A 113,883-nucleotide genomic window follows, 5' to 3' on the forward strand; every position below is an offset into this window, starting at 1 on the left:
GGACGAGGGCGCGGCGCTGATCACCGTCGACAAGCTGGGCGACGGCCGCACCGCGACGGCCGACGGCGGCCTGCTGCTGGTCCCGACCAGCCTGGGCTGGCCGCATCTGATGGTGCTGCACCGGCACGACTGGCAGCCGGTGCTGCACTATCCGGCCGGCTCCCCCGAGCTGGCCTCACCGCCGTCGGTGGAGCAGCTCACGATGCGGATGACCGCGCTGTCCCACCCCGTCCGGATGCGGATCTGCCGGTATCTGGCCCGCAGCGCGTACACCACGGGCGAGCTGGCCCAGGTGCACGGCATGACGGCGCCGGAGATATCCCGGCACCTGGGCGTGCTGAAGAAGGCCGGACTGGTCACCACCCGCCGCCGCGGCCGGTACGTCCTGCACCAGCTGGACGTCACGGTGGTGGCCCGGCTGGGCAGCGACTTCCTGGAGGGGATCCTGCGCTGACGCCGGTTACCGGGGCCGGCGTCAGTCGACCCTGATGTGCCGGATCCCGACGCCGGCCTGCCGCATCCGGGTGCGCAGCGCGCCCTCGTTGTTGGGCTTCAGGGTGAGTCCCGCGAGTACGGCGATGCGGTCGGCGGTCTTGGGGACGGTCGTGTGGTCCGTCCACAGGTGCTCGGCGAACTCCGGTTCGGCCAGCCGCTCCAGGCAGTGGTCGAGCTGTCGCACGGCCCAGCTCTCCCGGCGCGGCCCGCTCCCCTTCCCCGTCACGTACCGCAGGGCGTGGCCGAGGCCGCGCTCGCGCAGCCGCCGCAGGACGGTCTCGCGCTCGGCGAGCAGGGTGAAGTGGTGGACGTCGTGGCCCAGTTCGCGCAGCCGGCCGACGGTCTCGGCGAAGTACCCCGGGTCGGTGACGGTCATCGGCGCGATCACGACGCCGTCGTGCTTGGTCAGGGCCAGGTCCAGCACCTCCACGACGCCCTGCCGCCAGGAGGCCAGGTCCTGGAAGTTGTCCCGCAGTTCGGGTGGCAGCATGCGGCGCAGCCCGAAGCCCGCGTGCTCGGGGTCGCAGACGACACTGCCGGGGAGCCGGCGCCGTATCTCGTGCGCGGTCTGTGTTTTTCCGCCCCCGAAGGGGCCGTTGATCCACAGGAGCATGCGCAGACCCTACCGACGCCGGGCCCTGCGCACAGGCCGGTCAGGCCGGTCCGCCGCCGGCCCGCACCAGACCGGTCTCGTAGGCCAGGACCACCACCTGCACGCGGTCGCGCAGGCCCAGCTTGGTCAGGATGCGGCCCACGTGGGTCTTGACGGTCGCCTCCGACAGCACCAGCCGCGCCGCGATCTCGCCGTTGGACATGCCCTGCGCCACCAGCACCATCACCTCACGCTCCCGCTCGGTGAGCCGCTGCAGCTCCTTCTGCCGGGGCTCCTGCCCGGTGCCCGGCAGCATCGGCGCGAACCGGTCCAGGAGCCTGCGGGTGGTGGAGGGCGCCACCACCGCGTCGCCGCTGTGCACGGAGCGGATCGCGGCGAGCAGCTCGCCGGGCGGCACGTCCTTGAGCATGAAGCCGGAGGCACCCGCCTTCAGCGCCGAGAACGCGTACTCGTCGAGGTCGAAGGTGGTCAGGATCAGCACCTTCGGCGCGTTCGGGTCCACGCAGATCCGGCTGGTGGTCTCCACGCCGTCGAGCTTGGGCATGCGGACGTCCATCAGGACGACGTCCACGGCGGTCGAGCGCAGCACCTGGAGCGCCTCGACGCCGTCGCCCGCCTCCGCGACGACCTCCATGTCCGGCTGGGCCGCCAGCACCATCCGGAACCCGGTGCGCAGCAGCACCTGGTCGTCGACGAGCATCACGCGGATCGCCATCGGGCCTCTTCTTCCTTTGCCTTACAGGTGTCAATGCCGCACGTGCGTACGGGCGCGGTGGTCACGGTGCGGGTTTCAGCGGCAGCAGCGCACTGATGCGGAATCCTCCGCCCGGACGCGGGCCCGCGTCCAGCGTTCCGCCGACCATGCCGATCCGCTCGCGCATGCCGATCAGCCCGTGGCCCTGGCCGTCGAAGCCGCCCTCCTCGTACAGCTCGTGCGGGGCGCCCTTGCCGTCGTCCTCGATGAGCAGGCCGAGCCCGTCGTCGAAGTAGACCAGGCGCACGCTTGCGCCCGCGTTCTCGCCGCCGTGCTTGCGCGTGTTGGTCAGCGCCTCCTGCACGATGCGGTACGCGGTCAGCTCCACGCCGCTGGGCAGTTGCCGGGGGGTGCCCTCGACCTTGAAGTCGACCGGCAGCCCGGAGCTGCGGCACTGCTCGACCAGGTCCTCGATCTGCTCGACGTCGGGCTGCGGAACGTACTCCCCGGCCTCCTTGTGCTCGCCGGTGCGCAGCACGCCGAGCAGGCGGCGCATCTCCGCGAGCGCCTGCCGGCCGGTGGAGGAGATGGTCTCCAGGGCCTTCTTCGCCTGGTCGGGGGCGGCGTCCAGGACGTAGGCGGCGCCGTCGGCCTGCACCACCATGACGGAGACGTTGTGCGCGACCACGTCGTGCAGCTCGCGCGCGATCCGGGCGCGCTCGGCGGCGACCGCGACCTTGGCCTGTGCCTCGCGCTCCTTCTCCAGCCGGGTCGCGCGCTCCTCCAGCTGCGCGAAATAGGCGCGGCGGGTGCGGACGGAGTCGCCGAGCACCCAGGCGAGGACGAAGGGCACCGCCTGGAAGACCGTCACGGCGATGGTGGTCCCCATGCTCAGCTCGCTGTCGGACCAGCGCATCTGGGCCAGCGGCGCCGCGCACACGCCCGTGGCCAGCGCGGTCCGCGAGGCCCAGCGGGCGCCGGTGGCCGCCACGGTGTAGATGATCACCAGGAAGGCGAAGTCGGCGGGCATCGTCGAGACGTCGAAGACCAGTTGTCCCACGCCGAGTGCGACGGCGAGCAGCAGCATCCGCTCCGGCGCCCGCTGGCGCAGCGCGATGACGAGGCTGAGCAGCACCACGAAGGGGACGATCAGCGCCGCGTTGTCCGTCCCGTCCGTCCGCGTCCCCGGGGTCACCGTCGAGACCAGGGAGATTCCGAGCACGACCAGGGCCCAGAAGGAGTCGACACCGGTCGGGTGTCTGCGGAGGAAGTCGTAGAGGCGCTGCACGTAACCCAGCGTAGGGAAGCGGAATAGGTGCAGGGGTCAACCGGAGGGCCGATCCGCATCGCTCGCGCATACTCCCCAAGGTGGAGGCTCCGCTCTTCTGTGCCCCTAGCCTGGGCCTGTGACACCAGGGACGGCAGGGCCCAGCGGGGCTTGCGAGGCACGTGAGGAGTGGCGGGGCTGGCGTGCGGCCACGCAGGAGGCCCTCTACGGACCGGAGGGCTTCTACCGCGCGCGGCCCGAGGGCCCGGCCGGGCACTTCCGCACCTCCGTGCACGCGTCGCCGCTGTTCGCGGGGGCGGTGGCGCGGCTGCTGTGCCGGGTCGACGAGGCGCTGGGCCGGCCCGAGGTGCTGGACTTCGTGGACATGGCGGCCGGGCGGGGCGAGCTGGTCACCGGGGTGCTGGCGGCCCTGCCCGCCGACGTGGCCGCCCGTACGCGCGCGTACGCCGTCGAGGTCGCCGCCCGCCCCGCAGGGCTCGACCGGCGGGTGCGGTGGCTCGCGGAGCCGCCGGCGGGCGCCACCGGGCTGCTGTTCGCCAACGAGTGGCTGGACAACGTGCCGGTGGACGTGGCGGAGGTGGACGCCGCGGGCGTGGCGCGCCGGGTGCTGGTGCGGGCCGACGGGGCGCAGCGGCTCGGGGAGCCGGTGGCCGGGGCGGAGGCCGGGTGGCTGGCCCGGTGGTGGCCGCCGGCCGCCGAGGAGGGGCGGCGGGCGGAGATCGGGCTCCCGCGCGACGAGGCCTGGGCGTCCGCCGTGGCGGCGCTGGACGCCGGGCTCGCGGTCGCCGTCGACTACGCGCACACCGCGGCCACCCGGCCGCCGTTCGGAACGCTCACGGGCTTCCGGGACGGACGGGAGACGGCGCCGGTGCCCGACGGGTCGTGCGACATCACCGCACACGTCGCGCTGGACGCGTGCGCGGCCGCCCACACCGAGAGGTGCGCTCCGGGGCACGCGCCCCCGGCTGCGCTGCTGCGCCCCCAGCGCGAGGCCCTTCGCGCCCTCGGTGTCACCGGCGCACGCCCCCCGCTCGCGCTGGCGTCCACGGACCCCACCGCGTACGTACGCGCCCTGGCGCGCGCCTCCCAGGCCGCCGAACTGACCGCGCCGGGCGGCCTGGGCGACTTCGTCTGGCTGCTCCAGCCGGTGGGTTCGGTCGACGCCGAGGCGCTACTTGTCGATGTCGCCGACCACGAAGAACAGTGACCCCAGGATCGCCACCATGTCCGCGACCAGCGTCCCGGGCAGCAGGTCCGCCAGCGCCTGGATGTTGTTGTACGACGCCGAGCGCAGCTTCAGCCGGTACGGGGTCTTCTCGCCCTTGCTGACCAGGTAGTAGCCGTTGATGCCGAGCGGGTTCTCGGTCCAGGCGTACGTGTGGCCCTCGGGTGCCTTCAGCACCTTCGGGAGCCGCTGGTTGACCGGTCCCGGCGCCAGCTCGGCGAGCCGGTCCAGGCAGGCGTCGGCGAGGTCGAGGGCGTTGTGCGTCTGCTCCAGGAGGCACTCGAAGCGGGCGAGGCAGTCGCCCTCGGTGCGGGTGACGACCTTCAGGGTGTCCTGGAGTTCGCCGTAGGCCAGGTAGGGCTCGTCGCGGCGCAGGTCGAAGTCGACGCCGGAGGCGCGCGCGATCGGTCCGCTGACGCCGTAGGCGTGCACGGCCCCGGCGCTCAGGGCGCCCACCCCGCGCGTACGGCCCCGGAAGATCTCGTTGCCGAGCACCAGGTCGTCGAAGACGTCCATGCGCGAGCGCACGGCGGCGACGGCGGCACGCGCGCGCGTGGTCCAGCCCGCCGGGAGGTCCTCCTTGAGGCCGCCGACGCGGTTGAACATGTAGTGCATGCGCCCGCCGGAGACCTCCTCCATCACGTTCTGGAGGACCTCCCGCTCCCGGAACGCGTAGAAGACCGGCGTGATGCCGCCCAGCTCCAGCGGGTACGACCCGAGGAACATCAGGTGGTTGAGCACCCGGTTCAGCTCGGCGAGCAGCGTCCGCGTCCACACCGCGCGCGTGGGGACCTCCATGCCGAGCATCCGCTCGACGGCGATGACGACGCCCAGCTCGTTGGAGAAGGCCGACAGCCAGTCGTGGCGGTTGGCGAGCATGATGATCTGACGGTAGTCACGGGCCTCGAACAGCTTCTCCGCGCCGCGGTGCATGTAGCCGATCACCGGCTCCGCGCTCGTGATGCGCTCGCCGTCCAGAACGAGCTTGAGCCGCAGCACGCCGTGGGTGGACGGGTGCTGGGGCCCGATGTTGAGCACCATGTCGGTGCTCTCCGCGGCACCGCCGATTCCGACCGTGGTCTCCGTCGTGGGAGTCATGGACCCAGTCTCCCCTACGTACGCTGGCCCCATGGAGACGGGGAGCCCGGACGACACGGGCACGACGGGGATTCCTCTCGCGCCGCACCCGGCGGGTCCGGCGGGAGAGGAACCGGTGTGGACCGGCCTGCCGCCGGGGCTGCTGCGCATGCGCCGCCTGCTGCTGGTGGTGTGGCTCGGCCTGCTGACGCTCGCCGCCGGTGTGCTGCCCGCGCTGTTCCTGGCCCCCGGCTGGGCCGCCCTGGCGCTCCTGCCGCTGGCCCTGCTGGCCTGGGGCTGGGTGATGCTGGGGCGCAACTGGCGGTCCTGGCGGTACGCCGAGCGCGCCGACGACCTGCTGATCAGCCGGGGCGTGCTGTGGCGGGAGGAGACCGTCGTCCCGTACGGGCGCATGCAGCTGGTCGAGGTGACCTCCGGACCGGTCGAGCGGCACTTCGGCCTGGCCAGCGTGCAGCTGCACACGGCCGCCGCCGCGACCGACGCGACCATCCCCGGCCTCGACCCGGCCGAGGCGGAACGCCTCCGCGACCGCCTCACCGAGCTGGGCGAGGCCCGATCGGCGGGACTGTGACCGGGCCCGGGGCCGGGGAGGGCACGACGGGCCGTGCGGCCGACGCGGGCAGGTCCGTCCCGCGGTCCCCGGCCGCACCCGGGGACGCCGCCCGGGAGAAGCCGAACCACACCCCGCCCGAGCCCCCGGCCCCCACACCGGCCCCGGCCACCCACCCGACAGGCCCGGGCCCCGCCACCCACTCGACAGGCCCGGAACCCACCACGGTCCCGCCCGACGGCGACACCACCGGCCCGCAACCCGCCACCGCCCCACCCGACGGCAACACCACCGGCGCGGGACCCGACCAGGCTCCGGTCCCGGGGGACGGCGCGAAGGGCCCGACGGACGGCGCGAAGGGCCCGACGGGCGGCGGCACGGGGCACCCCTCCCCGGCCCGCCCCGCCGGGACCAGCAGCGGCACCCCGGGGACGCCGCAGCACGAGCCCGACGCGTCACCGGCCTCCGCCGACGGCGTCGTGGAGCGGCGTCTGCACCCCGTCACACCGCTGCGGCGGGCGTGGGCGCCGGTCGCGGTGCTCGTCGGGTGGGCCGTGCACGACCCCGACCAGGCCCAGCGCCAGCTGACCCGGCTGACCACGACCCACCTGCTGATCGGCCTCGCCGTACTGATCCCGGCCGCCGCCCTGTACGGCTTCCTCACCTGGTGGTTCACCCACTACGCGGTGACCGGCACCGAGCTGCGGATCCGTACCGGACTGCTGTTCCGGCGCACCGCGCACATCCGCCTCGAACGCATCCAGGCGATCGACGTCACCCAGCCCCTGCTGGCCCGGGTCGCGGGGGTGGCCAAGCTCAAGCTCGACGTCATAGGCACCGGCAAGAAGGACGAGCTGGCCTTCCTGGGCGCCGACGAGGCGCGTGCGCTGCGGGCCGAGCTGCTCGCCCGTGCGGCGGGCTTCGCGCCCGAGACCGCGCACGAGGTCGGCGAGGCCCCCGCGCGGCAATTGCTGCGGGTGCCGCCCGGCGTCCTCGCCGTCTCCCTCCTGCTGACCGGCGCGACCTGGGGCACCCTGCTCGCCGCCGCCGTCGTACCGACCCTCCTGTGGCTGGCCACCCACAACCTGTGGACGGTGCTGGCGACCGCCCTGCCCCTGGTGGGCGCCGCGGGCGCGAGCAGCGCCGGCCGGTTCGTCGGGGAGTACGACTGGACGGTGGCCGAGTCCCCGGACGGGCTCCGCATCGACCACGGGCTGCTGGACCGCGCCCACGAGACGGTGCCGCCGGGCCGGGTGCAGACCGTGCGCCTGGTGCAACCGCTGCTGTGGCGGCGCCGCCGCTGGGTACGGGTGGAGCTGGACGTGGCCGGGTCGTCCAACTCGGTCCTGCTGCCGGTCGCCCCGCGCGAGATCGCCGAATCGGTCGTCGCGCGCGTGCTGCCCGGGGTGACCGTGCCGACGGCGGCGGAGCTGTCCCGCCCGCCGCGGCGGGCGGCGCGGTGCCGCCCGCTGTGGTGGCGCGGCCACGGGCTGGCCGTCACCGACGCCGTCTTCGCCTCCCGGCACGGCCTGCTGCGCCGCAGCCTGGCACTCGTGCCGCACGCCAAGGTGCAGAGTGTCCGTCTGACACAGGGGCCCTGGCGGCGCGCCCTGCGGCTGGCCGACGTCCATGTGGACACGGGGGCGAACAAGACCGTGGCCGCCCGCCTGCGCGACGCCCACGAGGCCGCGGAGCTGCTGCGGAGCCAGGCCGAACGCTCCCGTACCGGCCGCCGGGACGCCCCGCCGGACCGCTGGATGGCCTGACCGGCCGGGGCCGCGGCGCCGGCCGGTCAGGACACCGCGCTGCGCAGCCCCTGCACGTCGATCTGCTCGGTCTCGTCGTGGGCCGTCAGGTCGATCACCTGGCCCACGCCCCGGGACTCCTCACCGGGCTGCTTGAAGGAGACCTCGGCCTCGGCCTTGTGCACGGCGAGCGCCTCCTGGCCGACCACGTCGGCGAGGTCCTCGTTCTGGACGGTCTCCAGTGCGGCGTCGGACGCGGCCGCCGCGTCCGACGCGCCGCCCTCGGGGGCCTTGGTGCCGAAGAAGTCGAAGCCGCCCTCGACCACCGGACGCCGCGCCGGAGCCGGCGGTACGACGGCCACCGCGGTCGGCACCGTGAAGTGCCCGTCGGCCCGCCGGGTGGGCTGCGTGGACTGGGTGGGCTGCGCGGGCCGCTCGTCGGAGGAGGTGGCCGGGGAGGCGGCGGCGGTGCGCTCGTGGCCGTCGGCCGCCTCGGGCTGCCCCTGGGCCTCGTCCTCCTGCCCCGCCTCGGCCACCGCCGCGCCCTCGCCGCCGCCGTCACCGCCGGAGCCGTCCGAGCCCTCGGCCCGGGCGCCCCGGTCGCCACCGTCCGGGTCGGCGGGCGCGTCACCGTCGAGGCGGGCCAGCGCCGCGTTCGCACGCAGGAACAGCCGGGACCCCTCGGGCGAGAAGACCGCCGGGACGTCGACCGGTTCGTCGCCCGCACTCTCCTCGGCCAAAGCCTCCCGCGCGGACGTCTCCTTCTCCGCCGTATCCGTCTCCGGCGTCTTCGCGTCCTTCGTCTCCTGAGCCGGGGCGGGCGCCTCCTGAGCCGGGGCCGGGCGGGCCGCCGGCAGCGCGGGGGCCTGCGGCGCGGCCTCTATCTCCAGCAGCCGGCGGCCCTCCAGCGCGCTGGCGCGCTCGGTCTCCGCCGTGGCGTAGCGCCGCAGCAGCGAGGCGTGCTCGTTGCGCAGCCCCGCCAACTCGGTGCGCTTGGCCCGCAGCCGGTGCTCCAGCTTCTGCCGCAGCTCGCGCGACTCCTCCAGGTCGGACTCCAGTTCGGCGACCCGTTCCTCGAAGCGCCACTCGTCGCTGGCACGCGCGCGCGTGAGGTCGGCGACCTGCCGGCCCGCCTGCGCGTCCCAGTGCCGCATGACGACCGCGCCGACCACGGCCGTCACCGCGGCGGCCGCGGCCAGGACGCGAATGATCACTAGCTCGCTGAACAACCAGGGCCCGAGGGCGCAGACGACCGAAACACCTGCGATCGCCGACGGGGGAAGCAGCCTGTGCAGAGGCGGGGAATGGCGGTGACGTCCACGTGGCATGGCCAGAAACTTACCGCGCGTAGGCGAATCTTGGCGCCCCGCCCCGTAAAAACACGGCCATCTCCGACGCGTTCACAGGGAACCGGGAATCCACACCCGGGACAACGGACGAATTACCCCCGGATTCCAAGATCATTCAAGAGTCCCGCCCGCCACCCAGCCGCCCATCCAGCCACCGCAGCGTCGCGGGAATCTCCCGCCGCCAGGTATTGAAGTTGTGGCCGCCGCTTTCCAGGATGATCGATGAGATCCGCGTCGGCCTCTTGCCCTTCACCAGTTCGATGAACTTCAGCGTGTCCTTGTAGTTCGTCTCGCCGGTCCTGCTGCTGGTGACGAGCAGTGAAGTGTCGGGCGCGGGCCGGTTCTTGAGGTACCACCACAGACTGGCCCGCTTCTCGAGCGCCTCGTTTCCCTGGAAGAGATCGCCCGTGGTGGGGTCGTTCGGCGCGTCGTAGTACGGCGACAGCCCGGCCCCGGCGGCGTACACCTCCGGATGGTGCGCGGCGAGTTTCAGGGCGCAGTAGCCGCCGGTCGAGTTGCCGACGACGCCCCAGCTCCGCGGCCCCTCGGCCACCCGGTAGTGGGCGCTCACCGCCTCGGGGAGGTCCTTCGCGAAGAACGTCTCCGTCTGCGGTCCGCCCGGGACGTCCACGCACTCCGTGTCGCGCGGCGGCGCCACCGTGGGCCGCAGCATCACCAGGATCATCGGCCGCATCCGGCCGGCCTTCGCCAGCTCGAGCGCCGTACGCGGATAGTGGAGTTTCTCCACCAACGCCTCCGCGGTCCCCGGGTAACCGGTCAGGACGACGGCCGCGGGAAACCTGCGGTCGCGGTTCCCCGGCCGGAAGTACTCCGGCGGCAGATACACATACGCCGGTGACGCGATCCGCGACGTACGCCCGACGACCCGTATCTCCTCGACCCGCCCCGACACCTCCGGCCGCGCCCCGCCCGCGGGTGTCACCCGCCGGTCGCCGACGACCTGCAGCGGCCCGCCGCCCGCGTCGGCCGAGTGGTCGACGACGACCCCCTGCCCGTCCTCCCGCCCGAACAGGTCGGCCCAGCTGCCGTAGAACCCGAAGGACTGGTTGGCGACCAGTCCCACCGCCGCGAAGACCGCCGCCTGGGTGGCGAACAGCAGCCCCACCCGCCCCAGAACGGCCCGCACGCTCCGCCGGGCCAGCCGTGGCCACAGCCACACCGTCCCGGCGAACAGCAGCACACCGGCCGCCACCGCCAGTGCCAGCACCTTGTCGCTCGTGAGCCCCATGCCTTGCTACCTGCCCGCGCTTTCCCTACGCCCGTCCGTCCGGGCTTTCCGATCAGGGGAGTGAACCTCTCCCTCCGAGACACCGTCCTAGAGGGCGCAATGTCGCCGGATGCCCGAAACGGGCCCGGATCCACGGTCTCTCGCAGAACAAACAGGTGCGATGTCTGTCAGGACAGATGAGGAAATGTCGGGCGGGGTTCCGACGAAGCCCACCCGCATACACCGCGCACTGCGCGGCCCCCGCCCGGAGCACGTCCCCCTCCTCGTCGGCCGCGCCTGCGTGCTCGTCGGCCTGCTGGACATCGCCGCCGGCGTCTTCCCGCGCTTCCGGCACAGCCGCATGCACGCCCTCGCCGAGGTGCTGCCCGGCTCCTTCGGCCCCTTCGCCGCGGCCCTCTCGCTCAGCGCCGGCGTCCTGCTCCTCCTGCTCGCCCACGGCCTCAAGCGCCGCAAGCGCAGGGCCTGGCGAGCGGCCGTGGCCCTCCTCCCCCTCGGCGCCCTCGCCCAGTTCAGCTACCGCCACTCCCTCATCGGCGTACTGATCTCCCTGGCCCTGCTCGCCCCCCTGCTGCGCCACCGCGACCAGTTCGCGGCGCTCCCCGACCCCCGAAGCCGCTGGCGGGCACTGGCCAACTTCGTCCTCATGAGCGCGGGTTCCGTCCTGCTGGGCCTGCTCGTGGTCAACGCCCACCCGCACCGCATGCTGGGCGACCCGAGCCTGGCCGACCGCCTTACCCAGGTGCTGTACGGACTGTTCGGCGTCGAGGGCCCGGTCGACTACCGGGGCAACACCTCCTGGACGGTCGCCTTCTCCCTGGGCGCCCTCGGCCTCCTGACCGCCATCACCACCATCTACCTGGCCTTCCGCCCCGAGCATCCCGCGGCCCGGCTCACCGAGGACGACGAGACCCGGCTGCGCGCCCTGCTCGCCCGGCACGGCGGCCGCGACTCCCTCGGCCACTTCGCGCTGCGCCGCGACAAGGCCGTCGTCTTCTCCCCCAGCGGCAAGGCCGCCGTCACCTACCGCGTCGTGTCCGGCGTGATGCTGGCCAGCGGCGACCCGATCGGCGACGTCGAAGCCTGGCCGGGCGCCATCGAACGCTTCATGGACGAGGCACGTGCCCACTCCTGGACCCCTGCCGTCATGGGCTGCTCCGAGACCGGCGGCGAGGTCTGGACCCGCGAGACGGGCCTGGACGCCCTCGAACTGGGCGACGAGGCGGTGGTGGACGTGGCGGATTTCTCCCTCGCCGGCCGCGCGATGCGCAACGTGCGTCAGATGGTCAAACGCATCGAGCGCGCCGGTTACGAAACCCGCGTACGGCGCGTGGCTGACCTGTCCGACGCCGAACTGGACCGCGTACGCCGCGCCGCCGACGCATGGCGCGGCACGGACACCGAGCGCGGCTTCTCCATGGCCCTGGGCCGCATCGGCGACCCCGCCGACGGCGACTGCCTGATCGCGACGGCCCACAAGCAGGACACCGAGCCCGGCGAGTACGGCGACCTCAAGGCGATCCTGCACTTCGTGCCGTGGGGCACGGACGGGGTGTCCCTCGACCTCATGCGCCGCGACCGCGCGGCCGATCCCGGCATGAACGAACTCCTGATCGTGGCCGCGCTCCAGGCCGCCCCGAAGCTGGGCATCGCCCGCGTGTCCCTGAACTTCGCGATGTTCCGCGCGGCGCTCGCGCGCGGCGAGAAGATCGGCGCGGGCCCCGTCCTGCGCGCATGGCGCGGCCTGCTGGTCTTCCTCTCCCGCTGGTTCCAGATCGAGTCCCTGTACAAGTTCAACGCGAAGTTCCGGCCCCGGTGGGAGCCGCGCTTCGTGGTCTACCGCCGCTCGGCCGACCTGCCCCGCATCGGCTTCGCCGCGATGCAGGCGGAGGGCTTCGTGACGGTGTCACTGCCGCGGTTCCTGCGCCGCGGGGTTTCCTCGCGCCGCCCCTGCGCCCACCAGGTGCCGGCGCGGGCGGCGTAACGGCCCAGTGGTCCGGCATTGCGTTGGCGCCCGGCGCGGGTGTCGGCGCGGGGGTGGGTCGCACGGCCCGGCGTTGCGTTGGCACCCGGCGCGGATGTCGGCGCGGGGTGGGGAGCGCAGCCCGGCGTTACGGGGTGCCTCCCCCAGTGCCTGAACGGCCTGGGAGGTACCCCCACCGCCCACCCGTGCCGCCCCAGCGGCACGACTGCCCGCAGCGGCGGCGGCTGGCGACTGCCCGCAGCCGCGTACGGCGGGAAGGGGACGTGTCGGGGGGTGTTCGCCCGCAGCGGTTGGCGCGTCAACGCCGGGAACCTCTAGGCCCACCGATTCCGCGCCGTTCCGAGGACGAACACCCCCCGGCGCGGCCCCGACCCACCCACCGAACCCAAGGCGCAACGCGCACCCCCACCGGAGCCGCACAGGCGCCGCAGGCACCCCGCGCAGGCGCCGCAGGCACCGCGCACCCACCACCCCCCACCACCTACGCTGAACACATGAGCAAGCAGACCGGCCGCCGACACCACCTAGCGGGACTGACCGCATGGGACCGCTGCGCGGTCATGGGGGTCGTCAACGTAACCCCCGACTCCTTCTCCGACGGCGGCCGCTTCTTCGACACCACCGCCGCCATCAAGCACGGCCTGGACCTGGTGGCCGAGGGCGCCGACCTCGTGGACGTCGGCGGCGAGTCCACCCGCCCCGGCGCCACCCGCGTCGACGAGGACGAGGAGCTCCGGCGCGTGGTCCCGGTCGTGCGCGGCCTCGCCTCCGAGGGCGTCACGATCTCCGTGGACACCATGCGCGCCTCCGTCGCCGAGCAGGCCCTCGCCGCCGGCGCCGCCCTGGTCAACGACGTCAGCGGCGGCCTGTCCGACCCCCGGATGATCCCTGTCGTCGCCGACGCGGCCGCCCCCTTCGTCGTCATGCACTGGCGCGGCCTCCTGGAGGGCGGCAATGTCAGGGGCACCTACACCGACGTCGTCACCGAGGTCGTCGACGAGCTGCACGCACGCGTGGAGGCCGTCCTGGACGGCGGCATCGCCCCCGACCGCATCGTCGTCGACCCCGGCCTCGGCTTCTCCAAGGACGCCGAGCACGACCTCGTCCTCCTCGCCCACCTCGACCGCCTCCTCGGCCTCGGCCACCCCCTCCTCGTCGCCGCCTCCCGCAAACGTTTCCTCGGCCGGGTCCTCGCCGGCCCGGAAGCCACCCCGCCCCCCGCGCGCGAGCGCGACGCCGCCACCGCCGCCGTCTCCGCGCTCGCGGCGCACGCCGGCGCGTGGGCGGTCCGCGTCCACGAGGTCCGCGCCACCGCCGACGCCGTCCGGGTCGCCCGCGCCGTCGAAGGCGCCCGGTGAACGCGCCGCACCTCGACGTCGAGCAGGTCGAGGCCGCGAACACCGCCTTCTACGAGGCACTGGAGGAGGGCGACTTCGAGAAGGTCTCCGAGTTCTGGCTCACCCCCTCCGACCTGGGCATCGACGAGTCGTACCACGATCCCGCCGACGCCGGCGTGGTCTCCTGCGTGCACCCGGGCTGGCCGGTACTCACCGGCCGCGGCGAGGTCCTGCGCTCCTACGCCCTGATCATGGCGAACACGGACTACATCCAGTTCTTCCTCACCGACGTGCACGTCTCCGTCACCGGCGACACCGCCCTGGTCACCTGCACCGAGAACATCCTCAGCGGCGGCCCCGCCCCCGACGGCGGCGAGGAGCTGGGCCCGCTCGTCGGCCAGCTCGTCGTCGCCACCAACGCCTTCCGCCGCACACCCGCCGGCTGGAAGCTCTGGTCGCACCACGCCTCCCCCGTACTCGCGGAAACCGAGGACGAGGACGGCGAGGACACCCCACCCTGACCGGGCGAGGCGGGGAAGTGGTTGGAATCACGGCCCGGCGGGTAGGGGCGGCTACCAACCCGTGATCCACCGCGACCGCCAGGGAAAACGCACGGTGAAAACCTGCCGGCACCCCACCCCGCTCCGCACCCCGCGGCCCGGCGCTGTCGGTGGCCGCGGGTAGATTCGACTGGGGCCGCCGTACCACCCGCACGTGGCACGACCGGCCGAGACCGACGACTGCAGGAGTGATTCGCGTGGATCGTGTCGCGCTGCGCGGCCTGAAGGCCCGTGGGCACCACGGTGTGTTCCCCAAGGAGCGCGAGGACGGCCAGACCTTCCTCGTGGACATCGTCCTTGGCCTGGACACCCGCCCGGCCGCGGCCGACGACGACCTGGCGAAGACCGTGCACTACGGCATCGTGGCCGAGGAGGTCGTGGCCGTCGTCGAGGGCGAGCCGGTCAACCTCGTCGAGACCCTCGCCGAACGCATCGCCCAGGTCTGTCTGAAGCACGAAGGGGTCCAGGAGGTCGAGGTCTGCGTCCACAAGCCGGACGCGCCGATCACCGTGCCCTTCGACGACGTGACCGTCACCATCATCCGGAGCCGTGTATGAGCGCCCCCTTCGCCAAGGGTCCGAGCGACCCGACCGTACAGCCCGTGCCCGCCTCCGTCATCGAGCAGGTCGACGCCGCGGACACCACCCTGTCCAACCCCAAACGCGCGGTGATCGCCCTCGGCGCCAACCTCGGCAACCGCCTGGAGACCCTCCAGGGCGCGATCGACGCCCTGGAGGACACCCCGGGCGTACGCGTCAAGGGCGTCTCGCCCGTCTACGAGACGGAGCCGTGGGGCGTCGCACCCGACAGCCAGCCCTCCTACTTCAACGCGGTCGTGATCCTGAAGACGACGCTGCCCCCGTCCTCGCTCCTGGAGCGGGCGCACGCGGTCGAGGAGGCGTTCCACCGGGTCCGCGACGAGCGCTGGGGCCCGCGCACCCTGGACGTCGACATCGTCGCCTACGCCGAGGTCGTCTCCGACGATCCGCAGCTCACCCTGCCCCACCCCCGCGCCCACGAGCGCGCCTTCGTGCTGGCCCCCTGGCTCGACGTGGACCCCGAGGCCGCCCTGCCCGGCCGGGGCAGCGTCGCCGACCTCCTGGCCGCCGTCACCCGCGACGGCGTCACGCCCCGCGCCGACCTGGAACTCCGGCTGCCCGAGTAGTCGTTAAGGTCGACGAAGACGACTCGGACGACGGACACGACTCGGACGACGAGACGACTCGGACGACCAGAACCACCACACGACGAGGACGACGCGGACGACGAGGCGGACGACCGCCCCGCGAAGCCGAAGGGACACCGGAACACCGTGAAAGAGCTGCGCATCAGGGTGCTGGCCGGCGTGTTCGTCGTCGCGGGGGTGCTGTCCTGGGCCGGCGCCCGCCTGTGGAACTCGGTGGGGACCCTTCCGAGCGTCCCCCTGGCCGCCCCCGTCGTGCTCGCCCTGATCGCGGTGATCCTGCTGGCCACGGCGCTGTCCATCCGCGCCCGCCTCAAGGCCCAGCGGGAGCGGGTGCCCGGCGCCAAGGGCGTCGACCCGATGATGGCGGCCCGCGCCGTGGTCTTCGGCCAGGCGAGCGCCCTGGTGGCCGCCCTGGTCGCCGGCATGTACGGCGGCACGGGCGTCTTCCTGCTGGAGTACCTCGACATCCCGGCCCGCCGCGACCAGGCCATCTACGCCGGCGCCTCGGTCGTCGCGGGCATCGGCGTGATAGCGGCCGCGGTCTTCATGGAGCGCGTCTGCAGGCTCCCGGAAGACGAGGACGACGACCACCCGGGCGCCGCATCGGCGGCGTGACGCACGCACGCCGCACGACGCACCGATCGGCGTACCCGCTCAGCGCGCCATGATCAGGCTCATCGCCTCGTTGCGCGTGGCGACGTCCCGCAGCTGCCCGCGCACGGCCGAGGTGAGGGTCTTCGCGCCGGGCTTGCGGATGCCCCGCATCGACATGCACATGTGCTCGCACTCGACCACGACGATCACCCCGCGCGGCTCGAGGATGTCCATCAGGGAGTCCGCGATCTGCGTGGTGAGACGTTCCTGCACCTGCGGACGGCGCGCGTAGACGTCCACGAGCCGGGCCAGCTTCGACAGACCGGTGATCTTCCCGCTGGTGGACGGGATGTACCCGACGTGCGCCACCCCGCGGAACGGCACCAGATGGTGCTCACAGGTGGAGAACACCTCGATGTCCTTCACGAGGACCATCTCGTCGTGCCCGAGGTCGAACGTCGTCGTCAGCACGTCCTCCGGCTCCTGCCAGAGGCCGGCGAATATCTCCTTGTACGCCCGCGCCACGCGCGCCGGCGTCTCCCTCAGGCCCTCGCGGTCCGGGTCCTCGCCGACCGCGATCAGCAGCTCGCGCACGGCGTTCTCGGCCCGCTTCTCGTCGAACTCGCCGATCTGTCCCTCGCCGTCCAGCGTCACGGGGTCGGTCATCTGGTGCCTCGTTCCTGATCCGTCCTGCGACGGCATACGAAAATGCCGCACCCCCCAAGGCTAGAACCTGGGGGGCGCGGCATACATTCCGGGCCGCGGTCAGCTCTCCGGGCGGTCCTCCGGCGCTCGCTCCGGTGCCGGGGCGGGCTCCACCGTGGTGCTCTTGGCGGTGGAGATCGCCGCCGTCGCGCCGTTCGCCCCGTTCGTCAGTGCCAGCTCCTTGGGGGAGAGCACCGGCGGACGCGTCGAGGGCGTACGGCGGGAGGAACCGGTCCAGGCGGGCCGGGAGGGGCGCTTGACGATCTGGGAGAAGATCTCGGCGATCTCCTCCTTGCCCAGCGTCTCCTTCTCCAGCAGCGCGAGGACGAGGTTGTCGAGGACGTCGCGGTTCTCGACCAGGATCTCCCAGGCCTCGTTGTGCGCCGTCTCGATGAGCTTCTTGACCTCCTCGTCGACCAGCGCGGCGACCTCTTCCGAGTAGTCGCGCTGGTGAGCCATCTCACGTCCGAGGAACGGCTCGCTGTTGTCGCCGCCGAACTTGATGGCGCCCAGGCGCTCGGTCATGCCGTACTGCGTGACCATCGCACGGGCCAGACCGGTGGCCTTCTCGATGTCGTTGGCGGCGCCGGTCGTCGGGTCGTGGAAGACCAGCTCCTCGGCCGCGCGGCCGCCCAGCATGTAGGCGAGCTGGTCGAGCATCTCGTTGCGCGTGGTCGAGTACTTGTCCTCGTCCGGGAGCACCATCGTGTAGCCGAGGGCCCGGCCTCTGGACAGGATGGTGATCTTGTGGACCGGGTCGGAGTTCGGCGAGGCCGCCGCGACCAGGGCGTGACCGCCCTCGTGGTACGCGGTGATCTTCTTCTCCTTGTCCGACATGATCCGGGTCCGCTTCTGCGGGCCCGCGACCACGCGGTCGATCGCCTCGTCCAGCATGTGGTTGTCGATCAGCTTCTGGTCGCTGCGGGCCGTCAGCAGGGCGGCCTCGTTCAGCACGTTGGCCAGATCGGCACCGGTCATGCCGGGGGTGCGGCGGGCGACGGCCGACAGGTCGACGTCCGGGGCGACCGGCTTGCCCTTCTGGTGGACCTTGAGGATCTCCAGACGGCCCTGCATGTCCGGGCGGTCGACGGCGATCTGCCGGTCGAAACGGCCGGGGCGCAGCAGCGCCGGGTCGAGGATGTCGGGCCGGTTGGTCGCGGCGATGAGGATCACGCCGCCCTTGACGTCGAAGCCGTCCATCTCGACGAGCAGCTGGTTCAGCGTCTGCTCGCGCTCGTCGTGACCGCCGCCGAGACCGGCGCCGCGGTGGCGGCCGACCGCGTCGATCTCGTCGACGAAGACGATGGCCGGGGCGTTCGCCTTGGCCTGCTCGAACAGGTCGCGCACCCGGGAGGCACCGACACCGACGAACATCTCGACGAAGTCGGAACCGGAGATCGAGTAGAACGGCACGCCCGCCTCGCCCGCGACGGCACGCGCGAGCAGGGTCTTGCCGGTGCCGGGCGGGCCGTACAGCAGCACACCCTTGGGGATCTTGGCGCCGACGGCCTGGAACTTGGCCGGCTCCTGGAGGAACTCCTTGATCTCGTGGAGCTCCTCGACGGCCTCGTCCGACCCGGCGACGTCGGAGAACGTCGTCTTCGGGGTGTCCTTGGTGATGAGCTTCGCCTTCGACTTGCCGAAGTTCATGACCCGGGAGCCGCCGCCCTGCATCTGATTCATCAGGAACAGGAAGACGACCACGATGAGGACGAACGGGAGCAGCGAGAGCAGGATCCCGACGAACGGGTTCTGCTTCGACGGCGACACGGTGTAGCCGTCGGAGATCTGCTTGTCCTGGTACTTGTTCTGAAGGGTGTTGGCGATGTCGACGCCCTGGTCGCCGATGTAGCTCGCCTGGATCTTCGAGCTGCCCTCGACCTTCTGACCGTCCTTGAGCTGGACCTTGATGGTCTGCTCGTCACCGGTGGTCAGCTTGGCCGACTCGACCTTGTTGTCGTTGATCGCCTGGACGACCTGGCCCGTGTCCACCGTCTTGTAGCCACCGGACGAGCCCACGACCTGCATCAACACGACCACGGCAAGGACGGCCAGCACGATCCACATGATTGGCCCACGGAAGTATCGCTTCACGTCCATCCACACGGAGCGGTGTCGCCCCGTCCCTCCTGCCATAGTGAGTTTGATAAGACAGTTCTTCTGACGGTACCCCAGCGTGGCGGCCTCCAGCCGCACGGGCGGGCCGACGTCCCGTCTGCATGCTCCAACGGCGCGGCGGCCCGAGGGGTTCCCGGGTGGCCCGCCCAAACACCGTGAAGCCCGTTACAGGCCCGCGTCACCCGCCGTACACGTGGGGCGCGAGCGTACCGACGAACGGCAGGTTGCGGTACTTCTCCGCGTAGTCGAGGCCGTAGCCGACGACGAACTCGTTGGGGATGTCGAAGCCGACCCACTCCACGTCGATGGCGACCTTCGCGGCGTCGGGCTTGCGCAGCAGCGTGCACACCTTGAGGGAGGCGGGCTCGCGCGAGCCGAGGTTGGAGATCAGCCAGGACAGGGTCAGGCCGGAGTCGATGATGTCCTCGACGATCAGGACGTGGCGGCCCTTGATGTCGGTGTCGAGGTCCTTGAGGATCCGCACCACACCGGAGGACTGGGTGCCCGCGCCGTACGAGGACACCGCCATCCAGTCCATCGTGACGGGGGTGGACAGCGTGCGCGCCAGGTCGGCCATGACCATCACGGCGCCCTTGAGGACGCCGACGATGAGCAGGTCCTTGCCCGCGTACTCCGCGTCGATCTTCGCGGCCAGCTCGGCCAGCTTCGCGTCGATCTCTTCCTTGGTGATGAGTACCTTCTCGAGGTCGGCACCCATGTCGTTCGCGTCCACCCGCATCACTTTCGGTCGTCCCACCGGCCACTCCGGAGCGCCCCGGCGATCCGCGTGCGGATCGGTGGGAGGGTCCGGATTCAGCCTTGCCGAATCACCAGTCTGCCACCCTGCCGCCGGGCGACGACTTTGCCGGGGAGGTTGATGGCCCCCTGACCGCGCCAGCCGGTGATCAGCCGGTCGACTTCCTCGATGTGGCGGGCGAACAGGGCACCGCCGGGGGCACCGGCCTCCAGGGCGGCGCGGCGCAGGATCCGGCGGCGCACGGCGGGCGGCAGGGCGTACAACTTGGCGCACTCCAGTCCGCCGGTGGCGTCGCGGACGCCGGCCTCGGCCTGGCGGGCCCAGGTGTCGAGGGCGTCGGCGTCGTCCCGGGAGAGCTGGGCCGTCCGGGCGAGGGCCTCGACGACGCCCTTGCCGAGGGCCTTCTCCAGGGCGGGCAGGCCCTCGTGGCGCAGCCGGGAGCGGGTGTAGGCGGGGTCGGCGTTGTGGGGGTCGTCCCAGACGGGCAGGGACTGGACCATGCAGGCCTTGCGGGCGGTCTGGCGGTCGACCTGGAGGAAGGGGCGCCGGTAACGGCCGCCGGCCCCCGAGACCGCGGCCATGCCCGACAGGGAGCGGATGCCGGAGCCGCGGGCGAGGCCCAGCAGGACGGTCTCGGCCTGGTCGTCGCGGGTGTGGCCGAGCAGGACGGCGGCGGCCCCGTGCCGGGCGGCGGCGGCGTCCAGCGCGGCGTAGCGCGCGTCGCGGGCGGCGGCTTCCGGGCCGCCCTCGCGGCCGACGGTCACGGCGGTGGCCTCGACGGGGTCGAGGCCCAGCTCGCGCAGGCGCAGGACGACCTCTTCGGCGCGCAGGTCGGAGCCGCTCTGCAGGCCGTGGTCGACGGTGACCCCGCCGGCCCGGACGCCGAGGCGGGGGGCCTCGAAGGCCAGGGCGGAGGCGAGCGCCATGGAGTCGGCGCCGCCGGAGCACGCCACGAGCACGAGCGGTGCCGCCGGGAGTCCGGGCGGGCGCTCGGGCGTACGCTCGACGGCCGTCGCGGCGGGGACGCCGGCCGGAGTGTTCAGTTCGGTGAGGATGTCGTGGAGGACGCGGCGGACCGCCAGGCGTATCGCCGCGACCGCAGGATGGGGACCCATGTCCGGTGCCCTTCATGAAGTTGTCGGGGGGTGAGCCCGAGGTTCAGTCACGCAGAGTGTGTAGATGGTGACAGAAACGGGCCGTTCCCCGAGCATCGCACGCCTGCCGGAGGCTCACGGTCCCTCGGACGGGTGATTGGAGGGTCGTTCGCCTGCCGTCGGCCGGAATCGTTTCACGCCCCGCCCGCGCGGCTCACGCCTCCGGCTTCCGGTGCACCCGCGCGATCCAGTCCGCCGGTTTGGCGATCTCCGACTTGGTGGGGAGCGTGTTGGGCGAGGTCCAGACGCGGTTGAAGCCGTCCATGCCGCACTCCTCGACGACGGCCCGTACGAACCGTTCGCCGTCCCGGTACTGGCGGAGCTTGGCGTCCAGGCCGAGCAGCTTGCGCAGCGCCATGTCGAGGCGGGAGGCGCCCTTGGCGCGACGCTGCTGGAACTTCTCCCGGATCTCCCCGACGCTCGGTACGACCGCGGGTCCGACGCCGTCCATCACGAAGTCGGCGTGCCCCTCCAGGAGGGACATGACGGCGGTGAGGCGGCCGAGCACCTCGCGCTGGGCCGGGGTCTGCACCAGCTCCACGAGCGAGCGCCCGCCGTCGTCCTCCTCCGCCTCGGGACGGCCCCCGGCCAGGGACTGGGCGGCCTCGCGGACGCGTTCGAGCACGGTCATGGGGTCCACGTCGGTCTCGGCCAGGAACGACTGGATTTCGCCCTCCAGGTGGTCACGCAGCCAGGGCACGGCGGTGAACTGCGTGCGGTGCGTCTCCTCGTGCAGGGTCACCCACAGGCGGAAGTCGTGGGGCTCCACGTCGAGTTCGCGCTCGACGTGCACGATGTTCGGCGCGACCAGGAGCAGCCGGCCGCCGCCGTTCGCGCCGGCGGGCAGTTCGCGGGTGGCGGGGGCGAAGGTCTCGTACTGGCCGAGGACTCGGGAGGACAGGAACGACAGCAGCATGCCCAGCTCCACGCCGGTGACCTTGCCGCCGACGGCGCCGAGGACCGCGTTGCCCGCGCCGCCGCCGCGCCGCTCCTGCATCTTCTCCAGCAGGGGCTTGAGGATCTCCCGGAACCCGGCGACGTTGGCCCGCACCCAGCCGGGACGGTCGACCACCAGGACGGGGGTGTCGTGGGTCTCCTCGGTGCCCATCCGGGTGAAGCCGCGGACGTGCTCCTCCGAGGACTTCGCATGGCGGCGGAGCTCCGCGACGACGGCCCTGGCCTCGTCGCGGCTCACCTCGGGGCCCGGCCGTACGAGCCGGGTCGCGGTCGCCACCGCGAGGTTCCAGTCGACCATGCCGGAATTTGCGCCGATGCTCGTCATGGGTCAACGGTACGGGAGCGCTGCCGCTGGGGGGCAGTCGTGCGGGGGGTGGGTGCCGGGTACCAGGTCGGCCGGGGCGAGGTCCGTTGCCTTGGCACCCCGCGTTGCGGTGCCGCCGCGCCCACCCGTGCCGCCTGGGGTACCTCCCAGGCCGTTCAGGCACTGGGGGAGGCACGACTGCCCGCAGCTACGCGGCACGACTCCCACGGCAGCCGGCGGCAGCGAGCCCGCAGCTACGGGGTCGCCAGTGCCGTTGCCGCGCGGTCCAGGGTCGTCTGGGCCGTCCACGGGTCCGTCGTGGCGTTGGCCAGGAAGGCGAAGGCCAGGATGCGGCCGTCGGGGGTGGTGACCGTGCCGGCGAGGGTGTTCACGCCGGTGAGGGTGCCGGTCTTGGCGCGGACCAGGCCCGCTGCTCCGTCCGTGTAACGGCCGGCCAGGGTGCCGGTGAAGTGGGCGACGGGCAGACCGGTGAGCACCGTGCGCAGCTGCGGGCGGGCGGGGTCGGCCGCCTCGGCAAGCAGGGCGGTGAGCAGGTCGGCGCTGATCAGGTCGGTGCGGTCCAGGCCGCTTCCGTCGTGGAACCGGGCACCGCGCACCGGCAGGCCGAGCTGTTCGAGGCGGGCCGTGACCGCGGCGCCCGCCCCGGCGAAGTCGGCGCGTTTGCCGGTCGCCACGGCGGTGTGGCGGGCCAGGGCCTCGGCGAGGTCGTTGTCGCTGTTGGTGAGCATCCGCTCGACCAGGGCCGACAGCGGGGGCGAGGAGACCGTGGCGAGGGTGTCGGCGCGGGCGGTGGCCTTGGAGGGGCCGGGGGGCGAGGCGGTGACGCCGTGCTGCTTCAGGAAGCCCGCGAAGGTGCGGGCGGCGTCGGCGGCCGGGTCGGGCACGCGGGGGGCGGGGCCGCTGGTGGAGTCGTCGGTGCGGCCCTCGTCGGTCATCAGGGCGGTGACGCGGGCGAGGTTCTCGTTGACCCCGATCGGGTGCATTTCCGTACCGGCGTAGAGCGTCGTGTCGTACGACAGCGTCACCTTGCGCACGTCCCGCTTCTTCAGGGCGGCGGCGGTCCGCTCGGCGAGGGTGCGCAGGCTGGCGAGGCCGCGGGCGTCCTTGCGCGCGGTGAGGGTGGGGTCGCCGCCGCCGACCAGGACGAGTTCGCCGGTGTCGGCCTCCAGGGCGGTGCGGGTGGTGAGGCGGTGGTCGGGGCCGAGGGCGGTGAGGGCGGCGACGGCAGTGGCGATCTTGGTGGTGGAGGCGGGCGTGCGGGGGGCACCGCCGTCGAGGCCGTACAGACGCTTGCCGGTGGTGAGGTCGACGACGGAGGCCGCGCGGTGCTCGCCGAGCGCGGGGTCGTCCTTGAGCAGGGGGTCGAGGAGGTCCGCGAGGTCCGCGGTGCCGGGTGCGGCCTTGACGCCGCCCGGGGTGGTGGTGCCGCCCAGGCCGGTCAGTACGGGGCCGGCGCTGGGCGCGGGACGGGGCGAACCGGACGACGTACCGGAGGCCCCGGATCCGCGGCCGTGATCTGCGCCACCCGTGTGCTCCAGGGCGACGGCCCGGTCCCGCTCGGCCGTACGCTGACCCGTGGAGTCCCAGGGGCCGGCGGCGGTCACCACACCGGCGGCCAGTGCCAGCCCGGCGGTGGCGGCACCGGCGGTGTACTGCCAGGTCTTCGAGCGCGTGATCCGGGCGAGCTGCGGCGCCGTGGCCCGTGCGAACCGCGCGATCCGCGGTCCGGCGGTCCGGGCGAAGCGTGCCAGACGGGGACGAACGGCACTCGCGGCCCGCGCCACGTGCGGTCCCGCGGCCCGCCAAGGCCTCAGCTCCGGCACCGTCACCAGCCCCTTTCGCGATCACACACCTGCGTGAGGGACACTTAACCACCAGAACTATGTGCTGATCATGGAGGAGCGTCCGGTGGAGTTCGACGTCACGATCGAGATCCCGAAGGGTTCGCGGAACAAGTACGAGGTGGACCACGAGACCGGTCGTATCCGCCTGGACCGCCGCCTGTTCACCTCGACCGCCTACCCGACCGACTACGGCTTCGTCGAGAACACCCTCGGCGAGGACGGCGACCCGCTGGACGCGCTGGTCATCCTGGACGAGCCGACCTTCCCGGGCTGCCTCATCCGCTGCCGCGCGATCGGCATGTTCCGGATGACGGACGAGGCCGGCGGCGACGACAAGCTGCTGTGCGTGCCGTCGACCGACCCGCGCGTGGAGCACCTGCGTGACATCCACCACGTCTCGGAGTTCGACCGCCTGGAGATCCAGCACTTCTTCGAGGTCTACAAGGACCTGGAGCCCGGCAAGTCCGTCGAGGGCGCCGACTGGGTCGGCCGCGCCGACGCCGAGGCCGAGATCGAGCGGTCCTACAAGCGTTTCAAGGACCAGGGCGGCCACTGAGCAGTCCGGTCTCCCGTAACGGGCCGCACGCACACGCGTGCGGCCCGTTTGCGTTTGAGTGACCATACTGAGGTCAGGAGGAGGGTGAGTTCGTACCAGGGAGCGTTGCGCAGGTGACGGAGGCGGAGGAGCCCAAGCCGCAGTCTGACGAGGCCCGAAGTGCCTTCCGGCAGCCCAGCGGCATCGCGGCGTCGATCGACGGCGAGTCGTCGACGACGTCCGAGTTCGAGATCCCGCAGGGGCTCGCCGTCCCGCGACACGCCGGTACCGAGTCGGAGACGACCTCGGAGTTCGCGCTCCCCGACGGTCTGGAGGCGCCGGCGGCCGCGCCCGCCGACAGCGAGGGCTCGGCGTTCTCCATGCCGAGCACCCACAGCGCCTGGACGGCGCCGACCGCCTTCACCCCGGCGAGCGGCTTCCCGGCGGTGAACCTGACGGACGTGCCCTGGCAGGACCGGATGCGCGCCATGCTGCGGATGCCGGTGGCCGAGCGGCCCGCGCCGGAGCCCTCGCAGAAGCACGACGACGAGACCGGCCCCGCCGTGCCGCGCGTGCTGGACCTGACGCTGCGCATCGGGGAGCTGCTGCTGGCGGGCGGCGAGGGCGCCGAGGACGTGGAGGCGGCCATGTTCGCCGTCTGCCGCTCCTACGGCCTGGACCGCTGCGAGCCGAACGTCACCTTCACGCTGCTGTCGATCTCCCACCAGCCGTCGCTGGTCGACGACCCGGTGACGGCGTCGCGCACGGTACGCCGCCGCGGCACCGACTACACCCGGCTCGCGGCCGTCTTCCACCTGGTGGACGACCTCAGCGACCCCGACACGAACATCTCCCTGGAGGAGGCCTACCGGCGCCTCGCGGAGATCCGCCGCAACCGGCACCCGTACCCCACCTGGGTGCTGACCATGGCGAGCGGGCTGCTCGCGGGCGGGGCCTCGCTGCTCGTCGGCGGCGGGCTGACCGTGTTCTTCGCGGCGATGTTCGGCTCGATGCTCGGCGACCGGCTGGCGTGGCTGTGCGCCGGGCGCGGGCTGCCGGAGTTCTACCAGTTCGCGGTGGCGGCGATGCCGCCCGCCGCGATGGGCGTCGTGCTGACGGTGACGCACGTCGACGTGAAGGCGTCCGCGGTCATCACCGGTGGGCTGTTCGCGCTGCTGCCCGGGCGGGCGCTGGTGGCGGGGGTGCAGGACGGTCTCACCGGGTTCTACATCACCGCCGCCGCACGTCTGCTGGAGGTCATGTACTTCTTCGTCAGCATCGTCGCCGGGGTGCTGGTGGTGCTGTACTTCGGGGTCCAGCTGGGTGCCGAGCTGAATCCGGACGCCAAGCTCGGCACCGGTGACGAACCGTTCGTGCAGATCTTCGCCTCGATGCTGCTGTCGCTGGCCTTCGCGATCCTGCTCCAGCAGGAGAGGGCCACCGTCCTGGCGGTCACCCTGAACGGCGGCATCGCCTGGTGCGTGTACGGCGCCATGCACTACGCCGGCGACATCTCGCCGGTGGCCTCCACGGCCGCCGCGGCGGGGCTGGTGGGGCTGTTCGGGCAGCTGATGTCCCGGTACCGGTTCGCGTCGGCGCTGCCGTACACGACCGCGGCGATCGGGCCGCTGCTGCCCGGTTCGGCGACGTACTTCGGGCTGCTGGGCATCGCGCAGGGCGAGGTCGACTCGGGGCTGCTGTCGCTGTCCAACGCGGTGGCGCTGGCGATGGCCATCGCGATCGGGGTGAACCTGGGCGGGGAGATCTCCCGGCTGTTCCTCAAGGTGCCCGGCGCCGCGAGTGCGGCGGGACGCCGGGCGGCCAAGCGGACGCGGGGCTTCTAGCGGCCCTGGTTGTACGGGTACTGGTCGCCGTACTGCTGGGCCTGGTCGCCGTAGCCCTGCGGGTACTGCTGGGCGTACGGCTGCTGCGGGGACTGCTGGCCGCCGTAGGGCGGCTGGCTGCCGTAGCCCTGGTCGTACTGCTGGTCGTACTGCTGGTCGTACTGCTGCTGCGGCTGGTCGTACGGGTCCACCCGGCGGAGCTGGGTGGTGGCGTCGTCCATCACCGGGTAGGCGGGCTGGTGCTGCTGGGGCGCCGGGGCCGCGGGGGCGGCCGCGGCGGCGCGCTGCTTCTTCTTGCGCTCGCGCAGGTACTCGATGGCGATCGGGACGACCGACACCAGGACGATCAGGACGAGGATGGCCTCGACGTTGGTCCGGATGAACTCGATCTGGCCGAGCCAGTAGCCCGCGAGGGTGACGCCGGTGCCCCAGGCCACACCGCCGATCACGTTGTACGTGAGGAAGGTGCGGTACTTCATGCGGCCGGCGCCCGCCACGATGGGGGCGAAGGTGCGCACGATGGGCACGAAGCGGGCCAGGACGATCGCCTTGGGGCCGTACTTCTCCATGAACTCGTGCGCCTTCTCCAGGTTCTCCTGTTTGAAGAGCTTGGAGTTGGGGCGGCTGAAGAGCTTCGGGCCGAAGAACTTGCCGATCATGTAACCGACTTGGTCGCCGAGGACGGCGGCGGCCACGATCAGGGTGCACACCAGCCACAGCGGCTGGCTGATGTACTCGCCCTGGGCGACGAACAGGCCCGCGGTGAACAGCAGCGAGTCGCCGGGCAGGAACGCGAAGAGTCCTGACTCGGCGAAGACGATGAGCAGGATGCCGGGCAGACTGAACGTCTCGATCAGATAGTCCGGGCTGATCCACTCGGGACCGAGCGCAAGGGTGGTCACGGGATGTGGCTCCTGCTGCTGGGGGGAGGCGGGCGGGACCTGGCTGCCCAAACGTACAACGCAGCCGCGGTGTCCCAGGTTCCACGGGGTGCCCCGGGGCGCGCTGTGACGTACCCCGGGGAAACCTGAGAACCATGGGAAGTGAAGAATACGGCGGCCGCCGGGGCCCGCAGCCCGACGCTCAGGAGGTGTGCCGGACGGCGTTGGCGAGGATCGCGTCGCGCATGTAGGCGGCGAGGCCCGGCTTGGCGGCGTCGATGTTCCGCGTGAAACGTTCGTCCGAGACGTACATCTCGCCCAGGCAGGTGTGCATCTCGTACCCGCAGTCGTAGTGGTTGCGGGCGATGCCCCGCCGGTGGTCCTCGGCGGCGTCCATGGCCCCCTCGGAGTCGGCGGGCTCACCGGCCTCCATCAGGGCGACGAAGCGCCGGGTCAGCTCGTCGGCCTCGTCCTGGAGGCGCTGCCAGTCCTCCTTGGTGTACGAGGCCGTCTTCTCCTTCGACTGGCGGTAGGCGTCGGTGTCGCCCCAGCGTTCCCTGACCTCCTCCTCGTACTGGTCGGGGTCGAAGTCGCCGAAGACCTCGAACTTCTCCTCGGGCGTGAGGTTGATTCCCATGCTGCGTGCCTCCATGGCGTGCTCCACGGCCGCCGCCATCTTCTGCAGCTTCTCGATCCGGGCGGTCAGCAGCTCGTGCTGGCGGCGCAGGTGCGCGCGCGGGTCCGCGGCCGGGTCGTCGAGCAGGGCGGCGACCTCGTCGAGCGGGAAGCCCAGCTCCCGGTAGAACAGGATCTGCTGCAGCCGGTCGAGGTCGGCGTCGCTGTAGCGCCGGTGGCCCGCGTGGCTGCGCTCGCTGGGTACGAGCAGGCCGATGTCGTCGTAGTGGTGCAGGGTGCGCACCGTCACTCCGGCGAAGCCGGCCACCTGTCCCACGGAGTAGCTCACTTCCGCTCCTTTCTCTGACGCCCTTCACGCTGCCTCCTCACGTGACGTGAGGTGCAAGCCGGTAACGGCTCGGGCCGGCCCGGGACCCGTCCGGGTGCGGGGTCCGGGGCCCCGGCCTACCGTCGGTCTTATGCCTCTGCACCACGGGCCCCACCCCCCGCGGGACGACGACCGGGACCGGCGCAGGCACGCCGTGAACCCCTTCTACGCCACGGCGGACCCCCTCGGCGGCATGACCGAGGCCCCGCCCACACACCGCCTCCCGGACTCTCCCCTGCCGCCGGAGACCGCGTACCGCCTGGTCCACGACGAGCTGATGCTGGACGGCAACGCGCGGCTGAACCTGGCCACCTTCGTCACCACCTGGATGGAGCCGCAGGCCGGGGTGCTGATGAGCGAGTGCCGGGACAAGAACATGATCGACAAGGACGAGTACCCTCGCACCGCCGAGCTGGAGCGGCGCTGCGTGGCGATGCTCGCCGACCTGTGGCACGCGCCCGACCCGTCGGCGGCCGTGGGCTGCTCGACGACCGGGTCGAGCGAGGCGTGCATGCTGGCCGGGATGGCGCTCAAGCGGCGCTGGGCGCTGCGCAACGCCGACCGGTACCCGGCGAAGGACGTGCGGCCCAATCTGGTGATGGGCGTGAACGTCCAGGTCTGCTGGGAGAAGTTCTGCAACTTCTGGGAGGTGGAGGCCCGCCAGGTCCCGATGGAGGGCGAGCGCTTCCACCTGGACCCGCAGGCCGCCGCCGAGCTGTGCGACGAGAACACCATCGGGGTCGTCGGCATCCTGGGCTCCACCTTCGACGGCTCCTACGAGCCGGTCGCCGAGCTGTGCGCCGCCCTGGACGCCCTCCAGGAGCGGACCGGACTCGACGTACCGGTGCACGTCGACGGGGCCTCCGGCGGCATGGTCGCGCCCTTCCTCGACGAGGACCTGGTGTGGGACTTCCGGCTGCCGAGGGTCGCCTCGATCAACACCTCCGGACACAAGTACGGCCTGGTCTACCCCGGGGTCGGCTGGGCGCTGTGGCGGGACGCCGAGGCCCTTCCGGAGGAGCTGGTGTTCCGGGTGAACTACCTCGGCGGCGACATGCCGACCTTCGCGCTGAACTTCTCCCGGCCGGGCGCGCAGGTGGCGGCGCAGTACTACACCTTCCTGCGGCTGGGCCGCGAGGGTTACCGGGCCGTGCAGCAGAACGCGCGGGACATCGCGGGCTCGGTCGCCCGGCGGGTGGCGGCGCTCGGCGACTTCCGGCTGCTGACCCGCGGCGACCAGCTGCCGGTGTTCGCCTTCACGACGGCGGACGACGTGACGGCGTACGACGTCTTCGACGTGTCCCGGCGGCTGCGGGAGGGCGGCTGGCTGGTGCCCGCGTACACCTTCCCGCCGCACCGCGAGGATCTGTCGGTGCTGCGGGTGGTGTGCCGCAACGGCTTCTCGGCCGACATGGCGGACCTGCTCCTGGCCGACCTGGAGCGGCTGCTGCCGGAACTGCGCCGGCAGCCGCACCCGCTGACCCGGGACAAGGGCGCGGCCACCGGGTTCCACCACTAGGGCCGCACCGGCCCCGGTACCGGTGCGGCCCCGGTGGTGCGCGTCAGCGGTTCACCGGCTCAGCCGGGCGAATCTCGCCACCGCCAGCGGGAAGAACACCGCGAGCAGGGCCAGCGGCCAGGCGAGGGCGGCCCAGACGTGGCCGGACTCGCCGCCGGGGCTGCCGAAGAGGTCGCGGACGGCCGTGGCGGTCTGGGACAACGGGTTCCACTGGACGGCCGTGCCCAGCCAGCCGGGCATGGAGCCGGGCGCGGCGAAGGCGTTGGAGAGGAAGCCGACCGGCCAGACCAGGATCTGCACCGCCTGCACCAGCTCGGGCTTCCCGGCCACCAGGGCGAGGAAGATGCCGATCCAGAGCATGGCGAACCGGAAGAGCAGGAGCAGGCCGACCGCGCCCAGGAAGGCGCCGGGACCGCCGTGGGCGCGCCAGCCGAGCGTGTACCCGACGCCGATCAGTACGACCAGGCCGAGCGCCGACTGGAGCATGTCGGCGGCGGAACGGCCCACCAGGACCGCGCCGTTGGCCATCGGCAGCGAGCGGAAGCGGTCGACGACGCCCTTGTCGAGGTCCCGGGTGACGGCGATCATCGTGCCCTCCAGGCCGAACGCCATGGTGAGGGCGAGCATGCCGGGGACCAGGTAGTCGACGTAATCGCCGCTCAGGCCCCGGCCGCCGCCGACCAGGTAGCCGAACATGAGCAGCAGCATGACCGGGAAGACCAGGTTGACGACGACCGTCACCGGCTGCCGTCCCCAGCGGGCCAGCTCGCGGCGGGTCATGGTCCAGGAGTCGGACAGGGCGTACGACGTGGCGTTCGGGACGCTGGTGCTCACGCGGCCTCCTTCGTGCGGTCGGTGAGGTGCAGGAACACCTCGTCCAGGGTCGGGCGGCGCAGCGCCACGTCCTCGGCCTCGATCCCGGCCTCCTCCAGCGCCCGTACGACGCCGGAGAGCGCCGCCATCCGGTCGGTGACCGGGGCACTGAGCAGCCGCCGGTCGGTGTCGACGCGGACGCCGGTGAGCGGCAGCAGGGCGACGGCGGCGCCCAGCTGACCGGCGTCGCGCAGCACGACGTCGACGCGGTCGCCGCCGGTGGCGGCCTTGAGTTCGTCCGCCGTGCCGTCGGCGACGACCCGGCCGGTGTCGACGACCGAGATGCGGTCGGCGAGCTGGTCGGCCTCTTCCAGGTACTGCGTGGTGAGCAGGACCGTCGTACCGGCGCCGACCAGGGAGCGGACCGAGTCCCACACCTCGGCGCGGCCGCGCGGGTCGAGCCCGGTGGTCGGCTCGTCCAGGAAGAGCACCTCCGGTTCGGTGATGAGGGACGCGGCCAGGTCCAGGCGGCGCCGCATGCCGCCGCTGTAGGCGCTGACCGGTTTGCGTCCGGTGTCGGTGAGGTCGAAGCGGGCGAGCAGTTCGTCGGCACGCGCGCGTGCCCGCCGGGCGCCCAGGTGGTGGAGGCGGCCGAACATCTCCAGGTTCTGCCGGCCGCCCAGCTCCTCGTCGAGCGCCGCGTGCTGGCCGAGCAGGCCGATGCGCAGCCGTACCGCGTAGGCCTCGGCGACGACGTCGTGGCCCGCCACCTGGATGCGGCCCGCGTCGGGCCGCAGGAGGGTGGACAGGATGCGGACCAGGGTCGTCTTGCCCGCCCCGTTGGGTCCCAGCACGCCGTGCACCGTGCCGCGTGCGACGGTCAGGTCGAGTCCGTCCAGTGCGTCCTTGCTGCCGTATCTCTTGCGTGCGCCTTCGACGGTGATCGCCGTGTCGGCCACAGTCACTCCCCCGCTCTCCTACGAGAGCCTGTTAGACAAATTTGACTACTAGCCCGGAAGATAGTGCCCGCACCCCGATTGGTCAAACTTGATTAGCGAGCATCCCCGTAGTGCGGACGCCCCGCGGCGAACGGGTTCTCCTCCCCGTCCGCCAGCACCGCGACGAACCGCTCGCCCTCGCCGGCGAAGGTGTACGCGCCGCCCCGGACGCGTTCGATGAGGCCGCGGGTCCACTCGGCGCCCGAGTCGGCCGAGTGCACCCAGTAGTTCATGATCTCGCCGATGTGCCCGTACTGGCCCGGCCCCTCCGCGGGCAGGTAGTACTCGGTGACGGCCGCCCGCCACTCCTCGATCTTCCGCACCCGCTCCTCCAGCAGGGCGAGCGCCTCCTGGCGCGGCAGGTCGACCATGAAGCCGAGCGCCGCGGTGAGCACGTCCGGCCGCTGGTCGTAGGCGGTGAGGTAGGCACGGAGCAGGGTGAGGTACTCCTCGGTGCCCTGCTCGGTGACCTCGTACTCCACCCGCGGCGGCCCGCCCGCCGTGGACGGCGCGATCTCGTGCGCGAGCAGCAGCCCCTGTTTCGCCATCTGCTTCAGCGCGTGGTAGATCGAACCGGGCTTGGCGTTGGACCACTCGTGCGCGCCCCAGTACTCCAGGTCGTTGCGCACCTGGTAGCCGTGGGCCCGCCCGTGCTGGCGGACGGCGCCGAGCACGAGGAGACGGATCGCTGACATGGGGTCCAGCCTAGATCCGGCACCGCGGCCCGCCCGCCGGGGCCCTCGGAACCTCGGAGCTGTCAGAACGGGAAGCCGCTGCGCCCGTGCTGCACCGAGATCCACTTCTGGGTGGTGAAGGCGTCCAGCATGCTGTCGCCGTTGAGGCGGCCGATGCCGGAGTGCTTCTCGCCGCCGAAGGGCACGATCGGCTCGTCGTGGACTGTCCCGTCGTTCACGTGGAACATGCCGGTGTCGATCCGCTTGGCGAACGCGACGCCCCGCTCGACGTCCGCCGTGTGCACGGCCCCGCTCAGCCCGTACGGCGTGTCGTTGACCAGGCGTACGGCCTCCTCCTCGCCGTCGAAGGGGACGAGGAAGGCGACCGGTCCGAAGACCTCCTGCTTCAGCAGCGCGGAGTCGGCGGGCAGGCCGGTCAGGACCGACGGCTCGACCAGGTTGTCCGTGACCGAGCCGTGCACCAGGGCGGTGGCGCCCTCGGCGAGCGCCTGCTCGACCACGCCGGAGACCGCGTCGGCCTGCGAGGAGTTGATCACCGGGCCGATGACGGTCTCGGGGTCGCGCGGGTCGCCGGCCTTGAGGGTCCGCACCTTGGCGACGAACTTCTCGGTGAACTCGTCGGCCACCGCGCGGTCGACCAGTACGCGGTTGGCGGCCATGCAGACCTGGCCCTGGTGGACGAAGCGGCTGAAGACGGCGGCGTCCACGGCGTAGTCGACGTCGGCGTCGTCCAGGACCACCAGTGCGCTGTTGCCGCCCAGTTCGAGGACCGAGCGCTTGAAGTTGGCGGCGCAGACCGTGGCCACGTGGCGGCCGACCTTGTCGGAGCCGGTGAAGGAGATCACCTTCGGCACCGGGTGCTCGATGAAAGCGTCGCCGATCTCCGCGATGTCGGTGACCACGACGTTGAGCAGGCCGCCCGGCAGCCCCGCGTCCTCAAGGATCTTCGCGACCAGCGTGCCGCCGACGATCGGCGTGTTCTGGTGCGGCTTGAGGACGACGCCGTTGCCCAGCGCCAGGGCCGGGGCGACCGACTTCAGGGAGAGCAGGAAGGGGAAGTTGAAGGGGCTGATGACGCCCACGACGCCGACCGGCACCCGGTAGACGCGGTTCTCCTTGCCGTCGGCCGGGGACGGGATGATCCGGCCCTCGGGGCGCAGCGCCAGGTGGACCGCCTCGCGCAGGAACTCCTTGGCCAGGTGCAGTTCGAAGGCGGCCTTCAGGCGGGTGCCGCCCAGCTCGGCGACGATCGCGTCGCCGATCTCCGCCTCGCGCTCCTCGACCAGGCGCAGCGCCTTCTCGAACACCGCGCGGCGCGCGTACGGGTTGGTCGCGGCCCACTGCTGCTGCGCGCGCTCGGCGGCCCGGTAGGCGGCGTCGACCTCGTCGGCCGTGGCTATCGTGATCGAGGCGAGCTTCTCGTTGTCGTACGGGTTGAAGTCGATGATGTCCCAGGAGCCGGTGCCCGGCCGCCACTCGCCGTCGATGTACTGCTGGGCGAGGTCGGTGAAGTACGACGACATGTGTTCCCTCAATCCCTTAGCTGCCGCAGCCGCCGCGAGCGAGCCGCCTGATCGAGCGTCATCGTACTTATGTTTCAGGAGAGTTGGAGGAGTCCCCGCAGAAGGTCCCGGCTCTCCTCCGGGCCCGGGCTGTCCTGCTGGAGTTCCTTCAGCGCCGTCTCGTACTGGGTGACGTCCTCCTGCTTGTCCAGGTACAGCGCGCTGGTGAGCTGCTCCAGGTAGACGACGTCCGAGAGGTCGGACTCGGGGAAGCTGAGGAGCGTGAACGCGCCACTCTCGCCGGAGTGCCCGCCGAAGCCGAACGGCATGACCTGGAGGCGCACATTGGGGCGTTCGGACACCTCGATCAGGTGCTGGAGCTGGCCGCGCATCACCGCCCGGTCGCCGTACGGGCGGCGCAGGGCGGCCTCGTCCAGCACGATGTGGAACTCGGGGGCGTTCTCCGCGACCAGGTGCTTCTGCCGCTCCAGGCGCAGCGCCACCCGGCGTTCGACGTCCGCCTCACCGGCGCCCTTCATGCCGCGCCGGACGACCGCGCGGGCGTACTCCGGGGTCTGCAGCAGGCCGTGCACGAACTGCACCTCGTAGGCCCGGATGAGCGAGGCGGCGCCCTCCAGACCCACGTAGGTCGGGAACCAGCTGGGCAGCACGTCGGAATAACTGTGCCACCAGCCCGCGACATTGGCCTCCTTGGCCAGGGAGAGCAGGGAGGCGCGCTCCTGCTCGTCCGTAATGCCGTACAGCGTCAGCAGGTCCTCGACGTCCCTCGTCTTGAAGCTCACCCGGCCCAGCTCCATCCGGCTGATCTTCGACTCGGAGGCGCGGATCGAGTATCCCGCCGCCTCGCGCGTGATCCCCCGCGTCTCACGCAGTCGCCTGAGTTGTGATCCGAGCAGCATGCGCCGCACCACCGATCCGGGCTCTCCCGCGCTCACGTTCGCCAGCCTCCCCAACCGTCTTCAGGGGCCGCAGTCTGCCACTAAAACACTTCGAGCAGTACTCGTCCGGTTACGGAAACGGAATCGAGCCAACGGAAACGTGCAGGATCATGCACGCGGCGGGCCGGAACCAGTCGCGTGGGAGGGTGAAGCAGAGGCGAAGATGACGGAAAAATTGACCAACAAGCGGTACGGGCAGGTCCATTTCGGTCACGTGCACGTGCATCTGCCCTTGCATCTGAGGTACGCATCCGAAACCATGGTCCCCGCACCACCGCGCCGCATCGCTACGACCGCGAACTCCCGGGAGTGCCTCGCATGGGGACGAATGGATCGACCATGCTCGAGCCGTTACGGCAGGGCCTTCCGCCACTCGACCCCGCGGCCGTGTCCCACGCAGCCTCCTGTGCCCTGCCACCCCGTTTCGAAGCGGTGCGCGAGGCCCGGAAGTTCACCCGCAGGACGCTCGACGGCTGGGACACCGGCGACCGCTTCGACGACGTCTGCCTGGTGGTCTCGGAACTGGTCACCAACGCCCTGCGGCACGCGCTGCCCGCCGACACCCCGCGCCACGACGAACGGCACGGTCCGGTACGGCTGCACCTGATGCGCTGGACCGAGCGGCTGGTGTGCGCGGTGCGCGACCCCAGCCACGACAGCCCGGTGGCCCGGGAGACGGACGACTTCTCGGCGGAGTCGGGCCGGGGGCTGTTCCTCGTCGACTCCTTCAGCGACAGCTGGGGCTGGCACCCGCTCGCCGGGACGCTCCACGGCAAGGTGGTCTGGGCGCTGTTCCGCCTCTAGGCACCGTCCGGCCGGCCTGGCCGACCGGGACCGGCCCGCGGACGGCCGGGACCAGCTCGCGCTCAGCTCGCGCTCAGCTCGCGATCAGGTGGTCGAACTCGCCGTCCTTGACGCCCAGCAGCATGGCCTCGATCTCGGCACGCGTGTAGACGAGCGCGGGGCCGTCGGGGAAGCGGGAGTTGCGCACCGCCACCGCGCCGTCGGGCAGGCGCGCGAACTCCACGCATGATCCCTGCGAGTTGCTGCGCCGGCTCTTCTGCCAGGCCGCATCGTGCAACTGCGTGGCGGCCATGCCGTTGTACACGTCGTACACGTCGTGGTCCACAGGTCGCTCCCCGGTGTGCACTGGCTGATGTGGCCATTGATGCAGTGGTCAACTGATCCGGATCATAACCCTGTTCACGTGCAGATGCATGAGCAAATGCACGTGCACGCGCGGTGTTCCCGCGGTTACAGCTTTGACGACCGCTTTACCGAGCCCTGCCCTCTACGACGCCGGGGCCCGGGAAGTCGTTCCCGCATGTGCCCCCGAATTCGAAGAATATGCAACAACATGCGACAACACCGGGGCCGCCCATGACGGATGGGCCCCGGTGTTGTCGCCGGTACGCGAGGTACGGCCGGGCTGCCGAGGAGGTCCGCGGCGGCCGGGTCAGCGCGTGCCGTACGGCAGCAGCGCCATCTCGCGCGCGTTCTTGATCGCCCTGGCCAGCTGCCGCTGCTGCTGGGACGTCACCCGGGTGACACGGCGGCTGCGGATCTTGCCACGGTCGGAGATGAACCTGCGCAGCAGCTCGGTGTCCTTGTAGTCGATGTACGTCACCCCCGCCTGGTCCAGCGGATTGGGACGCCGGGCGGGCGAGCGGTCGTTCTTGCGGGGTCGGGGCATGGGGTCAGACCTCCAGGAGGGTGTCGAAGGCGGGCGGCAGCCGGTCCCAGGCGGCCTGCCCCGCGGCGTACTCGGCGTCGGTCAGCAGACAGGACTCCAGGAGCCGTTCCAGGCCGTCGCGGTCGAGGCCGGGGGAGGTGAACACCAGGTGCTGGCAGCGGTCGCCGTGCTCGGGGTGCCAGTCCAGCGCGGCGGCGGCGCGGCGCACGGGCGGCACCAGCTCCCAGGCGGCGTCGGGGAGCGAGGCGAGCCACGGTCCCGCGCTCTCCACGCACAGGGCACCGCCCGCCGCGTCCCAGTGCAGCAGCGTGTCCTCCTTGCCGGCCAGCCAGAACCGCCCCCGGCTGCGGGCCGCGGCGCAGGTCAGGTCCTCGAGCGCCGCGTACAGCCGCTCCGGGTGGAAGGGGCGGCGGCGGTGCCAGACCAGGGTGGCGACGCCGTGCGCGTCGGCCTCGGCCGGCAGCAGGGCGCAGGCCGGGTGCTGGGCAGCGGCCGCGGCCTCCACGTCGAACCCGGCGAGGGCGGCCCGCGCCAGCTCCGGGGCCGTCTGCGGAGCGCCCGCCGGGTTCCCGTGGCCGATCGGGACCCGGCGGGCCGTCGGATGCAGCTGGGCCAGCAGCTCGCGGTCCTCGTCGTCGGCCTCCGGCGAGCCGGGGAGGGACTCGGCGAGGGCGAGGACGGAGGCGTACTCCAGCTGCCGTGCGAAGGTGTCGGCGACGGTGCGCTGGTCGGTGGCGGCCGCGGCGAGGCCGCCCTCGGCGAGGTCGTCGCCGTTGCCGAGGTACGGCAGCACCAGGGCGGGGTCGACGGCGGTGACCACGCCGGCGACCGTGAAACCGCCGGCCGTCACCACCTCCGCCATCGCCTTGGGCTCGACGGAGTCCCACAGTTCGACGACCGCCAGCGGGGTGCCCCCGGCCTCCGCGAGCCGCACCAGCTCGGGCACGAGGTCCTCGCGCAGCGCGCAGCACGCGCAGTCGTTGACCAGGGGCGCCTCGCCCGCGGAGAGGATGCCGGTGGCGTCCCGCACGGTGCGTACGACCGTGCCCGCGGCGGCCGTAGCCAGGTCGTGGTGGAGGACCACGCTGCCGGGCACGTCGGCCAGCAGCCGGGCCACGGCCGCCCTGCGCGCGTCGGCGTGCAGCCCGCCGACGATCACCACCGGCGGTTCGGGGAAGCGGCCCGGCCCGCTCATGCCCCGTCCTGCTTCCCGTACCGGCGCTCGAAGCGCTCCACGCGTCCGGCGGTGTCCAGGACGCGGGCGGTGCCGGTGTAGAAGGGGTGGCTGACGTGGGAGATCTCGACGTCGACGACCGGGTAGGTGTGGCCGTCCTCCCACTCGACGGTGCGCTCGCTGGTCATGGTCGAGCGGGTGAGGAAGGCGTAGTCCGCGGCCCGGTCGCGGAAGACGACCGGCCGGTACTCGGGGTGGATTCCCTTGCGCATGGCGGCTCAGCGCTCCTCTCGGAAGTCGACGTGGCGGCCGGCCATCGGGTCGTACTTGCGCAGGACCAGGCGGTCCGGGTCGTTGCGGCGGTTCTTGCGGGTGACGTAGGTGTAGCCGGTCCCGGCGGTGGACCGGAGCTTGATGACCGGGCGGAGTTCGTTGCGTGCCATGCCTGCTATCTTACTGAAAATGAATTCCATTAACAGCTAGGGGTCGACCGACCCGAAGGAGAGGTACGTCACCGTGTCCGCCCACTGCATGCTGACCGGGGCCCAGCCCGGATTCGGCAACCGCATCTCCCACTCCCACCGGCGCACCTCGCGCCGCTTCGACCCGAACATCCAGACCAAGCGCTACTGGCTGCCGAGCGAGAACCGGCACGTGCGGCTGCGGCTGAGCACGAAGGGGATCAGGACGGTCGACTCGATCGGCGTCGAGGCGGCCGTGGCGCGCATCCGTGCCCGTGGGGTGAGGATCTGATGGCGAAGAAGAGCAAGATCGCGAAGAACGAGCAGCGGCGGGAGACCGTCGCGCGGTACACGGCACGCCGGGCCGAGCTGAAGGAGATCGTCCGCCGCCCCTCGTCGACGGATGCCGAACGGCTCGCCGCCCAGCGGGAACTGCGCAGGCAGCCGCGCGACGCGAGCCCCACGCGCGTGCGCAACCGCGATCAGGTCGACGGACGCCCGCGCGGATACTTCCGGAACTTCGGCCTCTCCCGGGTGAACCTGCGCGAGCAGGCGCATGCCGGGCATCTTCCCGGGGTGCGCAAGTCCTCCTGGTAGCTTGCGGCTGTTCGGGGCCGAACGGCCGTCCGGCTACAGCTTGGAGCTTCCGGTGACGTGGGTGACTGCGGAGAACACGGCGAGCACGGAGAAGGCGACCCGCCCGACGCGGGCCACGGGTACGGCGCGGGCCGCGGGTACGACGCCGACCACGGGTACGGCGCGGGCCACGGGGACGGCGCCGACCACGGGTACGGCGAACGCGGCGGATACGGCGGATACGGCGGATACGGCGGCCGTGCCGCGTGCGGACGTCGTTCCGCGCGGCGGGGTCCCGCACCGGCGGGTGCGCCCGTCCGTGCGGGCCGCGGCGCTCGGCCTCGGCCTGGCCGGCGCGCTGCTCCTGACCGCGTGCACCGACGACGGGGGCTCCGACGGCGGCTCGGGCGAGGGCTCGGCCGGCGGCGACAAGTCCTCGGCGGCGCCCAGCGCGTCCGCGAGCACGGAGCCGGGCGGCACCGGGGGCGGGTCCCCGTCCGCCGGTGCCGCCGGCGAGCTGGAGGGCAGCTGGCTGGCGACCACCGACGGCCAGGCCGTCGCCCTGATGGTCACCGGCGACAAGGCCGCCCTGTTCGCCACCGGCGGGACCGTGTGCAGCGGCACGACGCAGGAGACCTCCGGCACCCGGACGATCCGCCTCAAGTGCACCGGCGGCAGCGACGAGCGCTCGACCGGCAAGGTCGGATCGGTCGACGCCGAGTCGCTCACGGTGGCCTGGGAGGGTGAGCTGGGCGAGGAGACGTACACCAGGTCCGAGGGCGGCTCGCTCCCGCCCGGCCTGCCGACCGCCGGCATCGGTTCCTGACCGGACCGGACAGCCGGGGCCGGCTCCGCCTCAGCCCCGTTTCAGTGGCCGGTGGCGGCCGACCCGGGCGGCGTCGGCCGCGCGGGTGCCCTCGGTCCAGCCGGCCGCGTCCACGGCGCCGCGCAGACGGGTGGTGGTCGTCTGCGGGAACATGCGCTCCACGCGGTCGGTGACCGCGACGTCGCGGGAGGCGAGCACCGGCAGCAGGACCACGTCCGCCGCCGCGTCCGCCGCCGCGCCCGTGGCCGCTTCCGCCGCGGCCCGCAGCCTGGTGCCCGCGCGGTGGGCGTAGGCGGCGAGGAACGACTGGCGGAAGGTCTTGGTGCGCTTGCGCCCGCCCGCCCGCTGCCCGGCCTCCGCCTTCGTCATCGCGGCCTCGGCCTGCACCAGCAGCGAGGTGTAGAGGAGTTCGACCGCCTCCAGGTCGGCCTCGAAACCGACGACGGTGGAGAAGCCGAAGGGCTCGTTCCACACGGCCCTGCAGTGGTTGGCGTCGGCCACCGCGTCCAGCAGCACCGCCTTGGCCTGCTCGTAGGGCGGCTCCACCCCGATCCGGCAGGCGCCCGGCGCGTCGGGCGAGGCCGCCGACCCCTGTGCCTGCGCGGCCAGCAGCGCCTCGTCGACGCTGTGCCGGGCCATCAGCTCCTGCGCCTTGGCGCTCAGCGCCTCCGCCTCCTCGGGGTACCCGGTCGCCTCCGCCTTGGCGAGCAGCGCGCGGATGCGGGCGAGGGCCCGGGACTCCGGCCGGTGCTCCCGTTCCCGACGCGGCCCCTGCCCCGCCTCCCCCGCCTCCAGGGGCTCGAGGCCGGGCAGCCGCAGCAGCAGGCGGTACAGCTCCAGTACGGCGGTGGCGTGCGAGAAGCGGTCGGTGCGGGGCGGCACCGTCACCTCCGCGTCCGGCAGGGCGTCGAGCTGCGCGGTCCAGCGCGGACCGCGCGCACGGTCGTGCGGCGCCTGGGCGCGGATCAGCGCGGCCACCAGCCGTACGTGCACGTCGTCCAGTTCGCGGCGGACGATCCGTACGAGGTCGGCGGGCTGCCAGCCGCGCCGCCACGCCGTGGCCACGAACTCCGCACCGCGCCGGGCCAGTTCCGCGTCCGCCGCGGGATCGGCCGCGAGCAGCGAGGCGGCGCTGTCGAGGGCGGCGTCGGCGGTGTCGTACAGGGCGGTCTCGAAGGCACGGTCGACGGTGCGGGACGTACTCACCCGGCGATGGTGCCACGACTCGGAAGGGGCGACACGGGCTGTCAACCGTCGGTTGACAGTGGCGAGAGCGCAACCTACGGTTGACACATGACGACGAACCCGAGCATCACGTCATCCGTACGCCTCGACGAACTCATCGACGCGATCAAGAAGGTGCATCCGGAGCCGCTGGAACAGCTCCAGGACGCCGTCATCGCCGGCGAGCACCTCGGCGAGGTGGCCGACCACCTCATCGGCCACTTCGTGGACCAGGCCCGGCGTTCGGGCGCGTCCTGGACGGACATCGGCAAGAGCATGGGCGTCACCCGCCAGGCGGCGCAGAAGCGCTTCGTGCCCAAGGAGTCGGCCGACCTGGACGCGAGCCAGGGCTTCAGCCGCTACACCCCGCGGGCACGCAACGCCGTCATGGCCGCGCACAACGCGTCCAAGGCCGCCGGCAACACCGAGGGCCTGCCCGAACACCTCGTCCTCGGCCTGATCACCGAACGCGAGAGCCTCTCCGCCAAGGCGATCGCCGCGCAGGGCGTGACCCTGGACGCGATCCGCGAGGCGGCGACCGCGGCACTCCCGCCGGCCGCCGCGGAGGTCCCGGAGCTGGTGCCTTACGGTCCCGCGGCCAAGAAGGTCCTCGAACTCACCTTCCGCGAGGCCCTGCGGCTCGGCCACAGCTACATCGGCACGGAGCACCTCCTGCTCGCCCTGCTGGAACACGAGCACGGCGAGGGCGTGCTGAGCGGCCTCGGCCTCGACAAGGAGACGACCGAGCGGTTTGTCGTCGACGCGGTGTCGGAGTTCATCAAGGTGACCGAGAAGAAGGGGGAAGCGGGCCCGGCAGGCGAGGAGGCCTGACGGGGGGCGAGCAGGCCGGCCCGGCAGCCGGGGAGCAGGGCCCGGCAGGCGCGCAGGCCGGACTGGCAGCCGGGGAAATGAGACCCCCGGGCACGCACCCCGGGCCGGCAGCCGGAGAGCCGGGCCGGGCGGGCGCGCACCCCCGAACCGGCAACCGGGGAACTGGCCCGGCAGGCGCGCAGCCCGGACCAGCAGGCGGGGACCACCCGGGCCCGGCAGACACGCAAGCCGGACCGGCAGCCGGGGAGACCGGCCCTGCGGGGCAGCCGGGGACCGGGGAGACTGCGACCGGCGGGCGAGGAGACCTGAACGGCGTCCGTGCCGCGGCCGTGCGATGTCAGACCCCGGTGCGACACTCACGACATGGCCGAGAGGTGGGCGCTCGCGGTGGCCGAGGGCGGTGGCGTGGAGGTCGCCGCCCTCGGCCCCGACGGGCTGCCCGCCGGACCGGTGCGGCGGGAGCGCGACCCCGCCGACGCCGTACGAACCAGACCGGAGGTCACGCGCTGGGTGTGGCGGTCCACCGCCGAGATCGCGCCGCGCCTGCTCGCCGCCGGGGTGCGAGTGGAGCGCTGCTACGACGTGGAGGCCGCCGAGACACTCCTGCTCGGCCACGAGGGGCGGTATGGGGAGCCGCGCTCGGCCGCGGCTGCCCTGGCCCGGCTGCGCGGCGGCCCCGTACCGCCCGACCCGCCGCAGCGCTCCGCCGAGCCGGGGGCGCAGTCCCCGCTGTTCGAGCCCCAGGCCGTCCACCTCCCCCTCTCCGACCTGCTCGCCGTCTACGCCGAGCAGCAGCGCCGCCACGACCGTTCGGCGCACCCCGAGCGGCTGCGGCTGCTGACGGCCGCCGAGTCGGCGGGGATGCTGGTGGCCGCGGAGATGAACCGCGCGGGGCTGCCCTGGCGGGCCGACGTCCACCGCGAGGTGCTGCACGACCTGCTGGGCGAGCGGTATGCGGGCGGGGGCGAGCCGCGCCGCCTGGCCGAGCTGGCGGAGGAGGTGTCGGCGGCGTTCGGCCGCCGGGTGCGGCCCGATCTGCCCGCCGACGTGGTCAAGGCGTTCGGGCAGGCGGGCGTGAAGGTGGGCTCCACCCGCCGCTGGGAGCTGGAGTCCGTGGACCACCCGGCCGTGAAGCCGCTGCTCGAGTACAAGAAGCTGTACCGGATCTGGGTCGCCCACGGCTGGTCCTGGCTCCAGGACTGGGTGCGCGACGGGCGGTTCCGCCCCGAGTTCCTGGCCGGCGGCACCGTCACCGGGCGCTGGGTGACCAACGGCGGGGGCGGGCTGCAGATCCCCAAGGTGATCCGGCGGGCCGTCGTCGCCGACCCGGGCTGGCGGCTGGTCGTCGCCGACGCCGACCAGATGGAGCCGCGCGTGCTGGCGGCGATCTCCCGCGACCCCGGTCTGATGGAGGTGGCCGGCCGCGAGACCGACCTCTACCAGTCCGTCTCCGACCGCGCCTTCTCCGGCGACCGGGCCCAGGCCAAGCTCGCCGTGCTCGGCGCGGTCTACGGCCAGACCTCCGGCGACGGCCTGAAGAACCTCGCCGCGCTCAGACGCCGCTTCCCCAGGGCCGTGGCGTACGTCGACGACGCGGCCCGCGCCGGCGAGGAGGGGCGGCTCGTGCGCACCTGGCTGGGCCGCACCTGCCCGCCCGCGGCCGGCGCGGCCGACGGCACCGAGGAGGCCGGGCTGCCGCAGGACGACCCCTCCGGCACCTCCGACACCGGGGACCGTCCGCAGGAGTGGGTGCCGGGGTACGCCTCCACCAACGCCCGCGCACGGGGCCGCTTCGCCCGCAACTTCGTCGTCCAGGGAAGTGCCGCCGACTGGGCGCTGCTGCTCCTCGCCGCGCTGCGCCAGACCTGCGCGGACATGGCGGCCGAGCTGGTCTTCTTCCAGCACGACGAGGTGATCGTGCACTGTCCCGAGGAGGAGGCCGACACCATCGTCGCGGCGATCCGGGACGCGGCGGAGCTGGCGGGACGGCTGACGTTCGGTCCGACGCCGGTGCGGTTCCCGTTCACGACGGCGGTGGTGGAGTGCTACGCGGACGCGAAATGAGGCGGGCGCGCGCCGTGACACCGCTCGCTCAGTGCTTCCGGTACATGTCCAGCGCTCTCCAGGAATCCGCCGTCTCCTCGGCGACGGGGAGAGGCTGCCGCCAGGCGGTGGACGCGTCGATGTCCGGTGCGGAACACCGCACCCGTTCCGCCGTGGCCTGGGCGTCGCCCCGCACCGAGACGGCCAGGAGTCCGAAGGGAGCCGTGGGCCGCAGTTCGACGCAGACCACGGGCCTGCCGGGCCGCAGCGCCACGAAGTCCTGACCGCCGACGTGGCCCCGAGTGCCGGCGCTCAGCACGCCGGGAATCCAGACGCCGTGCAGAGCCTCTCCGCGCAGCGCACGCCACCAGTCGGATTCCACCGTCACCCGGCGTACCGCGGTCAGCGGCACCCGCACACTTCCGCGGTGTGCGGCGGCCTTCTCCCACCAGGAGAGGCGCACCACGAGGTCGTCATCCTGCACGAGGACCCGCGCCACGTTCCCACCCTCCCTTCCAGTCCCAGGACCGGGGTGGTGACACAAGGACGCCGCCGCACGCTCCGCAGGTCCGAATGACCGCGGGCCCGGGGCGTCACCCGTCGGCAGCCCAGGCCCCCGGCCCGCCGCCACGCCACTCGATCAGCTCGGGGGCGTCGAGCGTCGTATCGGACTCGGGCAGGCCCGCTCGGCGCAGGAACTCGACCACGTCGAGCAGGTGGTACGCGGTGCCGACGTACTCACCGCGGATCGCGACCCGCCTGCCACCATCGGGGCTCGGCGGCTGCACGATCACAGGCGCCTCTTCCATGCCTACGGTGTGCCCCTCACCGAACGGCTCATGCAGACACGGCCCCGTTCGGACCGGTCGCGGGTCGGCCTCCGGGGCGCTGCTGCGAGAGGACGCCCCGCAAGCCGGCAGCCGTCAGCAGTCCAACCAAAAAGACCAGGCCAGAGCGCATCTGACCTGATCTCGAATGGAGCCGCCTTCGGGATTCGAACCCGAAACCTACGCATTACGAGTTGTCCGACCTTGGTCCGTGGTCGTCCGTACGCGTCCTTGGGACCTGCTTGTCCGCAGGTTAGGGCCGTAACTGAACCCCCAAAGGCCCACCCGACCGCTCCGGAAACGGCACAAGTGAGACCGCGACTGAGACCTCCGACGTTGCGCAGGCCGTCCCAAACTCCCGCGTACGGCAACTCTGTTGTCAGAGTCTGCCTCTATGGTTCCAAGCAAGCCTGCCGAGTGAGGAAGGAAGCCATGGCCGAGGAGCCTCACAGGAAGTACGACAACACCACCATTGCCGCGCTCATGACCCTAGCGCGGGGCGGCTGCTACGCCCCCCGTTGTGGAGCGCCGACGGTGCGCATCATCGACGGCAAGCCCGTCCTCAACCTGGACATCGCCCATATTCGCGCTCTAAAGGCGGGCGGGAAGCGGTACGACCCGTCATGGAGCGTGGAGGACAGGAACAGCTTCGCCAACCTGATCTTGCTGTGCAACGTGCACCACAAGCGCGTAGACGGCATTGACGGTGAAAAGTACTCCGTAGCCATCCTTGAGGGGTGGAAGCATGTTCGCGAAGCCGATGGGCAAGACGCCCTCGCAGGCCTGAGCGGTCTCACTGAGGCCCGACTGGTCTCGATGATCCAGGAAGCACAGGAACAGTACGTGGATCGGCTTGCGCCGGTGCTAGGAACTCTTGCGGATCGGGTGCCAGAGCTGTCGTCTCTACTCAGGGTTCTCAAGTCTGATCTTGAGCGAATGCAGGGGCATGCACCTGGCATCCCGGAGGACACGGCTTGGATGGTTTACGAGGCCAGCCGCAATCTGGCGCACCTCCAGGACAACACGCCTTTGCTGATGAACGCGGGAGCCGACCTCGCACACCTGCAAGACAACGTCCACTTGCTGGCTTCCGCCGCTCAGGCCCTGATTCGCGTGGCGGACCTGCCGGCTTCCCTCAGCCACGCAGCCGATGACATCCGGAGTGCTGCGGCTGCCCTCTCGGACGCGAGGAGGTACTGAGAAGGGCAAGCGCGCAACCTCTGCTACGCAGACGCCTGCCTAGGGTCAACGACATGGACCTTTTCCAGACGTTCTCCACACGGCTCAGTGGTCCGCTGGCTACTTGGGCAAACTGACGAACGTAGAGAAGCCGCCTTACGCGCCATCTGGCGCTGAGCTGGGGGAACTTATGATCGTCCGACATCACTTAGGCGAAGATGGCGAGCTGGCCCAGTACCTCACGCGCCAGCTCAACACTCCACTGGACTGGCCCCAGGATGGAGGTCTGAACACCGAGCACGTTGCGGAGATCGCCGCCGCAGCAGCCTGCGATGTCTCCCACAACCAAGCGGCTAACGGGCACTTGGTCGACCTCCTCGCCGCTCTTCCTCTGCCAGGCACTCAGGAAGGGGATGAGTTTTGGGATGAGCTGAGGCGTGCTGGAGGTGATGCCGCTTTGTACATCGATCCCGTCAACTCGGGCGGCCCCTTCATCAAGTACCTCATCGACGGGAACGAAGGGGGCATCGCTGGCCGCGTCCTCAGCTTCCTGGGCAAGCTCGATGACCAGCAGCGCGAGGCGGTGATCGGAGTGATCGGAGCCGCCTTGGACTACAACAGCTTCGTTGCAGGTGGTCGGTACCTCGGAAAGCTATGGCTGCGTGATGCTGAGACCTCTGCATGGCACGTCCTCCTTGCGAGCCGCCGGGCGTACGAGACAGAGGACGACCGCAAGCGATTCCTTGAGGCATGGAGCAACGCCTGAGCGGTGTAGAGCAGCAGAAGCGCCGATCACTCGAAATCCAGATAGGGCTGTCTCTGGCCGACGCTCCTGCGCCCCGTCGGCCAGAGACTCAACCTGCTCCCGATTGACCGGGTGCGGCGCTTGGCCACGCGTTCCAGCAGCCGACCACTATGGCGCGGCGAAAACCTCTAGGAGTGGTCAGCGAGGCGATCTACGATCGTTGGTCATGGGCGTGTACAGGAGCCGACATCGGTCAGATGTGTCGCCGAAACGTGCCGCAGAAGCGGATGCCGAGTTCTTAGACAGGATCGCCGGTCCGTTCTGGGACCAGGTACGGGATGTGATCAACGAGTGGTGGTCGCACTTCCCGGACCATGCTCAGCCTGGCCTGCGTAGTCGACTGCTGGACAGGAACTCCGACGCGAACGTCTACTCAGCGCTGTGGGAGTTGTACTTGCACGAGATGCTGCTCGGTTCCGGCTGCACCGTGGAGGTAGAGCCGCAAATAGGCACGAATGGCAAGAATCCCGACTTTCTGGTCTCCCGTGACGGCGGTCAATTCGTCGTCGAGGCAATCTGGACAGCCCAGCGTCTGGGAGACACCGTTCCTAAGCAACTCCCACCTCAACTTAAAGATGGCATCGATCGGGTGCCGAGCCCAAACTTCTTCGTGTCCTACAGGCTTAACCGCGCCGGGGCAGCGACGCCCCCTCAGAGGCGCCTGAAAAGCCAGCTGACGCAGTGGCTGGCGAGCCTGGACCCCGACCAAGTCATCGCCGAGTATGAGCGCAAGGTGCCGCCGCCGAGGTTCACCTGGCAGGACGCTGACTGGAACATCACGTTTGAGGCGATCCCCCGCAGCCCCGGCAAACGAGGCGATCCAACGAGCAGGACAATCGGAATTCACCCTGCGGTATGGGTCAACGATGAATCGAATCTCGTGCTCGACGCCGTCAAAAGGAAGGGCCGGAAGTACGGCGACCTAGCACTGCCATTCATCGTCGCGGTCGGCCATGCGGCCATCTTTCCCGACGTCGAGGATACCAAGACCGCGCTGTACGGAACTTCGGTCGAGTACGCGCGGGTCGGCACACCGACCTTCGGCCGAATGCTCGACGGGTACTGGACTGCCACCTACGACCACGCCCACAGCCGGGTTAGCGGCGTGCTCGTCGTCGACAACCCAGCACCCTGGACCTGGACGAAGAACGCCCCTGTCCTGTGGCGGAGCCCTGACCCTAAGTCGCTTCCGGCCCCCATCCTTCCCGCATGGGCAGCCGCACAGTTGGGCGAGGTACAAGTCGAACACCAACCAGCAGCTCGCCCCATCCACACCGCCCTCAGTCTGCCCAAGCATTGGCCGGTCGGCGACGCCTTCCCCCGAGGTCACCAGAGCGACATGACCTGAAGGCAGCGGTGCGACCCGTGGGGTTGACAAGAAGAGTCTGGAGCAAAAGTCGGCCGGGCGATGCGTGAGCGGGAGACTGCTGGGGCAATGGGCGCCCGGCGAGGCCAACCAAGACCGACCAGAGCGGTCCCCATCAGGAACGTTCCGCCGTCTCCGGTGCGAGTCGCCTCGTGAATCCGTGGTCGCGAAGACGTTCGTGCGCGGTCCTGATGTCGTCGGGAATCTCCTGCTCGGTCATGAACCCTTGACGGGGGTAGATCATGAGGCGCTGGTGGGCGCCGACCAGCATGTCGACGACAAGGCGCGCGTCCCCGATCGAGTCGATGTAGCCGGAAAGCGCCATGGGAGTCGACGCGCACACCCACTCGACACCGGGCCACATCTTGCAGGCTGTCGCGTATGCACGCCGTTCCTCGTAGGGCTTGCTGATCAGGAGGGCGGACGTGACGGGCACGCGCCGCTCTTCGAGGAGCGCGCGCGAGAATCGGATGTTCTCGCCCGTGTTCCTCGCATTCGGCTCGACGAGGATGGCGTGCTCGGGGACCCCAGCTCCATCGCGCGCTCTCGGTAGTGATCGGCCTCGCCACGGGGCATCCGCTCGCGCGTCGTGCGGCTGGTCGCCCCGGTGAAGACGATGAGCGGGGACATGCCCTGGTTGTAGAGGTCCGCCGTGGTGTCGGCCACCCCCAGGTCATGGCTGCCGAGACCGATGGCGATGGAGCACGGGCGCGACTCGTGCCCCATCTGCTGGAAGTTCCAGCGTCTGTGCGTCCACCCACGCCTGAGCCGAGATCACTTGCTGTCGCCCTCGTCTTCGCCGAGTCCGGCATCTTGAAGTCGTACGACCACGCGAACCGCGTCGCCGCGTGCACCCCGCCCACTGAGACCAGAAGTGAGACCGCCGACACCCGTGCGGAGCGCGCCCGGCGCCGCCGCCGCATCCGCTGAACGAGAAAGCCCAGCTCAGACAGTGCCTGGGCTGGGCTTCGAGTGGAGCCGCCTTCGGGATTCGAACCCGAGACCTACGCATTACGAGTGCGTTGCTCTGGCCATCTGAGCTAAGGCGGCGCGCTGTGCACCCATGGTGCGATCAGCAACGACGGTAAGTCTACACAGTTTCCCGGGGTGCTCCGAACCCGCCCCGGAGGCGTGGACTCCGGGGCGGGAGGGCGGGCGGCTACGAGCAGCGCTTGCCGTCCTCGGGGGCGGTGCCGCTCAGCAGGTACGTGTTGATCGCCGAGTCGATGCAGGTGCTGCCGCGGCCGTAGGCGGTGTGGCCGTCGCCCTCGTAGGTGAGGAGGCGGCCGGAGGAGAGCTGGTCGGAGAGGGCCTCGGCCCAGCGGTACGGGGTGGCCGGGTCGCGGGTGGTGCCGACCACCACGATCGGGGTGGCGCCGACCGCCTCGATGCGGTGCGGCTCCCCCGTGGGCTGCACGGGCCAGTACGCGCAGTTCAGGGAGGACCAGGCGAGGCCCTCGCCGAAGACCGGGGAGGCCTTCTCGAACTCGGGGAGGGCGGCGCGCACCTCGTCCGGGGAGGAGAAGGCGGCGGGGAGGTCGAGGCAGTTCACGGCGGCGTTGGCGAACATCAGGTTGCTGTAGCCGCCGTCGGCCTCGCGCTCGTAGTAGCTGTCGGAGAGGACCAGCAGGCCGGCGCCGTCCTTCTCCTTGATCGCCGAGGTGAGGGACTCGCGCAGCTGCTGCCAGGCGCCCTCGTCATACATCGCCGCGATCACGCCGGTGGTGGCGAGGGACTCGGTGAGCTTGCGGCCGTCGGCGTCGCCGGCGGGGAGGGGCTTCGCGTCCAGGTCGTCGAAGAAGGACTTCAGGTTCTTGCCGACCTGGTCGGGTGAGGTGTTCTTGCCGCCCAGGGGGCAGTCCGGCTGCCGTACGCAGTCCTTCGCGAAGGACTGGAACGCCGTCTCGAAGCCCTCCGTCTGCTCCAGGTTCAGGCGGCGGGCGGGCAGGGAGGGGTCCATCGCGCCGTCCAGGACCAGGCGGCCCGCCCGGTCCGGGAACAGGCCGGCGTAGGTCGCGCCCAGGAAGGTGCCGTACGACGCTCCGACGTAGGTCAGCTTCTCGTCGCCCAGCACGGCGCGCAGGACGTCCATGTCGCGTGCCGCCTCGACCGTCGAGACGTGGCGCAGCAGCTTCGGCGCGTCCGCCCCGCAGCCCTCGGCGAACTCCTTGTAGGCGTCGACCAGCTTGTCCGTCTCGGCCGCGTCGTCCGGTGTGACGTCGGTCTGCGTGTACGCGTCCATCTCACGGCCGTCGAGGCATTCGACGGGCTCGCTGCGGGCCACGCCCCGCGGGTCGACCGCCACCATGTCGTACTGGGCGCGGACCTTCGCCGGGTAGCCGATGCCCGCGTACTGCTGGAGGTAACCGATCGCCGAGCCGCCCGGTCCGCCGGGGTTGACCAGCAGCGAGCCGAGCCGCTTGCCCGGTCCGGTGGCCTTCTTGCGGGCCACCGCGAGCCGGACGTCGCCCTGGCCCGGCTCGGCGTAGTCGAGCGGGGCCTTCATGGTGGCGCACTGGAAGCCGGGGACACCGCAGTCGCGCCAGGCGAGCTTCTGCTCGTAGTACGGCGACAGCTCGGCGGGCGTGGCCCTCGGCAGGGGGGCCAGGGCCGCCGTGGCCGCCTCCGTCGAGCCCGCCCCCTCCGCCGCGGGGGAACCGGCGGACGTCGACGCGCCCCCGGCCGAGCAGGCGGTGGCGAGCAGCGCGGCGGCGAGCAGCGAGGCTCGGAAACGGGTGCTGCCGGTGCGGGTCCTGCGGTGAGTGCGCCTTGTGTGCATTCAGCGAGCGTAACTCTCCGCGACGGTCTCGTTGCGGTGCGTGCTCTACGTGCCTCGTACGTGTTACGGCGTCAACCCGGCGGGACGTCGGCGGGCCCCGGCACGGCCCAAGGCACGGTCCCGCGGCGGGTGCTCAGCCCGATCTGAGCGCCATCGTCATCGCCTCCACCGCCAGCAGCGGCGGCACATTGCGGTCCAGGGCCTCTCCGCAGGCGGCGATCGCCTCGATGCGGCGCAGCGTGGACTCGGGTGTGCTGCCGCGGGCGAGCCGCTCCAGGGCGTCCTCCGCGTCGGCGTTGGCGATCGCCACCCGGGTGCCGAGCTGGAGCGCGAGGACGTCGCGGTAGAAGCCGGTCAGCTCGCTCAGGGCGAGATCGAGGCTGTTGCGCTGGGTGCGGGCCTTGCGGCGTTTCTGGTCGGCCTCCAGGTCCTTGATCACACCGGCCGTGCCGCGCGGGAGCCGGCCGCCCTGGGCCGCGCCCAGCGCCGCCTTCAGCTCCTCGGTCTCCTTGGCGTCCATCTCCTCGGCGAGCTGCTTGGCGTCCTCCGCCGCGGCGTCGACCAGTTCCTGGGCCGCCCTGAGGGCGCCGCCGACGTCCTCCACCCGCAGCGGCAGCTTCAGCACGGCGGCCCGGCGGTCCCGGGCGGCCTTGTCGGTGGCCAGGCGGCGGGCGCGGTCGATGTGGCCCTGGGTGGCGCGGGCCGCCGCGGCGGCGACGTCCGGCTCGATGCCCTCGCGCCGGACGAGCATGTCGGCGACGGCCTCGACCGACGGCGTGCGCAGGTTCAGGTGGCGGCAGCGGGAGCGGATGGTGGGCAGGACGTCCTCGACGGAGGGGGCGCACAGCAGCCAGACCGTCCGCGGGGCCGGTTCCTCCACGGCCTTCAGGACGGCGTTGGCCGACTTCTCGTTCAGCCGCTCGGCCTCCTCGACGAGGATGATCTGCCAGCGGCCGTTCGCGGGCGAGGTGAACGACTTGCGGACGGTGTCCCGCATGTCCTGGGCGCGGATCTCGGCACCCAGCGCGACCACGGTGCTGACGTCCGCGTGCGTGCCCACCAGCGCCGTGTGGCAGCCGTCGCAGAAGCCGCAGCCGGGGACGCCGCCGAGGGCGCGGTCGGGGCTCACGCACTGCAGCGCGGCGGCGAACGCCCGGGCCGTCTGTGCGACGCCGGAGCCCGGCGGGCCCGTGAACAGCCAGGCGTGCGTCATGCTCGTCGCCTGCGGCAGCGGGCCGTCGGCCGCGGCGGCGGTGACGAAGGCGTCGGCGTCCCGGGCAGCGGCGGCGAGCGGCTCGCACACCTTCTCCTGCCCGACGAGGTCGTCCCACACGGTCATGGGTCACGCCGTCCTTCCGTCACACGAGCCGTCGTACGGGCCCGTCGCACCGTGCCTTCGTGCCTTCGTACCGGCCCGTCGCGCTGTGCCTTCGCACCGGGCCGGCGCGCTGGTCCGCGCGCGCTGTCCATTGTGCGGGGCGGCACTGACAACGCGGCGGGGCCGCCGGGCACGCCCGGCCCCGGCGGCCCCGGTACTCAGCGTCGGCCCCGGCCGCCCCGGCCCCGCCCCCGGCCGCCGCGGCCGTCGTCGCGGCCGTCCTCGTCCGCGTCGTGCGGCCCCAGCAGTTCGTCCGCCAGTGTCGGCAGGTCGTCCAGCGGGGTCTCCTCGGCCCAGTCGGAACGGCGCCTGCGGGACGGCGGTGCCTGGTCGGGGTCGATCTGCGGCAGCTCGCGCGTGCGGTCCTGGGCGTCCTCGGCCGGGGCCTCCTCCCGGAAGTAGCCCGGCGGGACCCGGTCGGCGGGGTCGTCCTCGCGTACGGGGGGCAGGACGGCCGTCTCGTCGGCGGCGCCCTGCGGTGTCACGGGCGGCAGGACCGCCGTCTCGTCGGTGTCCCGCGGCTCCACCGCCGGAAGCACCGCCGTCTCGTCCGCCGCGCCGGAGGGCACCGGCGGCTTGGGCAGCTCGGTCGTCACCTCGGACTCGGACTCGGACTCGGCCTCGGGCTCGCCGGGCGCCCGTCCGCCGTCCCGCACCTCGTCGGCCCGGTCCTGGTCGGACGTGTCCCGCACCGGCCGCAGTACGGCCGTGTCCTCCACCGGACCGCCGGACGCGTTCGTCGGGGTCACGATCGGGGTCGGCACGGTCGCCGCGTCGGCGGGGGGCGCGGCGGCCGGCTTCGGGTGCGGGGCCTCCGCCGCCGCGGGGGCGGCCGGCTTGGGGCCGGCGGCGGCCGCGGCGGCCGCCTGCTCCGCCGCCCGGCGTGCCTCCTCGGCGCGCAGCAGGGCCTCCTCGGCCTTGCGCTGCTTCTCCAGGCGCCGGGCCTCGGCCTCGGCGCGCAGCCGCTCCTCCTCCTCGGCCTGCTTGCGGCGCCGCTCCTCCTCGGCCCGCAGCCGTGCCTCCTCCTCGGCGCGCGCCTTCTCCTCCGCGAGGAGCCGGGCCCGCTCCTCCTCGGCCTTGCGGCGGGCTTCCTCGGCCCGCCGCCTGGCCTCCTCGGCCTGCCGCTCGGCCTCGCGCCGCTGCGCCTCCTCCAGCTCGCGCCGCTTGCGCTCCTCCTCCTCGGCGCGCACCCGCGCCTCCTCCTCGAGGCGCTCGCGCTCCAGGCGCTCCTCCTCGGCCTTGCGGGCGGCCTCTTCCTCGGCCTTGCGGCGGGCTTCCTCCTCCGCCTTGCGGCGCGCCTCCTCCCGGGCCTTGATCTCGGCCTCGGACAGCGGCAGCACCTGGTCGAGCCGGTGGCGTACGACGGTGGTGACGGCCTCCGGCTCCTGGCCGGCGTCCACGACCAGGTAGCGCCCGGGGTCGGCGGCGGCCAGAGTGAGGAAACCGGAGCGCACGCGCGCGTGGAACTCGGCGGGCTCCGACTCCAGGCGGTCCGGCGCCTCGGTGAACCGCTCGCGGGCGGCCTCCGGCGACACGTCCAGCAGGACGGTCAGGTGCGGGACGAGCCCGTTGGTGGCCCAGCGGTTGATGCGGGCGATCTCGGTCGGCGACAGGTCGCGTCCGGCGCCCTGGTAGGCGACCGAGGAGTCGATGTAGCGGTCGGAGATGACCACGGCGCCGCGCTCCAGGGCGGGCCGCACCACGGTGTCGACGTGCTCCGCGCGGTCGGCGGCGTACAGCAGCGCCTCCGCGCGGTGCGACAGTCCGGCGCTGGAGACGTCCAGCAGGATGGAGCGCAGGCGCTTGCCGACCGGCGTCGCGCCGGGCTCGCGGGTGAGCACGACCTCGTGCCCCTTGCCGCGGATCCACTCGGCGAGGGCCTCGGCCTGGGTGGACTTGCCCGCTCCGTCACCGCCCTCCAGGGCGATGAAGAATCCGTTCGCGGCGGGGGTCGGCACCGGGTCGTCGCCGCCGAGCAGCGCGTCCCGCAGGTCGTGCCGCAGCGGTACGCCGGAGCGGTCGTCGACCTTGGCCAGGACCAGCGCGGCCAGCGGCAGCAGCAGGGCGCCGAGCAGCATCAGGACGAACGCGGCGCCGCCGTGGGCGAAGACGAACTTGCCGCTCTCCAGCCGGTGCGGTCCGACCGCCGCGGCCAGGACCGGCCCGACGACCGCGCCCAGCGCCACGTAGACCCGGACGACGGCGTGCAGGTGCTCGGTGGTCCGGGCCCGGCGGTGGTCCTCGGTCTCCTGGTCGAGCAGCGCGTGCCCGGTGTTCGCGGCGACGCCCGCGCCGACCCCGGTCAGCGCCAGGAGCAGCAGCACGGTGGTGTCGTCCGGGACGAGTCCGGCGGCCAGCAGGGTGACGCCGGCGAAGGCGATGGCCAGGGCGAGCAGCCGCCGGCGGGACAGGGAGGGCAGCAGGGCCGGGGCGGTGCGGATGCCGACGACGACGCCGCCGGTCAGCGCGCCCACCGTCAGCCCGTACAGCACGGGGCCGCCGCCCAGGTCCTTGGCGTGCAGCACCGCCACGGCGACCGTGGCGGCCACCACCGCGGCGACCGCGGCGCAGGCGAACACCAGCAGCGGCAGCGCGCCGGTGCGGCCCTTGTCGACGCCGCCGCCGCTCTTGGGGCGGCGCATGCCCTCCAGCGGCGACCGCGCGCGCGGGGTGCGCACCGCGGGCAGCTCCAGGAAGGTCACCACCGACAGGGACGCGGCGAACAGCCCGGCCGCCACGTACGAGCCGAGCGCCGCCTGGTGCTCGGCGAACCAGTCGACGCCGGCGCCCAGGAGGTTGTTCAGGAGCCCCGAGAGGACCAGCACGGCGGCCGCGAGGGGGATCGCCACGAAGCTCGTGCGCAGCGACAGGCGGCGCAGCGCGTCCATGTGGTCCGGCAGCGGCCGTACCGTCGCGCCCTCCAGGGGCGGGGCGGGCAGCAGCGCGGGGGCCGCGCTCTCCCGGCACACCGTCCAGAAGCGCTCGGCGACGCCGGTGACGAAGGCGGTCACCAGGAGGTAGGCGAGCGCGTCGTCGGGCGTCCAGTCGATCCACAGGGGCGCGACGATCAGCAGCGCGGCCCGCAGTCCGTCGGCGCCGACCATGGTCCAGCGCCGGTCGAGCGGACCGTCCTGCGAGGTGAGTGAGGTGAGCGGCCCGAGCAGCACGGCACCGAAGAGCAGCGTCGCCAGGATGCGGACGCCGAAAACGGTCGCCACTGCGAACGCCACGCCCCGGTAGCCCCCGCCGAAGGAGCCCGCGCCGATCGCGGCCTGGACGGCGAGGAGGACCAGCACCAGCAGGGCGAGGATGTCGCCGACACCTCCCACGAGCTGGGCGCTCCACAAGCGCCTCAGCTGCGGACGGCGCAGCAGGGCGCGGACGGCGCGCTCGCGGGAGTCCGCGACCAGGGCGTCGTCCGGGGCGGGGTGAGGGGCCGTTGGCTGCTCGGCTCGCGTCATGCGTTCAGCCTATCGGTCGCCGCCGACAGTCCGGTGTGCCCGGCCGAACGTACGCACGCCCCGACACCGAATTGATGCCGGGGCGTTCGTTTTGCGAAGTGCGCGTGACGAAGAGCGTGCGCGGAGAAGCGGGCCTGAGCCGGGCTCAGTCCTCCGACGCCTTCGACGCGGTCGCCTTCTTCGTCGCCGTCTTCGCGGTCGTCTTCTTCGCCGTGCTCTTGGCGGCGGTCTTCTTGGCCGCCGTGGTCTTCGCGGCGGCCGTCTTCTTGGTGGCCGCCGTCTTCTTGGCCGGGGCCTTCTTGGCGGCCGTCTTCTTCGTGGCCTTCTTTGCCGTCTTCTTGGCGGGCCCCTTGGCGCGCTTCTCAGCCAGCAGCTCGTAGCCCCGCTCGGGCGTGATCTCCTCGACGCTGTCGCCGGAGCGCAGGGTCGCATTGGTCTCGCCGTCGGTGACGTACGGGCCGAAGCGGCCGTCCTTGACGACGACCGGCTTCTCGCTGACCGGGTCGGTGCCCAGCTCCTTCAGCGGCGGCTTGGCCGCGGCCCGGCCACGCTGCTTGGGCTGGGCGTAGATCGCCAGCGCCTCCTCCAGCGTGATCTCGAAGAGCTGCTCCTCGGTCTGCAGCGACCGCGAGTCCGTGCCCTTCTTCAGGTACGGGCCGTAGCGGCCGTTCTGCGCGGTGATCTCCACGCCCTCGGCGTCGGTGCCGACGACGCGCGGCAGCGACATGAGCCGCAGGGCGTCGTCGAGGGTCACCGTGTCCAGCGACATCGACTTGAACAGCGAGGCGGTGCGCGGCTTCACGGCGTTCTTGCCGGTCTTCGGGGTGCCCTCGGGGAGCACCTCGGTGACGTACGGGCCGTAGCGGCCGTCCTTGGCGACGATGGCGTGGCCGGTGGCCGGGTCGGTGCCCAGCTCGAAGTCGCCGCTGGGCTTGGCGAGCAGTTCCTCCGCCAGCTCCACGGACAGCTCGTCCGGGGCCAGGTCCTCGGGGACGTCGGCGCGCTGGTGGTTCTCGGCGTCCTTCTCGCCGCGCTCGACGTAGGGGCCGTAGCGGCCGACGCGCAGCTTGATGTCGTTGCCGACGGGGAAGGAGGACACCTCGCGCGCGTCGATCGCGCCGAGGTCGGTCACCAGCTCCTTGAGGCCGCCGAGGTGGTCGCCGTCGCCGTTGCCCGCGTCGGCCGCGCCGCCGCCTCCCGTGCCGTCGCCCTCGCCGAAGTAGAAGCGGCGCAGCCACGGCACCGACTGGGCTTCGCCGCGGGCGATGGCGTCGAGGTCGTCCTCCATCTTGGCGGTGAAGTCGTAGTCGACGAGCCGCCCGAAGTGCTTCTCCAGGAGGTTCACCACGGCGAAGGAGAGGAAGGAGGGGACGAGGGCCGTGCCCTTCTTGAAGACGTAGCCGCGGTCCAGGATGGTGCCGATGATCGACGCGTACGTCGACGGGCGGCCGATCTCGCGCTCTTCCAGCTCCTTGACCAGCGACGCCTCGGTGTAGCGGGCCGGGGGCTTGGTGGCGTGGCCGTCGACCGTGATCTCCTCGGCCGTCAGCGCGTCGCCCTCGGCGACCTGCGGCAGCCGGCGCTCGCGGTCGTCCAGCTCGGCGTTCGGGTCGTCGGCGCCCTCGACGTAGGCCTTGAGGAAGCCGTGGAAGGTGATGGTCTTGCCGGACGCGCTGAACTCGACGTCCCGGCCGTCGGAGGCGGCGCCGCCGATCTTCACGGTGACGCTGTTGCCGGTCGCGTCCTTCATCTGGGAGGCGACGGTCCGCTTCCAGATCAGCTCGTACAGCTTGAACTGATCGCCGGTCAGTCCGGTCTCGGCGGGCGTGCGGAAGCGGTCGCCGGAGGGGCGGATCGCCTCGTGCGCCTCCTGGGCGTTCTTGACCTTGCCGGCGTACGTGCGCGGCTGGGGCGGCAGGTAGTCGGCGCCGTACAGCTGCGTCACCTGGGCGCGGGCGGCGGAGACCGCCGTGTCGCTCAGGGTCGTGGAGTCCGTACGCATGTAGGTGATGTAGCCGTTCTCGTACAGCTTCTGCGCGATCTGCATCGTCGCCTTGGCGCCGAAGCCGAGCTTGCGCGAGGCCTCCTGCTGCAGCGTCGTGGTACGGAACGGGGCGTACGGCGAGCGGCGGTACGGCTTGGACTCGACCGAGCGGACGGCGAAGCGCGTGTCTTCCAGCGCGGCGGCGAGCGCGCGGGCGTTCGCCTCGTCGAGGTGGAGGGTGTTGGCGCTCTTGAGCTGCCCCAGGGAGTCGAAGTCGCGGCCCTGGGCGACCCGCCTGCCGTCGACGGTCTGGAGGCGGGCGACCAGCGAGGACGGGTCGGAGGCGTCTCCCGCGCGGCCGGTGGCGAAGGTGCCGGTGAGGTCCCAGTACTCGGCGGAGCGGAACGCGATGCGCTCGCGCTCCCGCTCGACGACGAGCCGGGTGGCGACGGACTGGACGCGGCCGGCCGACAGGCGCGGCATGACCTTCTTCCACAGGACCGGCGAGACCTCGTAGCCGTAGAGACGGTCGAGGATGCGGCGGGTCTCCTGGGCGTCGACGAGCTTCTGGTTCAGCTCGCGCGGGTTGGCGACGGCGGCGCGGATCGCGTCCTTGGTGATCTCGTGGAACACCATGCGCTTGACCGGGATCTTCGGCTTGAGGACTTCCTGGAGGTGCCAGGCGATGGCCTCGCCCTCGCGGTCCTCATCGGTGGCCAGGAAGAGTTCGTCGGACTCCTTCAGCAGGTCCTTGAGCTTCTTGACCTGGGACTTCTTGTCGGCGTTGACCACATAGATGGGCTGGAAGTCGTGTTCGACGTCCACACCGAGGCGGCGGACCTCGCCGGTGTACTTCTCCGGCACCTCCGCCGCGCCGCTGGGAAGGTCGCGAATGTGCCCGACGCTCGCCTCGACGACGTAGCCAGGGCCGAGATAGCCCTTGATCGTCTTCGCCTTGGCAGGCGACTCGACGATGACGAGTCGGCGGCCGCCCTTCGCGGTCTCGCTGGTCGGGGACAACTTCGCTCTTCTCTCCGGTCGACGCTGGGCCTCCCCAGGGCGTGGTCCCGGGTCGGGTCGTTCTGTGTTTCGATCGTGACGCTGCGGAGTGTGACGGTACCTCCCGCCCCCGTGTCAAACGGGAAAAGCCCGCAACGGCCACTCGAACGGTAACCCGACGAACCCTGTTCCTGCCGCCCGGAGTGCTCACCTGCTCCGACGCGCGTATCCGGAGCGCGATCCCCCGATTACCCGGGCGACACCCCGTCCGGGGTCCGGAACCGGCCCCTCAGACCTGGGTCAGGCACCAGGCCGCGAGGCCCAGCGCGACCACGGCGGCGACGCTTGCGACGGTCGCCGATGCGACGGGGCTCACACCGTGCGCGACGGGGCGGCCGTGCCGCACCCGCGTCGTGGTCCACACCAGCAGACCGGCCCCGAACAGGGCGAACACCAATCCCGCGAAGATCGCCGGCCCGCTCTCCATGGTCCCCGTGCCCCTTTTCTCCAGCCCGCGCGTGTCCAGCCCCCGGAGGCTGTCACGCCCGGGCGGCGGACAGGCGAACCCGAGGTGAACGGGGAGCCGACGGATGCGCCGGATGCCGTCGGGCGTGGCCGGTTCCCCGTACGTCGGCGGGGCGGGAGGTCACGGAAGGAAATCGGCGGACGTCACGGAAAGAAATGGGTGCGCGCACCCACGCCCGGCGGCCGGGCCGCGCTACGCCGGTTCGAGGAAGCCCTGCTCCACCAGCAGCCGGATCTGCGCGGGCGTGCGGTCGCGCAGGGCCACCGGGTCCTCGCCGACCAGCTGGGCGATGGCGTCCAGGATCCGGCCCGCGCTCATGGTGCCGTCGCAGACGCCCGCGAAGCCGGCGCCGACCGTGTCGACCCGGGTGGCCCGGCGCATGCCCCGGTTCTGGCGCAGGACGACGTGCTCCGGGTCCTCGGCGCCGGGCAGCCCGACCTGCTCCTGGACCACCTCGCCGGCCAGTGTGAAGTGGGCCTCCAGGAGGGCCGCGTCGTCGTGGTCCCGCAGGTAGTCGACGCGGTCGAAGTGGGCGCGCACGGTCTCGCCGAGCGGCTGCTCGACCGGGTGCGGCCACTCCTCGGCGACGACCGAGGGCTCGGCCGCGTCGGTCCGGCGCAGCGTGATCCAGCCGAAGCCGACGGCCTTGACCTTGCGCGCCTCGAACTCGTCCAGCCACGCGTCGTACCGCGCCTGGTAGGCGGCCGGGTCACCGCGGTGGTCGCCCGCGTCCCGCAGCCACAGCTCGGCGTACTGGGTGATGTCCTGCACCTCGCGCTGCACGATCCAGGCGTCGCAGCCGCGCGGCACCCAGGAGCGCAACCGGTCCGTCCAGTCCTCCCCCTCCACGTGCTGCCAGTTGGCGAGGAAGTGCGCGAACCCGCCCTCGTTCAGGCGCTCCCCCGTCTGCTGAACGAGCGAGCGGCACAGATCGTCCCCGCCCATCCCGCCGTCCCGGTAGGTGAGCCGGGCGCCGGGCGAGATCACGAACGGCGGGTTGGAGACGATCAGGTCGTACGTCTCGTCGTCGGCGACCGGTTCGTAGAGGGACCCCTCGCGCAGGTCGGCGGCCGGGGCTCCGGACAGGGCGAGGGTGAGCGCGGCGATGTGCAGCGCGCGCGGGTTGACGTCGGTGGCCGTCACGCGCGTGGCGTGCGCGGCGGCGTGCAGCGCCTGGATGCCGGAGCCGGTGCCGAGGTCGAGGGCGGCGGAGACGGGCGTACGGACGGTGAGGCCCGCCAGGGTCGTGGAGGCGCCGCCGACGCCGAGGACGACGCCCTCGGCGTGGTTGCCGATGCCGCCCGCGCCGCCGACCGCGCAGCCGAGGTCGGAGACGATGAACCAGTCCTCGCCGCCGGGCCCGCCGTAGGGCCGTACGTCCACGGTGGCCGCGACCTCGTCGTCGCCCGCGCGGTCGAGCCAGCCGCTCTCCAGGCAGACGTCGACGGGCAGGACGTCCGCCACGCGTGCGTGGGGGACGGGTTGCTGAAGCAGGAACAGCCGGACGAGCAGTTCCAGCGGCGTGTCGCCGCGGGTCGCCCGGAGCGCGGGCACGGTCTCGCTGCGCGACAGCGCGGCGTACGCGGGGGCGCCGAGCAGCTCCAGCAGTCCGTCGGCGGTGAAGGACGCCCCGAGCAGGGCGTCCCGCAGCCGGGCGGTGACGTCGGGGCGGTCGGCGGAGGGCAGGGGGGACAGGCTGGCGTTACTCACACCCCCATTGTGGCCCGGCCGTCACCGCCCCGCCCCGTGCCCGCGCGGGGACGCGCCCGCCGGGGACGCCGGTCCGTCAGAACCCGCGTCCGCGCGGGACGCCGGTCCGTCAGCCCTGGGCGGCCGACGGGGTCACCGAGGCCGACTTGCAGCTGGGCTGCTTGGCCATCGCCTGGCCGACGTCACCCTCCTCCAGGGTCTTCAGCGCGTTGCTGCCGCTCTTGCTGAGCTTGTTCAGCTCGGTGGCGATGTCTTTGAGGCCGTCGGCGAACTCGGCCTGGTCCTTGGTGTTGAGGTCCTCCACCTGCTTGCGCAGGGAGGCGTAGGAGGAGGAGAGGCCGTTCAGCTCGGTGACGGCGTCCTTCTGCTTCTTCTCGCCCTCGTCGACGTCCGGGGGGCCGGCCTTCTGGACGGTGGCGCCCATCGCCTTGTAGGCGTCGGACATGTCCTGGAACGCCTTGGCGTCGGTCTTCTGGACCTCGGCGGGGGTGCTGTTGTCCGAGGTCTCCTTCTGGATCGCCGCGTTGGCCGCCTCGATCTTCTTGGCCTGCGGCTGCACGCCCTGGCAGACCTCCTTGGCCCAGGAGTCCAGCTTCTCGTTGTCGTCGCTGCTGCCGCATCCCGTCAGCGCCAGTACCAGTACCGCACCGCCGGACAGTGCGGCCGCGAGCTTCTTGTTCACCGGATTGGTCCCTTCCATGGCTCTCGGCCCCGGAACATACACGCCGGATGGAGGACATCCACCGGACGAACATCCGTTAAGACCGTATTGAAGCCATTTGCACCAAGAGAGAGAAGGCTCACGGTGACGGGTGCGCGCAGGCGCGAAACGGGCGGACGACGCGTCAACACGCGCCGTCCGCCCGTCCCTTGAGCTGCGCCTCGGGCGAGGCGGTCCCGCCGGGTCCGGGGCGGAACCTACGAAACCACCGCGGGGTTGGCCGACTTGGGCTTCTGGTCGGTGTCGTCCTCGTCACCCATCGCGATCCCGCGCCGCTTGGACACGTAGACCGCCGCCGCGATGACGACGAACGCGACGACGGCGATCAGCACCCGTACCCCGACGCTCTTGTCGGCGCCGTACGAGAACTTGATGACCGCGGGAGCGATGAGCAGCGCCACCAGGTTCATGACCTTGAGCAGCGGGTTGATCGCGGGGCCCGCGGTGTCCTTGAACGGGTCGCCGACCGTGTCGCCGATGACGGTCGCGGCGTGGGCCTCGCTGCCCTTGCCGCCGTGGTGACCGTCCTCGACGAGTTTCTTGGCGTTGTCCCAGGAGCCGCCGGAGTTGGCGAGGAACACCGCCATCAGCGTGCCCGCGCCGATCGCGCCCGCCAGGAACGCGCCGAGCGCGCCCACGCCGAGCGTGAACCCGATGAAGATGGGCGCCATCACGGCGAGCAGACCGGGCGTGGCGAGTTCCCGCAGGGCGTCCCTGGTGCAGATGTCGACGACCTTGCCGTACTCGGGTTTCTCGCTGTAATCCATGATTCCGGGCCGCTCCCGGAACTGCCGGCGCACCTCGAAGACCACCGCGCCCGCCGACCGGGACACCGCGTTGATCGCCAGCCCCGAGAAGAGGAAGACGACCGCCGCTCCGGCGATGAGCCCGACGAGGTTGTTGGGCTGTGAGATGTCCATCATCAGGTTCATCGGCGCGCCCTCACCGCTGAGCTTCTCGCCCACGTCCGCCGCGCCGGTGGTGATGGCGTCGCGGTACGACCCGAACAGGGCCGCGGCGGCGAGTACGGCGGTGGCGATGGCGATGCCCTTGGTGATGGCCTTGGTGGTGTTGCCGACGGCGTCCAGGTCGGTGAGGACCTGCGCGCCGGCACCCTCGACGTCGCCGGACATCTCGGCGATGCCCTGGGCGTTGTCGGAGACCGGCCCGAAGGTGTCCATGGCGACGATCACGCCGACCGTAGTGAGCAGGCCGGTGCCGGCCAGCGCCACCGCGAACAGCGCCAGCATGATCGACGTGCCGCCGAGCAGGAAGGCCCCGTAGACGCCGAGGCCGATCAACAGGGCGGTGTAGACGGCGGATTCGAGGCCGAGCGAGATACCGGCGAGGACGACGGTGGCGGGACCGGTGAGCGAGGTCTTGCCGATGTCCTTGACGGGGCGCCTGGTGGTCTCGGTGAAGTAGCCGGTGAGCTGCTGGATCAGGGCGGCGAGCACGATGCCGATCGCGACCGCGACCAGCGCGAGGATCCGCGGGTCGCCGCTCTTGCCCGCGATCGCCGCGTCGGTGACGCCGTCCAGGTCGGCGTAGCTGCCGGGCAGGTAGACGAAGACGGCGACCGCCACCAGCACCAGCGAGATCACCGCGGAGATGAAGAACCCCCGGTTGATCGCGCTCATGCCGCTGCGGTCGGACCGCCGGGGCGCCACCGCGAAGATGCCGATCATCGCCGTGATCACACCGATCGCCGGGACCAGCAGCGGGAACGCCAGCCCCGAGTCGCCGAACGCGACCTTGCCGAGGATCAGCGCGGCCACCAAGGTGACCGCGTACGACTCGAAGAGGTCGGCCGCCATCCCCGCGCAGTCGCCGACGTTGTCGCCCACATTGTCGGCGATGGTCGCGGCATTGCGCGGATCGTCCTCCGGAATGCCCTGCTCGACCTTGCCGACCAGGTCGGCGCCGACGTCGGCGGCCTTGGTGAAGATGCCGCCGCCGACCCGCATGAACATCGCGATCAGCGCGGCACCGAGGCCGAAGCCCTCCAGGACCTTCGGCGCGTCGGCCGCGTACACCAGCACCACGCAGCAGGCGCCCAGCAGGCCGAGCCCCACCGTGAACATGCCGACGACGCCGCCCGTGCGAAACGCGATCTTCGTCGCTTTGTGCGAGACGAGAGTGAGATCCTTTTCCGGTTCTCCGGGGGCCGGCGTTGCTTCCCGCGCCGCCGCGGCGACGCGCACATTGCTGCGCACGGCCAGCCACATACCGATATAGCCGGTGGCCGCCGAGAACGCCGCGCCGATCAGAAAGAAGATCGAACGCCCGGCACGTTGATTCCAGTCGTCCGCGGGCAGCAGCATGAGCAGGAAGAACACGATGACGGCGAATACGCCGAGCGTGCGCAACTGCCGGGCCAGGTAGGCGTTCGCGCCTTCCTGGACGGCCGCCGCGATCTTCTTCATGCTGTCGGTTCCCTCGCCCGCCGCGAGCACCTGGCGCACCAGGACACCGGCGAGCACCAGCGCGGCCAGGGCGACGACCGCGATGACCGCGACCAGCGCGCGGTTTCCGTCGGTCAGCACGGCGGCTGCGAGGTGGGAGGGATCGCCCAACTGATGAGGGGTGGAAAGCTCCGCCATTCGTCCTCCTTGACGCTTGGGCTGAGCTCAAGATGTGGACGGGATTGTAGGTACCGGAACCTGATCAAAACAGTGCACGACAAAAGGAATTGACCTGTCAACCACAAGGGAGCCGGAAGTAGTAATGCCCCTCCGGCATTAATGCCGTGATCTGTTTGCTGATCAATTTTCGGTGCGATTGATCGTGAAGGAATTCACTTGGTGCCCGCACGGCACCAATGTATGTCCGCGCACGGCAAAGGGCCCCACCAGGTGGGGCCCTCCGGGTGACACAGGGGTGATGCGGAAGTGACGCGACGGGTCAGATCGGCGGCAGCACCGCCGGCGCGGTCGGCCAGGTCATGCGGATCAGACCGCCGTCCTCGCCCGCCGTGACCTCCACGTCGTCGACGAGTCCGCTGATGACCGCGAGGCCCATCTCGTCCTCCTCGGCCTCCAGCTCGTCGGCGGCGTCCCCCGAGGTCTTGACCCCGGGGACCGCGTGCGGCGCCTCGTCGCCGACCTCGATGGAGAACTGCTTCTCCTCCTCGATCAGCGCCACCTTGACCGGCGCCGTGATGCCGACGTGCTGATGCAGGCCCACGGCGCGGGTGCAGGCCTCGCCCACGGCGAGCCTGACCTCGTCGAGGACGGCCTCGTCCACTCCGGCCCTGCGCGCCACCGCGGCCGCCACCAGACGGGCGGTGCGGACGTGCTCCGGCAGCGCGCTGAAGCGGAGTTCGACGGTGGCCATGCATCCCCCTCGGAACTACGGGCGTGCTTTCGAGGGTCCGGGCCGCCGACAGCCCGGACCCCCATCGTTCTCTTGCCGCCCCGGACCGCACCGGGCCCGGGGCCGGTCGTCAGTCGGTGGCCGCCACCGCTTCCTCGACCGAGGTGTGAATGGGGAACACCTTGGTGAGGCCGGTGATACGGAAGATCTTGAGAATGCGCTCCTGGTTGCAGACCAGCCGCAGCGAGCCCTCGTGGGCACGCACCCGCTTCAGTCCACCGACCAGCACGCCGAGCCCTGTGGAGTCGAGGAAGTCCACGCCCTCCATGTCGACGACGAGGTGGAAACTCCCGTCGTTCACGAGCTCGACCAGCTGCTCACGCAGCTTGGGCGCGGTGTATACGTCAATTTCGCCACCGACCTCGACGACCGTACGATCGCCGACGGTACGGGTCGACAGGGACAGGTCCACGGATCCTCCAGCACCTTGCTATCGAGCGGTCGTCCCTCGGGACACCTCGGCTTGAAGCCCCCAGGACGGTTCGCCAGCCGCGATGGCATTCAATCACTTACCGGCAGGCGTGCACGACGCCTTGGTCCCATTGTCCGTCACGCCAGTGACAGACTCGGTGCCGATGGCCAAGAATCACCGACCCGATCGATCCCCGGCGGAGCCCGGCTCCGGGGCGGAACCGGGCATGCTCCTGGGCCGGCTCGCCGCGGGACCGAGCCGGGCTGCGCGCATCACTCATACGGAGCACTTGCCCCCGCGTGCGGGCCGTCATGCCGTCTGGCCGGACCGGATTCGGCCCGAGGTGCTGGCCGCGGTGCGGGCCGCGGGCATCGAACACCCCTGGGCCCACCAGGCACGCGTGGCCGAGCACGCCCTGGACGGCGACTCGGTGGTCGTGGCCACGGGCACCGCGTCGGGCAAGTCCCTGGCCTATCTGGTGCCGGTCCTGTCGGCCCTCCTGGACGGCTCCGAGGCGCCGAACGGCCGCGGCGCCACCACCCTCTACCTGGCCCCCACCAAGGCGCTGGCGGCCGACCAGTGCCGGTCGGTGAAGGAACTTTCACAACCTCTCGGGACTTCCGTCCGGGCCGCGGTCTACGACGGCGACACTCCGTTCGAGGAACGCGAGTGGATCCGCCAGTACGGCACCTACGTGCTGACCAACCCGGACATGCTGCACCGCGGCATCCTGCCCTCCCACCCCCGCTGGTCGTCGTTCCTGAAGGCGCTGAAGTACGTGGTCATCGACGAGTGCCACACCTACCGGGGCGTCTTCGGCTCGCACGTCGCCCAGGTGCTGCGCCGACTGCGCAGACTGTGTGCCCGGTACGGCGCGTCGCCGGTGTTCCTGCTCGCCTCCGCCACCGCCGCCGAGCCCGCGGTGGCGGCCCGGCGGCTCACCGGACTCCCGGTGACCGAGGTCGCCGACGACGCGTCCCCGCGCGGTGAACTGGTGTTCGCCCTGTGGGAGCCGCCGCTGACCGAACTGGAGGGCGAGAAGGGCGCACCGGTCCGCCGTACGGCCACCGCCGAGGCCGCCGACCTGCTCACCGACCTCACCGTGCAGGGCAAGCGTTCGATCACCTTCGTACGGTCCCGGCGCGGCGCGGAGCTGATCTCCGTGATCGCCCAGGAACGCCTGGCCGAGGTCGACCGCTCCCTGGTCCGGCGGGTGGCGGCGTACCGCGGCGGCTACCTCCCCGAGGAGCGCCGCGCCCTGGAACGCGCCCTGCACTCCGGCGACCTCCTCGGCCTCGCGGCAACGAACGCCCTGGAACTCGGCCTCGACATCTCCGGCCTGGACGCCGTGGTGATCGCCGGGTACCCGGGCACGCGGGCCTCGCTGTGGCAGCAGGCGGGCCGGGCGGGCCGGTCCGGCCAGGGGGCGCTGGCCGTGCTGGTCGCCCGCGACGACCCGCTGGACACCTTCCTCGTCCACCATCCGGAGGCCCTGTTCGACCAGCCGGTGGAGTCCACCGTCCTCGACCCCGACAACCCGTACGTCCTCGCCCCCCACCTGTGCGCGGCCGCGGCGGAACTGCCGCTGACCGAGGACGACCTGAAGCTCTTCGGCCCCGCCTGCGAGGAACTGCTGCCCCAGCTGGAGGCGGCGAAGCTGCTGCGCCGGCGGACCCGGGCCTGGCACTGGACACGCCGTGAGCGGGCCGCCGACCTGACGGACATCCGCGGTGAGGGCGGACGCCCGGTCCAGGTCGTCGAGGAGGGCACGGGGCGGCTGCTGGGCACCGTGGACGCCGGTGCCGCCCACACGACCGTCCACGAGGGTGCCGTCCACCTCCACCAGGGGCGCACGTACCTCGTCCGCTCCCTCGACCTGGAGGACTCCGTCGCGCTGGTCGAGCAGGCCACCCCCGCCTACTCGACGGTGGCCCGCGACACGACGGCGATCTCGGTCCTGGAGACCGACATCGAGGTCCCCTGGGGCGACGGCCGCCTCTGCTACGGCTCCGTCGAGGTCACCAACCAAGTGGTCTCCTTCCTGCGCCGGCGCGTGATCACCGGCGAGGTCCTGGGCGAGACGAAGCTCGACCTCCCTCCCCGGACACTGCGCACCCGCGCGGTGTGGTGGACGGTCACCGAGGACCAACTGGACGCGGCCCGGATCAACCCGGAGATCCTCGGCGGGGCCCTGCACGCCGCCGAGCACGCCTCGATCGGCATGCTGCCCCTGTTCGCCACCTGCGACCGCTGGGACATCGGCGGCGTGTCGGTCCCCCTGCACCCGGACACCCTGCTGCCGACCGTCTTCGTGTACGACGGCCACCCCGGCGGCGCGGGCTTCGCCGAGCGCGCCTTCCACACGGCCCGCGACTGGCTCACGGCCACCCGGGAGGCCATCGCCTCCTGCGAGTGCGACGCGGGCTGCCCGTCCTGCATCCAGTCCCCCAAGTGCGGCAACGGCAACGATCCGCTGCACAAGCGGGGAGCCGTGCGCCTCCTCACGGTGCTGCTGCGGGGGGCGGCCGAGGCCCGGTAGACGGTGCGGAGGACAAGGGCGGCGGGGAAGCCGAGGGCGGTCGGGAAGGCACGGGCGCTGAGGAGGCCACAGACGGTGAGGAGGGCACGGGCAGTGCCGGGGGCGGCGGTGCCGGGGCTGGCGCCTGTGCCAGTGCCGGTGCCTGTGTCTGTGCCGGTGCCGGTGCCGGTGCCGGTGACGTGAGCGGGGCCGGGCCCGCCCTGGCCCGGACCTCCGCCGTGAACGGACCCCTGCCCGACGCCGCCGTCACGTCCGAGACCTGCCCGGTGATCACGCACCTCACCAGCCGCACCCGCTGTGCCCGCGCGACCCGGCTCGCCCGCTCGCACGCCGCCGTGCCGCCGTGTGCCCAGTGGTCCGCCGCCGCGAGCGCCGCCAGATCGGCGCCCCCGGCCGCGCGATGCCGGGCCATGACGGCCTGCCCCAGGGCCAGCACCACGCCGAACACCACACACAGCACGGCGATGACGACGACGCTCCACACGGTCGCCGAGCCCCGGTCGGAGACGGCGGGCAGGCCGCGGGAAGCAGCGGCCCGGTCCCGGCCGTCCGCCAGACCGGGACCTCCCCCGGCTCCCGTGCCGCACCGGTCGGCTCCCGGGCGGGGCGGGACTCCGCCCCTCACGGCTCCGCCCGCACCGGTGCCGCGGCCGCGGGCTCCGTGGCCGGCGCCTGCTCCGCCGAAGCCACGGCCTCCTCCCGTACCTGGAACGGCAGTCCGTGCAGCGCCGGTGGGTCGGCCACCACGACCACGCGGACCAGCCCCGCCTCCCGGCTCACCGTGACCCGCGCCCCGGGTGGGGCCGCCTCGCGGGCGACCTCCACGACCGCGTCGACCGGGTCCTGCCGTGCCGCCGCGCGGGCGCCCCGGGTGGGGCCGCCTCGCGGGCGACCTCCACGACCGCGTCGACCGGGTCCTGCCGTGCCGCCGCGCGGGCGCCCGTCCGGGCCGCGTCCACGCACTGGATCTGGGCGGCCACCACGAGCAGCCCCCACACCAGGGCCATCGCGAACACCACCAGCACCGGCAGCACCACGGCCGCCTCCGCCGTCACGAAGCCACTGTCCGGTCCGCTGCCGCTGCCGCTGTCCAGTCCCATGCCCCTGCCCCTGCCACCGGCCCGTGCCCGCGCCCGTGTCGTCGCCGCCCGCTCACATCCGCGCATCGAGGGCCCCCTTCACGATGCCCTGCAACTCCGCACTGACTGCGCCGCTCGTCACGACCTTGTAGAGGACGACGGCGAAGGCCACCGCGGCGACGATGCCCATCGCGTACTCGGAAGTGACCATTCCCGCGTCCCGCCGCGGGCCCTGCCGCACGGCCCGCCTCCGCAGCGCCGTGCCGGCTCCGCACACCAGGGCACACAGCCGTGCCCGTACCACCTGATACATCGCAACCCCCGTAAGGCTCGATCCCGTTGCTCGCTTGCTCGCTCGATCTCGTTGCTCATGCCCGTCCATCGCCCGTGCGCCGGACGCTCGTGCACCGGCCCGCCGCCGGCCCGTCCCGATCCGTCAGCCACCGCCTCCCCCACCGCCCAGCACCCCGCCGGCCAGCCCGATGACCACCGGCAGCACGCCCACCGCGATGAAGGCCGGCAGAAAGCACAGCCCCACCGGCGCGGTGACCATGACGGCCGCCCGACGGGCCCGGGCCGTCGTGGCGCGGGCCCACTCGGCCCGGGCCTGGGCGGCGATCCGGGCGGCCGGTCCCGCCGCGGGCAGGCCGGACACCTCGGCCCGCTCCAGCAGCCGCGCGAGCGGAACGGCCCCCGCGAGGGCGGCCAACCCGCGCCAGGCACCGTCCGGTTCGCCGCCGAGGCGCACCTCCGCGGCACCGCGACCCAGCGCGTCCCCGACCGGCCCGCCGAGGGCATCGCCGACCGCCCGCGCCGCGGCGACCGGGCTCGCGCCCGCCGCGACACAGGCCGCCAGCAGATCGGCAGCCAACGGCAGTTGACGGGCGGCCGCCGCGGCAGCGGCCTGAGCCGCCGAGGTACCGGCCGCCGAACGCCGGGCACTCCACCGCCACAGTGCGGTCGCGCCGACCAGGCCCACCAGGACCCCGGCCAGACCACCGACCACGGCCCACCCGGCGCCCACCGTGCCGACCAGCGGCAGCCATGGGCGGACGGCGCTCAGCACCTCGGTGCGTCGTACGGCGGGACGTACCGGTTCCGATCCCAACAGGCCCGTGAGCCGCTTGCGCACCGCCCGCTGCCGCCGTGCGGCCCCGAGACCGCGCGCCGACCAGCCGACGACCAGCACCGTCCCCACCGCCGCCCCCAGGCTGTGGACGAAGCCGCCGTTCACGACGCCGCCTCCGCCCCGCGCACGATCCGTGCCACCCACCACACGCCCAGGCCCTCCAGCACCCCACCGGCCAGCAGACAGCCCAGCCCGGCTCCGGTGTGCAGCAGCACGTGCAGCGGGTCGGCGCCGAGGGCGAAGCCGAGCAGGAGGCCGAGGACCGGCAGACCGGCGAGCATCACGGCGGTGGCCCGCGCACCCGCCAACTGGGCGCGCAGGTCGGAGCGTTGGTCCCGTTCGGCGCGCAGCGCGCCCTCCAGCCGGTCGAGCCCGGCCGCCAGCCCCGCCCCCTGGTCGACCGCGACCCGCCAGCACGCCGCGAGTCCGCGCAGTCCCTCGGCACCGGGCTGCCCGGCCGCCACCGCCAGTGCCCCGGGAACGTCCCCGCCGAACCGGGCCGCCGCCAGCACCGCGCCCTGCGCGTCACCGAGGCCACCGGTGTCGTGCGCGGCGTGCAGGAGCGCCTCCCCCGGTTGCCGCCCGGCCCGCACCTCCCCGGCGAGCGTCCCGCACAGGGCGATCACCGCGTCCTGCCGGCGCTCCCGGCCCCGCCGCTCCCGGCCGGCCAGCCGCAGCCGCCGCAGCACTGGCACTCCGGCCGCCCCCGCGACGACCGGCAGCAGCGAGTGCCCCAGCAGCGCCAGGACCAGCCCGGCCACGGGCGACCACCACTCGGGCGTCAGCCGGCCACGGACACGCCGCAACCCGTCCGCCATCCGGCGCACCGGCGGCGGCCCGGTACTGCCCGCGCCACCCGGCCGGCCAGCCCCGTGAGTCCCGTCCTGCCTGATATGCCCATCGGTCCGGTGAGTCCCATCAGCTCGGACAGTCCCGTCGTTCCCGCTTGGCCCGGCCGTTCCGCGCGTTCCGCCCGCTCCGTCCGTGCCGCTCGTCCGGCCTTCGGCGAGTACCGCCCGGGCGCGCCGTACGCCGGAGTGCCACCCGCCGGCCAGCCAGGCGGCCGCTCCCAGGCACACCAGGGCCAAGCCCATGGTCAGCTCGCCCGCCCCCGGCGCGCCCGTCCCCGTCGCGCTCAGCATCCCCGCGTCTCCCGTCCGTCGGCCCGCGCTGCGAAATCCGCCCCGCGCAACAGCTCCCGCAGTCGCTGCCAGCCCCGCTCGGCCACGAAGGACTCCGCGCCCCAGCGCAGCGCCGGCACCGTGCGCACCAGCCCCGTCGGGTCCCGCTCCAGTACGTGCACCTCGGCGATCCGGCGCCGTCCCGCGCGGTCACGGACCAGGTGGAGGACCACCGACAGGGCCGCCGCGAGCTGGCTGTGCAGAGCCGCCCGGTCCAGGCCCGCGGCCGTGCCGAGGGCCTCCAGCCGAGCCGGTACGTCAACGGCCGCATTGGCGTGCACCGTCCCGCACCCGCCTTCGTGACCGGTGTTCAACGCGGCCAGCAGATGGACCACTTCGGGACCCCGCACCTCGCCCACGACCAGGCGGTCCGGCCGCATGCGCAGCGCCTGGCGCACCAGGTCCTCCAAGGTGACCAGGCCCGCGGCCTCCTGGTTGGCCGGCCTGGTCTCCAGCCGGACGACGTGCGGATGGTCGGGGCGCAGTTCGGAGGAGTCCTCCGCCAGCACGATGCGCTCGTCCGGTCCGACGAGCCCGAGCAGGGCGCTGAGCAGTGTCGTCTTGCCGCTGCCGGTGCCACCGCTGACGAGGAAGGACAGCCGGGCCCGCAGAAGAGCGCGCAGCACGCGGTCACCGCCGGGCGGTACGGTGCCCGCCGCCGTCAGCTCGTCGAGGGTGAAGGCGCGCGGCCGTACCACCCGCAGCGACAGGCAGGTGCAGTCGACGGCAACCGGCGGCAGCACCGCGTGCAGCCGGGTGCCGTCGGGCAGCCTGGCGTCCACCCAGGGCCGGGCGTCGTCGAGTCGGCGCCCGGCGACGGTGGCGAGGCGCTGCGCGAGCCGCCGCACCGCCCCCGCGTCGGGGAAGGAGACCGGCGTCAGCTCCAGGCCGCCGCCCCGGTCCACCCAGACCCGGTCCGGGGCGGAGACCAGTACGTCGGTCACCGAGGGGTCGGCGAGCAGCGGCTCGAGCGGCCCGCTGCCGACCAGCTCGGACCTGAGCTGTTGGGCGGCCCCGAGCACCTCGGCGTCGCCCAGCACCCGCCCCTGCTCCCGCAGTGCCTGCGCCACCCGCGCGGGCGTCGGCTCCGCCCCGCTCTCGGCGAGCCACCGCCGCACCCCGTCGAGCATCCCGGGCGCGGCGCTGTCCGGGCCCCGCCGCACGACCGTCGCCGAGGACCGCACGGCACCCCGTACCTGCGTCCGCGCCCGTCCGGAGGCCCAGTCCGGCGATCCGGCGGCTGCCGGTCCCGCCGATGCTCCGGGGGCCCGGCGCGCTGCCCCTGCGGCAGCGAGTCCCCCGGGCGATCCGCCGGCCTGTCGGCCTCCCCGGCCCGGATCCACCCGCGCAGTCGGTCCGTCGGGCGTTCCGGGCCGCGGACCGCCCGTTTCCCTCCTCGGAGTCGGCTCTGTGGAGGCCAACGGAGCCCTGCGCCGCTCCCCCACGACGGCGACGTCAGTCCCGTCGATCACGGCCGCGCCATTCATCACATCCGTCCCTTCGACCGTGTCCACCCCATCCATCCCGTCCACCGCATCCATCCCGTCCACCCCGGCCAGCCTGTCGCCGCGCACGACCGACCTCGTCGCGCACCTCATGAGCTGCTCCCGCCCCGCCCGTCCGTCTCCGCCAGCGCCCGCTCCCAGAAGCTCCGGCAGAAGCGCGCCAGCGGGCCTCGGGAGGGTGTGCCCGGCGGGCGTCTGCTCTCCGTGGCGCGCAGGAGTCCGGACTCGACCGGCACCTCTCCGACCAGGGGCAGGCCGAGCAACCGGGCCACCTCGCGGTCGTCGAGTCCGGAGGCGTAGGGCCCGCGCACCGCGACCCAGAGGTCGCGCAGGACCATGCCGACCGCGGCCGCCACCCGGCCCGCTGCCGCGACGGCCCGCATCTCGGCAGGGACCACGAGGATCCCGATGTCGAGCTGGGCGAGGACCTCGGCGACGCCGTCGTCGATGCGGCGCGGCAGGTCGACGACGACCGTGCCGCCCCTTCGCCGGGCCGCCGCGAGCACCGCGCGTACGGCCGGTGCCGGTACCGAGACGCAGTCGCCCCGGTCCCAGCTGAGCACCCGCAAGGAGTGCAGCTCGGGCAGCGACTCCTCCAGGGCGCCGCCGCCGACCCGCCCGCGCGAGGCCGCGAACGCCGGCCACCTCAGCCCGTCCGCCGTCTCGCCGCCGAGGAGGACGTCGAGGCCGCCGCCCATCGGGTCGGCGTCCACCAGGAGACTGCGCAGCCCCTCCCGCGCGGAGGTGACGGCGAGCGCGCAGGCCAGCGTGGACGCCCCGGCACCGCCCCGGCCGCCGATGACCCCGACGGTGAGAGCCGGACGGCCGACGCCCTCGGCGACGTCGGCGATGCGGTCGACCAGCCACTGCTCACCGTCGGGCAGCATGAGGACGTGGTCGGCGCCGATCTCGACGGCCCGCTGCCAGATCCCCGAGTCGTCCTGGTCGCGGCCCACCAGGACCACTCCGCGCCTGCGCACCGCTCCGCGCACGCGCCGGGCCGCGTCGTCCCCGACGAGGACCAGTGGAGCGGTCTCCCATCCGGTCCGCCACCCCGCCCCCGAGTGTGTCGGGGGCGGGGCGTTGCCCGTCGGCACCGACGGCGTCGAAGGGCGCGGCCCGGGCACCGAGTGGTGCACCTCCGGCGTGGCGCCCGCGGCCGCGCACAGGCGCAGCAGGTCGTCGAGCAGCTCCGCGTCCTCGGTGACGATGAGGGGTGCGCCCTGCCGTCCTCCGGCGGTGGGCGGCGGGTCGTGCGTGATGGTTCCGGTCATGGCCTGTCCCCCTTCGGCGCGGCTCCCGCGGTCGCGCCCGGTGTCTCGTGGTCTCTCGCGCGGCCCCCTCGGCCCCGCGATGTGCGGCCGCGTGAAGAACCGGAATCCGGTCTCCGCACGAGCGGCCCGCGTCATACGTCCGGCAAACAGATCCGGCCACGGAACTCGGCACGGCCCGGACGCATGGGAATCACGGTGCAGCGATCCGGGAAAACGTGTGGATCTTGGTCAAAAACTGTGGACAACTCGGCGGTTGTGAATATCGACTCACTCGAACCGGTGAGCCTCGTCCGGCTCCGTTCCGCCCCGCGTGCGACTCCCGCAGAGCAGTCCACCGACTACGCTGCGTAGTCGAATGTGGCCGCGACGGCATCAGGGCCCCACGCCGTGACGGCGCGGGGCCCTGATCATGGGAAGAGCGAGAAAACCCACCCGGACATGCGACGACCCCCGCCGGGGGGGAGAGCGGGGGTCGTCTCCACGGCCGACTCGGGGGGGGAGGAGTCGGACCGGGTTAGCACGGTCGCGAACGATCCGTGACTTCCATGGTGTACCCGAGAGCCTTCTCAGGCAAACCCACGCGCCCCACCTTACGCCGAATGGGCTGCGCCTATGCTCATGGTTGTGGAAAACCCCTCCTCACGCCACTCCGCGCCTCACTCCATGCCCCGCACGGCGGCCTTCTTCGACCTGGACAAGACGGTCATTGCGAAGTCGAGCACCCTCACGTTCAGCAAGTCCTTCTACCAAGGCGGGCTGATCAACCGCAGGGCTGTGTTGCGTACCGCATATGCCCAGTTCGTCTTCCTCGCCGGCGGCGCCGACCACGACCAGATGGAGCGGATGCGCGAGTACCTCTCCGCGCTGTGCCGAGGGTGGAACGTCCAGTTGGTCAAGGAGCTGGTCGCCGAGACCCTGCACGACCTGATCGACCCGATCATCTACGACGAGGCGGCCTCCCTGATCGAGGAGCACCACACCGCCGGCCGCGACGTGGTGATCGTCTCCACGTCGGGCGCCGAGGTCGTCGAACCGATCGGCGAGCTGCTGGGCGCGGACCGGGTGGTGGCGACCCGCATGATCGTGGGCGACGACGGCTGCTTCACCGGAGAGGTCGAGTACTACGCGTACGGCCCGACCAAGGCGGAGGCGATCCGGGAGCTGGCCGGGTCCGAGGGGTACGACCTGTCCCGCTGCTACGCCTACAGCGACTCGGCGACCGACCTGCCGATGCTGGAGGCCGTCGGCCATCCCCATGCGGTCAATCCGGACCGGGCGCTGCGCCGGGAGGCTCTCGCGCGCGAGTGGCCGATTCTCGATTTCCACCGCCCGGTGCGGCTCAAGCAGCGGCTCGGGGGGATCTCCGTACCGCCGCGGCCCGCGCTCCTCGCCGCCGCCGCGATAGGCGCCGCGGCGGCGACCGCGGGCCTCGTCTGGTACGCGAGCCGACGGCGGTCCCCGGCGGCCTGACCGGCCCCCGCTCGCCCTTTTCACCCGCGTATGAGCGCAAAAGTAAAGAAGTGCGGCGAGCACTTCCGCTTGCTCCGGCCCAGTAGTACAAAGGACTCAACGGCCCGCGAGACCAAGGACATCCGAAAGGATCACCTTAAACACGCATTTGGCCCCACGGACCGAGCACGGACACCGGGCACCCACGCGACGTCGACCCGTCGATTACGGGCCAGCCGCACCAGGTGACGGGCGAAGTTCCCGACCTGATGGGCACATATCGAGGACGCTTGGTAACCCGGTGGGCGTGCCAGCGGCGGTACGAGCATTCGTACCGCCGCATTTCCGTTCCGGCGGCCGGACGGCGCGCCGTCCGCCCTACGCCGCCCCGCGCTGGAGCGCCTCGCACACCGCGGTCGACTCCCGGGCGCCCAGCGCGACGGCCTTGCCGCAGTGGGCGATCCAGGCGGCCATGCCTTCCGGGGTTCCGGAGACGTAGCCGTCGAGCGCCGCGAGGTAGGCCGCGCGGCCGAGCTCGGCGTGGCCGACCTCGGCCGGGCACACCGACTTGGGATCCAGTCCGCTACCGACCAGGACGATGCGCTCCGCCGCGCGCGCGACCAGTCCGTTGTGGGAGGCGAAGGGACGCAGCGCCAGCAGTTCCCCGTGCACCACGGCGGCCGTCACCAGCGCCGGTGCCGAACCGCCTGCCGCGACCAGCGCCGCCAGGCCGTCCAGACGTCCGTGCGCCTCGTCGGCGTCGGGCAGCGGCAGCTCGACGAGCGGTTCGTCCACCGGCTCGCCCTTGCGGCGCGGACGCCCCACCTCGTCGGACTGGTGGGCGGCCGCCACCAGGTGCAGCCGGGCCAGCACCCGCAGCGGCGACTGGCGCCAGATGGACAGCAGCTGTCCCGCCTCGGCGGTCAGCCGCAGCGCGGCGCCCACCGCGCGTGCCTCGTCGTCGCCGCTGAAGTCGCTGCGGCGGCGCACCTCCTCCAGGGCCCAGTCCGCCCCGGAGAGCGCCGCCGAGCCCCGGGCGCCGCGCAGTGCCGCCTCGGAGGTGATCTCGTTGCTGCGGCGCCGCATGATCCGGTGGCCGTAGACGCGGTCCACGGCCTTGCGTACGGACTCCACGGACTCGGCCACGCCGGGCAGGGTGCCCAGGGCCGCGAGCGGATCGGCGTTCGCGCCTGTCGTACTCATGAGTAAGACCCTACGCAAACCTGCGCCGCGCCCCACGAATGAGTGGTCTTCTTCACCCCTCACCCGTCTCCCATGACACCTACAGCTATCGGACCACTACGCTTGGTGAACATGAAAATTGCTTTCGTCGGGAAGGGCGGCAGCGGCAAGACCACCCTGTCCTCCCTGTTCGTACGCCACCTCGCCGCCACCGGCGCACCCGTCGTCGCGATCGACGCCGACATCAACCAGCACCTGGGGGCCGCGCTGGGCCTCGACGACGCGGAGGCGGCCGGGCTGCCCGCGATGGGCGAGCACCTGCCGCTGATCAAGGACCATCTGCGCGGCAGCAACCCGCGCATCGCCTCCGCCGAGAAGATGATCAAGACGACGCCGCCGGGCGAGGGCTCGCGCCTGCTGCGGGTGCGCGAGGACAACCCGGTCTACGACGCCTGCGCCCGGCCGGTGGAACTCGACGGCGGGGCCGTCCGTTTGATGGTCACCGGGCCCTTCACGGAGGCCGACCTGGGAGTCGCCTGCTACCACTCCAAGACCGGAGCGGTGGAGCTGTGCCTCAACCACCTGGTCGACGGCCGTGACGAGTACGTCGTGGTGGACATGACCGCCGGCTCGGACTCGTTCGCCTCCGGCATGTTCACCCGCTTCGACATCACGTTCCTCGTCGCCGAGCCGACCCGGAAGGGGGTCTCCGTCTACCGCCAGTACAAGGAGTACGCCCGCGACTTCGGCGTCACCCTGAAGGTCGTCGGCAACAAGGTGCAGGGGCAGGACGACCTGGACTTCCTGCGCGAACAGGTCGGGGACGACCTGCTGGTCACCGTCGGGCACTCGGACTGGGTGCGCGCCATGGAGAAGGGCCGCCCGCCCCGGTTCGAGCTGCTGGAGGAGGCCAACGGCCGGGCGCTGCGCGCGCTGCACCAGGCCGCCGACGCGACGTACGAGCTGCGGGACTGGGCGCGTTACACCCAGCAGATGGTCCACTTCCACCTGAAGAACGCCCGCAGTTGGGGCAACGAGCGCACCGGGGACGACCTGGCGGCGCAGGTCGACCCCGGTTTCGTCCTCGGCGAGGAGGTCGCCGCCCCCGCGTGAGCGTTCTCGTGTCCCCGCTGGAGGGTGGGGCGCTACGGCTTGGCGGCCGGCGCCCCGGGCACGCCCTTCGGCGCCGGTGCGGGCGCGGCCGACAGGAAGGACGCCCAGCCCTTCTTCGGAGCCTCGCCCACGCCGAGGGTGCGCATTTTCTTCAGGACCTTCGGGTCCTGGGCGTCCAGCCAGTCCGCGAGCTGCCGGAAGGAGACGCAGCGCACCTCCTTCTTGGTGCACACCGTCTCGACGACCTCCTCCACGGCGCGCATGTAGGTGCCGCCGTTCCAGGACTCGAAGTGGTTGCCGATGATCAGGGGCGCGCGGTTCCCGTCGTAGGCCCGCTCGAAGCCCTTGAGCAGGCTGTCACGCATCTGGTCGCCCCAGAACTCGCGCTTGGCGGGGTCGCCCTGGGTGGCGGTGCCCGACTGGTTGACCATGTAGTTGTAGTCCATGGTGAGCTGCTCGTAGGAGTGCCCGGGGAACGGCACGAGCTGCATCGACAGGTCCCACAGGCCCTCCTTCTTCGAGGGCCAGACCTGGTTGTTCACCCCGCTGCTGTCGTAGCGGAACCCCATCTGGCTCGCCGCCTTCATGAAGTTCTTCTGGCCCTCCAGGCACGGGGTGCGGGCGCCGATCAGCTCCTTGTCGTAGTCGAAGGGCAGGGGCGCCGCGTTCTTCATCCCGGTGTTGGTCTTCCAGGTCTTCACGAACTGCTTGGCCTGGCTGATCTCCTCCTTCCACTCCTCGACGGACCACTCGCCGACCCCGCCGCCGGCGCCGCAGAAGTGCCCGTTGAAGTGGGTGCCGATCTCGTTGCCCTCCTGCCACGCCAGCCGCAGTTGCTCGACGGTGTCGGTGATGCCCTGTTCGTCGTTGAAGCCGATGTCGGAGCGGCCCGGGGAGTGCTGGGGCGGGTTGTACAGGTCGCGCTTCTCGGTCGGCAGCATGTACACGCCGCTCAGGAAGTACGTCATCGTGGCGTTGTTCTCCTTGGCCACTTCGCGGAAGTGGGAGAACAGCTTCTGGCTGTCCTCGCCCGCGCCGTCCCACGAGAACACCACGAACTGCGGGGGCTTCTGGCCGGGCTTGAGGCGTTCGGGCCTGGGCAGGTTCGGCTGGGCCCCGGTGTACGCGGTGGAGCCGTCGCCGATCAGCCGGACCGCGTTCTTGGGCGCCGGTGCCGCTTTCCCCTTCTCCTTCTCCGGGCCGTGCGTCCCTTCGCCGGAACCGGTGCCGTTGTCGATCGCGCAACCGGCGAGCGACGCCGCGCAGACCGCGGCGACCACGGCGCGCGCGGCCATTGTGTGGGAGGCCATCCTGCGGGTGGCGGCCATGTCCGCCCACCTTCTTCCTTCTCTCGGGCCAACGCCGACTAGGCGATGTCGGGTGCTGGGCCGGGCCGTGCCGTGCCGTCAGCGCCGTCAAGGTGACACGGAAATGAGAAGGAATTAGTACGACAAGCCGATGAAATAACTGATCCACTCGAATGCGCGGGGCGTTACTCCATTCGCGCTAAAAAACTATGCCTCTTCTTTACTCTGAATTACTCTCTATTTACTCGCTGTAATCGACGAATCCTCAGGAGACGGGAACATGTCAGCCTGCGTCCCCGCCCGCGCCGATTCGGCCCGGACCAAGCACGTCCATCCACCCCACAGCCCGCCGCCCGGCGGACCCCGGCGCTTCCGCATCGCGGGCGCCGACGTCTCGGCCGCGATCGCGGTCTTCCTCATCGCCCTCCCCCTCTCCCTGGGCATCGCCCTCGCCACCGGCGCGCCCCTGCAGGCCGGCCTCGTCGCCGCCGCGGTGGGCGGCATCGTCGCCGGACGCATCGGCGGCTGCCCGCTCCAGGTCAGCGGCCCCGCCGCCGGACTCACCGTGGTCACCGCCGACCTCATCCAGCAGTACGGATGGCGTACGACCTGTGCCATCACCGTCTTCGCCGGGATCGCCCAACTCGGCCTCGGCTGCCTGCGCGTGGCCCGCTCGGCGCTCGCCGTGAGCCCGGCCATCGTGCACGGCATGCTCGCCGGCATCGGCGTCACCATCGCCGTCGCACAGCTGCACATCGTCCTCGGCGGCACCCCGCAGAGCTCCGTGCCCGACAACTTGGTCGCGCTGCCCGCCCAGTTGGCGAACCTCCACCCCGCCGACGTGGCCGTGAGCGCGCTGACCCTCACCCTCCTGCTGCTCTGGCCCCGCCTCCCCGGCCGGGCCGGGGAGATCCTGGGCAAGCTGCCCGCCGCCCTGATCGCCGTCGCCGGCGCCACCGCCGTCGCCGCGCTCACCGGACTCCGCCTGCCCAAGGTCGACCTGCCCTCCTGGAGCAGCCACGCCCTGGCCTCCCTGCCCGACGGCCCGGTGCTGGGACTGGTCGCCGCCGTCCTCACCACCACGCTCGTGTGCAGCGTGCAGTCCCTGCTCGGCGCGGTCGCCGTGGACAAACTGGTCGCCGCCCGGCCCGCGCTGACCGGCCGCGTCAAGCGCTCCGACCTCGACCGCGAGCTGCTCGGTCAGGGCGCCGCCAACATCGTCTCCGGGTCGCTCGGAGGGCTGCCCATCGCCGGTGTGGCCGTGCGCAGTTCCGCGAACGTGGCGGCGGGTGCCGTCAGCCGGAACTCCACGATGCTGCACGGCGTTCTCGTAGTGATCGCCGCACTGCTGATGGTCCCGGCCCTGGAGCTCATCCCGCTCGCCTCGCTCGCCTCCCTGGTCATGGCCGTCGGCCTCAAGATGGTGTCGCTGAACCACATCCGTACGGTGACCCGCCACCGCGAGGTGCTGGTATACGCGGTCACCACCGGCGGCGTGGTCTTCCTCGGCGTCCTGGAGGGCGTCGCGCTGGGCATCGCCGTCGCCGTCGGCGTCGCCCTGCACCGCCTGACCCGCACCCGGATCACCCACGACGACATCGACGGAGTCCACCACGTCCACGTACGGGGGCAGTTGACGTTCCTCGCCGTGCCGCGGCTCAGCCGGGTCCTGCACCATGTGCCCCACGGGGCGGACACCGTCGTGGAGCTGGACGGCTCCTTCATGGACCACGCGGCGTACGAGACGCTCCAGGACTGGCAGAAGACGCACACCGCGCAGGGCGGCTCCGTCGACATCACCGGCCGCCGGCCCGGCACCCGTATCTCCGAACCGGCCGAGGTGGACGGCTGCCGCTGCCGCCCCTGGACCCCCTGGCGCAACCACCAGTGCGAACGCCCGTCGAAGGCCCCGGCACCCGGCTCGAACCGACAGGCCACCACCGGCGGAGCCCCCGGAGAGGCCCCCGGCGGCACCCCGACCGGCCTGAACACACCCGGTACGACCGGCACGCCCGGCACAAGCGCTGCGACCGGCACCTCCGACGAACCCCCCGGTCATGAACTCGCCCGTGGCATCAGCGCCTTCCACCGCAACACCGCTCCGCTGATGCGACGCGAACTGGCCCGGCTGGCCCGGGAGGGACAGCAGCCCTCCCAGCTCTTCCTGACCTGCGCCGACTCGCGGGTGGTCACCTCGATGATCACGTCCAGTGGCCCCGGCGACCTCTTCGTCGTGCGCAACGTCGGCAACTTCGTGCCGCTGCCCGGCGAGGAGAGCGGCGACGACTCGGTGGCCGCCGCGATCGAGTACGCCGTGGACGTGCTGAAGGTGCGGTCCATCACGGTGTGCGGACACTCCGGGTGCGGGGCGATGCAGGCACTGCTCGGCGCCGACTCCGGGGGCGCGCGCACGCCGCTGCAGCGGTGGCTGCGGCACGGGCGGCCGAGCCTGCAGCGCGTGGCCGCGGACACGGACACGTCCGACAGGAACAGGGCCCCGGACACGGTCGACGACCGCGCCCGGCCCCGGCTGGCCGGACGCCCGCCCGCCGACACCGCCGAGCGGCTGTGCCTGGCCAACGTGGTCCAGCAGCTGGAGCACCTGCGTGCCCACGAATCGGTGGCCCGCGCGCTGGCCGCCGGGGACCTGGAGCTGCACGGCATGTACTTCCACGTGGGCGAGGCCCAGTCGTACCTGCTGGCCGAGGACGCGGAAGGCGGGGTGTTCGAGCTGGTGCGCGAGACGAGTCCGACCGCCTGACCCAATGACCTCATGACCTCCCGACCGCTCGGGGCGGTCCCGGGGAGCCGTGGCGCGGGCCGGTGTGAGAGGCGTTACACACACTGAACCCCGCGCCGTCGGCTTCCGTGGGTACGGGTGACCATGGACCACGAAGGAGAGGCGGGGGCGGGCGACGACCAGAACAGGTCTAAACCATTTGCCCGTCGACCCTTGTCATCGGCCCCCCGGGTCTGATGAGCTGTGGCCTGGGACACAACGGACAACCCTGAGAAAGGGAGATGTCGTGAGCAACGAATCCTTGGCCAACCTGCTCAAGGAAGAACGCAGGTTCGCACCCCCCGCCGACCTGGCCGCGAACGCCAACGTCACGGCGGAGGCGTACGAACAGGCCAAGGCTGACAGGCTCGGCTTCTGGGCCGAGCAGGCCCGCCGGCTGACCTGGGCGAAAGAACCGACCGAGACCCTCGACTGGTCGAACCCGCCGTTCGCCAAGTGGTTCGCGGACGGCACGCTGAACGTCGCCTACAACTGCGTGGACCGCCACGTGGAGGCCGGCCACGGCGACCGCGTCGCCATCCACTTCGAGGGCGAGCCCGGCGACAGCCGCGCCCTCACCTACGCCCAGCTCAAGGACGAGGTGTCCAAGGCCGCCAACGCCCTGCTGGAGCTGGGCGTGCAGAAGGGCGACCGGGTCGCGATCTACATGCCGATGATCCCGGAGACGGCGATCGCGATGCTGGCCTGCGCCCGGATCGGCGCCGCGCACTCGGTGGTCTTCGGCGGCTTCTCCTCGGACGCGCTGGCCACCCGCATCCAGGACGCCGACGCCCGCGTCGTCATCACCGCCGACGGCGGCTACCGGCGCGGCAAGCCGTCCGCGCTCAAGCCGGCCGTCGACGAGGCCGTCGAGCGCGCCGGGATCGTCGAGCACGTGCTCGTCGTCCGCCGCACCGGCCAGGACGTCGCCTGGGACGACTCCCGGGACAAGTGGTGGCACGAGGCCGTCGACCGGCAGTCCGCCGAGCACACGCCAGAGGCGTTCGACGCCGAGCACCCGCTGTTCATCCTGTACACGTCCGGCACCACCGGTAAGCCCAAGGGCATCCTGCACACCTCCGGCGGCTACCTCACGCAGACGGCGTACACGCACTGGGCCGTCTTCGACCTCAAGCCGGAGACCGACGTCTTCTGGTGCACCGCCGACGTCGGCTGGGTCACCGGGCACTCCTACATCGTCTACGGTCCGCTCGCCAACGGCGCCACCCAGGTCATGTACGAGGGCACCCCGGACACCCCGCACCAGGGCCGGTTCTGGGAGATCGTCCAGAAGTACAAGGTCTCCATCCTCTACACGGCGCCGACCGCGATCCGGACGTTCATGAAGTGGGGCGACGACATCCCCGCCAAGTTCGACCTGTCCTCGCTGCGGGTCCTCGGCTCGGTCGGCGAGCCGATCAACCCCGAGGCGTGGATCTGGTACCGCAAGAACATCGGCGCGGACGCCACCCCGGTCGTCGACACCTGGTGGCAGACCGAGACCGGCTCGATGATGATCACGCCGCTGCCGGGCGTCACGGAGGCCAAGCCGGGCTCCGCCCAGCGCCCGCTGCCCGGCATCTCCGCCACCGTCGTCGACGACGAGGCCAACGAGGTGCCCAACGGCGGGGGCGGCTATCTGGTCCTGACCGAGCCGTGGCCGTCGATGCTGCGCACCATCTGGGGCGACGACCAGCGGTTCATCGACACGTACTGGTCGCGCTTCGAGGGCAAGTACTTCGCGGGCGACGGTGCCAAGAAGGACGACGACGGCGACATCTGGCTGCTCGGCCGCGTCGACGACGTGATGCTCGTCTCCGGCCACAACATCTCCACCACCGAGGTCGAGTCGGCCCTCGTCTCCCACCCGTCGGTCGCCGAGGCGGCCGTGGTCGGCGCGGCGGACGAGACCACCGGCCAGGCCATCGTCGCCTTCGTGATCCTGCGCGGCACGGCCGCCGAGAGCGAGGACCTGGTCACCGAGCTGCGCAACCACGTCGGTGCCACGCTCGGCCCGATCGCCAAGCCCAAGCGGATCCTGCCGGTGGCGGAGCTGCCGAAGACCCGCTCCGGCAAGATCATGCGGCGCCTGCTGCGCGACGTCGCGGAGAACCGCCAGCTCGGGGACGTCACGACCCTCACGGACTCGACGGTCATGGACCTCATCCAGTCGAAGCTCCCGGCGGCGCCCAGCGAGGACTGAGCCCCGCACACCGCGGACAGCGCGGACACGTAGTACACCGAGGGCACCCGGCGCCGTACGCGCGCCGGGTGCCCTCGCCCTGTGCGGCGCCCGGGGCCCGGGTAAGCTGGACGGACGTAAGGGAATCATCAAGATCCTCATGGTGCGCCGGGAAGTCTGGTCGGCATGTGTTCCGTGCTGCCCACCCACCGGAGGTTCTCCCCGTGACCGCGCCCCGCACTCCCCGCAAGGCCTTCGGACGGCTGTCCCTTCCGGAGCGCACCTACCTCGCGGACGCGCTGCGCACCGAGACCGTCGGCGGCGTCCTGCTGCTCGTCGCGGCGGTCGCCGCCCTGGTGTGGGCGAACATACCGGCGCTGCACGACAGCTACGAGAGCGTCAGCCACTTCCACTTCGGCCCGTCGGCGCTCGGTCTGAACCTGTCGGTCGCGCACTGGGCCGCCGACGGACTCCTCGCGATCTTCTTCTTCGTCGCCGGCATCGAACTCAAACGCGAACTGGTCGCAGGTGACCTGAAGGACCCCAAGGCCGCCGCGCTCCCGGTGGTGGCGGCGCTGTGCGGCATGGTCGCACCGGCGGTCGTCTACACCGTCACCAGCACCGCGGGCGGCGGCTCGCTGGCCGGCTGGGCCGTGCCGACCGCCACCGACATCGCCTTCGCGCTCGCCGTGCTGGCCGTCATCGGCACGTCCCTGCCGAGCGCCCTGCGCGCCTTCCTGCTGACGCTCGCCGTCGTCGACGACCTCTTCGCCATCCTGATCATCGCGATCTTCTTCACCGACACCCTGAACTTCGCCGCGCTGGGCGGCGCGGTCGCCGGTCTCGTCGTCTTCTGGCTGCTGCTGCGCAAGGGGGTGCGCGGCTGGTACGTGTACGTCCCGCTCGGCCTGGTGATCTGGGCCCTGATGTACAACAGCGGCGTCCACGCCACCATCGCCGGCGTCGCGATGGGCCTGATGCTGCGCTGCCACCGGCGCGAGAGCGAGGAGCACTCCCCCGGCGAGCGCATCGAGCACCTGGTGCGCCCGCTCTCGGCGGGCCTGGCCGTGCCGCTGTTCGCGCTGTTCAGCGCGGGTGTGGCCATCTCCGGCGGGGCACTGGCGGACGTCTTCACCAAACCGGAGACGCTCGGTGTGGTGCTCGGACTCGTCGTCGGCAAGACGCTGGGCATCTTCGGCGGCACCTGGCTGACCTCGCGCTTCACCAGGGCCTCGCTCAGCGACGACCTCCAGTGGGCCGACGTGTTCGCGGTGGCGACCCTGGCCGGCATCGGGTTCACCGTCTCGCTGCTCATCGGCGAGCTGGCCTTCGAGGGCGACGCGGCGATGGCCGACGAGGTCAAGGCCGCCGTACTGACCGGCTCGCTCATCGCGGCGGCCCTGGCCACGGTGCTGCTGAAGGTACGGAACGCGAAGTACCGGGGGATGGTCGCGGAGGAGGAGCGCGACGACGACCTCAGCGGTGTGCCGGACATCTACGAGGAGGACGACCCGGCGTACCACCTGCGGGTGGCGGCCGTCTACGAGCGGAAGGCCGCGGAGCACCGCCGGATCGCCCGGGAGATGGAGTCGGCGCGGCTTGCCGAAGTGGCGGGCGGGGCAGGCGATGAGGACGACCGTCCGGCATGATCTGACGAGACGGTACAAAAGACGGAACCGTACTCAGACGAGCCAGCAGAAGAGGGAGACCGCGATGAGCGCACCCGACGGCAGCCCGGTCGGCACCGAACGCAGCATCGGCCAGCTGTTCGCCTCGGCGACCACCGAAATGTCGGCGCTCGTGCACGACGAGATCGCGCTGGCGAAGGCGCAGCTGAAGCAGGACGTCAAGCGCGGTGCGACGAGCGGCGGCGCGTTCTCCGCCGCGGGCCTGCTCCTGCTCTTCTCGCTGCCGATGCTGAGCTTCGCCCTCGCCTACGGCATCCGGACCTGGAGCGGCTGGAACATGGCCGTCTGCTTCCTGCTGTCCTTCGCTGCGAACGTTCTGGTCGCCGGCCTCCTCGCGCTGATCGGCATCGTCTTCGCGAAGAAGGCCAAGAAGGGCCGCGGTCCGCAGAAGGTCGCCGCCTCGGTGAAGCAGTCCGCGGGCGTGCTGCAGAACGCCAAGCCGCACCCGCGCCCGGAACTGCCCGCGGACCGGGCCCCCGAAGCGATCGAGGCTGTGGCACGCTCGTCCTCATGACGGGCTCCACCACCCCTTCGGGGCACTCCCCCTCGCCGCAGCACCCCACGTCGGTCGTACGCCTCGGCATCCCGGGCGGACCCGAGGTGACCCATCGGGACGTCGCGGCCAACGGCGCCCGCTTCCACATCGCCGAGCTGGGCGACGGACCGCTGGTGCTGCTGCTGCACGGCTTCCCGCAGTTCTGGTGGACCTGGCGGCACCAGCTGGTGGCGCTCGCGGACGCCGGTTTCCGCGCGGTCGCCATGGACCTGCGCGGCGTCGGCGGCAGCGACCGCACCCCGCGCGGCTACGACCCGGCGGGACTCGCCCTCGACATCACCGGCGTGATCCGCTCCCTCGGCGAGCCGGACGCCGCGCTGGTCGGTCACGACCTCGGCGGCTATCTGGCCTGGACGGCCGCCGCGATGCGGCCCAAGCTCGTACGGCGGCTCGCGGTCTCCTCGATGCCGCACCCCCGGCGCTGGCGTTCGGCCATGCTCGGGGACGTCCGCCAGAGCCGCGCGGGCTCCTACATCTGGGGCTTCCAGCGCCCCTGGGTTCCGGAGCGCCAACTGACCGCGGACGACGGCGCGCTGGTCGGCCGGCTGCTGCACGACTGGTCCGGGCCGCGGCTGCTCGACGACGAGGCGGTGACGGCGTACCGGCGTGCCATGTGCATCCCCTCCACGGCGCACTGCTCGGTCGAGCCCTACCGCTGGCTGGTGCGCTCCCTGGCGCGTCCGGACGGCATCCAGTTCTACCGCCGGATGAAGCGGCCGGTGCGCGTGCCGACGCTGCACCTGCACGGCTCCCTGGACCCCGTGATGCGGACGCGGAGTGCCGCCGGGTCCGGGCAGTACGTCGAAGCGCCGTACCGCTGGCGGCTGTTCGACGGGCTCGGGCACTTCCCGCACGAGGAGGATCCGGTCGCCTTCTCGACCGAACTGATCAACTGGCTGAAGGATCCTGAGCCCGATCGGTGAGGTTTGGTGAGCGATCGGTCACCGAACGGACGCGCCCGGTATCCGAACCGGAATGCTTGTCCTATGAACGGCCACTTGCCCGGCGCATAGGCCAATTGGGCGCCCCGGGAACGGTTATCGACCATGGGGCGGGGGCACACGTCCGGGTATGGGCTGGACGCACGACTACAGTGACGTAGCACGCGACGGCCGCTCCACGAGCGGCGTGAGCAGTACCCACCGACGCGGCGGCACCCCGCAACTCGCGGGTGCGGACCTCCGGGTGGGCATTCCGCGCATCCTGCGCCGCCGGGCCCGCTGGGTCTCCGTACGCCTGCGCCATCCACGGACCTGAGGCGTCTGGCCGTTCACAGCGCGCAGCTGTCGCTGTCCACCTGCTGGCTGGCGGTGCGGCCCTTGCTGATGTCCTCGCGGATCTCGTCCGCGGTGAGCGCGTAGCCGGTGTCGGGGTCGTCCAGGGACTTGGCGAAGACCACGCCGTACACCTCGCCCTCCGGCGTCAGCAGCGGGCCGCCGGAGTTGCCCTGCCGCACGGTCGCGTACAGCGAGTAGACGTCCCGGCGGACGGTGTCGCGGTGGTAGATGTCCGGCCCGTTGGCCGTGATGCGCCCGCGCACCCGCGCGGCCCGGACGTCGTACGCCCCGTTCTCCGGGAAGCCGGCGACGATCGCGTCGTCGTCGCGCCGGGCGTCCTCGTCCTCGTCCGTGAACCGCAGCGCGGGCGCGTCCAGTTCCGGCACGTCCAGTACGGCGATGTCGCGCCGCCAGTCGTAGAGGACCACCGTCGCGTCGTACTTCCGGCCCTCGCCGCCTATCTGCACCGTGGGCTCGTCCACGCCGCCCACGACGTGCGCGTTGGTCATGACACGGCGGTCGGAGAAGACGAACCCGGTGCCTTCCAGGACCTTTCCGCAGTCCGGGGCGGTGCCCATGACCTTGACGATGGAACGCTTGGCCTTGACGGCGACCGGGCTGCCCGTCAGCGCCGGGTCGGGCGCCTGCACCGGGGGGATCGACTCGTCGGCGAAGGGGCTGAAGACCTGCGGGAAGCCGTTCTCCGCGAGGACGGAGGTGAAGCTGTCGAACCAGTTGTCCGCCCCCGCGGGCAGCACCTCCTGCACGCCGGCCAGCAGCGCGGACTGCCGCACCTCCTTGCCGACCGTCGGCATCGTGGTGCGCGCGAGCGCGGAGCCCAGCAGCCAGGCGACCAGCAGCATGGCGACGACGTTGACCAGGGCACCGCCGGTCGCGTCCAGGGCGCGCGCCGGGGACCAGGTGATGTAGCGGCGCAGCTTGTTGCCCAGATGGGTCGTCAGGGCCTGGCCGACGGAGGCGCACACGATGACGATGACGACCGCGACGACGGCCGCGGTCGTGCTCACCTCCGCGTTGTCCGTCAGCGCGTCCCAGGCCACCGGCAGCAGGTAGACGGCGACGAGCCCGCCGCCGAGGAAGCCGATCACCGACAGGATGCCGACGACGAACCCCTGGCGGAAGCCGACGATCGCGAACCAGACGGCGGCCAGCAGCAACAGGATGTCCAGCACGTTCACTGATTCAGGCCTCGCCTTGTCGTCTGCGGTACGCAGGCCACCCTGTCATGCGCGCCAGTCCAGCGGGACCTGCTTATCCCGGTCCCACGGCCGCTCCCAGCCCGCGAAGTGCAGCAACCGGTCGATGATGCCGGCCGTGAAGCCCCAGACGAGAGCCGATTCGACCAGGAATGCCGGGCCTCGGTGACCGCTGGGGTGGACGGTCGTCACCCTGTTGGCGGGGTCCGTGAGATCCGCCACGGGGACCGTGAAGACGCGCGCGGTCTCGGCCGGGTCGACGACGCCGACCGGGGAGGGCTCGCGCCACCAGGCCAGCACCGGGGTGACGACGAAGCCGCTCACCGGGATGTAGAGCTTGGGCAGGACCCCGAAGAGCTGGACGCCGGCCGGGTCGAGCCCGGTCTCCTCCTCGGCCTCCCGCAGGGCGGCCCGCAGCGGACCGTCACCGCGCGGATCACCGTCCTCGGGGTCGAGGGCACCGCCCGGGAAGGCGGGCTGGCCGGGGTGGGAGCGCAGGGAGCCGGCCCGCTCCATCAGCAGCAGCTCCGGACCGCGGCCCGGGTCCTTGCCGCCCTCGCCGCCGCGGGTGCCGTCCCCGAAGAGGATCAGCACCGCGGACTGGCGGCCGGCGCCGTCCGCGGGCGGCAGGAAGCGGCTCAGCTGAGTGGGCCGGACCGTCTCGACCGCCCGCACCACCGGGTCCAGCCAGCCCGGCAGACCTTCCTTGCTGAGGACCGCGCCGTCCCGAGTGCGGTCCCTGGCGGGACCCTGCGTGTCGCTCGCCCGTGTCATCTCCACCCCCGTCCTGCCGACTCCAACGCCCGACGCCCCCGAGATCGTTCCGTCACCCGGCCCCCAGCGGCGGCGCCGGCTTCCCACCCGCGTCCAGGTACGCCTGCGGGGGCTTGAGCCGCTGGCCCGGGAAGCCGCCCTTCTCGTACTTCAGCAGCTTCTTCGCCTTCTCCGGGTCCGTCTCGCCCTCGCCGTAGGCCGGGCACAGCGGGGCGATGGGGCAGGCACCGCAGGCGGGCTTGCGGGCGTGGCAGATGCGGCGGCCGTGCCAGATCACGTGGTGGGAGAGGTCGGTCCAGTCGCTCTTCGGGAAGAGCGCGCCGACGGCGGCCTCGATCTTGTCCGGGTCGGTCTCCTCGGTCCACCGCCAGCGGCGCACCAGGCGCTGGAAGTGCGTGTCCACGGTGATGCCGGGGCGGCCGAAGGCGTTGCCGAGCACGACGAAGGCGGTCTTGCGGCCGACGCCGGGCAGCTTGACGAGGTCTTCGAGGCGTCCGGGGACCTCGCCGCCGAAGTCCTCCGCAAGGGCCTTGGACAGCCCTATGACCGACTTGGTCTTGGCCCGGAAGAAGCCGGTCGGGCGCAGGATCTCCTCGACCTCCTCTGGGACGGCGGCGGCCAGGTCCTCGGGGGTGGGGTACTTGGCGAAGAGGGCGGGCGTGGTCTGGTTGACCCTGAGGTCGGTGGTCTGCGCGGACAGCACCGTGGCCACGACCAGCTGGAACGGGTTCTCGAAGTCCAGCTCCGGGTGGGCGTACGGGTAGACCTCGGCCAGCTCGCGGTTGATGCGGCGGGCGCGGCGGACCAGCGCGGTGCGCGACTCGCCGCGCGGCGGCTTCGGGGCCACGGTCTTGGCCGGGGCGACGCCCTCGACGGCGGCGGTGGCCTTCTTGGGGACGACGGCGGGCTTCTTGGCGGGCGCCTGCCTCTTCAGGGGCGGCACGGCCTTCTTCGCGGAGGTCTTCTTGGGGGCGGCGGGCTTCCTGGCCGCGGGGGACTTCTCGGCAGAGGCCTTCTTGCTCGCGGCCGACTTCTTGGCCGCGGCCGACTTCTTGGCCGCGGGAGTCTTCCCGCTCGCGACCGTCTTCCCGCTCGCGCCGGTCTTCCCGGCCGCGGCCGGCTCCTGGCTCTCGTCGGACTTCTTGCTCGCGGAGGACTTCTTCACGGCACCCTTCTCCGCAGTCACCCTCTTGGCAGGCACTGCCTTCTTTGTCGCTTTCGCCGTTTTCCTACCGCCATCGGGAGTCTGTTCGCCCACAGCGGAATCGTGCCGTTCACTCACCCGCGCAGCCCCCTGAGCCTGTGCTCTCACCGGCGATTTGGACACCCGGCCAGCCTACGACCCGGCACCGACATCCGCCCCGGACCTCGAAGATCGGCGTCCAATTGGACCCCTGCCGCGTACCCCGGGACATCAGTGCGGCATCCTTGTGACAGATCACACTGTTTGGACTGTCCGGCAAAATGGGCACCACGGACCCCTGGTACACCGGGGGAACAAGATCCTCTGAGCCGGTCGACAAGGAGAGAACTCGTGGACGACGTTCTGCGGCGCAACCCGCTCTTCGCGGCGCTCGACGACGAGCAATCCGCGGAGCTCCGCGCCTCCATGAGTGAGGTGACCCTCGCCCGCGGCGACACCCTGTTCCACGAGGGGGACCCCGGAGACCGCCTCTACGTGGTCACGGAAGGCAAGGTCAAGCTCCACCGCACGTCCCCCGACGGGCGCGAGAACATGCTGGCCGTGGTCGGTCCCAGCGAGCTGATCGGCGAGCTGTCGCTCTTCGACCCGGGCCCGCGCACGGCGACCGGGACCGCTCTGACCGAGGTCAAGCTGCTCGCCCTCGGCCACGGCGACCTCCAGCCCTGGCTGAACGTCCGCCCGGAGGTGGCCACCGCGCTGCTGCGCGCCGTCGCGCGCCGGCTGCGCAAGACCAACGACGCCATGTCCGACCTGGTCTTCTCGGACGTCCCCGGCCGCGTCGCCCGCGCCCTGCTGGACCTCTCCCGCCGCTTCGGCGTGCAGTCCGAGGAGGGCATCCACGTGGTGCACGACCTGACGCAGGAGGAGCTGGCCCAGCTGGTCGGCGCGTCCCGCGAGACGGTCAACAAGGCGCTCGCGGACTTCGCCCAGCGCGGCTGGCTCCGCCTGGAGGCCCGCGCGGTGATCCTGCTGGACGTGGAGCGGCTGGCCAAGCGCTCCCGCTGACCCACCGCCCAGCGCCCCGCTGATCCACCCACCACCGCCCCGCTGACCCACCGACCCCTGGGAGTCTTCCCCGGGGCCCCTACTCGGGCAGCTGGATGAGCCCGTGCTCGCCCAGGTACTCCAGCTGCGCCCGCACCGACAGCTCCGCCGCCGGCCACAGGGAGCGGTCGACGTCCGCGTACACGTGGGCGACGACCTCGCCCGGCGTGCGGTGGCCGTCCTCCACCGCCGTCTCGACCTGGGCGAGGCGGTGTGCGCGATGGGCGAGGTAGTACTCCACGGCACCCTGGGCGTCCTCCAGGACGGGCCCGTGGCCCGGGAGCACCGTGTGCACCCCGTCGTCGGCCGTGAGCGACCTGAGCCTGCGCAGGGAGTCCAGGTAGTCGCCGAGACGGCCGTCGGGATGGGCCACCACCGTCGTGCCGCGCCCCAGGATCGTGTCGCCCGTCAGGACCGCCCGGTCGGCCGGGAGGTGGAAGCACAGGGAGTCCGCCGTGTGCCCCGGGGTCGCCACGACCCTCAGCTCCAGCCCGCCGACCCCGATCACGTCACCCGCGGCCAGCCCCTCGTCGCCCAGCCGCAGCGCCGGGTCCAGGGCCCGTACGTTCGTGCGGGTCAGCTCGGCGAAGCGCGCGGCGCCCTCCGCGTGGTCCGGGTGACCGTGCGTCAGGAGCGTCAGCGCGACCCGTTTGCCGGCCCGCTCGGCCGTGTCGACGACGTGTCGCAGGTGGGTGTCGTCCAGCGGACCCGGGTCGACGACGACGGCCAGGTCGGAGTCGGGCTCGGCGAGGATCCAGGTGTTGGTGCCGTCCAGGGTCATCGCCGAGGCGTTGGGCGCGAGGACGTTCACCGCGCGCGCGGTGGCCGGTCCCGACAGGACGCCGCCGCGCGGCTGTCCGGGCAGTGCTGCTGCGTCCGTCATGCGAGGGCTCCCCCGGTCGGGTCGGAAGGCGTCGCCGGTGCCGCGCTCGCGACGCGCTTGGTGAACTCGTCGTGCCCCGGCCAGGAGAGGACGACCTCGTCGCCGGACAGCCGCGCGCGGGCCAGTACCGGGGTCATGTCGCGGCCGGGCGCCGACGCCAGCGCCTCGGCCACCGTGCCGCACTCCGCCAGCCCGCGCAGGGTCGCGACGGTCGGCGGCATCATCAGCAGCTCGCCCTTGTCGTACCCGGCGGTCGCCTCCGCCGGCGTGATCCACACCGTGCGGTCGGCCTCCGTGGAGGCGTTGCGGGTGCGCTGTCCCTCGGGGAGCGCGGCCACGAAGAACCACGTGTCGTAGCGCCGGGCCTCGAACTCCGGGGTGATCCAGCGCGCCCAGGCGCCCAGCAGGTCGGAGCGCAGGACGAGACCCCGGCGGTCCAGGAACTCCGCGAAGGACAGCTCGCGGTCGACCAGGGCGGCCCGGTCGGCCTCCCAGTCGTCGCCCGTGGTGTCGCCGACGACCGAGTCGCCGGTCGGCCCGGCGAGCAGCACGCCGGCCTCCTCGTACGTCTCCCGCACGGCCGCGCAGACGATCGCCTGGGCGCCCGCCTCGTCGACGCCGAGCCGGTCCGCCCACCACGCGCGCGTGGGGCCTGCCCAGCCGATCGCGCGGTCGTCGTCGCGCGGGTCGACCCCGCCGCCCGGGTAGGCGTAGGCGCCCCCGGCGAACGCCATGGAGGTGCGGCGGCGCAGCATGTGGACGGCCGGCCCGGACCCCACGGCGCCGGTGCCGGTGCCGGTGCCGGTGTCGGTGTCCTTGAGGAGCATGACGGTGGCCGCGCGCTTCGGGGTGACCGGGGTGAGGGTGCCGGCCGCGAGCGCGCGGATGCGGTCCGGCCACTCCGGCGGGTACCACTGACCGTTCGCCCGACCACTCGCCCGACCACTCGTCCGACCACTCGCCTGACCACTCGCCATGGCCGGAGGCTATCCGGTGACGGGCGGATGTTCGAGTGGCCCCCGGGGCCCGGTGGATGTCAGGAGGGCAGGCCGGTCAGCCACTCGGTGAGCAGCCGGTTGGTCTCCTCGGGGCGTTCCTGCTGGAGCCAGTGGCCGCAGCCGTCGAGGACGTGCGAGGCCCGCAGGCCGGGCAGGGTGACCGGGTAGGCCTCGATCGCGTCGGACAGCCAGGTGGTGGACGCATCCAGGCCGCCGCCGAGGAACAGGGACGGCTGGGTGATCGGGGCGCCCTCGTGGGCGGCCAGGTCGGCCCAGTCGCGGTCCATGTTGCGGTAGCGGTTGAGGGCGCCGGTCAGACCGGTCCGCTCGAACTCCCCGGCGTAGACGTCCAGGTCCTCCTCGGTCAGCCAGGAGGGCAGCCGCCCGGCGGCCGGGAACCGGTCGCGCATCCGGCCGCCGGGGGCGACGAAGTGCGGGTCGGGTTCCTCCGGCGCGGGCATGGTCTCGGCGGACAGGGCGGCGTAGAGGCCGGCGAGCCAGCCGCGTACGTCGGGCTCGATCTCCGCCTCGGCGCGGCCCGGCTCCTGGAAGTAGGAGACGTAGAACTCCTGACCGGCGAAGGGCCCGGCCGGGTCGCTCATGCCGGCGAAGACCTCGCTGGGCTTCGGGCCGCCCGGCGGGGTGTACGGCACGCTCAGCAGGCCCACCGCGCGGAACACGTCCGGCCGCAGCAGCGCGGAGTGGGCGGCGATGTTCGCGCCCCAGTCGTGGCCGACGACCACGGCGGAGCTCTCCCCGAGCGCCTCCACCACGGCGACGGCGTCCGCCACCAGGTCGAGCATCCGGTACGCCGCCACGTCGTCCGGCCGCGAGGAGCGCCCGTAGCCGCGTACGTCGACGGCGGCGGCGCGGAATCCGGCGGCGGCCAGCGCGGGCAGCTGGTGGCGCCAGGAGTACCAGGACTCGGGGAAGCCGTGCACGAGCAGGACCAGCGGCCCGCTGCCCTGCTCGACCAGGTGGATCCGGCCGGCGGGGGAGGGCACCAGACGGTGGACGGGCTGGTCGGCCTGCTGGTCGGTCACGGGCGGCTGCGGCATGGCTCCTCCTGGCGCATACGTTCGGTACGGCCCCGTACGGGCCGGGACCGCCGACTGGGGCCGGCTCCCGCCCCGTAGGGGGTGTGGAACCGATCCTGCGAGGTCGGAGCGGCCGGTGCGAGGTTTGTTGCCGGGCTGGCAACGCGCGCCGCACCCGGCGTCCGGCCCCGCTCCGCCGCCCTGCGTCGGGGCCCCTCCCCGTCGGCCACGGGAGGCCCGGCCGCTACGGCTGGACCAGCTCCACCTGGATCTCGACCTCCACCGGCGCGTCCAGCGGGAGGACCGCCACGCCGACCGCGCTGCGGGCGTGCACGCCCTTGTCGCCCAGGACCGCGCCGAGGAGTTCGCTGGCGCCGTTGACCACGCCGGGCTGGCCGGTGAAGTCGGTCGCGGAGGCGACGAAGCCGACGACCTTGACGACCCGCGCGACGCGGTCGAGGTCACCGGCGACGGACTTCACGGCGGCCAGGGCGTTCAGCGCGCAGGTGCGGGCCAGCTCCTTGGCCTCGTCCGGGGTGACCTCGGCGCCGACCTTGCCGGTCACCGGCAGCTTGCCGTCCAGCATCGGCAGCTGGCCGGAGGTGTAGACGTACGGGCCGGACTGCACGGCCGGCTGGTAGGCGGCCAGCGGCGGGACGACCTCGGGCAGCGTCAGACCCAGCTCGGCGAGCTTCGCCTCGACGGCGCTCATGCCTGCTTCTCCCGCTTCAGGTAGGCGACGAGCTGCTCGGGGTTGTTGGGCCCGGGGACGACCTGGACGAGCTCCCAGCCGTCCTCGCCCCAGGTGTCCAGAATCTGCTTCGTGGCATGGACGAGCAGCGGCACGGTTGCGTATTCCCACTTGGTCATGCGGCCGACTCTAGCCGCTGGCCGGGGCACCTCCGCAGCCGCTGTCCGGGCCCCTCCGCGTGCCGGTCGCGGCGATGTTGTCCACAGCCTCCGGCGTACTCGGCGCACGGACTGGTTACGCTCGAAGACGTGAGCAGGCTCCAGGTCGTCAGCGGCAAGGGCGGTACCGGCAAGACCACGGTGGCCGCGGCCCTCGCGCTGGCCCTGGCCACCGAGGGGAAGCGCGCGCTTCTCGTCGAGGTCGAGGGCCGCCAGGGCATCGCGCAGCTCTTCGAAACGGAGGCGCTGCCTTATGAGGAGCGGAAGATCGCCGTCGCTCCCGGGGGCGGGGAGGTGTACGCCCTCGCCATCGACGCCGAACTGGCCCTTCTGGACTACCTCCAGATGTTCTACAAGCTGGGCAGCGCCGGACGGGCCCTGAAGAAGCTCGGCGCGATCGACTTCGCGACCACCATCGCGCCGGGGGTCAGGGACGTCCTGCTGACCGGCAAGGCGTGCGAGGCGGTCCGGCGCAAGGACAAGCGGGGGCGGTTCGTGTACGACTACGTCGTCATGGACGCCCCGCCCACCGGCCGCATCACGCGCTTCCTCAACGTCAACGACGAGGTGGCCGGGCTCGCGAAGGTCGGGCCCATACACAATCAGGCGCAGGCCGTGATGCGGGTGCTGAAGTCGCGGGAGACCGCGGTGCACCTGGTGACGCTGCTGGAGGAGATGCCGGTCCAGGAGACCGTGGACGGCATCGCCGAGCTGCGCACCGCGCACCTCCCGGTGGGCCGGGTCGTCGTCAACATGGTCCGTCCGCAGGTCCTGGACGCCACCGACCTGGAGCTGGTCCGGGAGACACCGCGTGCGGAGCTGGCCCGGTCGCTGTCCGGGGCGGGGCTCGGCGGGGCCCGGCGGGGCGGACACGCCGAGCGGCTGGTGGACCCGCTCCTCGCCCAGGCCGGGGAGTACGCCGAGCGGTACACGCTGGAGCAGGAGCAGCGGGCGGCCCTCGGCGAGCTGGGCCTGCCGACGCACGAACTGCCGCTGCTCGCGGAGGGCATGGACCTGGCGGGCCTGTACGAACTGGCCACCGAGCTGCGGAAGCAGGGGATCGCATGAGTCCGGACGACCCGGCCCGCCACCAGAAGGGCAGCCCGGCCCGCCGCCAGGAGGGCAGCCCGGCCCGGCAGCAGGAGAGCGCGCGCCGGCTGGCCCCCGCGCGCGTGCTCGACGTCGACGCCCTGCTGGAGGACCCGCGCAACCGCATCGTGGTGTGCTGCGGTTCGGGCGGGGTCGGCAAGACGACCACGGCGGCGGCACTGGGCCTGCGCGCGGCCGAGCGCGGCCGCAAGGTGGTCGTCCTCACCATCGACCCGGCCCGGCGGCTCGCGCAGTCCATGGGCATCGACTCGCTGGACAACACCCCGCGCCGGGTGAAGGGCGTCGACGACGCGGCGGGCGGTGAGCTGCACGCCATGATGCTCGACATGAAGCGGACCTTCGACGAGATCGTCGAGTCCCACGCGGATCCCGAACGGGCCGCGGCGATCCTGGGCAACCCCTTCTACCAGTCCCTGTCGGCCGGCTTCGCGGGCACGCAGGAGTACATGGCGATGGAGAAGCTGGGGCAGCTGCGGGCGAAGGACGAGTGGGACCTCATCGTCGTCGACACGCCGCCGTCCCGCTCGGCGCTGGACTTCCTGGACGCGCCCAAGCGCCTCGGTTCCTTCCTCGACGGCAAGCTGATCCGCGTCCTGCTGGCTCCGGCGAAGGTCGGCGGCCGGGCGGGCATGAAGTTCCTGAACGTCGGCATGTCGATGATGACCGGCGTCCTGGGGAAGGTGCTGGGCGGACAGTTCCTCAAGGACGTGCAGACCTTCGTGGCCGCGATGGACTCGATGTTCGGCGGGTTCCGTACGCGCGCGGACGCCACGTACAAGCTGCTCCAGGCGTCCGGGACGGCGTTCCTGGTGGTCGCGGCCCCGGAGCGGGACGCGCTGCGCGAGGCCGCGTACTTCGTGGAGCGGCTGGCCGCCGAGGACATGCCACTGGCCGGTCTGGTGCTCAACCGGGTCCACGGCAGCGGCGCCGACCGGTTGTCGGCCGAGCGGGCACTCGCCGCCGCGGAAAATCTTGAGGATCCCCGCATTGTGGATCAGGACGGCGGGAAAGCTGGAATTCGTACCGCTCCCGGCAACTCTCCCGACCCGCACGGCAGTTCAGGACCGGCCGACTCCGTACCCGACGATTCGGCCACCGACATCTCTCCGGAGGCTCTCGACACGTCTGCGGAGACTTCTTCGGACGTCACCGGCGCCTCGGACGGGGCTCCCGACTCCGCCGGGGCTCCCGACGCGCCGGAGCGGTCCGTCGACGCCCTCACCGCAGGCCTGCTGCGTCTGCACGCCGAGCGCATGCACCTGCTCGCCCGCGAGCAGCGCACACGTGACCGCTTCACCGCGCGTCATCCCGAGGTGGCGGTCACCGAGGTGGCCGCGCTCCCCGGCGACGTGCACGACCTCGCGGGGCTGCGGGACATCGGGGCACGCCTGGCGACCGGCCGACCCGAGCTGCCCGGGCCGGACGCCTGATCCAGCCCTCGGGCGTCTGGTTCCGCCCGCGGAACCAGGGGACGCCGGCGGGGCTCAGCCGACGGCCGCGTAGTTCTCGTACACCTCGTCGTCCTCGAGGGGCACGATGCCGACCCCTCGTTCGTACTCCGTCCGCGCCGTCTCGAGGAGCCGGCGCCAGGAGGTCACGGTGGGCCGCCTGCGCAGCAGTGCGCGGCGTTCCCGCTCCGTCATGCCTCCCCACACGCCGAACTCGACGCGGTTGTCGAGCGCGTCGGCCAGGCACTCGGTCCGCACCGGACACCCGGTGCACACCGCCTTGGCCCTGTTCTGCGCTGCTCCCTGAACGAACAGTTCGTCCGGATCGGTAGTGCGGCAGGCGGCCTGCGCACTCCAGTCGGTTACCCAGCCCATACCGGCGCCGTCCTCTCCCGAATCGAGGCTCCCCCACGGCGGCAGCGGCATATTCACCGCCGCCAGTTGAGGACGTTACGGAAGGTGGGCACAGCGCAACACCCCCTTCGGGCCCAATCTTGAATGGCCCGAACGGACTATGGGTAAGCGGCAGATCACCCGGGGGAGTGAGCTGGCGACATGCGCGACGATCCCGACATTCAGGTCATCTCTGTTGCGCCACAACGGACACCGATTGACACACGAGGCGGATTCGGACACGCACCCCACACGCCGTGGCACGCGCCGGTACACACCAACGCGCCCCCAGCGGGGCCCCTCGGAAAAAACTCGAGCGGATCCGGAACGATTCGGGGTCGCCGGACGTATTGATACGTGGCCGCACTGCTGTGACAGTTGAGTGCAGCTTAGGCCAAGGCATATACGCGTGTCCGGCGAATGAGAACGTAGCCGCCCCCCTTTGCCGCGCCGTCAAGCCCGCGCCGGCCCGGCGCTCGACGGCTGAGCTGGCAGAAGGCGTCTTCCAGGGCTTGTCCCGTGCCCAAAAGATCACACGGCGGGGGCACGGAAGGCGTCGCCACGGCCTGGCGGCACCCGGATGTCACGGTCTGGTACTCGAACGCTCCGAAAAGCCCCTGCGTCTGCGGATCGCTCATACCTACGGATTAGGCTGCCTCCATGCCAAAGAAGCGCTCGGGCGGTGGTCTGTCGCCAACGCAGCAGGCCGCAAAGTTCCTCGGTGTCAGTGTGCTCGCGGGAGCAGTGCTGGCCGGCATCGCGTTGCCCGCCGTGGGCGCGCTGGGGCTGGCCGCCAAGGGGTCGGTGGAGGGCTTCGACGCCCTCCCGGCCAACCTGAAGACTCCCCCGCTGAGCCAGCGCACCACCATCCTCGACGCCGACGGCGGCACCATCGCCACGGTCTACTCGCGCGACCGCACGGTGGTCGACCTCAAGGACATCTCGCCGTACATGCAGAAGGCGATCGTCGCGATCGAGGACTCCCGCTTCTACGAGCACGGCGCGATCGACCTCAAGGGCGTCCTGCGCGCCCTCAACAAGAACGCGCGCAGCGGCGAGGTCTCCGAGGGCGCCTCCACGCTCACCCAGCAGTACGTCAAGAACGTCTTCGTGGAGGAGGCGGGCGACGACGCGACGAAGGTCGCCCAGGCCACCCAGCAGACCATCGGCCGCAAGATCCAGGAGCTGAAGCTCGCGATCCAGGTCGAGGAGGAGCTGGGCAAGAAGAAGATCCTCGAGAACTACCTGAACATCACCTTCTTCGGCCAGCAGGCCTACGGCGTCGAGGCGGCCTCCCAGCGCTACTTCTCCAAGCACGCCAAGGACCTCAACGTCCAGGAGGCCGCCCTGCTGGCCGGCATCGTCCAGTCGCCCAGCCGCTACGACCCGGTGAACGACGAGGCGGAGGCCACCAAGCGCCGCAACGTTGTCCTGAACCGCATGGCCCAGGTCGGCGACATCTCCACGGCCGAGGCCGAGAAGGCGAAGAAGGCACCGCTCGGGCTGAAGGTCAGCAGGCCGAAGAACGGCTGCATCACGGCCGTGAACGACGCGAGCTTCTTCTGCGACTACGTGCGCGAGGTGTTCCTGAGTGATCCGGTCTTCGGCAAGACCCGCAAGGACCGGGCCAAGATCTGGAACCAGGGCGGCCTCACCATCCGCACGACGCTCGACCCGCAGGCCCAGGAGTCGGTGCACCAGTCCCTCAAGGACCACGTCAACAAGTCGGACTCGGTCGCCGCGGCGAGCACGCTGGTCGAACCGGGCACCGGCCGGATCGTCGCGATGGGCCAGTCGAAGCCGTACGGCTACGGCAAGGACGAGACCGAGATCAACTACTCGGTCGACCACGCCGTGGGCGGCTCCAACTACGGCTTCCCGACGGGTTCGACGTTCAAGCCGTTCCTCGCTGCCGCGGCCCTGGAGGAGAACGTACCGGCGACGAAGGAGTACTCGTCGCCGTACGACATGGACTACCCGAGTCCCATCCAGACCTGTGACAAGCCCTGGATCAACGACAACAGCTACCGGGTCGAGAACGAGAACGAGTCGGAGGTCGGTCCGTACCGGCTGAAGGAGGCGATGGCCAAGTCGGTCAACACCTACTTCGTCCAGATGCTCGCCGACATCGGTCTGTGCCCGGTGGCGTCCATGGCGGACAAGCTCCACGTCCACCAGGGCAACGGCGACAAGCTGCCGCAGAACCCCTCCGCCCTCGCCCTCGGCTCGGTCGGTATGTCCCCGCTGACGATGGCGAGCGCCTACGCGACCTTCGCCTCGCGCGGCATGTACTGCACGCCGGTCGCGATCGAGTCGATCACCCAGAAGGTCGGCAACAAGCAGAAGTCGCTGGAGGTCCCGAAGTCGACGTGCTCGCGCGCGATGACGGAGAAGACCGCCGACAGCGTGAACACCCTGCTGCAGGGTGTGGTCGACTCCGGTACCGGTAAGGAGGCCGGTCTGAGCGACCGCGACAACGCCGGCAAGACGGGTACGACCGACGAGCGCAAGAACGCCTGGTTCGTCGGCTACACGCCGAACATGTCCGGCGCCGTCTGGGTCGGCAGCGCCAGCCAGAAGGTCGAGATGAAGAACATCACGATCGGCGGCGTCTACCACCCGCTCGTCTTCGGTGGCGCGGTCCCGGGCCCGATCTGGAAGGACGCCATGACCGGCGCCCTGGAGGGCAAGGACTCCCCCTCGTTCAACCTCGTCGACATCCCGGACGGCGACAAGAACAAGGACAAAGACAAGAACAAGGACAAGGGCGGGGACGAGAACAAGCCCGACGACGGGAACAACGGCGACGACGACGGCTTCATCGCCGGCCTGACCAACGGCGGCAACGCCAACGGGGGCGGGGACGGCGGCTTCCCGGGGAACCTGATCCAGGGCCCGGGCAACGGCCCCGGCGGACGCCGCTGACCGTCTTCCGAACCGGGTGAGGGCCCCCTCCGCGAACGGCGGAGGGGGCCCTCACTGGCGTTACGGCGGGACAGGCGGGGCAGGGGGACGGTTTCGGCGGCTCGACCGCCGAGCGGGTACCGGCGCAGCGGGCCGACTCGGCCGACCGGGCACCGGCGGAGCGGGCCAGGGTCAGCCGGGTACTGGCGCAGCCCGCCGGGTCTGCCGGGTCTGCCCGGTCAGCCGGGTCAGCCGGGGGGGCAGCCAGGCTGCCAGGTCAGCCGGGTGCTTGCTCAGCCGGCCAGGAGCTTCTTGACCGCGGCGGCGACCCGGCCGCCCTCGGCCTGCCCGGCCACCTTCGGGTTCACGATCTTCATCACGGCGCCCATGGCCCGCGGCCCCTCGGCACCGGCCGCCTTCGCCTCCTCGACGGCCTGCGCGACGATCGCGTTCAGCTCGTCGTTGGACAGCTGCTTCGGCAGGTAGGCGGCGAGCACCTCGCCCTCCGCCTTCTCCCGCTCGGCCTGCTCGGTGCGGCCGCCCTGGGCGAAGGCCTCGGCGGCCTCGCGGCGCTTCTTCGCCTCGCGGGTGATCACCTTCTGCACCTCGTCGTCGGAGAGCTCCCGCTTCTCCTTCCCCGCGACCTCCTCCTTGGTGATCGCGGCCAGCGTCAGCCGGAGCGTCGAGGAGCGGAGCTCGTCGCGCTCCTTGATCGCGGAGTTGAGGTCGTCGTGCAGCTTCGACTTGAGCGTGGTCATGGACCTGATTGTCGCAGGTGTGCGAGGACCGGCGCCCGCCGATTTACGCGCCGCCGGGCAAGGCGGCCGCGGAGGGCCTGCCCGCCACCGCGGTCCGCCGCTCCCCACCTGCTTCTGACACGATGGACGTATGCGCGCGCGATACGGAGTACCCCTGGGCATCACGGCGGTTGGCGCCGCCGGTCTGATCTACGCGGCGGGCATCGAGCCCCGCTCCTTCCGCCTCCGACGGGTGACGGTCCCCGTCCTCCCGTCCGGAATGCGCCCGCTCCGCGTGCTCCAGGTCTCCGACATCCACATGGTCGGCGGTCAGCGCAAGAAGCAGCGCTGGCTGCGCTCGCTGGCGGGGCTGCGCCCCGACTTCGTGATCAACACCGGCGACAACCTGTCCGACCCGGAGGGCGTCCCCGAGGTCCTGGACGCCCTCGGCCCCCTGATGGAGTTCCCGGGCGCCTACGTCTTCGGGTCCAACGACTACTACGGGCCCCGGCCCCGCAACCCCGCCCGGTACCTGCTCGAGAAGGTCCAGGGCCGCCACGGCCTGAACGGCAACCCGCCCGTCGTCGGCGCGGTCCACAACCCGTGGGAGGACCTGCGCGACGGTTTCGACGCCGCGGGCTGGCAGAACCTCACGAACACCCGGGGCACGCTCAAGATCGAGGGCGTGTCGGTCGAGCTGACGGGGCTGGACGACCCGCACATCAAGCGGGACCGGTACGCGGAGGTGGCCGGCGGCCCGTCCGGCTCGGCCGACTTCTCGATGGGCGTGGTGCACGCCCCGTACCTGCGCGTCCTGGACGCCTACGCGGCGGACGGCTACCCCCTGGTCCTGGCCGGCCACACGCACGGTGGCCAGCTGTGCATCCCCTTCTACGGCGCCCTGGTCACCAACTGCGACCTGGACACGGACCGGGTGAAGGGCCTGTCCACGCACACGTCCGGGGGCCGCACGTCCTACCTCCACGTCTCGGCCGGCTGCGGCGCGAACCGATACACCCCGTTCCGCTTCGCCTGCCCCCCGGAGGCGACGCTGCTGACACTGGTGGGCCGGGAAAGCTGACCGACGGGGCCCCGGAGGGCCGGGCAGGGCCCCGGGCCGGGGCCCCGCAGGGCTGGGGTTAACTCACACGGCCCACCCGAATAGCCCCCTATATCCGGTCTGTCTACGTTGAGTCCATGACAGCCCCGATACCCAGGGACATCCCGGACCTCCCCCCGATCCCGGGCCACGTCGTCCTCACGCCCACCGTCGTACCGGCCCGTGCCGTACTGATCCCGGCCCGCCGCCGCCCGGTCGCCGTCTTCCGCGGCCTGGTCGCCCTGCTGGCGCTGACCGGCGTGGCGATCGAGCTGCTCGCCGGCGGCGCCCCCACGACAGCCCTGAGTCACTTCACGATCCAGAGCGGCATCCTGCTGGCCCTGGTCATGCTTGCCTCCGCCCGGTGCGCCTGGTCCGCCCACCACCCCCTGCCGGGCGCCCTCACAGGTGCGGCCCTCTTCTACGTCGTCGCCGCAGGCCTGGTCCACCATCTGCTGCTGGCCCACGCGTCGAGCCCGTTCGCCGCCCAGGACGCCACCGGCACGGCCTGGCAGACCGCCGCGACCCACATCCTCCACACGGCGGTACCGGTGGCCGCGATCCTGGACTGGCTCCTCCTCACCCCCGCCGGCCGCCTCCACCTGCGCCAGACCCCCGTATGGCTCCTGTACCCCCTGGCCTATCTCGCCTTCTCCCTGGCCCGCGGCGAGCTGCTCGGTCCCGGCTCCCAGAACCGCTACCTGTATCCCTTCCTCGACGTCGCCCAGCACGGCTACAAGATCGTCCTCGGCAACGCCCTCCTCGTCGGCCTCGCCCTCTACGCCCTCGCCGTACTCCTCGTGGCCCTCGACCACATCCGCCCGGACCCGCTCCGCCGCCCCCGATAAACCGGATTTCGTCTCCGGCCACCGGTGGGCTAAAGTAAACGACGTCGCCGCGACGAGCAGCGACGATCGGGGTGTGGCGCAGCTTGGTAGCGCGCTTCGTTCGGGACGAAGAGGTCGTGGGTTCAAATCCCGCCACCCCGACAGAGAAACACGAGGTCAGGGTCACTTCCGAAATTTCGGAGGTGACCCTGACTCGTTGTGCGTGTCTATCTGCGTGACTAGCGCTCCGGATCCCGCTTGAAGATGCCGTCATCACCACGGCACCGGTCTGGATCACGGGCCGGATCTGCTTCCGGTAGACCTCCTCGGTCACGGCCGTACCGGAATGTCCGACGAGCCGGGGGATCTCCTCCAGCGGGACGCCACGGTCGGAGAGCAGCGACACGAAGCTGTGCCGGAACTCCCGAGGCGTCCACTCGTCGGCATTGATCCCCTCGGCTTCCTTGAGCGCCTGGCGGAAGGCACGCCGGACGTTGGTCGCGTCGAGCGGCTTGCCGACGGCCGAGGAGAAGACCAGCCCGTGTTCCTCCCAGCTGTCACCAGCAGCGAGCCGCTCCCAGCCCTGGTCCTCGAACTGCTGCCACAGGACCTCGACGCAACGCGCCGGCAGAGCGAGCGTTCGCCGGGACTTCCGGGTCTTGGTGTCCCCGCCGCGCCGGACCGAGCGCCACACAGCGATATGCGGGGGCTGCGGCGGATCGACGTCCGGCCCTCCCCTTCAGGAAGACGTGGTCCCAGGTCAGCGCCCGCAGCTCCTCGGTACGGGCTCCGGTCAGCAGGGCGACGACGATGGATGCATGCATCGAGGTCCCCTCGGCCGCCTTGAGGACAGCCTCAGCCTGGGCGAAGGTGAGCGCCTTGGACGGCCGTCCCGGCTGGCCCTGAGGAACTGAGCACAGCTCGACGACGTTGCGCTTCACCTTGTCCCGCGCCATGGCCCGCTTGACCGAGCGGTTCTGGCAAGAGTGGACGCCTTGCAGCGTCCGTCTGTTGAGGGTCTTGGCCTTCGTAGCCAGCCAGCGGTCAACGTCCTCGGCACTGAGGTCGCGTAGCTTCCGGGCGCCCAGCGCTGGGATCACATGGTTCCGGCTCAGGATGGTGCAGGCCTCGACCGTGCCCTCATCGCGGCCCGCCAGACCGTACGCAAGCCAGTCGTTCACAGCGTCGGCGACGGTGTAGCCGGTGGGCGCGATAGCCAGACCGTCTTCGTGGTCTCTCAGCACCTCCTTGAGCTCGTTCTTCGCCTCCGTCTTGGTCTTGCCGCTCCCCCGCTTCACGATGCGCTTGCCGCTCGGGGGCGAAGCCGAGGTTCGCCGTGGCGATCCAGCGCTGTCTCTTCTCGTCCCAATGCAGGCCGCCGTCACCACGGCTGCGACGCTTGGTCATCAGGCAGCCTCCGCCAGCTGGCTCTGGATGAAGTCGCGCACGGCGACGGCGGGTATGTGGCGAGCTCCATCGATCTTGAGGAAGGCCAGCGGGTGAGTGCGGATCAGGTCGTAAATCTTGGAGCGGCCTACCTTGAGCCGCGCCATGACCTCCGGCACGGTAAGCAACTCGGGGGCGGCGGTGGTCATGCGGCTGCTCCTTCCAGGTCGAGCAGGGCGGCTCGTTCCTCGCGGGCGGTTTCGCGGTTGTGTTGGATGTCCCGGCGGATGTTGGCGGCGAGCCAGGATTCGCCGAGGGTGTGGCCGTGGCCGGCGTAGGTCCAGTGGGCGAGGGTGAGCGTGGTTGTCTCCGGGTCGTCGTCAGGGTCGGGCAGGCCGAGGGCGGATCGTTGCTGGGCGGCGCGGTAGTCGGCGCGGACCTGGCGCAGGGCCCCGAGGGTGGTGGAGTAGCGGCGGGATTTCGTGGAGAAGTGGCCGCGAAAGCCAAGCATGTGGGCCCAGTCGCGCAGCTTCCCGTCCGGGTAGAGCGCGTGCAGGTCGAGGCACGCGGCAATCAGCCGGCCGGGTGATCGGGCACGTCGAGCAGGACCAGGGCCTCTTTGTTGCCGATCCGGCGATCTACGGTGCCAGTGGTCTCGGCAGCCTTGGTGGCGTACTTCGCTACGTAGGAGGCGACGGCCTGTTCGGTGACCTCTTCGCCGTGGCCGAAGGCACCGATCGGCAGCACGTCGAGCTGAGTGCCCCAGCACAGCGTGCGCTCCGGGAGCTCCCCGGCGGGGACATCGACCGCGACGCGGCCGGCGGCGGCGCGGATAGCGTCGGTGAGGAGATCGAGCGTGGCCCACGCCGGTGGCGGATCGTCGAGCCCCTCGGGACCGTCGAAACGGATCACGGCGTGGAAGTGAACGGCGCCACGCTTCTGGTACTCCGTGACCTTGCCGAAGGAGACGCGGGACTGTTCCCGGGCATCCTTCTGCGTGAGTCCGGCCCGCTTGGCGATCTCGCGGCGCAGGTAGATCGTGAAGTAGCGCCACAGTTCGGAGGCGTGGTTGTTCCACAGCACCGCGCCCGCATAGTCGTACGCGTCGGGGTCGAGCGGGGTGCCGAGCTCCGGAGCGTCCTCGGGATGCCGGAGTCCGCACCGGCAGGGACGGGTGCCGGTGCGGTTGTGGACCGGGCCGAACGAGGGTGCGGTGAGGGTGGCGAAGACGCGGGGGTGATCCCGGATGGTGTGCGGGGTGCCCTTGGCGGGGTCGCCGACCAGGCCGGCGCGGATGAGGTGGTAGGTGTCGCCGGCGTAGGTCCAGGCGCAGGCGGGGCAGCGGGAGGCTCGCCGGTTGCCGCATGCGATCCGGAGCATGCCGCCCGGCTCGTTGTCGGTCGTGTAGGTGTGCAGCACAGTCTTGGTCGCTGGGTCGATCGTCTTCGTGGCGCCCGTGAGGCGGATCGGGTCGGAGCAGCCGCCGGTGCGCTTGATCTGTTCTTGCCAGCGGTCGAAGTCGGCCGAGTTGGCCACCCTGAGCACGTCGCCGAGGGTGGCCGCATCGAGGCCCGCCATGGTGGCGGTGTCCGTCACGTGGTTACCTCCGGTTGTGAGCAGAGCCGTGGTTGGCGGTGTAGCCCTCGACCAGGGCCTTGACCTGTGCGTCGCCCTTGGCGGTGGCGCTTGCGCCGCAGTGGCAGACGGCCGATGCGGTGGCGGGGGTGGACGGTGACGCGGGTGCCGTCGTCGTCCCGGGTGCCAGTGTCGATGGCGGCGGTGGCGAAGCCGTCGCAGTCGCGGCAGACGGGCGTGTTCGGGGCGTGCTGGGGCATGATGGGGCTTCCCTTTCGGGTCCGTTGGATCTGGAAGAGGTGCAGGCGTCCGGGGCGGCGGTTCTTTGGCGAGAGAGCCGCCCCGGGGGCCGTTAGCGGTGCTTGTCGAGGTCCCTAAGCAGCGAGCGGAGAACAACCGCGACCACGGCCACGGACATGCCGGTGATGGCGACCGCGAGCAGCAGCGAGACCAGGACCGCGCCGACGACGAGGATCACGGCGCCGCCGCCGGCGGCGAGGGCGAGCGCGCTGCCAGGGGTGAGTTGGACGGTCGGCCGGTTCGAAGCGGGGGCGACCGGGAGCGGCGCCAAGGCCGACGGCTGGACGGGCGCCGGGTTGTGGACGGTCGGGGCGGTGGCCGTGACCGGGGATGCGGTGTCCTGCCCGCTCCGCCCGCGCTGCGCCGACGCGCGCCCACATGTGGATAGGGCCGGTGGCCATGAGGCGATCACCGCATAGCGCGGTCCACGGTCAAGACGACGCCTCCGGCGGGGGATCGGCCGGCACCGGGATGGAGGGGGCGCCGTTCGCGAGTGCGGGTCCGTAGTGGCGTGCGCGGGGAACTCCCATCCCGTCCACCGTCGACCCAGGCGAAGCCGAGCAGACGCGGCCCATGGCGTCCAGGTCGTTCGTATAGTGGCGCGCTCCACCTGGACGCCATGAACCACGCCTGCTCCACGGTGTGTGGGTCGACGGCGGACCGGATGGGAGTTGGGGCGAGTGGTGGGCGGGTGTACCGAAGTCCACGCCTGAGGTATCACCGACCCCAGCAATCCTTACCCCTGAGCAATCAGGAGAGCTTGCAGCAGGTCAGCCGAGTTCACGGAAAGTCTTCCTAGTGTCATAATTGCCCCCTCCGACGCATCACATGGAAGGGATGAAACCCTCAAAACCTTTCCTCATCGACCCAAAACATCATGAAAAGTGGGGGTTACAGTGTCTTACACCATCGAGGAACTTCTCGGCATTGAGAGCGCTACTCTCGAAGCGATCAAAGAGCTAAATCCCAAAGTCCACAACGCAGTCAACCACTTTGACTATTATCACGAAGACCCCGAGGAGGGCATACCAGAGCCAACTGTAGAAATTCACTTTCACTGGTCCGCTGTTCTCGATGAGGATTGGGAGGATGGACCTGATGGCGACCCTCGGGAACTTTGGGTGTACCTGACGCCGAAACGTTGGGAGTTGGCTCACATCCTCGGCGACGGCAATGAAGATTTGCCCATAATCCTCCCCGCTAGCACCAATCCGCGCCAAGCAGCAGAAACTCTGGTGAAGGTATTGACTGCCGAAATTCCCATCCCTGCGCATCTTCCGCAACCTCACCAGATCTCAGACTCGCAGTAAGCCGAAAGTGCCCCTCGACATACATCGAGGGGCAACAGTTCAGACAGGGTCGGCTCTACTTAGCATCGACGTCCGAGCACAGATCCGCCCAAGTGTCGGAGAGGATCTTATTCAGAACGAAGCCGATCGTTGCAGCCGTATTCTGAGCCTGGCCTTCGACGATCGTCTTCTTCCCACCCTCTGTTCCATCCTTGATTTCCCGTGTCTTCTTCTTTCCGTCCTTATCCAGTTTGTATCCGGTCACCTCGATCCAATGCTTGCGATACCTAATCCAGTCGATCGACGAGAGTCGCGTCTTGATTTCTTCGAGAGACAGCGCGGGAGTGGGAGGATTGGCCTTCGCGTCCTCGACCAGTTTTCGGTCTGCCTCGATCAATTCATTTGGTGTGGAGTGATCACTGGAAAGACCCAGTCCGGCACCCAATGGTTCTAGTTCATTACGCCTGGCTTCGTGATAGGCAAGCGCGATCGCCTTCTGTGCGAATGCCCATCCATGGATGTATAGACGTCGGTAGGCCTCGTGATGCTTCGGGGTGGGATCTGCCCATTGAGCGCCGAAGGTGTCGCCTAGCAGCGTGAGAAAGTCTCGGCAGTACGGCACAAACCGGTCGACATGGTGATGCTTAATTTGCTCCGGCTTTTTGCCGCCCTTGCAAATTACATTGAGGAGCATCTGATCCATGGTCGAGAGGTCGACAATGTATTTAGTGGCTGTCTCTGAGGTTCCCCCAGTCCGACCGTCTGCAAGGCGGCCATCAAAGATGGTTCCCTTAACAGCCTTCTCCCTGATGATGGCGAGCGCAGACGAGTTGTCGAGGCGAGCGACGAGGTTCTTGTTCTTTTTCGACCCGCGCCCGTTTCGATCAGCGAAGCTCTGGCCCGCCTTGAGTTCGTCGACATTTAGTTCAATCTCAAGGGTGGTGCCGAAGGTGTCGAGCGCACCCGCCTTAATTGCCAAACCTGTCCCCGCAGCCTGAAAAAGTGCTGCTGTCTGCGTTTGCCCGTCGGACTGCATTACGGGAGATTTGGGCAAGTACAGCGTCCCGTAGAGAGCCATTTCATTGCTCTCATCGTACGCGACAAAGATCGTCTGCCCGAAGACGGAACTCGACTGCCATCCACTTACCGTCGGAAGATAAGCGACGCGCTCTCCACGGATGGCCTCGATGTTGTAGTTCCTGAAGTGCGTCAGGTTTTCCTTCTTCGCCCCCTTGAAATCCGATTGCGTTTGCTTATGCGCTTCGCGCATGCCGATTTCGTCATAGTCATCACCTGGCGGGTTCGCCGGATTATACCTGACGATTTCGGTGAATTGCCGAAGCGTTGGATGTAGCGTAGCGGTGATTCGATAGTTAGGCGAGGCCCCTTTGAGGGCGAGGATTACCCCCGGGATTGCGTGACGCCGTCCGATTTCATGTTGGAACTCGTACTTGCTTCCAAGGAACGCTTCTTGAGCGGTCTTGTCACTCTGGAAACGAACAATTTTGAGACCGAAGAACTTCGCATCCTCGGGGATCTCACTGTCCGGGATGAGGGTAGTTGACGGAATCATCGGAAAGCTCATGGGTGGCATCCTTTTCATTTTCAACGAAGCGAGATTTTTCATTCCGCAGGTTCAGTCGCGAGCGGAATAAAGGGGATGTTGTCGGCATTCACGACCTGCGAAGGAACACTTCCAGCTCGACGCAACATTGGTGGCAACGTGATCATTTCAATGCCGAGATTGAGAGTCTCGTTAGTCTCAATGATCGAATCGGCAAATTCAAAGGCGGCGAGAACTGCACGAACCTGTCGGCCAGGCGAACTCTTGCGTTCCATGGCTAGATAGGTAAGAACCTGACCCAACCCATTGTAGTCAGCCTGAATTTTGAATTCCCAGACTCGCAGAACGTTGTCCGCATCAACGGTCTTCATGTCGGCACGAAGGCCGACCTCCTGAAACGTCAACTCCGTCCGGACCAGGCGCTCCTGCGGCCTGAAGTCCTCGAGTCGTCGCGCATAGGTGTCTCGGATGGCGCACTCGTGAGCGTACCCATCTGCGAGATTCACCGTCACATCTCCTCCTTGTTCACTGGTCTCTTGAAGAGATGTCAGCTTCTCAGCATGGTGACGGCCTGTCAAACCTTGCTGGTGGCAGGGGCTTCAAGGGCGAGCGAGAGCTCCCGTACCCGTTGGGCTCAGGGCAGGGGACACTCTGCATGGGGCGCCATGGACCACTTGTGGATGGGCTTGCCGCCAAGCGTCGTCGCGAGGTCCTACCCCCAGTCCACGAGAGCCCACCGGAGCCATGTGCGCCACAGGCCGATGTTGATGAACTGTGTGACGGCACCGGCGACGTGGGGTGGGCAAACTATCCGTGAGACTGAGTTGGGGCGCGCCAACCCAGCGCATCGGGAGCGGCAGCCGATGAGTGTGTAACTGCGTGACAACGCCCACGAACAACGACGAACAAGCCCGGACGTCTGCGGGCCGTCAGCGCAGGTAGAGCCCGCGCGAACTCAAGGCTGAGCCCGGACTCCAGTTGCTTCGGGACGAAGAGGTCGTGGGTTCAAATCCCGCCACCCCGACAGTGAAGTACCAGGTCAGGGACCTGATCCGCAGTGCCGGTCGGGTCCCTGAGTTGTTTTCGGGGTCGTGATTGCCGGTGTCCGGGGTCAGTGGTCGCCGGTGATGAAGGCGGTCAGTGCGGCGGCGACGGTGTCGGGCTGTTCGTCGGGGATGAAGTGGCCTGCGTGCGGCACGACGACGCCGGTGGCGTGGTTGGCCCAGGGGCGGAGGGACGCTGCCATGTCGGGGATGGAACCGTGGCTGCTGGAGACCCCGAGCACCGGGATCGTCAGGCGCTGCTGGTCCAGCGCCTCGCGGTTGCGCTGGGCCGACTTGGCGGCGTCCCGGTAGTAGGCCAGGGAGGCGCCGAGACCTCCGTCGGCGGCCACGGACCTGGCGTACTGCTCGATGTCGGCGTCGTCGAAGGTGTCGGGGGCGAGGGTCTTGGCCTTCAGGAACCAGCCGACGTACTCCCGTTCGCGGCCGGCGAGCAGTGTCTCGGGCAGGTCCGGCACGAGGTGGAAGGCGAAGTGCCAGGTCTTCCACGCCCGCTCGGGGTCGGTCGGGACGGCGTCGGGGAGTGTGACGCCCGGGATGCCGGCGTCGAGCAGCGCCAGGCCGTGCAACCGGCTCTCGTAGCGCAGGGCGAGGGAAAAGGCGACCCACGCACCGATGTCGTGGGCGACCAGCCAGTATGCCGGGACTCCCAGCGCCCCGACCGCGGCGTGGACGTGCGCGGCGACCGTGTGCGTGTCGTAGCTGATGACCGGGCGTTCGGAGTGGCCCTGACCCGGCAGGTCGATCGCGATGACCCGGAATCGGTCGGCCAGGGTGGGCATCACCTGGCGCCACGCCCACCAGGTCTGCGGGAAGCCGGCGAGCAGCACGACGGCCGGGCCGTCCGGCTGACCGCCCTCCACCGCGTGGAGCCGGACGCCGCCCGCGTCGACCCAGCGGTGGGTGAATCCGTCCAGGTCGGGCAGCGGCAGGTCGCGGACCGGGTTGCCGGAGTCGCGGCGCGCACTTGCTGAGGCGGCGTTCATGGTTCTCCTTCACCGGCGTGCGGTGGGTTGGGTTGACGGTGGGGGGGAGGTGTCAGGGGTCTGGTTGGTGCGGTGCGGCGACCGCGGGCACGCGGTGCGCGGTGCGCGGTGCGCGGTGCGCGGTAAGAGGTACGCGGTGCGCGGTGCGCGGTGCGCGGTGCGCGGTAAGAGGTACGCGGAAAGAGGTACGCGGTGCGCCGTGCGCGTGTTGCTGTGACGGGGGCCGGGGATGTCCAGCAGCCGTCACCTACTCACCCTAGCTCATCTTGAACCAAGTAGTTCAAGATGAGCTAGGGTGGGTTCACCGAGCAGGCGGAGCAGGAGCGAGAGGTCGGCATGGCAGGCAAGAAGCAGTTCGACGTCGCCACGGCGCTCGATGCCGCGATGGTCCAGTTCTGGCGGGCCGGCTACGCGGACACGTCGGTGGACGACCTGTCCCGGGCGACCGGGCTCAACCGCAGCTCCATCTACTCCTCCCTCGGCGACAAGGACACGCTCTTCCTGCGCTGCCTGGAGCGCTACACCACGCGGTACGGGGACAGGTACGACGCCGCGTTGTCCCGCGCCGCCGACCGGCCGCTGGAAGCCGTGCGGGCGTTCTTCGACATCACCCTGGAACGCATCGCGGACCCCGGCCTGCCCGACGGATGCCTCGTGGCCCAGACGGTCATGGCTACCCCGGTGCTCAGCGCGAACGTCGCGGAGCGGGCACGGGAGGCGATCGGGTTCCAGCATGCCCGGCTCCGGGCGGCGTTGCAGGCCGGTTCACTGCCCGACGACGTGGCCGAGTCCTTCGCCGGCCACCTTGCCGCCGTGAACCAGTCCCTCGCCGTCATGAGCAGGGCCGGGGCGAGCGCGGAGCAGTTGCGTGCCGTCGTCGACGTGGCCCTGGACGCGCTCGCGCAGACCCTCGGCATGCGCGCGACGGCGGGTCGGTCATCTGCCGGTGTGCAGGGACGTCGTCGGTAGTTCCACCGTGATGCGGAGGCCGCCGGTGGGGCGGGGGGTCAGGGTGAGGGTGCCGTCGTGGGCCTGGGTGATGGTGTTGACGATGGCCAGGCCCAGGCCGACGCCCGGGTGGTCGGTGTGTATGCGTTCGGTGCCGCGTTGGAAGGGTTCGGTGAGGGTCGCGGCCTGCTGGGGGCTGATCCGGTCGCCGGTGTTCTCGACGGTGAGCAGGGCGGTGCTCGGGCCGGGGGTGGTGTGGACCCGGACCCGGCCCCGGTCGGGGAGGTTGTGGACGATCGCGTTGTGGACGAGGTTCGTGGTCAGCTGCAGGAGGAGGGTCGGTGATCCGACGGCGGGGGTCACGTCGCCGCCGGTTTCGAGGGTGACGCCGTGCTTCTCCGCGAGGGGGAGGAGGGTTTCGGTGGCTTCCTCCGCGAGGAGCGACAGGTCGACGTGTTCCCGGGTGAAGGAGCGCTGGCCGGCGCGGCTGAGCAGGAGCAGGGCCTCGGTGAGGTCGATCGCCCGGGTGTTCACGGTGTGCAGGCGGCCGATGATCTCGTCGGTGTCCTGGTCCGGGTCGGTGCGGGCCACGTCGAGGAGGGCCTTCGAGATGGCCAGCGGGGTGCGCAGCTCGTGAGAGGCGTTGGCCGCGAAGCGCTGCTGTTCGGCCACGTGGGCTTCGAGGCGGGCAAGCATCGTGTCGAAAGCGTCGGCCAGCTCGCGGAACTCGTCCCTGCGGCCCGGCAAGTGGATCCGGTGTGACAGCGACCCGGCCTCGGCCGTGCGGGTGGCTTCGGTGATGCGGTCCAGGGGGGCGAGCATGCGCCCGGCGAGGAACCATCCGCCCACCAGGCCGAAGACCAGGAGGAACGCCATGACCACGGCTGCCGTCGGCGCGAAACTCCGGAGGAAGACCGTGCCCGGAGTCGCTGTCACCGACCCCCATTCGTTGGTGATCAACCAGCCCTGCCGCACGAGGAACACTCCCACCGCCACGAGCAGCAGGGCGCCCGCGAGCATGAGGAAC

Annotated in this window: 102 protein-coding genes, 2 tRNA genes and 5 pseudogenes (1 of these 109 only partly in view); 40 read left to right on the forward strand and 69 right to left on the reverse strand. The window is 71.5% G+C overall.

Annotated elements, in window-relative coordinates; genetic code table 11:
• A partial coding sequence (locus K7854_RS18475) for an ArsR/SmtB family transcription factor (RefSeq protein WP_226027632.1) occupies positions 1-454 on the forward strand: 454 nt, incomplete at its 5' end.
• 21 nt (positions 455-475) lie between these two features.
• On the opposite strand, the gene K7854_RS18480 is transcribed toward K7854_RS18475, so the two are convergent.
• From K7854_RS18480 to K7854_RS18490, 3 genes are all read right to left on the reverse strand, one after another.
• Complete coding sequence (locus K7854_RS18480) at positions 476-1,108, reverse strand: AAA family ATPase (RefSeq protein ID WP_226027633.1); 633 nt, start codon at positions 1,106-1,108, stop codon at positions 476-478.
• A 40-nt stretch (positions 1,109-1,148) separates the two neighbouring features.
• Positions 1,149-1,823, reverse strand: a complete 675-nt coding sequence (locus K7854_RS18485; protein ID WP_226027634.1) for a response regulator — start codon at positions 1,821-1,823, stop codon at positions 1,149-1,151.
• Positions 1,824-1,884: 61 nt separating this feature from the next.
• Positions 1,885-3,090 carry a sensor histidine kinase gene (locus K7854_RS18490; RefSeq protein ID WP_226027635.1) on the reverse strand — a complete coding sequence of 402 codons (1,206 nt, stop codon included), beginning with the start codon at positions 3,088-3,090 and terminating at the stop codon, positions 1,885-1,887.
• Positions 3,091-3,208: 118 nt separating this feature from the next.
• Between K7854_RS18490 and K7854_RS18495 the strand changes: the two genes are divergently transcribed.
• The gene (locus tag K7854_RS18495) at positions 3,209-4,297 is read left to right on the forward strand and encodes an SAM-dependent methyltransferase (protein ID WP_226027636.1); all 1,089 of its coding nucleotides are present in this window, start codon (positions 3,209-3,211) and stop codon (positions 4,295-4,297) included.
• Here K7854_RS18495 and K7854_RS18500 read toward each other — a convergent pair.
• Positions 4,262-5,413: an NADH-quinone oxidoreductase subunit D gene (locus tag K7854_RS18500; RefSeq protein WP_226027637.1), complete on the reverse strand. Its 1,152-nt coding sequence runs from the start codon at positions 5,411-5,413 to the stop codon at positions 4,262-4,264. The two genes, K7854_RS18495 and K7854_RS18500, sit on opposite strands and share 36 nt — an antisense overlap.
• A 31-nt stretch (positions 5,414-5,444) precedes the next feature.
• Between K7854_RS18500 and K7854_RS18505 the strand changes: the two genes are divergently transcribed.
• Together K7854_RS18505 and K7854_RS18510 are read left to right on the forward strand one after the other, a co-directional pair.
• Positions 5,445-5,984: a PH domain-containing protein gene (locus tag K7854_RS18505; RefSeq protein WP_226027638.1), complete on the forward strand. Its 540-nt coding sequence runs from the start codon at positions 5,445-5,447 to the stop codon at positions 5,982-5,984.
• Between the two features lie 458 nt (positions 5,985-6,442).
• Positions 6,443-7,729, forward strand: a complete 1,287-nt coding sequence (locus K7854_RS18510; RefSeq protein ID WP_226027732.1) for a PH domain-containing protein — start codon at positions 6,443-6,445, stop codon at positions 7,727-7,729.
• 26 nt (positions 7,730-7,755) lie between these two features.
• Here the strand turns inward: K7854_RS18510 and K7854_RS18515 are convergent, their stop codons facing one another.
• Both K7854_RS18515 and K7854_RS18520 read right to left on the reverse strand, forming a co-directional pair.
• Complete coding sequence (locus K7854_RS18515) at positions 7,756-9,036, reverse strand: hypothetical protein (RefSeq protein ID WP_226027639.1); 1,281 nt, start codon at positions 9,034-9,036, stop codon at positions 7,756-7,758.
• Positions 9,037-9,172: 136 nt separating this feature from the next.
• Positions 9,173-10,306 (reverse strand): alpha/beta hydrolase, encoded by a 1,134-nt coding sequence (locus K7854_RS18520; RefSeq protein ID WP_226027640.1) that lies wholly within the window; start codon positions 10,304-10,306, stop codon positions 9,173-9,175.
• Positions 10,307-10,490: 184 nt separating this feature from the next.
• Between K7854_RS18520 and K7854_RS18525 the strand changes: the two genes are divergently transcribed.
• The 6 genes from K7854_RS18525 (at position 10,491) to K7854_RS18550 (ending at position 15,985) form a co-directional block, all read left to right on the forward strand.
• Complete coding sequence (locus K7854_RS18525; RefSeq protein WP_226027641.1) at positions 10,491-12,287, forward strand: phosphatidylglycerol lysyltransferase domain-containing protein; 1,797 nt, start codon at positions 10,491-10,493, stop codon at positions 12,285-12,287.
• Between the two features lie 494 nt (positions 12,288-12,781).
• The gene (folP, locus tag K7854_RS18530) at positions 12,782-13,645 is read left to right on the forward strand and encodes a dihydropteroate synthase (protein ID WP_226027642.1); all 864 of its coding nucleotides are present in this window, start codon (positions 12,782-12,784) and stop codon (positions 13,643-13,645) included.
• A complete protein-coding gene (locus tag K7854_RS18535) occupies positions 13,642-14,145 on the forward strand; it encodes a nuclear transport factor 2 family protein (RefSeq protein WP_226027643.1) in 504 nt (167 codons plus the stop codon). The genes folP and K7854_RS18535 overlap by 4 nt, the downstream gene beginning before the upstream one ends.
• A 236-nt stretch (positions 14,146-14,381) precedes the next feature.
• Positions 14,382-14,741 (forward strand): dihydroneopterin aldolase, encoded by a 360-nt coding sequence (folB, locus tag K7854_RS18540; protein WP_052836365.1) that lies wholly within the window; start codon positions 14,382-14,384, stop codon positions 14,739-14,741.
• Positions 14,738-15,349, forward strand: coding sequence for a 2-amino-4-hydroxy-6-hydroxymethyldihydropteridine diphosphokinase (gene folK, locus K7854_RS18545; RefSeq protein WP_226027644.1), 612 nt, complete (start codon positions 14,738-14,740; stop codon positions 15,347-15,349). The genes folB and folK overlap by 4 nt, the downstream gene beginning before the upstream one ends.
• Positions 15,350-15,496: 147 nt before the next feature.
• Positions 15,497-15,985: a DUF3180 domain-containing protein gene (locus K7854_RS18550; protein ID WP_226027645.1), complete on the forward strand. Its 489-nt coding sequence runs from the start codon at positions 15,497-15,499 to the stop codon at positions 15,983-15,985.
• Between the two features lie 39 nt (positions 15,986-16,024).
• On the opposite strand, the gene folE is transcribed toward K7854_RS18550, so the two are convergent.
• The 6 genes from folE to dacB all read right to left on the reverse strand — a co-directional run bounded on the left by folE (position 16,025) and on the right by dacB (position 23,809).
• Positions 16,025-16,630, reverse strand: coding sequence for a GTP cyclohydrolase I FolE (gene folE, locus K7854_RS18555; protein WP_226027646.1), 606 nt, complete (start codon positions 16,628-16,630; stop codon positions 16,025-16,027).
• Positions 16,631-16,729: 99 nt separating this feature from the next.
• Positions 16,730-18,769, reverse strand: coding sequence for an ATP-dependent zinc metalloprotease FtsH (ftsH, locus tag K7854_RS18560; protein ID WP_226027647.1), 2,040 nt, complete (start codon positions 18,767-18,769; stop codon positions 16,730-16,732).
• A gap of 196 nt (positions 18,770-18,965) precedes the next feature.
• Positions 18,966-19,505 (reverse strand): hypoxanthine phosphoribosyltransferase, encoded by a 540-nt coding sequence (hpt, locus tag K7854_RS18565; protein ID WP_226027733.1) that lies wholly within the window; start codon positions 19,503-19,505, stop codon positions 18,966-18,968.
• A gap of 95 nt (positions 19,506-19,600) precedes the next feature.
• Entirely contained in the window at positions 19,601-20,659 is a 1,059-nt protein-coding gene (gene tilS / locus K7854_RS18570; RefSeq protein ID WP_226027648.1) for a tRNA lysidine(34) synthetase TilS, read from the reverse strand.
• A 193-nt stretch (positions 20,660-20,852) separates the two neighbouring features.
• Positions 20,853-21,980, reverse strand: a complete 1,128-nt coding sequence (locus tag K7854_RS18575; protein WP_226027649.1) for an Rv3626c family coenzyme F420 biosynthesis-associated protein — start codon at positions 21,978-21,980, stop codon at positions 20,853-20,855.
• A 233-nt stretch (positions 21,981-22,213) separates the two neighbouring features.
• A complete protein-coding gene (gene dacB / locus K7854_RS18580; RefSeq protein WP_226027650.1) occupies positions 22,214-23,809 on the reverse strand; it encodes a D-alanyl-D-alanine carboxypeptidase/D-alanyl-D-alanine endopeptidase in 1,596 nt (531 codons plus the stop codon).
• 79 nt (positions 23,810-23,888) lie between these two features.
• On the opposite strand from dacB, the gene K7854_RS18585 reads away from it, so the two are divergent.
• Both K7854_RS18585 and K7854_RS18590 read left to right on the forward strand, forming a co-directional pair.
• The gene (locus tag K7854_RS18585) at positions 23,889-24,380 is read left to right on the forward strand and encodes an inorganic diphosphatase (RefSeq protein ID WP_030404996.1); all 492 of its coding nucleotides are present in this window, start codon (positions 23,889-23,891) and stop codon (positions 24,378-24,380) included.
• A 113-nt stretch (positions 24,381-24,493) separates the two neighbouring features.
• Positions 24,494-26,203 (forward strand): threonine/serine exporter family protein, encoded by a 1,710-nt coding sequence (locus K7854_RS18590; protein WP_226027651.1) that lies wholly within the window; start codon positions 24,494-24,496, stop codon positions 26,201-26,203.
• On the opposite strand, the gene K7854_RS18595 is transcribed toward K7854_RS18590, so the two are convergent.
• Positions 26,200-27,105 (reverse strand): DedA family protein, encoded by a 906-nt coding sequence (locus K7854_RS18595; RefSeq protein WP_226027652.1) that lies wholly within the window; start codon positions 27,103-27,105, stop codon positions 26,200-26,202. The genes K7854_RS18590 and K7854_RS18595 overlap by 4 nt on opposite strands.
• Positions 27,106-27,286: 181 nt before the next feature.
• Positions 27,287-28,048: a MerR family transcriptional regulator gene (locus tag K7854_RS18600; protein WP_226027653.1), complete on the reverse strand. Its 762-nt coding sequence runs from the start codon at positions 28,046-28,048 to the stop codon at positions 27,287-27,289.
• Positions 28,049-28,178: 130 nt separating this feature from the next.
• On the opposite strand from K7854_RS18600, the gene gad reads away from it, so the two are divergent.
• Positions 28,179-29,606 (forward strand): glutamate decarboxylase, encoded by a 1,428-nt coding sequence (gene gad / locus K7854_RS18605; RefSeq protein ID WP_226027654.1) that lies wholly within the window; start codon positions 28,179-28,181, stop codon positions 29,604-29,606.
• Positions 29,607-29,657: 51 nt separating this feature from the next.
• Here the strand turns inward: gad and K7854_RS18610 are convergent, their stop codons facing one another.
• The 5 genes from K7854_RS18610 to K7854_RS18630 form a co-directional block, all read right to left on the reverse strand.
• The gene (locus tag K7854_RS18610; RefSeq protein WP_226027734.1) at positions 29,658-30,386 is read right to left on the reverse strand and encodes an ABC transporter permease; all 729 of its coding nucleotides are present in this window, start codon (positions 30,384-30,386) and stop codon (positions 29,658-29,660) included.
• Between the two features lie 50 nt (positions 30,387-30,436).
• Complete coding sequence (locus K7854_RS18615; RefSeq protein ID WP_308112544.1) at positions 30,437-31,378, reverse strand: ATP-binding cassette domain-containing protein; 942 nt, start codon at positions 31,376-31,378, stop codon at positions 30,437-30,439.
• 92 nt (positions 31,379-31,470) lie between these two features.
• Positions 31,471-32,112: a PadR family transcriptional regulator gene (locus K7854_RS18620; protein ID WP_226027656.1), complete on the reverse strand. Its 642-nt coding sequence runs from the start codon at positions 32,110-32,112 to the stop codon at positions 31,471-31,473.
• Positions 32,113-32,174: 62 nt separating this feature from the next.
• Positions 32,175-33,635, reverse strand: a complete 1,461-nt coding sequence (locus K7854_RS18625; RefSeq protein ID WP_226027657.1) for an aldehyde dehydrogenase family protein — start codon at positions 33,633-33,635, stop codon at positions 32,175-32,177.
• 74 nt (positions 33,636-33,709) lie between these two features.
• Positions 33,710-34,546, reverse strand: a complete 837-nt coding sequence (locus tag K7854_RS18630; protein ID WP_505016451.1) for a Sco1979 family transcriptional regulator — start codon at positions 34,544-34,546, stop codon at positions 33,710-33,712.
• Positions 34,547-34,891: 345 nt separating this feature from the next.
• On the opposite strand from K7854_RS18630, the gene K7854_RS18635 reads away from it, so the two are divergent.
• Positions 34,892-35,377, forward strand: a complete 486-nt coding sequence (locus K7854_RS18635) for an ATP-binding protein (RefSeq protein ID WP_226027658.1) — start codon at positions 34,892-34,894, stop codon at positions 35,375-35,377.
• A gap of 73 nt (positions 35,378-35,450) precedes the next feature.
• Here K7854_RS18635 and K7854_RS18640 read toward each other — a convergent pair whose 3' ends face one another.
• From K7854_RS18640 to rpmG, 5 genes are all read right to left on the reverse strand, one after another.
• The gene (locus tag K7854_RS18640; protein ID WP_011028968.1) at positions 35,451-35,702 is read right to left on the reverse strand and encodes a DUF397 domain-containing protein; all 252 of its coding nucleotides are present in this window, start codon (positions 35,700-35,702) and stop codon (positions 35,451-35,453) included.
• Positions 35,703-36,029: 327 nt separating this feature from the next.
• Positions 36,030-36,266: a 30S ribosomal protein S18 gene (gene rpsR / locus K7854_RS18645; RefSeq protein WP_226027659.1), complete on the reverse strand. Its 237-nt coding sequence runs from the start codon at positions 36,264-36,266 to the stop codon at positions 36,030-36,032.
• 4 nt (positions 36,267-36,270) lie between these two features.
• Positions 36,271-37,461 carry a CobW family GTP-binding protein gene (locus K7854_RS18650; RefSeq protein WP_226027660.1) on the reverse strand — a complete coding sequence of 397 codons (1,191 nt, stop codon included), beginning with the start codon at positions 37,459-37,461 and terminating at the stop codon, positions 36,271-36,273.
• Positions 37,458-37,712 carry a type B 50S ribosomal protein L31 gene (locus K7854_RS18655; RefSeq protein ID WP_226027661.1) on the reverse strand — a complete coding sequence of 85 codons (255 nt, stop codon included), beginning with the start codon at positions 37,710-37,712 and terminating at the stop codon, positions 37,458-37,460. The genes K7854_RS18650 and K7854_RS18655 overlap by 4 nt, the downstream gene beginning before the upstream one ends.
• Before the next feature lie 6 nt (positions 37,713-37,718).
• Entirely contained in the window at positions 37,719-37,883 is a 165-nt protein-coding gene (rpmG, locus tag K7854_RS18660; protein ID WP_007451968.1) for a 50S ribosomal protein L33, read from the reverse strand.
• Positions 37,884-37,956: 73 nt separating this feature from the next.
• Between rpmG and rpmB the strand changes: the two genes are divergently transcribed.
• Together rpmB and rpsN are read left to right on the forward strand one after the other, a co-directional pair.
• Positions 37,957-38,193: a 50S ribosomal protein L28 gene (gene rpmB, locus K7854_RS18665; protein WP_226027662.1), complete on the forward strand. Its 237-nt coding sequence runs from the start codon at positions 37,957-37,959 to the stop codon at positions 38,191-38,193.
• Positions 38,193-38,498: a 30S ribosomal protein S14 gene (rpsN, locus tag K7854_RS18670; RefSeq protein ID WP_226027663.1), complete on the forward strand. Its 306-nt coding sequence runs from the start codon at positions 38,193-38,195 to the stop codon at positions 38,496-38,498. Before rpmB ends, rpsN begins: the two co-directional genes overlap by 1 nt.
• Positions 38,499-38,531: 33 nt before the next feature.
• Here rpsN and K7854_RS18675 read toward each other — a convergent pair whose 3' ends face one another.
• Positions 38,532-38,687 carry a hypothetical protein gene (locus K7854_RS18675; protein WP_226027664.1) on the reverse strand — a complete coding sequence of 52 codons (156 nt, stop codon included), beginning with the start codon at positions 38,685-38,687 and terminating at the stop codon, positions 38,532-38,534.
• Between the two features lie 49 nt (positions 38,688-38,736).
• On the opposite strand from K7854_RS18675, the gene K7854_RS18680 reads away from it, so the two are divergent.
• The gene (locus K7854_RS18680) at positions 38,737-39,303 is read left to right on the forward strand and encodes a hypothetical protein (protein WP_372481045.1); all 567 of its coding nucleotides are present in this window, start codon (positions 38,737-38,739) and stop codon (positions 39,301-39,303) included.
• Between the two features lie 30 nt (positions 39,304-39,333).
• Here the strand turns inward: K7854_RS18680 and K7854_RS18685 are convergent, their stop codons facing one another.
• Positions 39,334-40,509, reverse strand: a complete 1,176-nt coding sequence (locus K7854_RS18685) for a DUF2786 domain-containing protein (protein ID WP_226027665.1) — start codon at positions 40,507-40,509, stop codon at positions 39,334-39,336.
• Between the two features lie 87 nt (positions 40,510-40,596).
• Here K7854_RS18685 and K7854_RS18690 point away from each other — a divergent pair, with 87 nt between their 5' ends.
• Complete coding sequence (locus K7854_RS18690) at positions 40,597-41,358, forward strand: Clp protease N-terminal domain-containing protein (protein WP_226027666.1); 762 nt, start codon at positions 40,597-40,599, stop codon at positions 41,356-41,358.
• Between the two features lie 363 nt (positions 41,359-41,721).
• Positions 41,722-43,422 carry a bifunctional 3'-5' exonuclease/DNA polymerase gene (locus K7854_RS18695; protein ID WP_226027667.1) on the forward strand — a complete coding sequence of 567 codons (1,701 nt, stop codon included), beginning with the start codon at positions 41,722-41,724 and terminating at the stop codon, positions 43,420-43,422.
• A 28-nt stretch (positions 43,423-43,450) separates the two neighbouring features.
• Here the strand turns inward: K7854_RS18695 and K7854_RS18700 are convergent, their stop codons facing one another.
• A complete protein-coding gene (locus K7854_RS18700) occupies positions 43,451-43,900 on the reverse strand; it encodes a hypothetical protein (RefSeq protein ID WP_226027668.1) in 450 nt (149 codons plus the stop codon).
• 94 nt (positions 43,901-43,994) lie between these two features.
• A complete protein-coding gene (locus K7854_RS18705; RefSeq protein ID WP_226027669.1) occupies positions 43,995-44,210 on the reverse strand; it encodes a hypothetical protein in 216 nt (71 codons plus the stop codon).
• A gap of 450 nt (positions 44,211-44,660) precedes the next feature.
• On the opposite strand from K7854_RS18705, the gene K7854_RS18710 reads away from it, so the two are divergent.
• The 3 genes from K7854_RS18710 (at position 44,661) to K7854_RS18720 (ending at position 47,560) form a co-directional block, all read left to right on the forward strand.
• Positions 44,661-45,428, forward strand: a complete 768-nt coding sequence (locus K7854_RS18710) for a hypothetical protein (protein ID WP_226027670.1) — start codon at positions 44,661-44,663, stop codon at positions 45,426-45,428.
• Between the two features lie 103 nt (positions 45,429-45,531).
• A complete protein-coding gene (locus K7854_RS18715; RefSeq protein WP_226027671.1) occupies positions 45,532-46,173 on the forward strand; it encodes a hypothetical protein in 642 nt (213 codons plus the stop codon).
• Positions 46,174-46,378: 205 nt separating this feature from the next.
• Entirely contained in the window at positions 46,379-47,560 is a 1,182-nt protein-coding gene (locus K7854_RS18720; RefSeq protein ID WP_226027672.1) for a hypothetical protein, read from the forward strand.
• 133 nt (positions 47,561-47,693) lie between these two features.
• Here the strand turns inward: K7854_RS18720 and K7854_RS18725 are convergent.
• From K7854_RS18725 to bldG, 12 genes and pseudogenes are all read right to left on the reverse strand, one after another.
• Positions 47,694-48,356 (reverse strand): annotated as a pseudogene (locus K7854_RS18725) (YdcF family protein).
• 195 nt (positions 48,357-48,551) lie between these two features.
• Positions 48,552-48,628: transfer RNA gene (locus K7854_RS18730), tRNA-Thr, on the reverse strand.
• Between the two features lie 109 nt (positions 48,629-48,737).
• A complete protein-coding gene (locus K7854_RS18735) occupies positions 48,738-50,357 on the reverse strand; it encodes an alpha/beta hydrolase (RefSeq protein WP_226027673.1) in 1,620 nt (539 codons plus the stop codon).
• Between the two features lie 133 nt (positions 50,358-50,490).
• Positions 50,491-51,696: a DNA polymerase III subunit delta' gene (locus K7854_RS18740; RefSeq protein ID WP_226027674.1), complete on the reverse strand. Its 1,206-nt coding sequence runs from the start codon at positions 51,694-51,696 to the stop codon at positions 50,491-50,493.
• 197 nt (positions 51,697-51,893) lie between these two features.
• Positions 51,894-55,196, reverse strand: a complete 3,303-nt coding sequence (gene tmk, locus K7854_RS18745; protein WP_226027675.1) for a dTMP kinase — start codon at positions 55,194-55,196, stop codon at positions 51,894-51,896.
• 145 nt (positions 55,197-55,341) lie between these two features.
• Positions 55,342-58,200 carry a type I DNA topoisomerase gene (gene topA, locus K7854_RS18750; RefSeq protein WP_226027676.1) on the reverse strand — a complete coding sequence of 953 codons (2,859 nt, stop codon included), beginning with the start codon at positions 58,198-58,200 and terminating at the stop codon, positions 55,342-55,344.
• Between the two features lie 268 nt (positions 58,201-58,468).
• Complete coding sequence (locus tag K7854_RS18755) at positions 58,469-58,666, reverse strand: hypothetical protein (protein ID WP_226027677.1); 198 nt, start codon at positions 58,664-58,666, stop codon at positions 58,469-58,471.
• Positions 58,667-58,897: 231 nt separating this feature from the next.
• Positions 58,898-60,415, reverse strand: coding sequence for a DUF7059 domain-containing protein (locus tag K7854_RS18760; protein ID WP_226027678.1), 1,518 nt, complete (start codon positions 60,413-60,415; stop codon positions 58,898-58,900).
• A 109-nt stretch (positions 60,416-60,524) separates the two neighbouring features.
• Positions 60,525-61,115 (reverse strand): small secreted protein, encoded by a 591-nt coding sequence (locus K7854_RS18765; protein WP_226027679.1) that lies wholly within the window; start codon positions 61,113-61,115, stop codon positions 60,525-60,527.
• Between the two features lie 218 nt (positions 61,116-61,333).
• Positions 61,334-63,739 (reverse strand): sodium-translocating pyrophosphatase, encoded by a 2,406-nt coding sequence (locus K7854_RS18770; RefSeq protein WP_226027680.1) that lies wholly within the window; start codon positions 63,737-63,739, stop codon positions 61,334-61,336.
• 301 nt (positions 63,740-64,040) lie between these two features.
• Complete coding sequence (locus tag K7854_RS18775; RefSeq protein ID WP_226027681.1) at positions 64,041-64,472, reverse strand: ATP-binding protein; 432 nt, start codon at positions 64,470-64,472, stop codon at positions 64,041-64,043.
• Between the two features lie 109 nt (positions 64,473-64,581).
• Positions 64,582-64,923, reverse strand: a complete 342-nt coding sequence (bldG, locus tag K7854_RS18780) for an anti-sigma factor antagonist BldG (protein WP_003975386.1) — start codon at positions 64,921-64,923, stop codon at positions 64,582-64,584.
• Between the two features lie 82 nt (positions 64,924-65,005).
• Here bldG and sftH point away from each other — a divergent pair, with 82 nt between their 5' ends.
• Entirely contained in the window at positions 65,006-67,462 is a 2,457-nt protein-coding gene (gene sftH, locus K7854_RS18785; RefSeq protein WP_226027682.1) for a DEAD/DEAH box helicase, read from the forward strand.
• Between the two features lie 154 nt (positions 67,463-67,616).
• On the opposite strand, the pseudogene K7854_RS18790 reads toward sftH, so the two are convergent.
• From K7854_RS18790 to ssd, 8 genes and pseudogenes are all read right to left on the reverse strand, one after another.
• Positions 67,617-68,018: pseudogene (locus K7854_RS18790) on the reverse strand (Rv3654c family TadE-like protein); the annotation flags it as partial.
• 65 nt (positions 68,019-68,083) lie between these two features.
• Complete coding sequence (locus tag K7854_RS37915; protein WP_226027683.1) at positions 68,084-68,242, reverse strand: hypothetical protein; 159 nt, start codon at positions 68,240-68,242, stop codon at positions 68,084-68,086.
• Positions 68,239-68,562, reverse strand: a complete 324-nt coding sequence (locus K7854_RS18800) for a TadE family type IV pilus minor pilin (protein ID WP_226027684.1) — start codon at positions 68,560-68,562, stop codon at positions 68,239-68,241. The genes K7854_RS37915 and K7854_RS18800 overlap by 4 nt, the downstream gene beginning before the upstream one ends.
• Before the next feature lie 52 nt (positions 68,563-68,614).
• The gene (locus K7854_RS18805; protein WP_226027685.1) at positions 68,615-68,854 is read right to left on the reverse strand and encodes a DUF4244 domain-containing protein; all 240 of its coding nucleotides are present in this window, start codon (positions 68,852-68,854) and stop codon (positions 68,615-68,617) included.
• 123 nt (positions 68,855-68,977) lie between these two features.
• Positions 68,978-69,775: a type II secretion system F family protein gene (locus K7854_RS18810; RefSeq protein WP_226027686.1), complete on the reverse strand. Its 798-nt coding sequence runs from the start codon at positions 69,773-69,775 to the stop codon at positions 68,978-68,980.
• On the reverse strand, positions 69,772-70,812 hold the full coding sequence (locus K7854_RS37670) for a type II secretion system F family protein (RefSeq protein ID WP_308112543.1): 1,041 nt from the start codon (positions 70,810-70,812) through the stop codon (positions 69,772-69,774). The genes K7854_RS18810 and K7854_RS37670 overlap by 4 nt, the downstream gene beginning before the upstream one ends.
• On the reverse strand, positions 70,806-71,981 hold the full coding sequence (locus K7854_RS18820) for a TadA family conjugal transfer-associated ATPase (RefSeq protein WP_226027737.1): 1,176 nt from the start codon (positions 71,979-71,981) through the stop codon (positions 70,806-70,808). The genes K7854_RS37670 and K7854_RS18820 overlap by 7 nt, the downstream gene beginning before the upstream one ends.
• Positions 71,982-72,445: 464 nt before the next feature.
• Positions 72,446-73,630: a septum site-determining protein Ssd gene (gene ssd / locus K7854_RS18825; RefSeq protein WP_226027688.1), complete on the reverse strand. Its 1,185-nt coding sequence runs from the start codon at positions 73,628-73,630 to the stop codon at positions 72,446-72,448.
• A gap of 663 nt (positions 73,631-74,293) precedes the next feature.
• On the opposite strand from ssd, the gene K7854_RS18830 reads away from it, so the two are divergent.
• The gene (locus K7854_RS18830; protein WP_226027689.1) at positions 74,294-75,100 is read left to right on the forward strand and encodes an HAD family hydrolase; all 807 of its coding nucleotides are present in this window, start codon (positions 74,294-74,296) and stop codon (positions 75,098-75,100) included.
• Positions 75,101-75,457: 357 nt separating this feature from the next.
• Here K7854_RS18830 and K7854_RS18835 read toward each other — a convergent pair whose 3' ends face one another.
• A complete protein-coding gene (locus K7854_RS18835; protein WP_226027690.1) occupies positions 75,458-76,282 on the reverse strand; it encodes a Fic family protein in 825 nt (274 codons plus the stop codon).
• 111 nt (positions 76,283-76,393) lie between these two features.
• Here K7854_RS18835 and K7854_RS18840 point away from each other — a divergent pair, with 111 nt between their 5' ends.
• A complete protein-coding gene (locus K7854_RS18840; protein WP_226027691.1) occupies positions 76,394-77,374 on the forward strand; it encodes an ATP-binding protein in 981 nt (326 codons plus the stop codon).
• Positions 77,375-77,406: 32 nt separating this feature from the next.
• Here the strand turns inward: K7854_RS18840 and K7854_RS18845 are convergent, their stop codons facing one another.
• Positions 77,407-78,702 (reverse strand): polysaccharide deacetylase family protein, encoded by a 1,296-nt coding sequence (locus K7854_RS18845; RefSeq protein WP_226027692.1) that lies wholly within the window; start codon positions 78,700-78,702, stop codon positions 77,407-77,409.
• Positions 78,703-78,961: 259 nt separating this feature from the next.
• Here K7854_RS18845 and K7854_RS18850 point away from each other — a divergent pair, with 259 nt between their 5' ends.
• From K7854_RS18850 to K7854_RS18875, 6 genes are all read left to right on the forward strand, one after another.
• The gene (locus tag K7854_RS18850) at positions 78,962-81,442 is read left to right on the forward strand and encodes a SulP family inorganic anion transporter (protein ID WP_226027693.1); all 2,481 of its coding nucleotides are present in this window, start codon (positions 78,962-78,964) and stop codon (positions 81,440-81,442) included.
• Positions 81,443-81,707: 265 nt separating this feature from the next.
• Complete coding sequence (acs, locus tag K7854_RS18855) at positions 81,708-83,663, forward strand: acetate--CoA ligase (RefSeq protein WP_226027694.1); 1,956 nt, start codon at positions 81,708-81,710, stop codon at positions 83,661-83,663.
• 203 nt (positions 83,664-83,866) lie between these two features.
• Positions 83,867-85,291, forward strand: a complete 1,425-nt coding sequence (nhaA, locus tag K7854_RS18860) for a Na+/H+ antiporter NhaA (RefSeq protein WP_226027695.1) — start codon at positions 83,867-83,869, stop codon at positions 85,289-85,291.
• A 64-nt stretch (positions 85,292-85,355) separates the two neighbouring features.
• The gene (locus K7854_RS18865; RefSeq protein ID WP_226027696.1) at positions 85,356-85,844 is read left to right on the forward strand and encodes a phage holin family protein; all 489 of its coding nucleotides are present in this window, start codon (positions 85,356-85,358) and stop codon (positions 85,842-85,844) included.
• The gene (locus tag K7854_RS18870; RefSeq protein WP_226027697.1) at positions 85,841-86,809 is read left to right on the forward strand and encodes an alpha/beta fold hydrolase; all 969 of its coding nucleotides are present in this window, start codon (positions 85,841-85,843) and stop codon (positions 86,807-86,809) included. Before K7854_RS18865 ends, K7854_RS18870 begins: the two co-directional genes overlap by 4 nt.
• A 148-nt stretch (positions 86,810-86,957) precedes the next feature.
• A complete protein-coding gene (locus tag K7854_RS18875) occupies positions 86,958-87,143 on the forward strand; it encodes a hypothetical protein (protein ID WP_078582024.1) in 186 nt (61 codons plus the stop codon).
• 13 nt (positions 87,144-87,156) lie between these two features.
• On the opposite strand, the gene K7854_RS18880 is transcribed toward K7854_RS18875, so the two are convergent.
• Genes K7854_RS18880 through nth form a run of 3 tightly spaced genes read right to left on the reverse strand, consistent with a single transcriptional unit; the run spans position 87,157 to position 90,319 of the window.
• Positions 87,157-88,362 (reverse strand): MarP family serine protease, encoded by a 1,206-nt coding sequence (locus K7854_RS18880; RefSeq protein WP_226027698.1) that lies wholly within the window; start codon positions 88,360-88,362, stop codon positions 87,157-87,159.
• A 45-nt stretch (positions 88,363-88,407) separates the two neighbouring features.
• A complete protein-coding gene (locus K7854_RS18885; protein WP_226027699.1) occupies positions 88,408-89,154 on the reverse strand; it encodes an NUDIX hydrolase in 747 nt (248 codons plus the stop codon).
• Between the two features lie 52 nt (positions 89,155-89,206).
• Entirely contained in the window at positions 89,207-90,319 is a 1,113-nt protein-coding gene (gene nth / locus K7854_RS18890; RefSeq protein WP_226027700.1) for an endonuclease III, read from the reverse strand.
• 369 nt (positions 90,320-90,688) lie between these two features.
• Between nth and K7854_RS18895 the strand changes: the two genes are divergently transcribed.
• Entirely contained in the window at positions 90,689-91,363 is a 675-nt protein-coding gene (locus K7854_RS18895; protein ID WP_003975365.1) for a Crp/Fnr family transcriptional regulator, read from the forward strand.
• Positions 91,364-91,442: 79 nt separating this feature from the next.
• Here K7854_RS18895 and K7854_RS18900 read toward each other — a convergent pair whose 3' ends face one another.
• The 5 genes from K7854_RS18900 to sp36 form a co-directional block, all read right to left on the reverse strand.
• A complete protein-coding gene (locus tag K7854_RS18900) occupies positions 91,443-92,285 on the reverse strand; it encodes an MBL fold metallo-hydrolase (protein WP_226027701.1) in 843 nt (280 codons plus the stop codon).
• Positions 92,282-93,262 carry an NUDIX hydrolase gene (locus K7854_RS18905; RefSeq protein WP_226027702.1) on the reverse strand — a complete coding sequence of 327 codons (981 nt, stop codon included), beginning with the start codon at positions 93,260-93,262 and terminating at the stop codon, positions 92,282-92,284. The genes K7854_RS18900 and K7854_RS18905 overlap by 4 nt, the downstream gene beginning before the upstream one ends.
• A 59-nt stretch (positions 93,263-93,321) precedes the next feature.
• Entirely contained in the window at positions 93,322-94,341 is a 1,020-nt protein-coding gene (locus K7854_RS18910) for an alpha/beta fold hydrolase (RefSeq protein WP_226027703.1), read from the reverse strand.
• 223 nt (positions 94,342-94,564) lie between these two features.
• Complete coding sequence (locus K7854_RS18915) at positions 94,565-95,032, reverse strand: RidA family protein (RefSeq protein ID WP_226027704.1); 468 nt, start codon at positions 95,030-95,032, stop codon at positions 94,565-94,567.
• Positions 95,029-95,190, reverse strand: a complete 162-nt coding sequence (gene sp36, locus K7854_RS18920; RefSeq protein WP_003975360.1) for a Sp36 family protein — start codon at positions 95,188-95,190, stop codon at positions 95,029-95,031. Before sp36 ends, K7854_RS18915 begins: the two co-directional genes overlap by 4 nt.
• A 129-nt stretch (positions 95,191-95,319) precedes the next feature.
• Here sp36 and bagA point away from each other — a divergent pair, with 129 nt between their 5' ends.
• Together bagA and bagB are read left to right on the forward strand one after the other, a co-directional pair.
• Positions 95,320-96,297 carry an ATPase BagA gene (gene bagA, locus K7854_RS18925; protein WP_226027705.1) on the forward strand — a complete coding sequence of 326 codons (978 nt, stop codon included), beginning with the start codon at positions 95,320-95,322 and terminating at the stop codon, positions 96,295-96,297.
• A complete protein-coding gene (bagB, locus tag K7854_RS18930) occupies positions 96,294-97,769 on the forward strand; it encodes an ATPase BagB (RefSeq protein WP_226027706.1) in 1,476 nt (491 codons plus the stop codon). Before bagA ends, bagB begins: the two co-directional genes overlap by 4 nt.
• Positions 97,770-97,823: 54 nt before the next feature.
• Here bagB and wblA read toward each other — a convergent pair whose 3' ends face one another.
• Complete coding sequence (wblA, locus tag K7854_RS18935; protein ID WP_179235539.1) at positions 97,824-98,162, reverse strand: transcriptional regulator WblA; 339 nt, start codon at positions 98,160-98,162, stop codon at positions 97,824-97,826.
• 678 nt (positions 98,163-98,840) lie between these two features.
• On the opposite strand from wblA, the gene K7854_RS18940 reads away from it, so the two are divergent.
• Entirely contained in the window at positions 98,841-101,105 is a 2,265-nt protein-coding gene (locus K7854_RS18940) for a transglycosylase domain-containing protein (RefSeq protein ID WP_226027707.1), read from the forward strand.
• Positions 101,106-101,377: 272 nt separating this feature from the next.
• Here K7854_RS18940 and K7854_RS18945 read toward each other — a convergent pair whose 3' ends face one another.
• The gene (locus tag K7854_RS18945; protein WP_226027708.1) at positions 101,378-101,842 is read right to left on the reverse strand and encodes a GatB/YqeY domain-containing protein; all 465 of its coding nucleotides are present in this window, start codon (positions 101,840-101,842) and stop codon (positions 101,378-101,380) included.
• A gap of 130 nt (positions 101,843-101,972) precedes the next feature.
• Between K7854_RS18945 and K7854_RS18950 the strand changes: the two genes are divergently transcribed.
• The 3 genes from K7854_RS18950 (at position 101,973) to K7854_RS18960 (ending at position 103,909) form a co-directional block, all read left to right on the forward strand.
• The gene (locus K7854_RS18950) at positions 101,973-102,902 is read left to right on the forward strand and encodes a metallophosphoesterase (protein ID WP_226027709.1); all 930 of its coding nucleotides are present in this window, start codon (positions 101,973-101,975) and stop codon (positions 102,900-102,902) included.
• A gap of 116 nt (positions 102,903-103,018) precedes the next feature.
• Positions 103,019-103,768, forward strand: coding sequence for a Pr6Pr family membrane protein (locus tag K7854_RS18955; protein ID WP_226027710.1), 750 nt, complete (start codon positions 103,019-103,021; stop codon positions 103,766-103,768).
• Between the two features lie 67 nt (positions 103,769-103,835).
• Positions 103,836-103,909 (forward strand) — tRNA-Pro (locus K7854_RS18960).
• A 208-nt stretch (positions 103,910-104,117) separates the two neighbouring features.
• On the opposite strand, the pseudogene K7854_RS37810 reads toward K7854_RS18960, so the two are convergent.
• From K7854_RS37810 to K7854_RS18985, 5 genes and pseudogenes are all read right to left on the reverse strand, one after another.
• Positions 104,118-104,378, reverse strand: a pseudogene (locus tag K7854_RS37810) (tyrosine-type recombinase/integrase); the annotation flags it as partial.
• Entirely contained in the window at positions 104,305-105,135 is an 831-nt protein-coding gene (locus K7854_RS18970; RefSeq protein ID WP_226027711.1) for a hypothetical protein, read from the reverse strand. The gene K7854_RS18970 and the pseudogene K7854_RS37810, both read right to left, overlap by 74 nt.
• An 18-nt stretch (positions 105,136-105,153) precedes the next feature.
• Positions 105,154-105,342, reverse strand: coding sequence for a helix-turn-helix domain-containing protein (locus K7854_RS18975; RefSeq protein WP_226027712.1), 189 nt, complete (start codon positions 105,340-105,342; stop codon positions 105,154-105,156).
• Positions 105,339-106,729: pseudogene (repSA, locus tag K7854_RS18980) on the reverse strand (replication initiator protein RepSA). Before repSA ends, K7854_RS18975 begins: the two are co-directional and overlap by 4 nt.
• A gap of 331 nt (positions 106,730-107,060) precedes the next feature.
• Positions 107,061-107,336, reverse strand: a pseudogene (locus K7854_RS18985) (SpdD protein); the annotation flags it as partial.
• A 568-nt stretch (positions 107,337-107,904) separates the two neighbouring features.
• Between K7854_RS18985 and K7854_RS18990 the strand changes: the two are divergent.
• Positions 107,905-108,318 (forward strand): hypothetical protein, encoded by a 414-nt coding sequence (locus tag K7854_RS18990; RefSeq protein WP_226027713.1) that lies wholly within the window; start codon positions 107,905-107,907, stop codon positions 108,316-108,318.
• A 55-nt stretch (positions 108,319-108,373) separates the two neighbouring features.
• Here the strand turns inward: K7854_RS18990 and K7854_RS18995 are convergent, their stop codons facing one another.
• From K7854_RS18995 to K7854_RS19005, 3 genes are all read right to left on the reverse strand, one after another.
• The gene (locus K7854_RS18995) at positions 108,374-109,882 is read right to left on the reverse strand and encodes a hypothetical protein (RefSeq protein WP_226027714.1); all 1,509 of its coding nucleotides are present in this window, start codon (positions 109,880-109,882) and stop codon (positions 108,374-108,376) included.
• Between the two features lie 38 nt (positions 109,883-109,920).
• Complete coding sequence (locus tag K7854_RS19000) at positions 109,921-110,373, reverse strand: hypothetical protein (RefSeq protein ID WP_226027715.1); 453 nt, start codon at positions 110,371-110,373, stop codon at positions 109,921-109,923.
• A gap of 599 nt (positions 110,374-110,972) precedes the next feature.
• Positions 110,973-111,908: an alpha/beta fold hydrolase gene (locus K7854_RS19005; protein ID WP_226027716.1), complete on the reverse strand. Its 936-nt coding sequence runs from the start codon at positions 111,906-111,908 to the stop codon at positions 110,973-110,975.
• A gap of 336 nt (positions 111,909-112,244) precedes the next feature.
• On the opposite strand from K7854_RS19005, the gene K7854_RS19010 reads away from it, so the two are divergent.
• Positions 112,245-112,877: a TetR/AcrR family transcriptional regulator gene (locus tag K7854_RS19010; RefSeq protein ID WP_226027717.1), complete on the forward strand. Its 633-nt coding sequence runs from the start codon at positions 112,245-112,247 to the stop codon at positions 112,875-112,877.
• Here K7854_RS19010 and K7854_RS19015 read toward each other — a convergent pair.
• Positions 112,845-113,883, reverse strand: partial view of a sensor histidine kinase gene (locus K7854_RS19015; protein ID WP_226027718.1) — the 3' portion only. 56 nt of this gene lie beyond the right edge of the window; the window shows 1,039 of its 1,095 coding nt (coding positions 57-1,095); its start codon lies beyond the right edge, outside the window; the stop codon is at positions 112,845-112,847. The two genes, K7854_RS19010 and K7854_RS19015, sit on opposite strands and share 33 nt — an antisense overlap.

It is taken from the genome of Streptomyces hyderabadensis, from assembly GCF_020404845.1.
GTDB lineage: Bacteria > Actinomycetota > Actinomycetes > Streptomycetales > Streptomycetaceae > Streptomyces > Streptomyces hyderabadensis.

What these genes read in the sequence shown, in the direction of transcription:
- K7854_RS18480 (WP_226027633.1), bottom strand. Translation starts at nt 1,108, where the DNA reads ATGCTCCTGTGGATCAACGGCCCCTTCGGGGGCGGAAAAACACAGACC.
- K7854_RS18485 (WP_226027634.1), bottom strand. Translation starts at nt 1,823, where the DNA reads ATGGCGATCCGCGTGATGCTCGTCGACGACCAGGTGCTGCTGCGCACC.
- K7854_RS18500 (WP_226027637.1), bottom strand. Translation starts at nt 5,413, where the DNA reads ATGACTCCCACGACGGAGACCACGGTCGGAATCGGCGGTGCCGCGGAG.
- K7854_RS18505 (WP_226027638.1), top strand. Translation starts at nt 5,445, where the DNA reads ATGGAGACGGGGAGCCCGGACGACACGGGCACGACGGGGATTCCTCTC.
- K7854_RS18515 (WP_226027639.1), bottom strand. Translation starts at nt 9,036, where the DNA reads ATGCCACGTGGACGTCACCGCCATTCCCCGCCTCTGCACAGGCTGCTT.
- K7854_RS18520 (WP_226027640.1), bottom strand. Translation starts at nt 10,306, where the DNA reads ATGGGGCTCACGAGCGACAAGGTGCTGGCACTGGCGGTGGCGGCCGGT.
- K7854_RS18525 (WP_226027641.1), top strand. Translation starts at nt 10,491, where the DNA reads ATGTCGGGCGGGGTTCCGACGAAGCCCACCCGCATACACCGCGCACTG.
- folP (WP_226027642.1), top strand. Translation starts at nt 12,782, where the DNA reads ATGAGCAAGCAGACCGGCCGCCGACACCACCTAGCGGGACTGACCGCA.
- folK (WP_226027644.1), top strand. Translation starts at nt 14,738, where the DNA reads ATGAGCGCCCCCTTCGCCAAGGGTCCGAGCGACCCGACCGTACAGCCC.
- folE (WP_226027646.1), bottom strand. Translation starts at nt 16,630, where the DNA reads ATGACCGACCCCGTGACGCTGGACGGCGAGGGACAGATCGGCGAGTTC.
- ftsH (WP_226027647.1), bottom strand. Translation starts at nt 18,769, where the DNA reads ATGGACGTGAAGCGATACTTCCGTGGGCCAATCATGTGGATCGTGCTG.
- hpt (WP_226027733.1), bottom strand. Translation starts at nt 19,505, where the DNA reads ATGGGTGCCGACCTCGAGAAGGTACTCATCACCAAGGAAGAGATCGAC.
- tilS (WP_226027648.1), bottom strand. Translation starts at nt 20,659, where the DNA reads ATGGGTCCCCATCCTGCGGTCGCGGCGATACGCCTGGCGGTCCGCCGC.
- K7854_RS18575 (WP_226027649.1), bottom strand. Translation starts at nt 21,980, where the DNA reads ATGACGAGCATCGGCGCAAATTCCGGCATGGTCGACTGGAACCTCGCG.
- gad (WP_226027654.1), top strand. Translation starts at nt 28,179, where the DNA reads ATGCCTCTGCACCACGGGCCCCACCCCCCGCGGGACGACGACCGGGAC.
- K7854_RS18610 (WP_226027734.1), bottom strand. Translation starts at nt 30,386, where the DNA reads ATGACCCGCCGCGAGCTGGCCCGCTGGGGACGGCAGCCGGTGACGGTC.
- K7854_RS18620 (WP_226027656.1), bottom strand. Translation starts at nt 32,112, where the DNA reads ATGTCAGCGATCCGTCTCCTCGTGCTCGGCGCCGTCCGCCAGCACGGG.
- K7854_RS18625 (WP_226027657.1), bottom strand. Translation starts at nt 33,635, where the DNA reads ATGTCGTCGTACTTCACCGACCTCGCCCAGCAGTACATCGACGGCGAG.
- K7854_RS18635 (WP_226027658.1), top strand. Translation starts at nt 34,892, where the DNA reads ATGGGGACGAATGGATCGACCATGCTCGAGCCGTTACGGCAGGGCCTT.
- rpsR (WP_226027659.1), bottom strand. Translation starts at nt 36,266, where the DNA reads ATGCCCCGACCCCGCAAGAACGACCGCTCGCCCGCCCGGCGTCCCAAT.
- K7854_RS18650 (WP_226027660.1), bottom strand. Translation starts at nt 37,461, where the DNA reads ATGAGCGGGCCGGGCCGCTTCCCCGAACCGCCGGTGGTGATCGTCGGC.
- K7854_RS18655 (WP_226027661.1), bottom strand. Translation starts at nt 37,712, where the DNA reads ATGCGCAAGGGAATCCACCCCGAGTACCGGCCGGTCGTCTTCCGCGAC.
- rpmG (WP_007451968.1), bottom strand. Translation starts at nt 37,883, where the DNA reads ATGGCACGCAACGAACTCCGCCCGGTCATCAAGCTCCGGTCCACCGCC.
- rpsN (WP_226027663.1), top strand. Translation starts at nt 38,193, where the DNA reads ATGGCGAAGAAGAGCAAGATCGCGAAGAACGAGCAGCGGCGGGAGACC.
- K7854_RS18690 (WP_226027666.1), top strand. Translation starts at nt 40,597, where the DNA reads ATGACGACGAACCCGAGCATCACGTCATCCGTACGCCTCGACGAACTC.
- K7854_RS18695 (WP_226027667.1), top strand. Translation starts at nt 41,722, where the DNA reads ATGGCCGAGAGGTGGGCGCTCGCGGTGGCCGAGGGCGGTGGCGTGGAG.
- K7854_RS18705 (WP_226027669.1), bottom strand. Translation starts at nt 44,210, where the DNA reads ATGGAAGAGGCGCCTGTGATCGTGCAGCCGCCGAGCCCCGATGGTGGC.
- K7854_RS18710 (WP_226027670.1), top strand. Translation starts at nt 44,661, where the DNA reads ATGGCCGAGGAGCCTCACAGGAAGTACGACAACACCACCATTGCCGCG.
- K7854_RS18720 (WP_226027672.1), top strand. Translation starts at nt 46,379, where the DNA reads ATGGGCGTGTACAGGAGCCGACATCGGTCAGATGTGTCGCCGAAACGT.
- K7854_RS18735 (WP_226027673.1), bottom strand. Translation starts at nt 50,357, where the DNA reads ATGCACACAAGGCGCACTCACCGCAGGACCCGCACCGGCAGCACCCGT.
- K7854_RS18740 (WP_226027674.1), bottom strand. Translation starts at nt 51,696, where the DNA reads ATGACCGTGTGGGACGACCTCGTCGGGCAGGAGAAGGTGTGCGAGCCG.
- tmk (WP_226027675.1), bottom strand. Translation starts at nt 55,196, where the DNA reads ATGACGCGAGCCGAGCAGCCAACGGCCCCTCACCCCGCCCCGGACGAC.
- K7854_RS18755 (WP_226027677.1), bottom strand. Translation starts at nt 58,666, where the DNA reads ATGGAGAGCGGGCCGGCGATCTTCGCGGGATTGGTGTTCGCCCTGTTC.
- K7854_RS18765 (WP_226027679.1), bottom strand. Translation starts at nt 61,115, where the DNA reads ATGGAAGGGACCAATCCGGTGAACAAGAAGCTCGCGGCCGCACTGTCC.
- K7854_RS18770 (WP_226027680.1), bottom strand. Translation starts at nt 63,739, where the DNA reads ATGGCGGAGCTTTCCACCCCTCATCAGTTGGGCGATCCCTCCCACCTC.
- K7854_RS18775 (WP_226027681.1), bottom strand. Translation starts at nt 64,472, where the DNA reads ATGGCCACCGTCGAACTCCGCTTCAGCGCGCTGCCGGAGCACGTCCGC.
- sftH (WP_226027682.1), top strand. Translation starts at nt 65,006, where the DNA reads ATGGCATTCAATCACTTACCGGCAGGCGTGCACGACGCCTTGGTCCCA.
- K7854_RS18800 (WP_226027684.1), bottom strand. Translation starts at nt 68,562, where the DNA reads ATGGGACTGGACAGCGGCAGCGGCAGCGGACCGGACAGTGGCTTCGTG.
- K7854_RS18805 (WP_226027685.1), bottom strand. Translation starts at nt 68,854, where the DNA reads ATGTATCAGGTGGTACGGGCACGGCTGTGTGCCCTGGTGTGCGGAGCC.
- K7854_RS37670 (WP_308112543.1), bottom strand. Translation starts at nt 70,812, where the DNA reads ATGCTGAGCGCGACGGGGACGGGCGCGCCGGGGGCGGGCGAGCTGACC.
- K7854_RS18820 (WP_226027737.1), bottom strand. Translation starts at nt 71,981, where the DNA reads ATGCTCGACGGGGTGCGGCGGTGGCTCGCCGAGAGCGGGGCGGAGCCG.
- ssd (WP_226027688.1), bottom strand. Translation starts at nt 73,630, where the DNA reads ATGACCGGAACCATCACGCACGACCCGCCGCCCACCGCCGGAGGACGG.
- K7854_RS18830 (WP_226027689.1), top strand. Translation starts at nt 74,294, where the DNA reads ATGCCCCGCACGGCGGCCTTCTTCGACCTGGACAAGACGGTCATTGCG.
- K7854_RS18835 (WP_226027690.1), bottom strand. Translation starts at nt 76,282, where the DNA reads ATGAGTACGACAGGCGCGAACGCCGATCCGCTCGCGGCCCTGGGCACC.
- K7854_RS18840 (WP_226027691.1), top strand. Translation starts at nt 76,394, where the DNA reads ATGAAAATTGCTTTCGTCGGGAAGGGCGGCAGCGGCAAGACCACCCTG.
- K7854_RS18845 (WP_226027692.1), bottom strand. Translation starts at nt 78,702, where the DNA reads ATGGCCGCCACCCGCAGGATGGCCTCCCACACAATGGCCGCGCGCGCC.
- K7854_RS18850 (WP_226027693.1), top strand. Translation starts at nt 78,962, where the DNA reads ATGTCAGCCTGCGTCCCCGCCCGCGCCGATTCGGCCCGGACCAAGCAC.
- K7854_RS18865 (WP_226027696.1), top strand. Translation starts at nt 85,356, where the DNA reads ATGAGCGCACCCGACGGCAGCCCGGTCGGCACCGAACGCAGCATCGGC.
- K7854_RS18870 (WP_226027697.1), top strand. Translation starts at nt 85,841, where the DNA reads ATGACGGGCTCCACCACCCCTTCGGGGCACTCCCCCTCGCCGCAGCAC.
- K7854_RS18875 (WP_078582024.1), top strand. Translation starts at nt 86,958, where the DNA reads ATGGGCTGGACGCACGACTACAGTGACGTAGCACGCGACGGCCGCTCC.
- K7854_RS18885 (WP_226027699.1), bottom strand. Translation starts at nt 89,154, where the DNA reads ATGACACGGGCGAGCGACACGCAGGGTCCCGCCAGGGACCGCACTCGG.
- K7854_RS18900 (WP_226027701.1), bottom strand. Translation starts at nt 92,285, where the DNA reads ATGACGGACGCAGCAGCACTGCCCGGACAGCCGCGCGGCGGCGTCCTG.
- K7854_RS18905 (WP_226027702.1), bottom strand. Translation starts at nt 93,262, where the DNA reads ATGGCGAGTGGTCAGGCGAGTGGTCGGACGAGTGGTCGGGCGAGTGGT.
- K7854_RS18910 (WP_226027703.1), bottom strand. Translation starts at nt 94,341, where the DNA reads ATGCCGCAGCCGCCCGTGACCGACCAGCAGGCCGACCAGCCCGTCCAC.
- K7854_RS18915 (WP_226027704.1), bottom strand. Translation starts at nt 95,032, where the DNA reads ATGAGCGCCGTCGAGGCGAAGCTCGCCGAGCTGGGTCTGACGCTGCCC.
- sp36 (WP_003975360.1), bottom strand. Translation starts at nt 95,190, where the DNA reads ATGACCAAGTGGGAATACGCAACCGTGCCGCTGCTCGTCCATGCCACG.
- bagB (WP_226027706.1), top strand. Translation starts at nt 96,294, where the DNA reads ATGAGTCCGGACGACCCGGCCCGCCACCAGAAGGGCAGCCCGGCCCGC.
- wblA (WP_179235539.1), bottom strand. Translation starts at nt 98,162, where the DNA reads ATGGGCTGGGTAACCGACTGGAGTGCGCAGGCCGCCTGCCGCACTACC.
- K7854_RS18940 (WP_226027707.1), top strand. Translation starts at nt 98,841, where the DNA reads ATGCCAAAGAAGCGCTCGGGCGGTGGTCTGTCGCCAACGCAGCAGGCC.
- K7854_RS18945 (WP_226027708.1), bottom strand. Translation starts at nt 101,842, where the DNA reads ATGACCACGCTCAAGTCGAAGCTGCACGACGACCTCAACTCCGCGATC.
- K7854_RS18950 (WP_226027709.1), top strand. Translation starts at nt 101,973, where the DNA reads ATGCGCGCGCGATACGGAGTACCCCTGGGCATCACGGCGGTTGGCGCC.
- K7854_RS18955 (WP_226027710.1), top strand. Translation starts at nt 103,019, where the DNA reads ATGACAGCCCCGATACCCAGGGACATCCCGGACCTCCCCCCGATCCCG.
- K7854_RS18975 (WP_226027712.1), bottom strand. Translation starts at nt 105,342, where the DNA reads ATGACCACCGCCGCCCCCGAGTTGCTTACCGTGCCGGAGGTCATGGCG.
- K7854_RS18995 (WP_226027714.1), bottom strand. Translation starts at nt 109,882, where the DNA reads ATGAGCTTTCCGATGATTCCGTCAACTACCCTCATCCCGGACAGTGAG.
- K7854_RS19005 (WP_226027716.1), bottom strand. Translation starts at nt 111,908, where the DNA reads ATGAACGCCGCCTCAGCAAGTGCGCGCCGCGACTCCGGCAACCCGGTC.
- K7854_RS19010 (WP_226027717.1), top strand. Translation starts at nt 112,245, where the DNA reads ATGGCAGGCAAGAAGCAGTTCGACGTCGCCACGGCGCTCGATGCCGCG.